Annotated in this window: 115 protein-coding genes and 6 pseudogenes (2 of these 121 running past the window's edge); 49 read left to right on the top strand and 72 right to left on the bottom strand. The window is 66.8% G+C overall.

Annotation, left to right across the window (positions count from 1 at the left end):
* On the bottom strand, positions 1-935 hold the 5' portion of the coding sequence (locus tag OG555_RS37495) for a hydroxyacid dehydrogenase (protein ID WP_329477963.1). 82 nt of this gene lie to the left of the window's left edge; 935 of the gene's 1017 nt are visible here — the first part of the coding sequence; it begins with the start codon at positions 933-935; the stop codon falls past the left edge of the window.
* Between the two features lie 179 nt (positions 936-1114).
* Here OG555_RS37495 and OG555_RS37490 point away from each other — a divergent pair, with 179 nt between their 5' ends.
* From OG555_RS37490 to thrS, 3 genes are all read left to right on the top strand, one after another.
* Entirely contained in the window at positions 1115-2029 is a 915-nt protein-coding gene (locus tag OG555_RS37490) for a proteasome assembly chaperone family protein (protein ID WP_329477961.1), read from the top strand.
* A 166-nt stretch (positions 2030-2195) separates the two neighbouring features.
* Positions 2196-3041, top strand: coding sequence for an acyl-CoA thioesterase (locus OG555_RS37485; RefSeq protein WP_329477959.1), 846 nt, complete (start codon positions 2196-2198; stop codon positions 3039-3041).
* Positions 3042-3211: 170 nt separating this feature from the next.
* The gene (gene thrS / locus OG555_RS37480) at positions 3212-4489 is read left to right on the top strand and encodes a threonine--tRNA ligase (protein ID WP_329477957.1); all 1278 of its coding nucleotides are present in this window, start codon (positions 3212-3214) and stop codon (positions 4487-4489) included.
* Here the strand turns inward: thrS and OG555_RS37475 are convergent.
* The 5 genes from OG555_RS37475 to OG555_RS37455 are packed head-to-tail and all read right to left on the bottom strand — an operon-like array spanning position 4431 to position 9006.
* A complete protein-coding gene (locus OG555_RS37475; RefSeq protein WP_329477955.1) occupies positions 4431-4715 on the bottom strand; it encodes a hypothetical protein in 285 nt (94 codons plus the stop codon). The genes thrS and OG555_RS37475 overlap by 59 nt on opposite strands.
* Before the next feature lie 56 nt (positions 4716-4771).
* On the bottom strand, positions 4772-5629 hold the full coding sequence (locus OG555_RS37470) for a MaoC/PaaZ C-terminal domain-containing protein (protein ID WP_329477953.1): 858 nt from the start codon (positions 5627-5629) through the stop codon (positions 4772-4774).
* A 1-nt stretch (position 5630) separates the two neighbouring features.
* Positions 5631-6977 carry a 3-oxoacyl-ACP reductase gene (locus OG555_RS37465; RefSeq protein WP_329477951.1) on the bottom strand — a complete coding sequence of 449 codons (1347 nt, stop codon included), beginning with the start codon at positions 6975-6977 and terminating at the stop codon, positions 5631-5633.
* A gap of 8 nt (positions 6978-6985) precedes the next feature.
* Positions 6986-8263 carry an acetyl-CoA C-acetyltransferase gene (locus tag OG555_RS37460; RefSeq protein WP_329477949.1) on the bottom strand — a complete coding sequence of 426 codons (1278 nt, stop codon included), beginning with the start codon at positions 8261-8263 and terminating at the stop codon, positions 6986-6988.
* Complete coding sequence (locus OG555_RS37455; protein ID WP_329477947.1) at positions 8260-9006, bottom strand: TetR/AcrR family transcriptional regulator; 747 nt, start codon at positions 9004-9006, stop codon at positions 8260-8262. The genes OG555_RS37460 and OG555_RS37455 overlap by 4 nt, the downstream gene beginning before the upstream one ends.
* A gap of 101 nt (positions 9007-9107) precedes the next feature.
* On the opposite strand from OG555_RS37455, the gene OG555_RS37450 reads away from it, so the two are divergent.
* Positions 9108-10424, top strand: a complete 1317-nt coding sequence (locus tag OG555_RS37450; RefSeq protein WP_329477944.1) for an acyl-CoA dehydrogenase family protein — start codon at positions 9108-9110, stop codon at positions 10422-10424.
* Between the two features lie 12 nt (positions 10425-10436).
* Here OG555_RS37450 and OG555_RS37445 read toward each other — a convergent pair whose 3' ends face one another.
* Together OG555_RS37445 and OG555_RS37440 are read right to left on the bottom strand one after the other, a co-directional pair.
* Entirely contained in the window at positions 10437-11255 is an 819-nt protein-coding gene (locus OG555_RS37445) for a tyrosine-type recombinase/integrase (RefSeq protein ID WP_329477942.1), read from the bottom strand.
* The gene (locus tag OG555_RS37440) at positions 11252-11587 is read right to left on the bottom strand and encodes a phage integrase central domain-containing protein (RefSeq protein WP_329477940.1); all 336 of its coding nucleotides are present in this window, start codon (positions 11585-11587) and stop codon (positions 11252-11254) included. Before OG555_RS37440 ends, OG555_RS37445 begins: the two co-directional genes overlap by 4 nt.
* A gap of 1103 nt (positions 11588-12690) precedes the next feature.
* Between OG555_RS37440 and OG555_RS43050 the strand changes: the two genes are divergently transcribed.
* Positions 12691-13281, top strand: coding sequence for a DUF4236 domain-containing protein (locus tag OG555_RS43050; RefSeq protein ID WP_442914464.1), 591 nt, complete (start codon positions 12691-12693; stop codon positions 13279-13281).
* 6 nt (positions 13282-13287) lie between these two features.
* Here OG555_RS43050 and OG555_RS37435 read toward each other — a convergent pair whose 3' ends face one another.
* The gene (locus tag OG555_RS37435) at positions 13288-14361 is read right to left on the bottom strand and encodes an acetylxylan esterase (protein WP_329477938.1); all 1074 of its coding nucleotides are present in this window, start codon (positions 14359-14361) and stop codon (positions 13288-13290) included.
* A 484-nt stretch (positions 14362-14845) separates the two neighbouring features.
* Between OG555_RS37435 and OG555_RS37430 the strand changes: the two genes are divergently transcribed.
* On the top strand, positions 14846-15859 hold the full coding sequence (locus OG555_RS37430) for a DNA topoisomerase IB (RefSeq protein ID WP_329477936.1): 1014 nt from the start codon (positions 14846-14848) through the stop codon (positions 15857-15859).
* A 412-nt stretch (positions 15860-16271) separates the two neighbouring features.
* Here OG555_RS37430 and OG555_RS37425 read toward each other — a convergent pair whose 3' ends face one another.
* From OG555_RS37425 to OG555_RS37415, 3 genes are all read right to left on the bottom strand, one after another.
* Complete coding sequence (locus OG555_RS37425) at positions 16272-17270, bottom strand: glutathione synthase (protein ID WP_329477934.1); 999 nt, start codon at positions 17268-17270, stop codon at positions 16272-16274.
* On the bottom strand, positions 17267-18448 hold the full coding sequence (locus tag OG555_RS37420; RefSeq protein WP_329477932.1) for a flavohemoglobin expression-modulating QEGLA motif protein: 1182 nt from the start codon (positions 18446-18448) through the stop codon (positions 17267-17269). Before OG555_RS37420 ends, OG555_RS37425 begins: the two co-directional genes overlap by 4 nt.
* 819 nt (positions 18449-19267) lie before the next feature.
* A complete protein-coding gene (locus OG555_RS37415; RefSeq protein ID WP_329477930.1) occupies positions 19268-19645 on the bottom strand; it encodes a VOC family protein in 378 nt (125 codons plus the stop codon).
* Positions 19646-19784: 139 nt separating this feature from the next.
* Here OG555_RS37415 and OG555_RS37410 point away from each other — a divergent pair, with 139 nt between their 5' ends.
* A complete protein-coding gene (locus OG555_RS37410) occupies positions 19785-20072 on the top strand; it encodes a hypothetical protein (protein ID WP_329477928.1) in 288 nt (95 codons plus the stop codon).
* 262 nt (positions 20073-20334) lie between these two features.
* Here OG555_RS37410 and OG555_RS37405 read toward each other — a convergent pair.
* From OG555_RS37405 to OG555_RS37395, 3 genes and pseudogenes are all read right to left on the bottom strand, one after another.
* Positions 20335-20593 (bottom strand): annotated as a pseudogene (locus tag OG555_RS37405) (ANTAR domain-containing protein); the annotation flags it as partial.
* Between the two features lie 226 nt (positions 20594-20819).
* Positions 20820-21464 carry a TPR end-of-group domain-containing protein gene (locus OG555_RS37400; protein ID WP_329477926.1) on the bottom strand — a complete coding sequence of 215 codons (645 nt, stop codon included), beginning with the start codon at positions 21462-21464 and terminating at the stop codon, positions 20820-20822.
* 579 nt (positions 21465-22043) lie between these two features.
* A complete protein-coding gene (locus OG555_RS37395) occupies positions 22044-22409 on the bottom strand; it encodes a PRC-barrel domain-containing protein (protein WP_329477924.1) in 366 nt (121 codons plus the stop codon).
* 345 nt (positions 22410-22754) lie between these two features.
* On the opposite strand from OG555_RS37395, the gene OG555_RS43045 reads away from it, so the two are divergent.
* Positions 22755-23300, top strand: a complete 546-nt coding sequence (locus OG555_RS43045) for a protein kinase domain-containing protein (protein WP_442914545.1) — start codon at positions 22755-22757, stop codon at positions 23298-23300.
* Positions 23301-23861: 561 nt separating this feature from the next.
* Here the strand turns inward: OG555_RS43045 and OG555_RS37390 are convergent.
* A complete protein-coding gene (locus OG555_RS37390; RefSeq protein ID WP_329477922.1) occupies positions 23862-24419 on the bottom strand; it encodes a hemerythrin domain-containing protein in 558 nt (185 codons plus the stop codon).
* A gap of 156 nt (positions 24420-24575) precedes the next feature.
* Here OG555_RS37390 and OG555_RS37385 point away from each other — a divergent pair, with 156 nt between their 5' ends.
* Positions 24576-25238, top strand: a complete 663-nt coding sequence (locus OG555_RS37385; protein WP_329477919.1) for a DUF6766 family protein — start codon at positions 24576-24578, stop codon at positions 25236-25238.
* A gap of 35 nt (positions 25239-25273) precedes the next feature.
* On the opposite strand, the gene OG555_RS37380 is transcribed toward OG555_RS37385, so the two are convergent.
* A complete protein-coding gene (locus tag OG555_RS37380; RefSeq protein ID WP_329477917.1) occupies positions 25274-26743 on the bottom strand; it encodes an SDR family oxidoreductase in 1470 nt (489 codons plus the stop codon).
* 122 nt (positions 26744-26865) lie between these two features.
* Between OG555_RS37380 and OG555_RS37375 the strand changes: the two genes are divergently transcribed.
* Positions 26866-27561 (top strand): YihY/virulence factor BrkB family protein, encoded by a 696-nt coding sequence (locus OG555_RS37375; RefSeq protein WP_329477915.1) that lies wholly within the window; start codon positions 26866-26868, stop codon positions 27559-27561.
* 1 nt (position 27562) lies between these two features.
* Here the strand turns inward: OG555_RS37375 and OG555_RS37370 are convergent, their stop codons facing one another.
* Positions 27563-28240, bottom strand: a complete 678-nt coding sequence (locus OG555_RS37370; protein ID WP_329477914.1) for a GAF and ANTAR domain-containing protein — start codon at positions 28238-28240, stop codon at positions 27563-27565.
* 161 nt (positions 28241-28401) lie between these two features.
* Between OG555_RS37370 and OG555_RS37365 the strand changes: the two genes are divergently transcribed.
* Positions 28402-28545 (top strand): GPGG-motif small membrane protein, encoded by a 144-nt coding sequence (locus OG555_RS37365; RefSeq protein ID WP_329477912.1) that lies wholly within the window; start codon positions 28402-28404, stop codon positions 28543-28545.
* Between the two features lie 238 nt (positions 28546-28783).
* Here OG555_RS37365 and OG555_RS37360 read toward each other — a convergent pair whose 3' ends face one another.
* Together OG555_RS37360 and OG555_RS37355 are read right to left on the bottom strand one after the other, a co-directional pair.
* Positions 28784-29281: an SDR family oxidoreductase gene (locus tag OG555_RS37360; RefSeq protein WP_329477910.1), complete on the bottom strand. Its 498-nt coding sequence runs from the start codon at positions 29279-29281 to the stop codon at positions 28784-28786.
* Between the two features lie 192 nt (positions 29282-29473).
* On the bottom strand, positions 29474-29728 hold the full coding sequence (locus tag OG555_RS37355) for a hypothetical protein (RefSeq protein ID WP_329477908.1): 255 nt from the start codon (positions 29726-29728) through the stop codon (positions 29474-29476).
* Positions 29729-30115: 387 nt separating this feature from the next.
* On the opposite strand from OG555_RS37355, the gene OG555_RS37350 reads away from it, so the two are divergent.
* The 7 genes from OG555_RS37350 (at position 30116) to OG555_RS43040 (ending at position 36289) form a co-directional block, all read left to right on the top strand.
* Positions 30116-30922, top strand: coding sequence for a GAF and ANTAR domain-containing protein (locus OG555_RS37350; protein ID WP_329477906.1), 807 nt, complete (start codon positions 30116-30118; stop codon positions 30920-30922).
* Positions 30923-31329: 407 nt separating this feature from the next.
* A complete protein-coding gene (locus OG555_RS37345) occupies positions 31330-31983 on the top strand; it encodes a hypothetical protein (protein WP_329477904.1) in 654 nt (217 codons plus the stop codon).
* A complete protein-coding gene (locus OG555_RS37340) occupies positions 31983-32369 on the top strand; it encodes a hypothetical protein (protein ID WP_329477902.1) in 387 nt (128 codons plus the stop codon). The genes OG555_RS37345 and OG555_RS37340 overlap by 1 nt, the downstream gene beginning before the upstream one ends.
* Before the next feature lie 70 nt (positions 32370-32439).
* Complete coding sequence (locus tag OG555_RS37335) at positions 32440-33282, top strand: sigma-70 family RNA polymerase sigma factor (RefSeq protein WP_329477900.1); 843 nt, start codon at positions 32440-32442, stop codon at positions 33280-33282.
* A gap of 247 nt (positions 33283-33529) precedes the next feature.
* Positions 33530-34000 (top strand): transposase, encoded by a 471-nt coding sequence (locus OG555_RS37330; RefSeq protein WP_329477898.1) that lies wholly within the window; start codon positions 33530-33532, stop codon positions 33998-34000.
* A 220-nt stretch (positions 34001-34220) separates the two neighbouring features.
* The gene (ygiD, locus tag OG555_RS37325) at positions 34221-35078 is read left to right on the top strand and encodes a 4,5-DOPA dioxygenase extradiol (RefSeq protein ID WP_329477896.1); all 858 of its coding nucleotides are present in this window, start codon (positions 34221-34223) and stop codon (positions 35076-35078) included.
* A gap of 497 nt (positions 35079-35575) precedes the next feature.
* A complete protein-coding gene (locus tag OG555_RS43040) occupies positions 35576-36289 on the top strand; it encodes an NADPH-dependent F420 reductase (RefSeq protein WP_442914463.1) in 714 nt (237 codons plus the stop codon).
* 130 nt (positions 36290-36419) lie between these two features.
* Here OG555_RS43040 and OG555_RS37320 read toward each other — a convergent pair whose 3' ends face one another.
* Entirely contained in the window at positions 36420-38255 is a 1836-nt protein-coding gene (locus OG555_RS37320; RefSeq protein ID WP_329477894.1) for an FAD-dependent oxidoreductase, read from the bottom strand.
* A 152-nt stretch (positions 38256-38407) separates the two neighbouring features.
* Between OG555_RS37320 and OG555_RS37315 the strand changes: the two genes are divergently transcribed.
* Together OG555_RS37315 and OG555_RS37310 are read left to right on the top strand one after the other, a co-directional pair.
* A complete protein-coding gene (locus OG555_RS37315; RefSeq protein ID WP_329477892.1) occupies positions 38408-38995 on the top strand; it encodes a TetR/AcrR family transcriptional regulator in 588 nt (195 codons plus the stop codon).
* A gap of 335 nt (positions 38996-39330) precedes the next feature.
* Positions 39331-40278, top strand: coding sequence for a slipin family protein (locus OG555_RS37310; RefSeq protein WP_329477890.1), 948 nt, complete (start codon positions 39331-39333; stop codon positions 40276-40278).
* A gap of 262 nt (positions 40279-40540) precedes the next feature.
* Here the strand turns inward: OG555_RS37310 and OG555_RS37305 are convergent, their stop codons facing one another.
* A complete protein-coding gene (locus OG555_RS37305; RefSeq protein ID WP_329477888.1) occupies positions 40541-40912 on the bottom strand; it encodes a hypothetical protein in 372 nt (123 codons plus the stop codon).
* 68 nt (positions 40913-40980) lie between these two features.
* A complete protein-coding gene (locus OG555_RS37300) occupies positions 40981-41295 on the bottom strand; it encodes a TraR/DksA family transcriptional regulator (RefSeq protein ID WP_329477886.1) in 315 nt (104 codons plus the stop codon).
* 440 nt (positions 41296-41735) lie between these two features.
* On the opposite strand from OG555_RS37300, the gene OG555_RS37295 reads away from it, so the two are divergent.
* From OG555_RS37295 to OG555_RS37275, 7 genes and pseudogenes are all read left to right on the top strand, one after another.
* The gene (locus OG555_RS37295; RefSeq protein WP_329477884.1) at positions 41736-42050 is read left to right on the top strand and encodes a hypothetical protein; all 315 of its coding nucleotides are present in this window, start codon (positions 41736-41738) and stop codon (positions 42048-42050) included.
* Positions 42051-42684: 634 nt separating this feature from the next.
* On the top strand, positions 42685-43203 hold the full coding sequence (locus tag OG555_RS37290) for a response regulator transcription factor (protein WP_329477882.1): 519 nt from the start codon (positions 42685-42687) through the stop codon (positions 43201-43203).
* On the top strand, positions 43172-43357 hold the full coding sequence (locus tag OG555_RS37285; protein WP_329477880.1) for a hypothetical protein: 186 nt from the start codon (positions 43172-43174) through the stop codon (positions 43355-43357). The genes OG555_RS37290 and OG555_RS37285 overlap by 32 nt, the downstream gene beginning before the upstream one ends.
* Before the next feature lie 763 nt (positions 43358-44120).
* Positions 44121-44321: a hypothetical protein gene (locus tag OG555_RS37280; protein WP_329477878.1), complete on the top strand. Its 201-nt coding sequence runs from the start codon at positions 44121-44123 to the stop codon at positions 44319-44321.
* A 176-nt stretch (positions 44322-44497) separates the two neighbouring features.
* Positions 44498-44578: pseudogene (locus OG555_RS43035) on the top strand (universal stress protein); the annotation flags it as partial.
* Between the two features lie 29 nt (positions 44579-44607).
* Positions 44608-44811 (top strand): universal stress protein, encoded by a 204-nt coding sequence (locus OG555_RS43030; protein WP_442914544.1) that lies wholly within the window; start codon positions 44608-44610, stop codon positions 44809-44811.
* Between the two features lie 3 nt (positions 44812-44814).
* Complete coding sequence (locus OG555_RS37275; RefSeq protein ID WP_329477876.1) at positions 44815-45294, top strand: TraR/DksA family transcriptional regulator; 480 nt, start codon at positions 44815-44817, stop codon at positions 45292-45294.
* Between the two features lie 418 nt (positions 45295-45712).
* On the opposite strand, the gene OG555_RS37270 is transcribed toward OG555_RS37275, so the two are convergent.
* The 4 genes from OG555_RS37270 to fdxA form a co-directional block, all read right to left on the bottom strand.
* Positions 45713-46147: a hypothetical protein gene (locus tag OG555_RS37270; RefSeq protein ID WP_329477874.1), complete on the bottom strand. Its 435-nt coding sequence runs from the start codon at positions 46145-46147 to the stop codon at positions 45713-45715.
* 129 nt (positions 46148-46276) lie between these two features.
* Complete coding sequence (locus OG555_RS37265; protein WP_329477872.1) at positions 46277-46585, bottom strand: cupin domain-containing protein; 309 nt, start codon at positions 46583-46585, stop codon at positions 46277-46279.
* The gene (locus tag OG555_RS37260) at positions 46585-47286 is read right to left on the bottom strand and encodes a helix-turn-helix transcriptional regulator (RefSeq protein ID WP_329477870.1); all 702 of its coding nucleotides are present in this window, start codon (positions 47284-47286) and stop codon (positions 46585-46587) included. Before OG555_RS37260 ends, OG555_RS37265 begins: the two co-directional genes overlap by 1 nt.
* Entirely contained in the window at positions 47283-47618 is a 336-nt protein-coding gene (gene fdxA / locus OG555_RS37255) for a ferredoxin (protein ID WP_329477867.1), read from the bottom strand. The genes OG555_RS37260 and fdxA overlap by 4 nt, the downstream gene beginning before the upstream one ends.
* Positions 47619-47705: 87 nt before the next feature.
* On the opposite strand from fdxA, the gene OG555_RS37250 reads away from it, so the two are divergent.
* Positions 47706-48422 carry a DUF2249 domain-containing protein gene (locus OG555_RS37250; RefSeq protein ID WP_329477865.1) on the top strand — a complete coding sequence of 239 codons (717 nt, stop codon included), beginning with the start codon at positions 47706-47708 and terminating at the stop codon, positions 48420-48422.
* A gap of 73 nt (positions 48423-48495) precedes the next feature.
* Positions 48496-48831: a cupin domain-containing protein gene (locus OG555_RS37245; protein ID WP_329477863.1), complete on the top strand. Its 336-nt coding sequence runs from the start codon at positions 48496-48498 to the stop codon at positions 48829-48831.
* Between the two features lie 34 nt (positions 48832-48865).
* Here the strand turns inward: OG555_RS37245 and OG555_RS37240 are convergent, their stop codons facing one another.
* The 7 genes and pseudogenes from OG555_RS37240 to OG555_RS37210 form a co-directional block, all read right to left on the bottom strand.
* Complete coding sequence (locus OG555_RS37240; RefSeq protein ID WP_329477861.1) at positions 48866-49231, bottom strand: DUF488 domain-containing protein; 366 nt, start codon at positions 49229-49231, stop codon at positions 48866-48868.
* Positions 49232-49234: 3 nt separating this feature from the next.
* A complete protein-coding gene (locus OG555_RS37235; RefSeq protein ID WP_329477859.1) occupies positions 49235-49918 on the bottom strand; it encodes a V-type ATP synthase subunit D in 684 nt (227 codons plus the stop codon).
* A 268-nt stretch (positions 49919-50186) separates the two neighbouring features.
* Positions 50187-50618, bottom strand: a complete 432-nt coding sequence (locus OG555_RS37230; protein WP_329477857.1) for a hypothetical protein — start codon at positions 50616-50618, stop codon at positions 50187-50189.
* Positions 50619-50786: 168 nt separating this feature from the next.
* On the bottom strand, positions 50787-51362 hold the full coding sequence (locus OG555_RS37225) for an NAD-dependent epimerase/dehydratase family protein (RefSeq protein WP_329484923.1): 576 nt from the start codon (positions 51360-51362) through the stop codon (positions 50787-50789).
* Positions 51363-51388: 26 nt separating this feature from the next.
* Positions 51389-51730 (bottom strand): annotated as a pseudogene (locus OG555_RS37220) (NAD-dependent epimerase/dehydratase family protein); the annotation flags it as partial.
* Between the two features lie 44 nt (positions 51731-51774).
* Positions 51775-54531, bottom strand: a complete 2757-nt coding sequence (gene aceE, locus OG555_RS37215; RefSeq protein ID WP_329477855.1) for a pyruvate dehydrogenase (acetyl-transferring), homodimeric type — start codon at positions 54529-54531, stop codon at positions 51775-51777.
* The gene (locus OG555_RS37210; RefSeq protein WP_329477853.1) at positions 54528-55520 is read right to left on the bottom strand and encodes a universal stress protein; all 993 of its coding nucleotides are present in this window, start codon (positions 55518-55520) and stop codon (positions 54528-54530) included. Before OG555_RS37210 ends, aceE begins: the two co-directional genes overlap by 4 nt.
* A gap of 594 nt (positions 55521-56114) precedes the next feature.
* On the opposite strand from OG555_RS37210, the pseudogene OG555_RS37205 reads away from it, so the two are divergent.
* Positions 56115-57195 (top strand): annotated as a pseudogene (locus OG555_RS37205) (ABC transporter ATP-binding protein).
* Between the two features lie 110 nt (positions 57196-57305).
* On the opposite strand, the gene OG555_RS37200 reads toward OG555_RS37205, so the two are convergent.
* Positions 57306-58298 carry a universal stress protein gene (locus OG555_RS37200; RefSeq protein ID WP_329477850.1) on the bottom strand — a complete coding sequence of 331 codons (993 nt, stop codon included), beginning with the start codon at positions 58296-58298 and terminating at the stop codon, positions 57306-57308.
* A gap of 180 nt (positions 58299-58478) precedes the next feature.
* On the opposite strand from OG555_RS37200, the gene OG555_RS37195 reads away from it, so the two are divergent.
* The 4 genes from OG555_RS37195 (at position 58479) to OG555_RS37180 (ending at position 62468) form a co-directional block, all read left to right on the top strand.
* The gene (locus OG555_RS37195) at positions 58479-59720 is read left to right on the top strand and encodes a PucR family transcriptional regulator (protein ID WP_329477849.1); all 1242 of its coding nucleotides are present in this window, start codon (positions 58479-58481) and stop codon (positions 59718-59720) included.
* A 301-nt stretch (positions 59721-60021) separates the two neighbouring features.
* Entirely contained in the window at positions 60022-60780 is a 759-nt protein-coding gene (locus OG555_RS37190) for a hypothetical protein (RefSeq protein ID WP_329477847.1), read from the top strand.
* A gap of 58 nt (positions 60781-60838) precedes the next feature.
* Entirely contained in the window at positions 60839-62008 is a 1170-nt protein-coding gene (gene tal / locus OG555_RS37185; protein WP_329477845.1) for a transaldolase, read from the top strand.
* Positions 61971-62468, top strand: a complete 498-nt coding sequence (locus OG555_RS37180) for a VOC family protein (RefSeq protein ID WP_329477843.1) — start codon at positions 61971-61973, stop codon at positions 62466-62468. The genes tal and OG555_RS37180 overlap by 38 nt, the downstream gene beginning before the upstream one ends.
* A gap of 316 nt (positions 62469-62784) precedes the next feature.
* Here the strand turns inward: OG555_RS37180 and OG555_RS37175 are convergent, their stop codons facing one another.
* The 5 genes from OG555_RS37175 to OG555_RS37155 all read right to left on the bottom strand — a co-directional run bounded on the left by OG555_RS37175 (position 62785) and on the right by OG555_RS37155 (position 65361).
* A complete protein-coding gene (locus tag OG555_RS37175) occupies positions 62785-63609 on the bottom strand; it encodes a rod shape-determining protein (RefSeq protein WP_329477841.1) in 825 nt (274 codons plus the stop codon).
* Between the two features lie 20 nt (positions 63610-63629).
* Positions 63630-63986 (bottom strand): molecular chaperone DnaK, encoded by a 357-nt coding sequence (locus OG555_RS37170; protein WP_329477839.1) that lies wholly within the window; start codon positions 63984-63986, stop codon positions 63630-63632.
* 112 nt (positions 63987-64098) lie between these two features.
* Entirely contained in the window at positions 64099-64410 is a 312-nt protein-coding gene (locus OG555_RS37165) for a TraR/DksA family transcriptional regulator (RefSeq protein WP_329477837.1), read from the bottom strand.
* 236 nt (positions 64411-64646) lie between these two features.
* Complete coding sequence (locus OG555_RS37160) at positions 64647-65018, bottom strand: hypothetical protein (protein WP_329477835.1); 372 nt, start codon at positions 65016-65018, stop codon at positions 64647-64649.
* Positions 65019-65046: 28 nt separating this feature from the next.
* On the bottom strand, positions 65047-65361 hold the full coding sequence (locus tag OG555_RS37155; RefSeq protein WP_329477833.1) for a TraR/DksA family transcriptional regulator: 315 nt from the start codon (positions 65359-65361) through the stop codon (positions 65047-65049).
* Between the two features lie 260 nt (positions 65362-65621).
* Here OG555_RS37155 and OG555_RS37150 point away from each other — a divergent pair, with 260 nt between their 5' ends.
* From OG555_RS37150 to ctaD, 4 genes are all read left to right on the top strand, one after another.
* A complete protein-coding gene (locus OG555_RS37150; protein ID WP_329477831.1) occupies positions 65622-66623 on the top strand; it encodes a HAMP domain-containing sensor histidine kinase in 1002 nt (333 codons plus the stop codon).
* A 2-nt stretch (positions 66624-66625) separates the two neighbouring features.
* Positions 66626-67285, top strand: coding sequence for a response regulator transcription factor (locus OG555_RS37145; protein ID WP_329477829.1), 660 nt, complete (start codon positions 66626-66628; stop codon positions 67283-67285).
* Positions 67286-67475: 190 nt separating this feature from the next.
* Positions 67476-67958 (top strand): TraR/DksA family transcriptional regulator, encoded by a 483-nt coding sequence (locus OG555_RS37140; RefSeq protein WP_329477826.1) that lies wholly within the window; start codon positions 67476-67478, stop codon positions 67956-67958.
* A gap of 110 nt (positions 67959-68068) precedes the next feature.
* Positions 68069-69763: an aa3-type cytochrome oxidase subunit I gene (ctaD, locus tag OG555_RS37135; RefSeq protein WP_329484922.1), complete on the top strand. Its 1695-nt coding sequence runs from the start codon at positions 68069-68071 to the stop codon at positions 69761-69763.
* Positions 69764-70167: 404 nt separating this feature from the next.
* Here ctaD and OG555_RS37130 read toward each other — a convergent pair whose 3' ends face one another.
* The 3 genes from OG555_RS37130 to OG555_RS37120 all read right to left on the bottom strand — a co-directional run bounded on the left by OG555_RS37130 (position 70168) and on the right by OG555_RS37120 (position 76676).
* The gene (locus tag OG555_RS37130; protein WP_329477824.1) at positions 70168-70719 is read right to left on the bottom strand and encodes a GH32 C-terminal domain-containing protein; all 552 of its coding nucleotides are present in this window, start codon (positions 70717-70719) and stop codon (positions 70168-70170) included.
* A gap of 240 nt (positions 70720-70959) precedes the next feature.
* A complete protein-coding gene (locus OG555_RS37125; protein WP_329477822.1) occupies positions 70960-71952 on the bottom strand; it encodes a hypothetical protein in 993 nt (330 codons plus the stop codon).
* Entirely contained in the window at positions 71949-76676 is a 4728-nt protein-coding gene (locus tag OG555_RS37120; RefSeq protein ID WP_329477820.1) for an ATP-binding cassette domain-containing protein, read from the bottom strand. The genes OG555_RS37125 and OG555_RS37120 overlap by 4 nt, the downstream gene beginning before the upstream one ends.
* A gap of 133 nt (positions 76677-76809) precedes the next feature.
* Here OG555_RS37120 and OG555_RS37115 point away from each other — a divergent pair, with 133 nt between their 5' ends.
* The 5 genes and pseudogenes from OG555_RS37115 to OG555_RS37105 all read left to right on the top strand — a co-directional run bounded on the left by OG555_RS37115 (position 76810) and on the right by OG555_RS37105 (position 79715).
* Complete coding sequence (locus OG555_RS37115; RefSeq protein WP_329477818.1) at positions 76810-77274, top strand: hypothetical protein; 465 nt, start codon at positions 76810-76812, stop codon at positions 77272-77274.
* A 100-nt stretch (positions 77275-77374) separates the two neighbouring features.
* Positions 77375-77590 (top strand): annotated as a pseudogene (locus tag OG555_RS43025) (VOC family protein); the annotation flags it as partial.
* The gene (locus OG555_RS37110) at positions 77502-77759 is read left to right on the top strand and encodes a VOC family protein (RefSeq protein ID WP_329477816.1); all 258 of its coding nucleotides are present in this window, start codon (positions 77502-77504) and stop codon (positions 77757-77759) included. The pseudogene OG555_RS43025 and the gene OG555_RS37110, both read left to right, overlap by 89 nt.
* A gap of 299 nt (positions 77760-78058) precedes the next feature.
* Positions 78059-78652: a GNAT family N-acetyltransferase gene (locus OG555_RS43020; RefSeq protein ID WP_442914462.1), complete on the top strand. Its 594-nt coding sequence runs from the start codon at positions 78059-78061 to the stop codon at positions 78650-78652.
* A gap of 367 nt (positions 78653-79019) precedes the next feature.
* The gene (locus OG555_RS37105; RefSeq protein ID WP_329477813.1) at positions 79020-79715 is read left to right on the top strand and encodes a phosphatase PAP2 family protein; all 696 of its coding nucleotides are present in this window, start codon (positions 79020-79022) and stop codon (positions 79713-79715) included.
* Here the strand turns inward: OG555_RS37105 and OG555_RS37100 are convergent.
* The 6 genes from OG555_RS37100 to OG555_RS37075 form a co-directional block, all read right to left on the bottom strand.
* On the bottom strand, positions 79640-80050 hold the full coding sequence (locus OG555_RS37100) for a hypothetical protein (RefSeq protein ID WP_329477810.1): 411 nt from the start codon (positions 80048-80050) through the stop codon (positions 79640-79642). The two genes, OG555_RS37105 and OG555_RS37100, sit on opposite strands and share 76 nt — an antisense overlap.
* Positions 80050-80574 carry a DUF2231 domain-containing protein gene (locus OG555_RS37095; RefSeq protein ID WP_329477808.1) on the bottom strand — a complete coding sequence of 175 codons (525 nt, stop codon included), beginning with the start codon at positions 80572-80574 and terminating at the stop codon, positions 80050-80052. The genes OG555_RS37100 and OG555_RS37095 overlap by 1 nt, the downstream gene beginning before the upstream one ends.
* A gap of 457 nt (positions 80575-81031) precedes the next feature.
* Positions 81032-81313 (bottom strand): hypothetical protein, encoded by a 282-nt coding sequence (locus OG555_RS37090; protein ID WP_329477806.1) that lies wholly within the window; start codon positions 81311-81313, stop codon positions 81032-81034.
* A 68-nt stretch (positions 81314-81381) separates the two neighbouring features.
* Positions 81382-81657: a hypothetical protein gene (locus tag OG555_RS37085; RefSeq protein WP_329477804.1), complete on the bottom strand. Its 276-nt coding sequence runs from the start codon at positions 81655-81657 to the stop codon at positions 81382-81384.
* Positions 81658-81662: 5 nt separating this feature from the next.
* Positions 81663-82292 (bottom strand): DedA family protein, encoded by a 630-nt coding sequence (locus OG555_RS37080; RefSeq protein WP_329477802.1) that lies wholly within the window; start codon positions 82290-82292, stop codon positions 81663-81665.
* Positions 82289-82882 carry a phosphatase PAP2 family protein gene (locus tag OG555_RS37075; protein WP_329477800.1) on the bottom strand — a complete coding sequence of 198 codons (594 nt, stop codon included), beginning with the start codon at positions 82880-82882 and terminating at the stop codon, positions 82289-82291. The genes OG555_RS37080 and OG555_RS37075 overlap by 4 nt, the downstream gene beginning before the upstream one ends.
* A gap of 79 nt (positions 82883-82961) precedes the next feature.
* Between OG555_RS37075 and OG555_RS37070 the strand changes: the two genes are divergently transcribed.
* Both OG555_RS37070 and OG555_RS37065 read left to right on the top strand, forming a co-directional pair.
* Complete coding sequence (locus tag OG555_RS37070; RefSeq protein ID WP_329477798.1) at positions 82962-83342, top strand: BlaI/MecI/CopY family transcriptional regulator; 381 nt, start codon at positions 82962-82964, stop codon at positions 83340-83342.
* Positions 83339-84274 carry a M56 family metallopeptidase gene (locus tag OG555_RS37065; protein ID WP_329477796.1) on the top strand — a complete coding sequence of 312 codons (936 nt, stop codon included), beginning with the start codon at positions 83339-83341 and terminating at the stop codon, positions 84272-84274. The genes OG555_RS37070 and OG555_RS37065 overlap by 4 nt, the downstream gene beginning before the upstream one ends.
* A 72-nt stretch (positions 84275-84346) precedes the next feature.
* Here OG555_RS37065 and OG555_RS37060 read toward each other — a convergent pair whose 3' ends face one another.
* From OG555_RS37060 to OG555_RS37045, 4 genes are all read right to left on the bottom strand, one after another.
* Positions 84347-85546, bottom strand: coding sequence for an MFS transporter (locus OG555_RS37060; protein WP_329477794.1), 1200 nt, complete (start codon positions 85544-85546; stop codon positions 84347-84349).
* Entirely contained in the window at positions 85543-86070 is a 528-nt protein-coding gene (locus OG555_RS37055) for a Chromate resistance protein ChrB (protein ID WP_329477792.1), read from the bottom strand. Before OG555_RS37055 ends, OG555_RS37060 begins: the two co-directional genes overlap by 4 nt.
* A gap of 162 nt (positions 86071-86232) precedes the next feature.
* Positions 86233-86514 carry a hypothetical protein gene (locus OG555_RS37050; protein WP_329477789.1) on the bottom strand — a complete coding sequence of 94 codons (282 nt, stop codon included), beginning with the start codon at positions 86512-86514 and terminating at the stop codon, positions 86233-86235.
* Between the two features lie 78 nt (positions 86515-86592).
* Entirely contained in the window at positions 86593-88257 is a 1665-nt protein-coding gene (locus OG555_RS37045; RefSeq protein ID WP_329477787.1) for an eCIS core domain-containing protein, read from the bottom strand.
* Positions 88258-88520: 263 nt separating this feature from the next.
* Here OG555_RS37045 and OG555_RS37040 point away from each other — a divergent pair.
* Positions 88521-88880, top strand: a pseudogene (locus tag OG555_RS37040) (hypothetical protein); the annotation flags it as partial.
* A 368-nt stretch (positions 88881-89248) separates the two neighbouring features.
* On the opposite strand, the gene OG555_RS37035 reads toward OG555_RS37040, so the two are convergent.
* From OG555_RS37035 to OG555_RS36950, 19 genes are all read right to left on the bottom strand, one after another.
* Complete coding sequence (locus OG555_RS37035) at positions 89249-89467, bottom strand: hypothetical protein (RefSeq protein ID WP_329484949.1); 219 nt, start codon at positions 89465-89467, stop codon at positions 89249-89251.
* Between the two features lie 20 nt (positions 89468-89487).
* Positions 89488-91539: a hypothetical protein gene (locus tag OG555_RS37030; protein ID WP_329477784.1), complete on the bottom strand. Its 2052-nt coding sequence runs from the start codon at positions 91537-91539 to the stop codon at positions 89488-89490.
* 22 nt (positions 91540-91561) lie between these two features.
* Complete coding sequence (locus OG555_RS37025; RefSeq protein ID WP_329477782.1) at positions 91562-92293, bottom strand: phage tail protein; 732 nt, start codon at positions 92291-92293, stop codon at positions 91562-91564.
* Complete coding sequence (locus OG555_RS37020) at positions 92290-93540, bottom strand: hypothetical protein (RefSeq protein ID WP_329477780.1); 1251 nt, start codon at positions 93538-93540, stop codon at positions 92290-92292. Before OG555_RS37020 ends, OG555_RS37025 begins: the two co-directional genes overlap by 4 nt.
* Positions 93537-96989, bottom strand: coding sequence for a putative baseplate assembly protein (locus OG555_RS37015; protein ID WP_329477778.1), 3453 nt, complete (start codon positions 96987-96989; stop codon positions 93537-93539). The genes OG555_RS37020 and OG555_RS37015 overlap by 4 nt, the downstream gene beginning before the upstream one ends.
* Entirely contained in the window at positions 96986-97384 is a 399-nt protein-coding gene (locus OG555_RS37010; protein WP_329477776.1) for a GPW/gp25 family protein, read from the bottom strand. Before OG555_RS37010 ends, OG555_RS37015 begins: the two co-directional genes overlap by 4 nt.
* Positions 97381-97779, bottom strand: a complete 399-nt coding sequence (locus tag OG555_RS37005; protein ID WP_329477774.1) for a PAAR domain-containing protein — start codon at positions 97777-97779, stop codon at positions 97381-97383. Before OG555_RS37005 ends, OG555_RS37010 begins: the two co-directional genes overlap by 4 nt.
* Positions 97780-97788: 9 nt before the next feature.
* Entirely contained in the window at positions 97789-98430 is a 642-nt protein-coding gene (locus tag OG555_RS37000) for a phage baseplate assembly protein V (protein ID WP_329477772.1), read from the bottom strand.
* Positions 98427-99518, bottom strand: coding sequence for a phage late control D family protein (locus OG555_RS36995; RefSeq protein ID WP_329477770.1), 1092 nt, complete (start codon positions 99516-99518; stop codon positions 98427-98429). The genes OG555_RS37000 and OG555_RS36995 overlap by 4 nt, the downstream gene beginning before the upstream one ends.
* Position 99519: 1 nt before the next feature.
* Positions 99520-100170 (bottom strand): CIS tube protein, encoded by a 651-nt coding sequence (locus OG555_RS36990; protein ID WP_329477768.1) that lies wholly within the window; start codon positions 100168-100170, stop codon positions 99520-99522.
* 1228 nt (positions 100171-101398) lie between these two features.
* Positions 101399-101860: a phage tail protein gene (locus tag OG555_RS36985; protein WP_329477766.1), complete on the bottom strand. Its 462-nt coding sequence runs from the start codon at positions 101858-101860 to the stop codon at positions 101399-101401.
* Positions 101851-102036: a DUF6760 family protein gene (locus OG555_RS43015; RefSeq protein ID WP_442914461.1), complete on the bottom strand. Its 186-nt coding sequence runs from the start codon at positions 102034-102036 to the stop codon at positions 101851-101853. The genes OG555_RS36985 and OG555_RS43015 overlap by 10 nt, the downstream gene beginning before the upstream one ends.
* Positions 102033-102395 carry a hypothetical protein gene (locus OG555_RS36980; RefSeq protein ID WP_329477763.1) on the bottom strand — a complete coding sequence of 121 codons (363 nt, stop codon included), beginning with the start codon at positions 102393-102395 and terminating at the stop codon, positions 102033-102035. Before OG555_RS36980 ends, OG555_RS43015 begins: the two co-directional genes overlap by 4 nt.
* Complete coding sequence (locus OG555_RS36975) at positions 102395-102829, bottom strand: phage tail protein (RefSeq protein WP_329477761.1); 435 nt, start codon at positions 102827-102829, stop codon at positions 102395-102397. Before OG555_RS36975 ends, OG555_RS36980 begins: the two co-directional genes overlap by 1 nt.
* Before the next feature lie 17 nt (positions 102830-102846).
* Positions 102847-103617: a phage tail sheath family protein gene (locus tag OG555_RS36970; RefSeq protein WP_329477759.1), complete on the bottom strand. Its 771-nt coding sequence runs from the start codon at positions 103615-103617 to the stop codon at positions 102847-102849.
* Positions 103618-104047: 430 nt separating this feature from the next.
* Positions 104048-105295, bottom strand: a complete 1248-nt coding sequence (locus tag OG555_RS36965; RefSeq protein ID WP_329477757.1) for a phage tail sheath family protein — start codon at positions 105293-105295, stop codon at positions 104048-104050.
* Between the two features lie 95 nt (positions 105296-105390).
* On the bottom strand, positions 105391-106008 hold the full coding sequence (locus OG555_RS36960; RefSeq protein WP_329477755.1) for an MSCRAMM family protein: 618 nt from the start codon (positions 106006-106008) through the stop codon (positions 105391-105393).
* Positions 106005-106622 carry a DUF4255 domain-containing protein gene (locus tag OG555_RS36955; protein ID WP_329477753.1) on the bottom strand — a complete coding sequence of 206 codons (618 nt, stop codon included), beginning with the start codon at positions 106620-106622 and terminating at the stop codon, positions 106005-106007. Before OG555_RS36955 ends, OG555_RS36960 begins: the two co-directional genes overlap by 4 nt.
* A gap of 37 nt (positions 106623-106659) precedes the next feature.
* The gene (locus OG555_RS36950; RefSeq protein WP_329477751.1) at positions 106660-109158 is read right to left on the bottom strand and encodes an ATP-binding protein; all 2499 of its coding nucleotides are present in this window, start codon (positions 109156-109158) and stop codon (positions 106660-106662) included.
* 162 nt (positions 109159-109320) lie between these two features.
* On the opposite strand from OG555_RS36950, the gene OG555_RS43010 reads away from it, so the two are divergent.
* The 3 genes from OG555_RS43010 to OG555_RS36940 all read left to right on the top strand — a co-directional run.
* Complete coding sequence (locus OG555_RS43010) at positions 109321-109809, top strand: eCIS core domain-containing protein (RefSeq protein ID WP_442914460.1); 489 nt, start codon at positions 109321-109323, stop codon at positions 109807-109809.
* Entirely contained in the window at positions 109751-110332 is a 582-nt protein-coding gene (locus OG555_RS36945; protein ID WP_329477749.1) for a hypothetical protein, read from the top strand. Before OG555_RS43010 ends, OG555_RS36945 begins: the two co-directional genes overlap by 59 nt.
* A gap of 1247 nt (positions 110333-111579) precedes the next feature.
* Positions 111580-111607, top strand: partial view of a hypothetical protein gene (locus tag OG555_RS36940; protein WP_329477747.1) — the beginning only. The gene runs 404 nt beyond the window's last position; the window shows 28 of its 432 coding nt (coding positions 1-28); the start codon lies at positions 111580-111582; the stop codon falls past the right edge of the window.

Below are 111607 nucleotides of genomic sequence, written 5' to 3'. Positions count from 1 at the left end.
GCGAGTTCGCCGAGGCGGGCGATTTCGTTGCCGACGGCACCGGCGACGTGGGGGGTGATGAAGACGTTGGGCAGGTCGAGCAGCGGCGAGTCGGGCGGCAGCGGCTCGGGATCGGTCACATCGAGGACGGCGTCGATCCGGCCGGACACGCATTCGCGGACGAGGGCTTCGGAGTCGATGATCTTGCCGCGGGCGGTGTTGATCAGGACCGAACCGTCCCGGAGCAGCCCGAGCAGACGGGCGTCGACCAGGCCGACGGTCTCCGGGATCAGCGGTGCGTGCACGCTGAGGATGTCGCTCCGACGGAAGAGCGTGTCGTTGTCGACCAGCTCCGCGCCGAGCCCGGCCGCCTCGGCTGCGGTCAGGTACGGATCGCTGATCAGCACGTGCAGGTCGAATCCGCGCAGCCGCTCGGCCACCATCCTGGCGATCCGCGACGCGCCCAGCAGGCCGACCGTCGTACCGTAGCTGCCCGGCATCCCGTGCGGGTCCGCCTTCCGCCGTTCGATCCGGTACTGCGCGGCCAGCCGGAACGCCCGCTTCCCGGCGAGCACGATCGCGGCGACGGTGAACTCGGCCACCGGCAGCGCGTTCGCGGTCGCCGCCGACGACACCTGGATCCCACGGTCGAACGCGGCCGGGTCGACGATCGCCTTCACCGAGCCGGCCGCGTGCAGGATCGCCTGCAGCTTCGGCGCCGCGTCGAGCACCTCGGGCCCGATCCGCGGGCAGCCCCAGCCGGTGAGCAGTACGTCGACCTCCGGCAGCGCGGCCCGGATCGCCGGATCGGCCAGGAAGCTGGTCCCAGGACCGACCGGGAGGACGGTCGCGGTCGCCTCCAGGCGCTGCCGGACGCGCGGGATCAGGACACGCTCCCGGCTCGCGTCGCTCATCGCCAGCATGACGGTCAGGGCGGAGTCTGGTTCGCTGCTCACGACAGCCAACCTAGCAAGCGCTTTCCGACGTGTCTTCCCGAGTGCCGAATCTTGGAAGATGCTGAAAGTTCCGGACTGCCGGAATGTGGGCCCGCATCTCAGGCGTTAACAGGTGAAAGGGCAGGATAGAGGAGCCTACCCGCCCTGTTGGCCACTGTGTGAATGTGAAGGAGACGACCATGCTGCGACCGGACGACCTCTACGAGATCGTCGACGAGTCGGTGGCGACCGGCCCGGCGGCGACGCCGAAGGTGCTGGTGCATTCGCTGGACGGGTTCATGGACGCGGGTCAGGCGGGCCGGGTCACGGCCGATCACCTGCTCGAGGTGCTGGACAGCCGGCTGCTCGCGCGGTTCGACATCGATCTCCTGCACGACTACCGGGCCCGGCGGCCTGAGGTGACGTTCGCCGAGGACCGGTTCATCGACTACACGCCGCCGCACCTGAGCCTGCATCTGCTCACCGACGACGCCGGTGTCGAGTTCCTGCTGCTCGAAGGTGTCGAGCCGGACAACCAGTGGGACCGGTTCGCCAGCGCCGTCCGGCAGCTGATCGAGCAGTACAACGTGACGTTGACGGTCGGCGTGCACGGCATCCCGATGGGCGTCCCGCACACCCGTCCGCTCGGCCTGACCGCGCACGCGACCCGGCCCGAGTTGGTCACCCGTTCGAACATCTGGGACGGCGAGATGCGGCTGCCCGCGAGCGCCGGCACGATGCTGCAGGTGCGCCTGGGCGAGGCCGGCAAGGACGCGATGGGCTTCGCGGTCCACGTGCCGCACTACCTGGCCGAGAACCGGTTCCCGGGCGCCGCGCTGGCCCTCGTGCACGCGATCTCCGCCGCGACAGGCCTGCTTCTCCCTAGCAAGGCCCTGCTCGACGAGGCCGCCGTCACCGGCCGGCTTGTCGACGAGCAGGTCGAGGCCTCGGAGGACGCGAGCGCGGTGGTGAACGCTCTCGAGACCCAGTACGACGCAGCCGCCGGCTCCCTGAGCCGCAAGAGCCTCCTGGCCGACTCCACCCCGTCGGCCGAAGAGCTCGGCGCCGAGGTCGAACAGTTCCTGGCCGAACTCAACCGCAACGACGACGAGTAACCCCGCCACCAGGCAGTACGGCAACTCCGCCGACCGCGCGGCAGGGCCTAGTCCCAGCGCTGGGACACCGGGTGGGGGCTCGGACAGGTTCTGGGGGCCTGGGGCAGGTTATTTCTTGTCCCAGGCCCCCGGTTCGTGGGCGAGGCCCCGCCTGTCAGGATGAGACATGCCTGAGTCGCTGGAGGATCTGGTCGAGCTGCTCGACCTGGAGATGATCGACGTCGACCTGTTCCGTGGGCGTCAGCCCGACACGTCGATGCAACGGGTGTTCGGCGGCCAGGTGCTGGGTCAGGCGCTGGCCGCCGCGAGCCGGACCGTCGACCCCGAGCGCATCGTGCACTCGCTGCACGGCTACTTCCTGCGGGCGGGCGACACCGCCGTACCGATCGTCTACCGCCCGGAGCCGACGCGCGACGGCGGCTCGTTCAGCAGCCGGCGCGTCGTCGCGTCGCAGAACGGGAAGCCGATCTTCTACATGTCGGCGTCGTTCCAGCGGCCGGAGCCCGGTCTCGACCACCAGGATCCGATGCCGGACGACGTCGTACCGCCGGACGAGGCGCCGCGGCTGGCGACCGTCCTCGAGGCTCGGTCGGGCCGCTCGGCCGCCGACTGGGACAAGGAGTGGGCGGCCCTCGACGTACGCCTGGCCGGAGTCACCGGCCGCCAGTTCTGGATAAGGGCTGCTGGCAAGCTTCCTGACGATCCTGCCTTGCATGCTTGCGTTCTCGCCTATGCGAGCGACCTGACGTTGCTCGGGGCAAGCTTGCTGCCGCACGGCATCGTGATCGGCGACCGCCGGATCCAGCCCGCGTCGCTGGACCATGCCCTCTGGTTCCATCGCGAGTTCCGCGCCGACGAGTGGCTCCTCTACGACCAGGCGTCCCCGTCCGCCTCTGGTGCGCGTGGGTTCGCCACCGGCCGCCTCTACACCGTCGACGGGCGCCTCATCGCCTCAGTAGCGCAGGAAGGCCTCATCCGCCCGGTAGGCCTGAACTTGGACGAGAACGCCTAGCAACTTCTGATATCGTGGAGGCATGTTGCAGCGCGCAGTAGTTACGACGACGCCGGAGTTCGTCCCGGCGCGCTGACACCTGACTGTCTGACAAAGCCCCGGGGCGAGTGACCCGGGGCTTTTTCGTGCCTTCCGTGGGTTGCTCGCCCCCAACTCGTGGAGGAAACACCATGTACGACCACCGCAAGATCGGCCGTGAACTCGGCCTGTTCGACTCCGACCCGCTGATCGGCGCGGGCCTGCCCTACTGGCTGCCCGCCGGTGCCGCGATCCGGCGCGCCTTGGAGAGCTACATCGCCGAGGTGGAACGAAGAGCCGGCTACCAGCAGGTCTATTCGCCCGTGCTCGCCAAGCGTGAGCTGTACGAGATCTCCGGCCACTGGGCCAAGTACCACGAGGACATGTACCCGCCGATGGATATGGGCGGCGAGCAACTGGTGCTACGGCCGAGCATCTGTCCACACCACGCGCTGATGTACCGCTCCCGCTCCCACAGCTACCGCGAGCTGCCACTGCGGATCTCCGAGCTCGGCGGCCAGTATCGCGCCGAGCTCTCCGGCGCGATCGGCGGCCTGAGCCGGGTCCGCGCGATGCAGCTCAACGACGCGCACATCTTCTGCCGCCTCGACCAGGTCGCCGAGGAGGCCGGCAACGCGCTCGCTCTCATCAACCAGGCCTACAGCGACATGGAGATCAGCCCGTCCCGCTACGTCCTGGCACTGCCCGCTGAAGACGCCGACTTCGACAGCCCGGCCGGCAAGTACGTCGGTGATGCCGCGAGCTGGGCCGAAGCCGCGCGACTCCTTCGTGAGGTCCTCGACAACGCCGGCGTGGACTACGAGGACTCGCCCGGGGACGCCGCGTTCTACGGACCGAAGATCGACATCCAGATGGAGGATTCGGCCGGCCGCGAGTTCAGCCTGTCCACCGTGCAGATCGACTTCCATCAGCCGGAGCGGTTCGGCCTCGAGTACGTCGGCGCCGACGGCAACAAACACCGTCCGGTGATGGTGCACCGCGCGATCGTGGGCAGTATCGAACGCGCGGTCGCGCAGCTGATCGAGGTGCACGGCGGCGCGTTCCCGGCCTGGCTCGCGCCGGTCCAGCTCGTCGTACTCCCGATCTCCGACGACGAGGAGAAAGTGGCCGCCGAGGTCGCCCGGCGGGCGTCGGATCGGGGGTTGCGGGTCGAGGTCGCGCACGCGGACGAAGGCAGTCTCGGTGCCCGGATCCGCGAGAACCGGTTGGCGCCGTACCAGGCCGTCATCGGTGCCCGCGAGGCGGCGGCCGGTCTGATCGCCGTTCGCCGACGGGATGGTCAGCAGCTCGACCCGGCGGACATCGGGAAGGTCCTCGACGACCTGCGCGACGACTGCCAACCTGCCGCACTCAGGTCGGATTCTGTGCGCGCCGGCGCAGGATCCAGGTCGCGATCGGTACCACGATGATCGTCCCGATCAGGGCACTCAGGAGTCCGCCCCAGTCGAAGATGTCGTCGTCACCGATGCCGAGGCCCAGCGTGAAGATCACGTAGCCGAGCAAGGCGCCGAGCAGGCCGAGTCCGATCGAAACCAGCCAGGACTTCGGCCCGCTCATGTGCCGGAAGGCATCATTGGGGACGAGCATCCGGGCCACGGCACCGCAGACCAGGCCGAGTAGCAATGCTCCTATCATGTCCACCCCTCCTATGGCTCGGAGTGTCCTCCACATTCCAGGCGGAGTCGAGTGGGTCAGTGGGCCTGCAGGTGGCCGATCAGGTGGGTGAGCTCGTGCTGCTCGTCGTACAGGGCGAAGTCGGTGGTCTTGCCGGTCTGCTGGTAGCCGAACTGCACGCGCGACGGCAGCAGCAGCGGCTTGCGGAAGTCGACGCGGACGGTGAAGGTGTCCGGCAGCTTCCCGGCGCGCTCGATCGAGGCGAGCGCGGCGGCCTTGGCCCACATGCCGTGCGCGATCTGGCGCGGGAACCCGAACGCCTGAGCGGTCAGCTTGAACAGGTGGATCGGGTTCCGGTCGCCGGACGCGGCGGCGTACCGGCGGCCGAGGTTGCCGCGCAGGTCCCACCATGCGGTCGGGTCCAGCTCGGGGTTCTTCAATAGGTCGACGTGTGCCGACTCCGTCCCGGACGAGCGACTGAGCAGCGTGGTGAGATCGGTCCACACCAGCTCACCGTCGACCCGCACCTCGCTGACCACGTCGAACACGGTCCCCTTGGGGTGCGGGCGTTCCGGCGTACTGTGCACCCGGATCGCCGGCTCCGCGTGGATCGGGATCGGCTGCCGCTGGCTGATCGTGTTGGACAGGTGCACGATCCCCATCGGCTTGTAGGGGAAGGAGGGGTCGGACATCAGGTCCAGGTGCAGCGGGAACGCGAGCACATGCGGGTACGTCGCCGGCAGCGCCGGACCGGCCGGGAACCCGGTGACGTCCCGGTACGCCGACAAGTGGTCCTGGTCGATCGCGGAGCGGGGGAGCTCCAGCGTGAGGCCGTCCGCGTCCGGCTCGTAGTCGGCCCGTCGCAGCGTGGCTTTGACCGTCCGCGCGTAGAGCGAGCCCAGGCCGGGGGAGTCGTCGTACCGTCGGGTCGGCATGTCAGGCGCCCAGCATGCTCTGGCCGCAGACGCGGACCACGTTGCCGGTCACACCCGCTGAGGCCGGGTCGGCGAACCAGGCGATCGTCTCGGCCACGTCGATCGGCAGCCCGCCCTGCTGCAGCGAGTTGATCCGGCGGCCGACCTCGCGAATCGCGAACGGGACCTTCGCGGTCATCTCGGTCTCGATGAACCCGGGCGCTACCGCGTTGATCCGGATCTGCCGGTCGGTCAGCGTCGGCGCGAGTGCCTGGACCAGGCCGATCACGCCGGCCTTCGAGGTCGCGTAGTTCGTCTGGCCGTTGTTGCCGGCGATGCCCGCGATCGAAGCGACGCCGACGATCGAGCCGCCGTCCCTCAGCGCTCCGGACTCGACCAGATGCTTCGTGATCCGTTCGGGGGCGCGCAGATTCACGTCGAGTACGGCGTCCCACGCGTCGGTGCGCATGTTGGCCAGCCGCTTGTCCCGGGTGATGCCGGCGTTGTGGATGACGATGTCGAGCCCGCCGTGCTGCTCCTGTGCGTGCGCCCCGATCCGCTGCGGTGCGTCGACCGCGGTCACGTCGAGGAGGAGCTCGGTACCCCCGATCTTCGAGATCACCTTGCGCAGGGCGTCCGCGTTCTGCGGTACGTCGACGCCGATCACGGTCGCGCCGTCCCGGGCCAGCGTGTCGGCGATCGCCGCGCCGATCCCGCGGGCCGCGCCGGTCACCAGCGCGACGCGGCCGGCCAGTGGGCGAGCCGAGTCGTTGCTGACCAGCGGTCCGGTGCCGACCCGCGCGACCTGGCCGTCGACGTACGCCGACTTGGGGGACAGGAAGAAGCGGAGTGTCGAATCCAGCTGCTCGTGCGCGTCCGGAGCGACGTACACGAGGTTGACCGTGGCGCCGCGCTTGACCTCCTTGCCGAGGCTTCGCGTGAAGCCCTCGAGGGCGCGCTGCGCGATCTGCTGCCCGGTGGTGTGCGCGAGCTCCGGCGTACGGCCGACCACGATCACTCGCCCGGCCGGCGCCAGTTGGCGGATCACGGGGGAGAAGAACCGCTGCAGGCTGGTGAGCTCGGCCGTCGACGTCGCGCCCGTGGCGTCGAAGACCAGCGCCTTCGGCCGGATCTCGCTCGACGCCACGCCCTCGGTCGCCGTACTGAAGGAGGCTCCGATGTCCCGCAGCAGCGCCTGGATCGCCTTACCGGTGTCGGTCTCGGAGATCGCGCCGAACACCACCGGCCCGTCGATCACCGGCGAACCCTCGGTCCAGCGCGGCAGCGGTGCCGGGTCGGGCAGACCCAGGTTCTTCACCAGGGTCTGGCCGAGCGGCGTCCGGGTGAAGGTCTGGTAGCGATCCGTCATCTCAGCTCCTACTTCTCGAGGATGGCGACGACACCCTGGCCGCCCGCGGCGCAGATCGAGATCAGGCCCCGGCCGCCGCCGTTCTCGTCCAGTTGCTTGGCCAGCGCGGCCACGATCCGCCCGCCGGTCGCCGCGAACGGGTGGCCCGCGGCCAGCGAGCTGCCGTTCACGTTCAGCTTGTCCCGGTCGATCTCACCGAGCGGCGCGTCCAGGCCGAGCCGTTCCTTGCAGAAGATCGGATCCTCCCATGCCTTCAAGGTGGCGAGCACCTGGGATGCGAACGCCTCGTGGATCTCGTAGTAGTCGAAGTCCTGGAGGCTCAGTCCGGCCCTGGCCAGCATGCGTGGCACGGCGTACGCCGGAGCCATCAGCAACCCCTCGGCACCCTTCACGTAGTCGACCGCCGCGGTCTGCGAGTGGGTCAGGTAGGCGAGGGGCTTGAGGCTGTGTTTCGTGGCCCACTCGTCGGTCGCCAGCAGTACGGTCGACGCGCCGTCTGTGAGCGGGGTCGAGTTGCCGGCCGTCATCGTCGCGGTCTCGCCCTTGCCGTACACGGTCTTGAGCGTGGCGAGCTTCTCCAGTGACGTGTCGGGGCGGAGGTTCTGGTCCTTCTCGAGGCCTAGGTACGGCGTGATCAGGTCCTGCTGGAAGCCGCGGTCGTAGCTCTTGGCCAGGTTCATGTGGGAGCGGTACGCGAGCTCGTCCTGCGCCGCCCGCGTGATGCCCCACTCGAGCGCGGTCAGGGCCGCGTGATCGCCCATCGACTTCCCGGTCCGCGGCTCGACGTTGCGTGGGACCTCCGGTACGACGTCCTTCGGGCGGACGCGCGCGAGGACCCGGAGGCGATCCGGGTAGGTCTTGGCCCGGTTGAGGTCGAGCAGGATGCCGCGGAGGCGGTCGTTGACCGCGATCGGCGCGTCGGACGCGGTGTCGACACCACCCGCGATGCCGGCCTCGATCTGCCCGAGGGCGATCTTGTTGGCGACCAGGATGGCCGCCTCCAGACCGGTGCCGCAGGCCTGCTGGATGTCGTACGCCGGGGTCGTCGGGGCGAGCTTGGAGCCGAGGACCACCTCGCGGACCATGTTCCAGTCGCGGGCGTGCTTCAGCACCGCGCCGGCGACCACTTCACCGAGCTCCTGGCCGCCGAGGCCAGTCCGGTCGACCAGACCGTTGAGCGCGGCGGTGAGCATGTCGGAGTTGGAGGCGTGCCGGTAGGTCTTGTCCTGCCGGGCGAACGGAATCCTGTTCCCGGCGACAACGGCCACCTTGCGCGGTTCGGTCACGATGTCTCTCCTGCTCTGGTGGTTCTGCTTCTCGGAGCCCGGCTGCTGTGGTTGAGAGCTTTCCGGCCTACTGCGGTCGCGAGGGTGGCGGTGATCGCGGTCGCCCGGACGGTGGCGATATCGGCATGATGCACGACCGGATGCCCCGGCTGGCCGCTCGACACGATCAACCCGACCCTTGCCATGTGCAACGATCCGAGCGTCTGCGTGTACAGGTGGTTGGCCAGGTAGTCGGTGTCTACGTCGTCGAACACACCTGACCGCTGCCCGGCCTTGAGGATCGCCGCGATCCGCGCCAGCGCCGTGGCCATCGCCGTACCGAGCTTCATCATCACCGGCTCGGTGATCTCGCCGAACAGTTCCTCACCGGTCCGGCGGAGCAGGCTCATCGCGCAGTCCGCGAACGCCGGATACTCCAGGCAGAAGTCGACGAAGACCTCGCTCAGTGCTTTCAGCCGGTTGAGCGGTGCCTTGCGCGGGTTGTCTGTTGTGGACAGGCGGTCGTCCAGCTCGGCCAGGTAGTCGACCAGGGTGAGCGCGAACAGCTCCTCCTTGCCGGCGAAGTGCCGGTAGATCAGCGCCTTGTTGATGCCGACCCGCTTGGCGATATCGTCGATCTGTGCGTCGATGGTGCCGCGCTCGTCGAACAGCTCCCGGGTCGCCCGGATGATGTCCCGCTCCCGGTCGCGACGACGCTCCGCCGTGGTCCGGCGGCGTCCGATCGCGAGCAGCGCGGAGCTCATGGATCGATCTTAGCCACACCGGTACCCCCTGGTGCAAACGACGGTTACACTCGTGGGTAACATCTGGCTGCTGAGTCTTCCCCTGCTTCGGAGGATGTTTGATGACCACCCCCAAGGCGACTGTCGCCGCCGACGTGATGGCGCTCGCCGGTGAACTGGGCGCCGAGCGGTCCAAGCCGGGCTGGAGCACGTTCTCGCTCGCTCTGAACGACGAACAGCGCGAGATCCGCGACTGGGCCCACACCTTCGCCGCCGAGGTGATCCGCCCCGCCGCCGCCGAGTGGGACGAGCGCGAGGAGACACCGTGGCCGGTGATCCAGGAGGCCGCGAAGATCGGCCTGTACGGCTTGGACGCGAACGTGAACCTGTTCGTGGATCCGTCCGGGCTGCTGATGCCGCTGGTCCACGAGGAACTGTTCTGGGGTGACGCCGGCATCGGGATGTCGCTCAAGGGCACCGGTCTGGCGTCGTCGGCGATCTTCTCCAACGGTACGCCGGAGCAGTGGAGCCAGTGGATGCCTCGGTGCTACGGCACGCCGGATGACGTGCGTGTTGCGGCCTTCTGCTCGTCGGAGCCCGGGGCGGGTTCGGATGTGTCCGCGATCCGTACGCGGGCGACGTACGACTCTCGGACGGATGAGTGGGTGATCAACGGGCAGAAGGCGTGGGCGACGAACGGCGGGATCGCGGACATCCACGTGGTCGTCGCGACGGTCGATCCGTCTCTTGGGACCAAGGGGCAGGCGGCTTTCGTCGTACCCAAGTCCGAAGTGCGAGGGCTGGAGCAGGGCACGAAGCTGCGCAAGCACGGCCTGCGGGCGTCGCACACCGCGGACGTCTTCTTCGACAACGTCCGCATCCCGGCCTCCAATGTGCTGGGTGGCAAAGAGAAGCTGGACGAGCGCCTCGCTCGCGCCCGCTCCACTGAGGGCCGGCAGGGACGCAACGCCTCGATGGCCACCTTCGAGATGACCCGCCACATCGTCGGCGCCCAGGCGATCGGCATCGCGCGGGCTGCTTATGAAGTGGCGTTGGACTACGCCAAGAGCCGCGAACAGTTCGGCCGCCCGATCATCGACAACCAGGGCATCGCCTTCAAGCTCGCCGACATGGCCATGGAAATCGACGCCGCCCGCTTGCTGGTGTGGCGCGCCGCCAACATGTCCGCCGGCCTGATGCGCGGCGAAACCCCCGACTACAGCCACGGCGAAGGCTCGATGGCAAAGCTCAAGGCCGGCGAGGTCGCCGTACGCGTCACCGAGGAAGCCATCCAAATCCTCGGCGGCAACGGGTACACCCGCGAATACCCCGTAGAACGCATGCACCGAGACGCCAAGATCTACACCATCTTCGAAGGCACCTCCGAAATCCAACGCCTCGTCATCGCCCGAGCCATCTCCGGCATGCGCATCCGCTGACGTTTCCGCAGGTCAGACGCCGATTCCAGGGTCTTCGAGGTGCGGGCCGCCGTCCGGCTCCCAGGACTGAGCAGGGGAGTGGTCGGCGGCCTGTTCCGTGACTGTTCCGTGAGAAGTGGAGAAGAGGCGACCCAGGCGTGTGTCCACGGCCTTCCGTGCCCGCTCGTGCGAGGACGGGAGCATGTGGGTGTACAGGCGGAGGGTGAAGCCCGGGTCCCCGTGGCCCAGATACTCGGCGAGTTCTTTGATGTTGACGCCGTCAGCCAGGGTGATGCTCGCGTAGTAGTGCCGCAGCGCGTGCATGCCGTTCTCCCGGCTCGAGACGTAGTGCCGTCTGTGTCGCGCGTCCTTCGTCGGCGTAGCGATGACGCGAGCTTCGGCGAGCGCCGGCTTCCAGACCAGTTCGTCGTACGTCCGGGCCCGGATGTGCTTGTCGTCCGTCCACCGGAACCGCAGACGCACCGTCAGGGGCTTCCCGTCGGGCTTCTCCCACGGCAGCGTGTACGGCCGCGGCATGGCGGCCGCGATGTGCTCTTTCAGGGTCAGTGCCGCGCCTTCAGACAGCGGCACCGTTCGCTCCGTGTCATTCTTCGGCAGCGCGAACACAAACTCTCTCCCTAGCTTCTTCACCTGCCGCCGCACGTGGATGACCATCTCGTCGAAATCGATGTCTCCTTCCGCAAGTCCGAAGAGCTCGCCCTGGCGCAACCCAGATGCCGCGCCGACGAACGCGATCGGACGATACTGCGGTGGATGACCCTGCACGATCCCGAACACGGTCTCATCGCTCCAAGCGACGACTCTCCCGGCCTTCTCAACCGGGACTTTCACAACCCGTGCTTGGCTGGATTCCGCTTGATCGCCTCGTCGTCGACGGCGAGTTCCAACGTCCCGTGCAGGACAAGGAATGCAGTCCGCGCCGTCGACGATCCGAATCGCGCATCCAGGTCCGCGATCCAGCCGGCAATCTCCGACGGCTTGATACTCCTCAACTGCCGCCGGCCGAAGACCGGCGCAACGTGCAGCCGCAGTGAGGACTCGTACCTGATTGCGCTCGCCGGGTCCACCACCCGCGACTTCAGCCACCGTTCGGCAATCACCTCGAACCGCACCTTTCCTGCGCTGGGATCGATGTAGTCGCCACGCGCACGGTCCGTCTCCATGGCGGCCCCATGCCGCTCGGCAGCCACCTTGGTACTGAATACCTTTGTCCGCTCGTTCCCCTCCGGATCCAGCCACCCAGCCATCCACCGCTTCCCGCGCCCCCACCTCTTGCTCCGCTCGCGCCTGACCGTGCCATCTGCCTGCTTCATCGGATGGGTCCACAGATCCTTCACATAAGCCATCGCCCTCGCGCCTTCCAGCCGACCGTCGAATCGTTGGGTTCAACGTCTGAGCGGTTGCGAAGGCCTGCTGGCCAGCCATGAAGCTGGACGGCCACGCGAATGCCTGAGCTGACGCGGCTGAAGGCAAGTACGCATGGAGACGCGCCCTGATCCACGCATCCTGGTGCCGGAGAATGCTCCGGCCGAGGGCCTGGGGCACTGGCTCCGGATATTGGCACTAGTCGCCAGTGCGGCTGTCGCTGACACATGACCACGCCGTGCGGGCCGTCGACGGGGAGGTTGTTCGTCGGCCGACCTTGTGAATCCGGTGCGTGTCCGAGGAGGACACTCACCTTAACCAGGCGGCTGCAGTTCAACGTCTGAGACAGGGAGCTGCCAACTCGAACCCCGAATCAGCTGATTTCCAGCTGAAGTTGATCGTTGTGTGTCAGGGTTGCGCGAAAGCCCTTGTTTGTAATGGACTTCACGGATTGGTGGAGCGCATTGGTTGTCATCGCTCACCATCCTCGCGCGCCGATAAGGTGCGCAAAGAGGTGTGCTGTACGTGTCTCTCTCCGTGCGGCGTGTTCGTCTGCCGCACATGGTATAGCTGACGGATCCTGACTGAGCCGGGACCCTGACGAAGACACAACCGGGCGCTTTCGAAGCCGCGCTCGTTGATCGCTGAGACGTAACGGCGGGTGTTCGCTGGACGATACGGGATTCGTCTGGGCCGTCCGTTTGGTGGCTGAGTGTCGTGCTTGGTCTGAGGACTGCCGGGTCGGCGCGGCGGCTCGGTTTGGCGCTGACTGTTTCGTGCGGTGTGTGTGATTGGCCCGCGGTTGGCTGCGCTTATCCCGTGTCGGGGAGCCTGCCTGGGACAGCCGGCGCAGAGACCACGGGCTTTGGACCGGAGGGCGGCTGTTGAGGAGGTCACTGAGATGGGCTTCTCGGTGAAGCTGGCGCCTGGTGTGCGGGTTCGAGCTTCGAGTCGGGGTGTTCGTACGAGTCTGGGTCCACGCGTCGCCCGGGTACATGTCGGAGCCGGCCGGACCGGTTTCTCGACCGGCGTCGGGCCGGTTGGCTTCTACACCAGCGCCGGACGCGGACGATCTCGCTCGGCGAGTACGGCGGCAGCGAACCGGCAGTTGGTGGCGGCCGTTCGTCAGCAGGTCGTTGCCGACAAAGCCGCGGAAGCCAAGGCGCTTGCGGATGCGCTCGTTGCGATCACCGAGATCCATCGTGCAGAGTTTCCGCCAGCTGCGCGGCCGATCGCACCCGAGGCACCCCGAGTGGACACCGCCGAGATCATCAGACGCCATCGCAAGTCGGCGAAGCAAGCGACCAGCCTGTTTGCCCGGCGCTCCCGCAAGAGCGCGCTCACGCAGTCCGCGGTCGACGCTCAGGAGGAGATGGCGGCCGGCGAAGCTCGGGCCATATGCGGGGGTCGGCTAGGGCCGTTGTTGTATCAGTCGGTTAGGTGTGTCGAGCTCGCTGTAGTTCAAGCTGTTGTCGGACCGATGCGAGGTTGAGAGGGTTCATCGCCGGACGGTTGAGTTCTGGCTGGGGGCTGTTGTTGCCTCAGCCGACGCCGTTGGTCTGATTTGACCGACCCGACCGAATGCGTCCGCGAACCAGTCGAGTTGAGCGTCTTGCTGGTAGGCCTGGCCGCCCTCGTGCTCGTTGTGGCTGTAGATATTGATGTTTTTGGCGACCCCGGCGTTTGCCTCGGTGCCATAGGCGTTGTAGGCGGCGAAGACGGTCGAGGGCGGGCAGTTTGGGTCCATCAGAGCGACCGAGAACAGTGCTGGTGCCGTGGCCAGGCGGCCCAGGTTGACGCCGTCGAAGTAGCTCAGGGTCCGGTAGACGGTGTCGACGTGGTCTCGGAAACCTCTCAGGTACTGGGTGATCTCGGCGTACGGGTCCTCATCGGTGATCTGCACAGCCCGCTGGAAGTGGCACAGGAACGGTACGTCGGGTGCGCAGCCGAGCAACTCGATTCCGGTCAGTCCGGCCAGGCCGGCAGCCGCGATGGCGATGCCACCACCCTGGCTGCCGCCCGTGACCATGATCTTGTCCGGATCTACGAGCGGAGACGTCCGCACCGCGTCCAGCGCGCGGACGGCGTCGACAAAGACTCGGCGGTAGTAGTAGGTCTCAGGGTCGGTGATGCCCGCGGTCATGAACCCTGGGCTGTGGTTGAGACCGGCGTACGCACTGTTGTCCGGGGTCGCATCGGGCCCGCCGCTGTCGTAGCCCTGGCCACGGTTGTCCATCTGGAAGAGGGCGTAGCCGGCTTGGGCCCACAGGGTGCTGGTGTGCGGGAAACCGCGGCCTCCGGAGTAGCCGAAGTACTGCACCACGGTCGGCAACGGGCCGATTGCGCCGGCCGGGACGTGCAGCCAGCCCTTGATCGGCGCACCGCCGAAACCAGCGAACGTGACGTCGTACGTGTCGATCACAGCGAGCTTGTTGTCGACCGCCGTGAATGTGGCGGACAGGTCGTGAGTGCGCGCCTTCTCGATCGAGCGGCACCAGAAATCGACGAAGTCGGGGGGTGCGGCCACCTCGGGCCGGTACTCGCGGAGCTCGTCGAGGGAAAGGTCGAACATCGCCATGAGCAACCAATCTGAGCCAGGCGCATGGGCTAACGCCCTGGCGTAAGAGGAAAGTAGGAGCGTTCGAATCCGGTGGGCGCGGCGTCGACCGGGCGGGTAGTCGAACAACTCGAGTTCGGGGCCTAGTGCAACCTTACCGACGAGCACATCGATCTGCCCCCAGAATCCGTCTGCTCAAAGGAGAATGGATCAGCGCCAGAGCAAACTTCGAGCGATTGTCCAACGGCGATAAGCCCTCCGAGACGTATGCCACCTGCCGGACGGGACGTGAGCCGCGATGTACCACGTGAACGACGGCCGGATCGTCGAGGTCTGGGGCGGCGACCTGGACCACGCCCACCTGGACAGGTAGTCCCAATGCTCCCGGCGGCCGCGTGGTCAGGACGAACGGGAGGCCGCACGATGAAGCTGGGGTTCAGGCTGATAGCCGGGACGGCCCGAGTTGTGACGATCGCATCGCGGCGGGTACTGGAGCGGTATGCGACTGCGCCGGAGTCATCCTGACCAGCCGGGGTACTCCCGTCGGCGTCGGGGCAGCGGTTTCAGCTATCTGGACAAGGATGGCAAGACGATCAAGGATCCCGATGTCGTCGAGCGGGTCCGGACGCTGGCCATCCCGCCGGCCTGGACGGAGGTGTGGGTCTGCCCCTATCCCAACGGGCACATCCAGGCGATCGGCACCGACCAGGCAGGGCGGAAACAATACCTCTACCACGACGACTGGCGTTCGGCTCAGGATGCCGATAAGCACGATCGGGTCCGTCAACTCGCTCGCAAACTGCCGGCCTTCCGCGAGGCGGTCGATGCGGATCTGTGTGCCAGCGGGCTCGGTCGACGCCGGATCCTGGCCGTCGCGTTGCGGATGCTCGACTACGGTGTCTTCCGGACGGGCAACACAGAGTACGCCGAGGAGTACGGCAGCCGCGGCGCAGCCACCCTGCTCCGCGACGACGTCCGAGTCAGCAACAGCAAGGTTGCCTTCGACTTCGTCGCCAAAGGAGGTCAGCAGCGCTCGCTCGAGCTCGACGACGACCGGCTCGCGGCCGCGGTGCGGTCTCTGAAACGCGGCCGTCACAAGAACCGGAGGCTCCTCGTCTATCGCGACAAGTTCGGCTATCACGAGATCGACGCAGGGATGATCAACGAACGCTTCCAGGAACTGGTCGGCGAGGACTACACGGTCAAAGATCTGCGTACGTGGACCGCCACCGTCCATGCGGCCGTGGATCTGGCGGAGCAAGACCCGCCCCGGACCAAGAAGGCCCTCGACGCCGCCGTCAAGGACATGCTGGAGGAGGTCTCCGACCATCTCGGCAACACTCCGGTGGTCGCGCGGGCGTCGTACGTCGACCCTCGTGTGGTCACGCAGTACGAACACGGGCACAGCATCGCGGACACCGTCGACCGTGTCGGCGCTGATCTGGATGACGAGCAGGCCCGCAATGCACTCGAACGCTCGGTGAACCGCCTCCTGGACCAGGACAGTCGCTGAGCGATCGACGCCATGGGTTCAACCCCAGGCCCGCTCTGGTGACGCGGTCTCGAGTGGTATGTCGTCGGCTGGGATGACGCCGAGTCGAGTTGTCTGGCGCCGCAGGACGGCATCGAGCAACCAGTCGGTGGCGGTGCGGACGCGGTTCCGTGGCGATATCGCTGTGGGATACCGGTCCCGAAGCTTGCCGCGTCGATCGAGACGCCCATCCGGACGTCGAGCCCGCGCTGGCGCAGCACCTGTCCGCCGTGCGGGAGAGGCGTTCATCGAGCGCCGGCAGGGCTCGGTCGGCGACGCCGAGGATGAGCCATCGGATGCGTTGATCGCGGAGCCGCGGTTGGCGCTTCCTCAGCAGGTCGGTGTAGAGGACACCATGGGCGGCGACCTCATTTCGGCACAACAGCGCGGTGGCTCAGGGCTTCGAGCGGGTGCGGCGCTCGAGGGCTTCGATGATGGTTGGGCAGACGTCGATGTCGTAGAGCCTTTCGACGCTCTGCATCCCGCCTGGGCTTTCTGCGTTGATCTCCACCACCTTGTCGCCGATCACATCGATGCCGACGAAGTACATGCCGTCGGCCACGAGTTTCTCACTCATCGCTTCGATGATGCCGCGTTCCGCGCCACCGATCTCGAGCGGGGTCGAGCGTCCGCCCTTGCTGATGTTGGCCCGTTGGTCGCCACCCGTGGGCACCCTCCGGAAGGCGGCCGGCTTCCCGTCGCGCTCGAGGAGCTGTCCCTCGAGCAGGAAGATCCGGGCATCGCCGTCCTCGCCGCCGTCGACGAACTCCTGGACGATCGCGTAGCCGTCCTGTAGTACCGCCTCGGTCATCTGCGCGAGGTTCGCTTCGCCCGCGTCCTCGATCATGAACACGTTCCGGCCTTTGGATCCGTACACAGGCTTGACAACGCAGTGGCCGACATCGCCGGCGAACCGCTCGATCGCCTTCGGGTCGCGCGTCACCAGCGATCGGGGCCGGATCTTCTCGGGGAACTCCTCCAGGTAGAGCTTGCTCGTGGCGCGGGTGAGTGACGTCGGGTCGTTCACGACCGTTACGCCTCGGGCCTTCAGCATCTGGCCGAAAACCACGCCCAGTGGACTTGCCCACGGCCGCTCCTGCAGATCGTCGATCGATTCGTTGCGGAGGAACAGGGCATCGAGGTCGTCCATGACGATCCGCTCGGCATCGCGCTCCTTGATGCGTTCCATGAAGGCCTCGAGCGTGTCGTGTCTCTCGAACTCTGCTGCATGAGCCCGGGCGACCAGTTGCCCGTCGCTTTCCCCGAGGTCGACGTCTCCGACGCCGACGTACCAAACCTCATGCCCGCTCTGGGCGGCGGCCCTCGCCAGCCGCGTAGTCGTGTACTCGTCGACCTCGGTAGCGACGTCGTTGACGAAGAAGGCAAGCCTCATACCGATACATCTCCTTCGTAGAGGTCCGTGACCGACGCGCCCGCGCGCAGTCTGTCTAGGCGCTCCTGAGCGCCGGGCACGTCCAGCCAGCGTGGACGTACCCATGGTGCGTTGAGCACCTTGCGGTCGAGCAGGTCCTGGATCAACGGGATCTGGTCCACTGCGAGCTTGCCGACGAAGAGGGCATCGAGGCTGCTGCCTTCGGCGAGGGCCTCGAGGATGCGCGTGATCCCACGGAGGTAGATCGCGTCCTTCACAGAACCGCCCCCGACGACAACGCGGACGGCGATGGACCAGGCGGTCCTCGTCGGTATCCGATGTTCTGCCCGTAACGATTCGAAGATCTCCAGGAATCCGGCGCCGTCGAGCATCTGGCCGATGGCAACGACCCTCGCCGCGAGCACGCGCAGACGCCGCGGGTCCAATCCGCCGGTCAGGTACTCGGCGAGCACGGCCAGGCCCTCTTGGGTCTCGTCGTAGCCAGGCAGTCCGATCGTCAGCAGCGTCAGGGGTTGCCTGGCGCCGTTCTGGTAGGTGACGACATGGGTGCCGACTTCGTGATGCAGCAGGGGCTCGACGCGGTCGGCCCTGATGGCGGCGGCTTCGGGGATGAGCAGCCGACCGAACGACACCATCAGTTCGGAGATGTCGTCGCGCACCTCGATGGGCGCCGGGAAGTCCGGATACACGGCACGGTATCGATCGAACTCGGCTTGAGCCGCCTCCGCGAACGCGCCGGCCGTGACGCTCCGGGTGCTGGGAGCTTGGGCTGGGATGGTCTCGAGCAGCTTCTCCGCGGCGGACGCGAGAGGTTGGGCGATCCCTCCGTACAGTTGCAGCGACCCGTACACGAACCGTGACGTGTCGCGATCCTCCAAGACGGTGATCTGTCGCGCTATCTCGTCTCGCTTCGCCCGGAAGAGTGTGTGCAGCGCCGGGTCGGTGACGTTCTCGATCTCGAGGTTGTAGAGGTCACGTCGTGCCTTGTCCGGCTCGAATTCCAGCGGTCGGAGCCGGAGAGTGGGCGCCGTCCCGAAGTCAGACCGTTCGAAGTCCGCCCATGCCTCTGTTGCATTGACCGGCGTGATGTTCAGCAGCAGGTCCAAGCCGCGCTCGATCTCGGTCAGGCTGGCATCGATATCGAGAGCAGGCGCAAGCTGATGAGTCGGAGAGGTCATCTCACAGAGGTACCCACCCACCACGACAACCTAAGCGTAGTTGAGATGGAGTCCCTGACCCGATAGAGACAGCAGCCTTGGAACAAGACATTCTGCGGCGGCGTCGTCACCTAGTGCGTTCGTGGAGCCGAAGGCCCTCGTGTCGTCGGTGGTTGTCGGCTGATCGGGCAAATCGGTCAGGGGCGCTGGCCGGGCGACTGAACGTCGACGTACCCGCGCACCACGCTGGACGAAGCCGGCATGGGCCGGTCACCTACCGAGCGAACCGGGCCGATCAGAAGCAGCAACCGTTACAGTCCTCGCGGACCCAAGAGATGGCGGAGCAGATCGATACCTGCACGAACAGGCGGGAACGGAGTGAGCAACGCGTCGATCACTGCCGGGCCGACGCGTTCCCAGTGGGAGTTCAGGTCCAGCCAAGCCTGTCGTCGCCTGCGGCCTGCACGTCCAGGGGAGTCGCGGTGTCGGCAGGATGAGGGTGGACGAGAGCCCAACCGCCACTGCGTAGTGGGTTGCCGACAGGCGCCGGCGCGTTGCACCACTCCAAGCCGTACTCGCCAAGATTCAGATTCTTGATCGTGGGGCGACACGGCCGTCAGCGGGCAGAACGAGCTGAAAGTGTCGTGCACAAACGAGGCGTCAACGTCCGTCGCGCTACGAACCGCGCCGGCGATCTCGTCGGTGGCCTCCAGCGGTACGACGTCCCATCCGGCCTCGACCAGCAAATTCGCGCCAACCAGCCCGGTTCGGCCCGGTACCAACAACAACGGCGTCACTCACGAGCTGCAGCTTTCATATTCATGTCTTGAGGTACCCCACTCAGTAGCCTGGCAGGAAGAGGCACAAGAGGTGTCCGTGGAGGTCGCGTATGACCCGTACGCCGTCGGGTTGTGGCTGGTGTTGCTCCATGGTCGCGCCGAGGTTCACGGCACGCTCCACTTCGCGGTCGAGATCGTGGACCTCGACGTCGAGATGGGCCTGCATCTGCTGCGCATCGGGGCGTTGCGGCCAGACTGGCGGGATGTGGTCGGATTCCAGTTGGAAGCTCAGTCCGGGGCGTTCGTGGTCAGGGTGGCGCAACCGAACCCACCCCGGCTCTCGGCTGGTTTCGATCCAGCCCAGGAGCTCGCGGTAGAAGTCGGCCAGCGCCGGCGGATCGGGTGTTCCGAGAACGGTCGCGGCAAGACTCGCGGTCATCAAGATTTCCTCAACTGGCGTCCGGCTTCGCTGTAGCTACGCGTCCACTGCCGGTACCCCGCATCACGTGACCTGACTCGGGCGAGATGTCGATGGGTACCTGGGGCGTGTAAGTGACTGATCGGGAGGGGTGCAGGCGATGGCAGAGGCGATGTCCACCGGGGGTGACGAGCGTCCGGACCGGCCTTACCCGAGTGGCGACATGAGCTTCGAGCGCGGGGACGAGGTAGCCGCGGTGACGGACCTCGGCGGTTTCTGGCAGGGCAAGATCCCAGCGGGCACACCGGGTGTGGTCGACGAGATCGACGAAACGGATCCCTCGACGCCGATCTTGACCGTCACCTTCACCATCGAGCAGGACGACCTGCTCACCCCTCACCAAACGACTGTGACAGGCCTGACCATCACCGAGCTCAGCAAGCAGTGAGCTGACCAGCACGCAGTAGCCGAGAAGGACGGCAGTTGCATCGGCTGGACTCGGTCCAAAGTGGCTCGAATCGAACTGGGGCGCAAGCTGCTTCATGCAGGCGCACGCTGGCGAACCCGTTCAAGGACGGACCCCTTGAGAAGTTGCACGGTCCCTGGTGCTGTCGTCTCAACACCCGGAACCTGGGACGGCTCCGACCTCGAGATCGCGCCGTCCTTGGAGGCCATGTGCCCGCAGTGCAGGCAGAATACTCAGTTCTAGCGGGTAGCTTTCGAGTGTCGATCAGCTCTTGGGCGACGTCGCGGAGCTTGCGGTTGTTCTTGGGAGTAGCGCCTGAGGACTTCGAAGGCGCGATCGCTGTCCAGGTCGTAGCGCTCCATCAGGATGCCCATCGCCTGGCCGATGAGTTTTCTGGCGTCGACAGCCTGTGCCATGGACGCGCCGCTCCTGGCGGCCGCGATCGCGACTGCGGCGTGCCTGGCAAGGATGTGCGCGACGGCGATGTCATCGGCATCGAGCGCAAACCGACCGAAGCCTTCGGCCGACGACTGATCGAGAGACACCGACTGCTCCTGGGGTCGCCAATTACCAAGGCGCCCGCCTTCTGGAGCGAACCTGCGAACATCAAGCACCCCGCGGTCCGGAATCGCGCAAGTTGAAGCGAGAAGTCACGCGGTGTGCCAGCTGCGCCTGCCGAGCGGCGTCCCAAAAGGGCCACGCGGCGATATTCGAGGCTGGAATTGAGGTCTAGCCCTTGATCAGTTGCTTGAAGGCGGGTTCGTTGCGGATCGGGTCCAGGTCGGAGTCGGTCGTTGCGGATGCGCGGAACTCCGCTGACATATCGATGGCGTGCTGGAGGTGATCGAGCGCATCACTGGTCCGGCCGGAGCGGCTCTCGCAGCAGGCGAGGTTGAAGAACAACATGTGGTACTGCGGACTGGCTGCCACGAGATCGCCGAGGCGGTCGGCGACCTCGGCGTACCTGCCGGCTTGATAGAGCGGGGCAAGCGGAGCCCACACTTCCCATCCTCGTGCGTCGTACGCCCGTCCTGGCGTGCCTTCCAGTGCGATGACAGTCGTCCCTGCCTGCGTGGCGGAGGCGGTTCGCTTGGTGCGGGGAGGGGCGGAGACGAGAGTTCCGGCCGGGGCGTCGACCTGGTCACCGTCAATCTCGAACACGGCGTGGCCGCGCAGGACGAGAAAGAGTTCCTGGTCGGCGGTGGGGTCGTCCTCGTCATGCTCGTTGATGACGAGGTCGCCCGCGGAGTGGGCCGTCCAAGCAGTCACACCGAACGCCGTGATGCCCAGGTGGTGCCGGATCGGCCGATAGTGACAGCCTGCGTCGTTGAATTCCTCGATAGCGTCCAGATGCGCAACCATGTAACCGGCCACGGGTACCTCCGTCCTTGTCGTCAGCACCGGAAGTTCGCCTTCATCGTAGGAGCGGTTCCGGACGTTCTACGTCCGGTTGACCACCGAAGCTCGCGACGACCTGTGTCGGCCTGGTCTCGCGGCATCTCCGGCTGTGGTTGCGGCGCCCGGGCACCGTGACTGAGGCGCGAGCCCGGCGATGTCGAATGCCGGTGGCTGACGACATGGCCCGTAGCGGGGTCGTGACCGGCGTACCGCGCACGCCCGAGCAGCTGGACCGAGGTGCTTGAGGTGACACCCCGGCGGTGCCCGTACAAGTGGCTCGCAGGTGCCAAAGCTGCCGCCGCGATCGTATGACCGGACTTCACGGCGCTGCGAGCCGGCCGCGGCATCGCAACCGGTGTGCGAAGCAGCACCAAGGTTCCTGTTGCCTGAGAACGTGCCCGCTCGCGAAACGAAAGGTCGCTGTCCATGACCGTTGCTCCGGGCAACTGCTGCGGGGTGATCGTGGGCGGTCCGTGCGTTCGGCGGCCGCGGGCCGGTGGTGGTGCGGACCGTATCTGTGGCGCGCCGGTCGCCGAACGCTCGGGTCAGGTGTGGCTACATGCCGGGGCGGTAGGTGTCGTCGTAGTAGCCGCTGAGCCGGGTCCGGTAGTCGTCGTCGACGCCGGCGTCGGAGTTGTACTCAGGGGCGTCCTTGATCTGGTCCTTGGTCCGGTCGACATAGACCTTCTTGTCGTCGTGGTCGACCTTCTCGACCACGCCGGCCGGCAGCAGCACCTTGCGCCCGAAGATCCACGGTCCGGTGTCGACCACCAAGCTGGAGGTGCCGGTCTGGTCATTGGCTTCGTCGACCTTGCCGATATCACCGTCAAGGGCGGCGATCTTGTACCCGGTCAGGTCGGTGCCCTGGGTGTAGCCGGCCGTCGTTCGGTAGTTCCAAGGGTCGAATGCATTCATCGACATGGCGGTTCGCCTTTCGTACAGGTGGGCGTTGGCCCAGCAAGGGAACCCGTGACACGCGCGCGCCAGCCCGAGACCGGCACCCGGTGTCTCGAGCATGGTGCAGGCTCGGTACCCACCATCCGGCGGATCAAGCAAGACCCTGCGGGGGTTCGAGTCCAGGTCCATGTGCCAAGTCAGTGCGAGCTCACGTCGCGCACCTTCGGCGAATGCCTCGACGCGCGTCGCCGACGTCAGTCAGTTTCGGTGTGTCGGCGATTGACGCTTAGGGCCGCGGGAGCCAGGTGACTTGGGCGAATCTCTTCGTTTGTCTGAGGGTACCGAATAGCGGTGAGGCGAGTGGGAGAGATGATCGCGGCCCGGTACAGGGTTGTCGACGTCATCGGGCGCGGCGGGATGGGGGAGGTGTACCGGGCGACCGATGTGGTGTTGGGCCGCGAGGTGGCTGTCAAGGTCATGCGGCCCATCCCCAACACGCTTGCCGCGGGGAGCGCTTCCTCCGCGAAGCGCGGGCCAGTGCACGGCTGCGCCATCCACACGTGGTGGCCGCTTATGACTTCGGTGAGTACGGCGCGGCCTACTACCTGGCAATGGAACTTGTTCGGGGGCCGAACGGTAGGCGAAGAGCTCAGGCGGCTCGGTCCGCTCCCGGCGGCCCGGGCCGAGCACATGTTCAGGCAGGTCGCTGCCGGGTTGGCAGCCGCGCATGCCGAGGGCATAGTCCACCGGGACATCAAGCCTGACAACCTTTGTCTATGCCCTCGGGTGTGTGCTGTACCAGCTCCTCACCGGTCGTCCGCCGCTCGTCTCCGAGAGTCCTGCGTCGGTCATGTTTCAGCACGTCCAGCGCGAACCGACACCACCGACGGAGCTTCGGGCGGAATTGCCCAGTGAGCTCGAGGCGCTGACTCTCCGGATGCTCACGAAGGACCCAGCCAACGACCGACCGCGGGTGAGATAGCGAACGGCGTCCGGCCGCCGATCGTCATGGTGTCAGAAGCCGACATGGCGACAACGGTGATTCTGCCCGTACGTCGGAAAGCCACGAGAACGGTGTTCATCGGGGTCGCCGCGCTCGCCGCTGTCGCGGTGCCGGCAACTATTGGCGTCCTCTCTGGAGCCACAGATGAACAGCTCCCGACCACCACTGACCTCGCGCCGTCGGAAGCCAAACGCACCGCACCGCCCATCGCCCCGGTTCCGGCGAAGACGTCCACGCCGACGGCTGTGCGGACGGTTACCCACACAACGACGTCCAAGCCCTACGTGGCGCCCCGAAGGTGAGGCAGACCAGACCAAGGCGAACCTCATGCAGGGCCGGCGAAAAGGTGAAGGACGCCTTCAAAGACTGACGCCTTGAGTGTTGGTCGGTCCCTGGTGCTGTCGTCTCAACACCGGGGACCTGGGATCATGCGGCGGACCACCTCCGGTCGCTTCCGCCTCGTGCAACATCCATCAGTTGTCAGCCTCGCTCTGCAGCTTCTTCTGCAGTTTGTCCTTGGTCAAGCCGGACGTCCCTGCGATGTCGGCGTTGCTTGCTTGCTGCGCGAGCTGGTCCCGGGTGATGTCGCCAGGTTGTTCACCGAGGTGTTGTTTGCGACTGGCAACGAAGGCCTCGCCCAGCTGGGTACGGCGCTCGTCCGACAGATTCGAGCGCATCCCGGGCAGAACCTTGGTTTCCTCCTCCTCGACATGGTGGGACACCGCGTCGACGAGGTTCTGCAGGGCCTTGTCGAACTCGGCCGACGTCGGATCGGTCTTGGCGAGCTTCGCGAGCAGTTGGTCGGCCTCGATGTGCTCCTGCTGGCTGTGCGACACCTCTTCCTTCTCACCGGCCTCTGCCGCGGCCACCGGGTAGACCTCTGCCTCTTCGGCTCTGCTGTGAGCGGTCAGCAAGGTGGTGAGCACCGGAAGCAGGTTCGGGCGCTTCTCCGGGTTCTCCTTGAGCTCCTCGAACAACCGTTCGACCTCGCGGTGGTCCTGCATGATCAGATCGACAACATCAACGGGCATTTCAAGCTCCTCTCGCCGGGTCTGGTGCCTGGCCCGGTACCCCGGCGCAATCCCGCCTGCCGCTCCCATCAGGCGTAGTGCGTGAGGTCGTTCGGGCGAGTGAGGCGAGGACTCGTGGGTACCTGGCGGCCATAGGCGTGGATCGGGATGGTGCTGATGCGTTGGGTTCGGCTGCGGGCCTTGTTGCTGGTGAATCTGGGGTTGTTCGCCTTGTTCCTGGTGGGCGTGTTGCTCACCGGGCACGCGCACGAGAACGAGGACTTGTCCGATCACGGTCAGCCGACCGAGTCACTGGCCGCGTATGCCGGGTCGTCGTCGTTCGGTGAGACGGTCTTCGAGAACTGGGAGTCGGAGTTCTTGCAGATGGGGATGTATGTGCTGCTCACGACGTTCCTGGTGCAGAAGGGGTCGGCTGAGTCCCGGCCGATCGGCGAACCCGCCGAGCAGGACGAGGATCCGCGGGACCATCGCAACGATGCCAGGGCTCCATGGCCTGTGCGGCATGGGTCGGAGCTGGTATTGCGGTTGTACGAGAACTCGCTGGCGATCGCGTTCGGGATCGTCTTCTTCTTGTCTTTCTGGCTGCATGCGGTGACCGGCGCGGGTGCGTACAGCCAGGATCAGCAGCTGCACGGTGGCCAGGCCGTCACGGCCTGGCAGTACGTGCGTACGTCGCAGTTCTGGTTCGAGTCGTTCCAGAACTGGCAGAGCGAGTTCCTCGCGGTCGCGGCGATCATCGGCGGCTCGGTCTACCTGCGCCAGCGTTCCTCATCGCAGTCGAAGCCTGTGCATGCCCCGAACGATCAGACCGGCGATTGATCCGACGGCTCAGACACCGGCACCACTCGGCTCCGTCAGAGTGCGCCTGTGGCGGCGGAGGCGATGTTGCGTTGCATGCCGCCGAAGACGAGCCCGTGGAACGGCTTGATCGCCCACCAGTACAGGTGGCCGGGCAGGCCGCGTGGGTGGAACAGCGCACGTTGGCGGAAGACGGTGTTTCCCGCGTCGTCGTGGTCGACCACGAGTTCGAGCCAGGCCAGGCCGGGGAGCCGCATCTCGGCGCGCAGCCGGAGCAGCTTGTGGTCTTCGATCTCTTCGACGCGCCACCAGTCGAGCGGATCGCCCACGGACAGGTCACGTGGATTGCGCCGGCCGCGGCGCAGACCCGGACCACCGAACAGTCGGTCCAGCAGGCCGCGGGCCCACCAACCGAGGCGCCAGGAGTACCAGCCGTTTCCGCCGCCGATGCCCTCGATCACCCTCCATAGCCGGTCGGGGCTCGCGGGTACTACGGCCTCGCGCTCGTCCACGTACAAGGAACCGCCGGACCAGTCGGGATCACTCGGCAGGGGATCGCTCGGCGCGCCGGGCGTTGACGCCGACGCCCAGCTGGTTGTCACGTCCAGGTCGCGGACCCGCTTGAGCGCGAGTTCCACCGCCCGATCGAAGCCGATCAGTCCGGACTCCGGATCGGGCACGTACTTCGCGATGTCGTGCTCCTTGCAGACGACCTCGTGGACCAGGCTGTCGACCAGCGGTCTGGCGATGCTGCTCGGTACCGGGGTGACCAGACCGATCCAGTGGCTCGACAGCGACGGCGTGAGGAGCGGCAGCAGGACGATGCGTCGTTGGTTGAGGTGGGCAACCTTCGCGTAGCGCTGCATCATGTCGCGATAGGTCAGGACATCAGGCCCGCCGACGTCGAATCCGCGGCTCACGCCGGCCGGCATCGACGCGCTGCCGACCAGATAGTGCAGGACGTCGCGTACGGCGATCGGCTGGATCCGCGTGCTGAGCCAGCGGGGGGTGACCATCACCGGCAGGCGATCGGTGAGGTGCCGCAGCATCTCGAACGACGCCGAACCGGAACCGAGAATCACGGCCGCGCGCAGCACAGTGACCGGTACGCCGGATGCCAGCAAGATCTCGCCGACCTCGCGCCGGGATGCCAGATGCGGCGAGAGTTCCTCGCCTTCGGGGTAGAGGCCGCCGAGGTAGACGATGCGGGGCACGCCGGCCTCCCTGGCAGCCGTCCCGACCGTCAAGGCATTGTGCCGGTCGCGCGCCGCGAACCGCCGGCCGGTGCCGAGGGAGTGGATCAGGTAATAGGCGATGTCAACGTCGTTCATCGCCGCCCGCAGTTGCCGTGGGTCCCCGGCATCCGCTTCGACGACGTCGACCTCGTCGTACCAGTCGTGATCTCGGAGCCGGTCTGGGTTCCGTGCCATCGCGCGGACCCGGAAGCCGGCCTCGAGCAGTTCCGGCACGAGGCGGCCACCGATGTAGCCCGTGACTCCGGTGACGAGAGCAAGACGCTGGTTCATGACTCCCGGTGCCCTGCGCGTGCCGAGCGATGCGGTCGAGATTCCATCGCAGCCGGTCGAGTTGCTTGGTTTGGGTGTTTGGTGGCGGGTACCGGGCGACTAGTTTCAGTGGTCTCGCGGCCATGCCGGCGTCAGGGCGCGATCTGCTGCTCCAGCAGCTCGACGCTCTGACCTCGGCGCCACGGCAGGGGCTGGGGATCGGCGTCGCAATCGCCGTCGTGGCCGCGTTGTGGAGCGCGTCAGGAGGTGCGGGGTACCTCCTGACCGCTGTCAACCTCGCGTACGACGAGGACGAGACGCGCGGGTTCGTCCGCCGCAAGCTCCTGGCACTGGGCATGACGTTGGGCGCGATCGTCTTCGTCCTGCTCGCGATCGCCCTGTTCACGGCCGGCGCGGCGATCGGGAACGATGTGGCCACGCCGGTCCGGATCCTGCTCGAGGCGGTACGGCTGGTGCTGGCCGTCGTACTGATCACGGTGGCGCTCGCGGTCACCTACCGGCTGGGGCCGGATCGGGACGCCCCACGCATCCGCTGGGTGTCCACGGGCGCCGTGGTCGCGACCGTCATCTGGCTGATCGCGTCGATCGGTTTCTCGATCTATGTCGAGACGTTCGGCAACTACGCCAAGACCTACGGCAGTCTGGCCGCGGTGGTGGTCCTGATGTTGTGGCTGTGGCTCACCGCGTACGCCGTACTGCTCGGAGCCGAGATCAACGCCGAAGCCGAGCAGCAGACCGCCCGGGACACGACGAAGGGCGAGCCGCGTCCCCTCGGCGAGCGGAACGCCGTCAAGGCCGACTCCATCCCGCGGCAGTAGGTCAGTTGTCCTTGTCGAAGGTCGCGTTGAGATCCTCGGCGAGCTTCCGCAGTTTGACGTTGCCGTCCTGGGACAGCCGGGTGAGGAACGCGAAGGCGCGCTGATCGGTCAGCTGGTAGCGTTCCATCAGAATGCCGACGGCCTGACCGATGGTGGTCCGGGTCCGCACGGCTTCCTGGAGGTTCTGGATCTCCTGCGCATAGTCGATCACCGCCGCGGACTGGTGCGCGAAGAGCTGACCGAGGGCGCCGAGACCCTCGAACGAACCCACGTGGAGCGAGTACAGGTTGAGCGCGCCCTGCGACTTGGGGGCATCGAACAGCCGGATGCCTGCCTGCGCCCGGATGCCGGCCTCCACCGCGACGGCTGCGTAGCGGAGGAATCGTGAATCTGCCGCCAAGTTCGGCGCGCTGACGTGCACCGCGTCCGTCGCGGCGTCGTAGCAGGGCCCTTCCTGCAACTCGTACTGCGCCGCGTCGAGTCTCAACAGCATGTCGTCAGTCGGTGCCGCAGTTTCCAGCCGGCCATCGGCGCACTTCACGGTGATACTCGCGTAGTCGACCTCGGGCAGTACTTCGACCGCAGCCGCAGTGATCCGACCCAGGGTATGGTCCAGATCACCCGGAGTCAGCGACTTCGAGAGCCGACGTGCGGTTTCGATCAAGCGTTGCTCATCCACGCTCGATCGGTACCCCCCTCCGCAAACATGAACCAAGGACACTCACTTCGGCCACGTGACGGAGAACGGCTTTGACTCCGGTCGTTTGAAGTTGGGTACAGAGGCTCTGGCGCGGGAACTCGCCGGCAAGCATCGGTCCGGCCCAAGTGATGGGAACTACCGTGGGTCTCATTCTGTGGATCATCGCGGCGATCCTGGTGATCGCCGGCATCTTCTCGATCGTTCGCGGTCAGCTGATCTGGGGCATCGCTCTGATCATCATCGGCCTCCTCGTCGGTCCCGGTGGCGTCAGCATCTTCACCTGACCCCAGCCGCTGGCCGGATTCTGATCAGTCATCCGTCAGACGTGGACCTGCATGTCCGGCGAGACAGAGTCATCGGTCGTCGACCTGGACCCACGTCTGCGTCATCGGCATCCGGAATGTGTCGATGCCACGACCGTGGCCGACGCGGTGGGTCACCACGTACCGCAGTATTGCGGTGTCGCCGACCACTGCTCGCCATCCGCACTGGCCAACGCGTCCGCCCGGGCCAAGGCAGCGGCTACGACTTGGTCCTCGACAGTGCCCATGACATCCATTTCTTGGAGCTGGATCGAATCCGCGGGACGGCGCAGTCAGATGATGGTGGCTTAGGGCAACGGGCGGCCGCCGGTGGCGCCGATACGTTCACCGGTGTGCGAGTTCGGCGGGCTGACCAGCTCGACCGAGCGGGGTGTCGGCGCCGAACTCGTCGACCTTCTCCGGTGGCATGGTCGCGGGGATCAACGGGGTCCAGGTGGGTCCAGGAGGCGACGGCATTGACCCGCATGCCCTTGGGCGCGAGTTCCTGGGCCAGACCTTTGGTGAAGTTGAGGATGGCGGCCTTGCTGGTGGCGTAGTCGAGGAGGTTCGGCGACGGGTCATAGGTCTGGATCGAGGTCGTGTTGATGATCGCCGTGCCCGCGGACAAGTGTGGCAATGCGGGCTTTGCAGAGCCAGAACATTGCCGTGTCCAGGATGCGGCTGCTGCTCCGGATCCTGCTGGTCGGGCCCGGGTCACGACTGCGCGGATCTGTGCTCACTGTGTGCCCGCCGTCAGCCGGCATGAAGAATCGGCTCGATGCGAGTGCGGGTACCCGCTCGAAAGGTGATCCATGCCCGGACGTCCGCGGTGCCCGAGCCTCCTTCTTTGCTCTTAGCAACAACATCGGCCGGCGACTATGAGGCATGAGGACACAGCCGGCCGATCGAATCAGGCGTCGGTGGCCGGCCGGATCGTTTTGATCGGTGAACGAGGTGGGAACCGTCCCGAGCCGTAGATGTTGGTCTCGACGACCGCGCCGGCGGCGTCGCGGATAATGTGCTGGGCTTGCGCCCACCGGGCGACTTCGGCGCCGATCGCGACCTGCCGCAGCCGTGGGCCGCCGCTGGAGAACGGCTCACAGCCGGGTCGGCGGTTCTTCCAGACACCGTTGTCGCAGTAGGTCTCGACATCTTTAGCGTCCATCGCCAACCCCCTCGTGCTATTTGGCCTGCCAGCTGGCAGGGACCTGTCCACCGACGACGTAGCACCTGTACCCCGCCACAATCGTTCGTTCCAGCCACCAACGGCTCTCGGCAACGATGCGAGTCCCTTCATGACGATGTCCTCGCGTTTGTTCGAGGGTCCGGTCGACTCGTGATCGACCGGCGGCCGCCGCAGGGGTCGCAAGACGTCCCGGGAGAAGGGCCCAGCGGTGGACGGGGGAGATGCACCAGGCCTAGGCCCTTCGGTATGCCCCAGAACTCTTAGCGTATTCCGATACGGACCAGTCCGATACCTCGTGTGGGCGCGGCGTGCGTCGCTCGGAAGTGGGGAGGCAACTCCTGGATCCCCTAGACAGACGCTTGACTGATGTCACCCGACGCCTTCGCCCGGTTGGCAGTCGAGTTGCATGGCGCGGAAGGGCTCGAGGAGACCGTCGATGCGGTGGTGGACTTCGCGCTCCAAGCCCTGAACTGCTCCCATGCCGGCATCGCCCTCCACAGCCGCGGACGGCCGCAGGTGCCGGCAGCAACCCACCCATTGGTGTGCGAGATCTTCCATCACGCCATGGCGACAGGACACGGGCCGCTCGTCGAGGCGATGCGAACCGGCCAGGACGTCATGGTCCGGGACACGGCCATCGACCCGCGCTGGCCCCAGTGGGCCGCGGAGGTCGGGGAACTCGGCGTCCGCGCCGTCTTGGACGTGCCGCTCACCACTGCCACGGGCAGCGTCGGGATGCTGGGCCTGTACAGCACCGCACCAGACGCCTTCGGCCCCGATGACATCGCGGTCGCGCACATACTGGCGCGGCACGCCTCGGTCGCGCTCGCCAACGCCCGCCACGAGGCGAACCTCGCGCAAGCGGTCGACGCCCGCAAACTGGTCGGACAGGCGATGGGCATCCTGATGGAACGCTATGACCTCGACGGCGACCGGGCCTTCACCGTGCTCAGACGCTACTCGCAAGACACCAACACCAAGTTGCGCGACGTCGCTCAGCAACTGATCGACACACGCAAACTCCCCGGCACCGAAGCCCGGCGATTGAACACCGAAGCCGCTGCCGGAATCAGGGCGGCCACCGAGCTTCGGCGCGCGGTACAGCGAACGCCCAGATCCGGAGTCTGGTACGGCGAGCTGCTGCCGACCGTCGTGGTGCTCACCGGGGCGTGACGTCCGCTGCTTCAATCGCGTCAGCATGCCCTCTTCAGAGGAGACGAGCCTGTCATCGAATGGACGACGGATGATGCTTGTCATCCATTCGATGACGTGCTAAAACGGTGCTGCGTATTGACACCGAAGTCGACAGTCTGGAGGTGGAACGATGTTGATGCGCACCGACCCGTGCCGCGACCTGGACCGGTTGACTCAGCAACTCAGCGGTGCCTCGTCGCCAGGGACATGGTCGAGGCCGAACCCGACGCGGATCGGATCACGGCGGAGTACGAGAACGGCGTATTGACGGTGAAGATCCCTCGTCACCGCGCGGGCCGAGCCGCGCAAGATCAGCATCGGTGGCGGGATTCCCAGCCGCGTCAGATCAACGCCTGAACCGCGCCAAGGGACACAGGAGATCCTGGATGTACCGAGCTGAGCGGCCCGACGGACTTGACGAGGCGACCGATGCGCTGGCCTTCGTCACCGGCGTACTACGCGAGCTCGATGCTGACGGCAACGATTCCGACCAGTTGCTCGAGGCACTGGTCCGGATCCGCGCGGTCCGGGATCACCTGGCCGAGTGGGAGCCCAGGTTGATCGACCAAGCGCGGGCCGCCGGCACCAGCTGGGCACAGCTGGCGCCGGCGCTGGGGGTGGCGAGCAGGCAGGCGGCCGAGCGGAGGTATCTGCGGATCAACCCGCAGTCGGCCGGCGCTGCGATGACGGGCGAGCAGCGTGTCCAGGCCGCCCGGGACCAGCGTGCGAGCGACCGGGCCGTCGCCACCTGGGCGCGCGACAACGCTGCCGATCTTCGCCGGCTCGCGGGGCAGGTCACCGCTTTGGACGGGCTCGATCGGCACACGCAGGAGAGCGTGGACCGGATCCATGATGCCCTGGGCGACAACGACTCCGCGGCCCTGCTCGGCCCGTTGGCCGACGCCGGCCCGCGACTCACCCGCGACCACCCGCAGATCGCGGACCGGATCTCCGAGCTGGGCGACCAGACCGACGAGGTCCGTCGGGCAACGACACAACGGCCGGGCGAGGCCCGGCAGAGCCAGGAGGAGGGACTCTGATGAGGTTGCTGTTCGAACTCCGACCGGTCGACCACCTGGACGCCAGCGTGGACGACTACCGCAGCCTCGGGCTCGAGCCGCTTGGATGGCCGGACGATGACACCGCCCTGCTCGGACCGCGCGGTGGCGCAGCGACGATCGTGCTGGTCCGTGATCCCGCCGAGAGCGCGCTCGGCGTTGGAGGTGTGTACGACGTGGGCGACGTCGGAGTCTTCTTCGGCGATCACCCGGACCTGGATTGGTTGATAGCGCCGGTCCGGTCGACTCTCGGCTGGTACGCGGTGTTCGCCGACCGGACCTCTAACTGCATCCGGCTGCTGGACCCGTCCCCACACCCGCCGAGCGCCGCGGAACCATCAACAGACCTGTTCGCCGTCGCCGGCTGAGAGCACCAACAACTTTGGCCGTGGTCCAGGGACGTGGCCACGCCGTGACTCCAGAGTCGCGAGGTCAATCATGCTTTCTGGTAGGAACAACGAGACAGTGCCGACGCAATGCTCGACGCCCGAAGAGCGGGCCGCGCGTGAAGCCGCCACCCAAGAACTGTTGCAGCGCCGGGAGCGAACGTCCAACGACGCCGAGCGGCAGGCGTTGATCGATCAGGTCGTCGAGCTCAACCTCGAGATCGCGCGCGGGATCGCCCGCCGGTTCCGGGCGCGCGGCGCCGAGGCCGATGACCTCGAGCAGGTCGCCTGCCTGGGCCTGGTCAACGCGGCCCACCACTACCGGCTCGACGCGGATACTCCGTTCATCGGTTTCGCGATCCCGAGCATCCGCGGCGAGGTCAAGCGGTATTTCCGAGACTGCGCGTGGACTGTGCGGATCCCACGCCGGCTGCAGGAGGTCCAGGCCTCGATCATGGCCAAGCTGCCCGAACTGCAGCAACAGCTGAACCGCGACCCGACCCGGGCTGAGCTTGCGGATTACCTCGCCCTGGACGTGGACCAGGTCGAGGAGGCGATGGCCGCGAACGGCTGCTTCGACGTGCTGTCCCTGGACCGCACGTCAGACGTCAACGCGAATCAGACACTGGCCGATCTGGTGGCTGCCGAGGATGACGGGACGGTCGACCAGTTGGAAGCGGTTGACATGCTGCAGCCAGTGCTGGAGGAGCTGGGGCCGCGTGAACGGCGCATCCTGGAACTGCGCTTCGTCGAGGGCTGGACCCAGACCGAGATCGGCAGGGACGTCGGCCTCAGTCAGATGCAGGTCTCGCGCGTCCTACGCAAGATCCTCGACGATCTTCGCGCAAAGCTCACCCCGACACAGGCGGTCGCCGGACCACCGTCGGCCGCATGAGCATTCTTGATCAGCCTTCCACCCTCACGTCGGGAGGTGACCGACTGAATACTCTTGGGCACCTGTGTGTCAGGTGACCACCAAGCCCGCGGGTCGAACGGTCACCAGGCCGCGCGCGTTGCGCATATCAGCGCGCGCGGCCGCCTCTGACCACCCGTTCCATCCTCCTCCGGAAACCCACTCCGCGCGGGGCGACGACTCGATCCCCGCCGCACCCGGACACGACCTGAGGGAGGACAGCGGGTACGTGCGCCGTGGCACCTGCTCAATCTTCTGCTGGGTCGAACCCCTGGCCGGCTGGCGGCGCGTCGAGGCCCGGCCACGACGGACCAGGCTCGAGTGGGCCCACCAGGTCCAACGGCTCCTGACCCTCGACTACCCCGACGCCCAGAAGGTGGTGCTGGTGATGGACAACCTCAACACCCACACCACCGGATCACTGTATGAGGCGTTCGCGGCCGAGAAGGCGTTCGCGGTGGCACAGCGTCTGGAGATCCACCACACCCCCAAACACGGCTGCTGGCTCAACATCGCCGAGATCGAACTGTCCGCGCTCACCCGCCAATGCCTGGACCGCCGCCTCGACGACCTCACCCTCCTGAACACCGAACTCGTCGCCTGGCAACAAGCCACCAACACCGGCCAGCGTCAGGTCGACTGGCAATTCACCACCGAAGACGCACGCATCAAACTCTGCCACCTATACCCCAGCAGTTAGATGCGACGACCTACTAGCCAGCCCAGAGCGATTCAATTTCATCACCTTCCCCTGGCCCACGCTGATGTGGCGCACCGGTCTGGTGCGGTGACGGCTCGGCCAATGTGGAGTAGGACGAGACCGTTCGATCGTCTGTCGGTTGTGGTGTCGGCGCGGTGGTGCGGCTGTGCGGCTGTGCGGCGTAAGGTCGGGCTCGGACTCGAACCGGGGGGAGACGAACGTGAACAACACCCGGATGCCCGTTGCTTTCCTTGGCCACGGCAACCCGATGAACGCGCTGCAGACGAACCGCTACACGGAGGCCTGGCGGATCTTCGGGGCATCTGTGCCGCGGCCCCGAGCCATCCTGGTCATTTCCGCGCACTGGTACACCAACGCCACCGCAGTCACCGCGATGCCGCGGCCCCGTACCATCCACGACTTCTACGGGTTCCCGCAAGAACTGTTCGACGTGCAGTATCCAGCGCCCGGGGCACCGGAGGTTGCGGAACTCGTGGCAGACGTCTGCAAGCCCAAGTGGGTGGGGCAGGACATCGACAGTTGGGGAATCGACCACGGCACCTGGTCGGTCCTCCTCCACGCCTTCCCGGACGCCTCCATTCCCGTCGTCCAGATGTCCCTCAATGCGTTCAAGAACTTCGACCATCACCTCGAACTCGGCCGGAAGCTGAGCCCGCTGCGCGATGAGGGGGTCCTCATCGTCGGCAGCGGAAACGTCGTCCACAATCTGCGCGCAGTCGACTACCGCAAACCGGACTCGGGGTACGACTGGGCTCTGCGTTTCGACGAGGCTGCACGCGAGGTGCTCGAGGGTTCTCCTACGGAGGTAACCGCTCTCGACGCCCACCCCGACTTCGCCAAGGCTGTTCCCACACCAGACCATTTCCTGCCCTTGCTCTACGCTGCCGGGCTCGCCGGCGACGAGCCATTCGATCTCTTGGTCGACGGACATGCCGCCGGCTCGATCTCGATGGCCGCTTACAGCCTGGGGCTCGACCGTGACGTGACCGTTGCATCCGACGCGGGGCCTGCCGCTCCGCTGCCCGACGGCTTCCCGACGGCCGACAGCAACCTCTGAATCAACGTCTCGACGCAGACGGAGTCAGCTGGCTCCGGGTACGCGCCTGATCAACGCTCCCGGCCTCGGATCGGCGGCGGCCTCGTGGAATGTAGCGAAAGCTCGGTGCGACCACACGAAGAAGGGAACATGAGCATGACGACGTCGAGCGGAGTTGAAACGATCCCTTTGATGCTACTCGGTGCGATGGTGGTGTTTCTCTCTGCCCGAGTTGCCGCGCGGGTGCTTCGTGTCGAGCTCACGGCGGGATAACCGTGGCGGCTGTTCACTCGGTCCGACCACGAGTCCCGACCGCTGCCCCCGCTCTCGAAGAATCACGTGGTGACCGCACCTACGTCCACGGGCCGTCACGGTCGTATGGCACTCTGCTGGACGCAACACAGGGGTTGACGCTCGTGGACAAAGGGAACTGCCGAGGGTAGGAACATCAATAGATGCATCCGTGCCCGTCGAGCAGTGTGTGATGGTGCAGGTAACGATTTGTCGGCGCAGGCAACATGGGTCGTGGTATCGGTACGCGGCTCGCAGGCGAGAAGAATCAGTTGCATATCCTCGCTCCCACAGTTGATCACGCAACCACGCTCGCCGCTGAGCTCGGCAGTGGGGCGACTGGTGGCGGTACGGACGACGCCATCGACGGCAAGATCGTCGTGCTGGCGACGCCGTACGACGGAGCTCTCGACTTCGTCGCGAAGCGCGGAGGCGATCTGACCGGCAGGGTGGTCGTCGACATCACCAACCCAGCGGACTGGGCTTCCTTCGACCGGCTGGTCATCCCGTCCGACTCATCGGCTGCGCAAGAGATAGCGGCGAGGCTGCCCGACGGCGTTCCGGTGGTGAAGGCCTTCAACACCACATTCGCCGGAACGCTGGCCAGCGGCGAGGTGGCTGGGCAGCAGCTCGACGTACTCGTTGCTGCGGATGACCAGGACGCGAAGGATCCAACTCGTGACATCGGCCGGCCCTGGGCTGGCAGATCCGGCCGACCACACAGTTGGATCCACATCGTGATGCGAAGCTCGGATTCAGTCAGGTCATGCAGCCAACTCCTTCCAGGACGAGGAGGTCCGGCGAGTCACCGGCGGCAGCCATCGACCGACTGCGCGACGTCACCCCGCAGGAGCCGCCGGCGAGTGAGTCGCAGTGAAACGTGTCGTTTCACTGCGACTTGGCGGAAGAGCCCTCCGGGCGGACCGGTTCGAGGGACGTGAGAAGAGGTGCGTCGCGCAGCGCGTCGGCGTGATCCCGACAGCAGACACTGGCCGTGCGCCGGGCGTCCCTTGGCCTCGGATCCTCTCAGAGATGGACAAGGCACGTCTCTGAGAGAACCTATAAGTTTGCTCAGGCGGCCTTCTGCCGCTGCGCTGCTTCTCGTCCCGCGAGGTGGCCGAACACGAGCCCCAGCGAGATCGTGCCTCCAGCCCCCCCGTAGAAGCCCTTCGTGGGTGCACCTCCCGCGTTGCCGGCGGCGTACAGGCCCGGAATGACCTTTCCCTCGGTGTTCAGCGCGCGCCCGAGGGCGTCGGTCTTAGGACCGCCCACGGTGCCGAGCGCGCTGGCCCCGACCTTGAGTGCGTAGTAGGGCGCGGTGTCGACCGGGCCGAGCACGCTCGACTTCGGGCTCTTCAGCACGGAGCGGATGATCGTCGCCAGGGGACCGACGACGATGGAGCGCAGGTGCTCGGGATCGTTCTTCTTCGCCACTCGTCCCGCGAGCCGGCTCACGACCGGTCCGATCGCCGCGGCGATGCGCATCCGGGCCTTTGCGGTGGCCGCGGGGAACCGTGCGTCGGGCGAGTTCTTGCCCAGCCGGGGATAGAAGGCGCCGAAGTACCGGTCGAACAACGTGTCACCGCGATGGAACTGCGGGTCGCGAGCGCGTGCGGACTCGGGGTTGAACCGGTCGACCGTGCGGAGCAGTCCCAGCTCGTCGACGTCGATCTTGGCCGCGAGCTCCGATAGCGTCTCGGCGCGGTGGAGGTAGTCGGGTACCTCTCCGCCCGGGGTGATGCCGAAGATCCCGAACTTTGTCCAGTAGTTCTGGTCGAAGATCAGCCACGCAGTGGCGTTTGGCATAGTGCCCGTCTCCGGGTCGATCTCTCGCATGATCTTGCCGAGTTGGTCGTACGGGAGGGCCTCGTTGGCGAAGCGCTCACCCATGCTGTTCACCATGATGCTGTGTGGCAGAGCACGCTCACCCAGGAACACACGACTGAGTGGACGGCCCTCCAGTTCCTCACCGGGCAACTGCACGCTGGGCATCCACCAAGCGTCGTCCACGCCGGTGAGATCAGCGCCCACTTCTTGGGCCAACTGCACCGCGATGCCGTCATGGCCCTTCGGAGATACCTGTAGGCCGAAGGGCGCACCGAGGTAGGTGGTAGTGACCTCGGGTGAGCTCTCGAACCCGCCGCTGGCCAGCACGACCCCTCTGGTGGCTCGCACCGTGTGCTCGACGCCATCGGCTAGGACCACGACGCCGTGCACTCCGGATTCGTCCGTGACGAGCCGGACCGCGGGAGCCTCGACACGTACGTCGACACCGTTGCGCAGGCTGGCCTCGAGCAGGGCTCCGACCAGTGCCGGGCCGGCGAGCCAGGCGTCATCGATACCGATCCCACCCAGCAACCAGAATGGGAGCGGATTCTTGGCCATGCCTGTTGTCAGCGCCGGTCGCACGAACTTGGCGGCCTCGCCCAGTCCCTCGGGGGAGTAGGGGCCGGGAAAGAGTGCCCGGCCGACCGACGCGCCATCGATGTCGGAACGGTAGTCCGGCCAGATCGTCGGAATCCATCCGAAGGAGGTGTGCTCTTCGATGAATCGGGCGACATCCGGCCCTGTGTGCAGGAACTGCTCCACCAGGTCGTGGTCGAGGATCTTGTCCCGGCCTTCGCCATAAAGGTAACGGCGGGCCTGATCCAGGTCGTCGCTCACCTTCAGGTCCTCGGTGGAGTAGCCGTGGTTGGGGATCCACGCTGCACCGGCAGAGATCCCAGTGGCGCCACCGACGATCTCCCGGGACTCCACAATCAGGACCCGCGCCCCCTCCTTCGCGGCGGTGAGGGCCGCCATCAGTCCCGCTCCGCCGGAGCCGACGATTGCCACGTCCACCTCGTCGGGGATGCCGCGCTGTGCCACGCTCCCGATGGAGCCGTGGTGCTGAGTCGAGCTGGCCATGATGTCCTCCTACGATCGGTCTGGTGTGACGTTTCCTCTGCCGAGGACCGTGAATTCAGCGGCGGTGCGAGGTTGTCGCCACTCCGAGATTTTTTGCGATACACTCGCTGTAGCGTAAGTGGATGAAGATCTATTCCCGGGAGACTGAACCCATGCCAAGCAGCACCTCCGGTCGCGGCCGGCCCCGGCTCGCGTCGACCGACCAGGACATCATCCGAACGGCACTCGGACTGCTGCGTGAGAAGGGCCCAGCCGCGGTGAACATCGATGCGGTCGCGGCGCGGTCCGGCATCGCTCGCACGACGATCTACCGCCGTTACCGCAGCCGAGACGAACTGATGAGCGTGGTCCTCGAGCACCTGATCGACCCCGCCCCCTTGGCGCCAGACCTCCCGGTCGGCGAGAAGCTGCGATGGGTCCTCGATAGGATCCGCGAGATCCTGGAGAATCGACTCGGCCCGGGAGCTACCGCCGCCATCATCGCCAACAGCGATCCCGGCTTCACCGCCGCAGTACGCGCACGACTGGCCAACCGGTTGAGTTCCCTCGCCGACCTGATGAACCTCGACATCAGGACTGGCCGGCTTGACGCCAACGTCGACCCCGACACTGTGCTCGGCATATTGATGGGCACCTACCTCGCCGAGGTCCTCAGATTCGGCACCCCACGCAAGGGGTGGGCCGACCGCGCTCTCGCGTTCCTGACTCCCGCAGTGAGTCCACGCCGGCCCGCGCGCTGAGGCAGACATGTCCGCGCGTACGACGAATTCGTTGGAGTCACCTACGGCCGCCCGCTGCACACGGAGACGAGAAGCCGACCGAGTTCCTTACAACGCGAGGATCCGGGCGACGTTCGCCCTGCCGAGCCCCAGCCGCTGTAGCCAGCCGCGAGGTTGCCGGTACTCGGCAATGAGCGTGTCCGACGTTCGCCGACAAGGCCCGTACCGAGGCCGTGCGTTCGACGCCATCATTGGCTCTGTGCGGACCGGGAGTTCGTCGCAGGAATTCCGTACAGCCAGTTGTGCCTGCGGGTCGTCGGTGACGACACCGCGGAGCCCTTTCCAACGGAGCAAGAATGATCGTCTTTGACGTGGTGCTCGTGGCACTTGTCGTTTGCCTGATCGCGGCGGCGGTAAGCGTTCGCGTGGTCAGGCAGTTCGAGCGAGGAGTGGTGTTCCGGTTCGGTCGGGTACTGCCGGAGATCCGGCAGCCCGGCTTGGTGCTGCTGGTGCCGATTGCCGATCGGCTGCAGAAGGTGAACATGCAGATCATCACGATGCCGGTCCCCGCGCAGGACGGCATCACCCGTGACAACGTGACGGTTCGCGTCGACGCGGTCGTCTACTTCAGCGTGGTCGATCCGGTGCGGGCGGGCGTCGACGTCCAGGACTACATGTCGGCCATCGGTCAGGTCGCACAGACCTCGCTGCGGTCGATCATCGGGAAGAGCGACCTGGATGACCTGTTGTCGAACCGGGAACGCCTCAACCAGGGAATGGAACTGATGATCGACAGCCCCGCGCTGGACTGGGGTGTTCACATCGAGCGGGTGGAGATCAAGGACGTCGCGCTACCGGAGACGATGAAGCGGTCAATGTCGCGTCAGGCCGAGGCGGAGCGGGAGCGCCGGGCCCGCATCATCACCGCGGACGGTGAACTGCAGGCGTCGGAGAAGCTCGCCCAAGCAGCCGAAGTGATGACCGAACACCCGGCCGCCCTGCAGTTGCGGCTCCTGCAGACTGTCGTCGAGGTCGCCGCGGAGAAGAACTCCACACTGGTGCTGCCGTTCCCCGTCGAATTGCTTCGATTCCTAGAACGATCAACACCTCCCGAGACCACCGCGAAGTCGACCGGTGCCGGTGCGTCGCAGCCCACCGAGCCTGCGGCCGGCAACGCAGTACCGACTCTGACGATCAGAGCACAAGGGGCTGCGTTGGCCACGTCCCATGAGGCGGCCGGGTCGGCACAACCACAGTGGGGCGGACTACCCACAGGTTGTGCCGACCCGGCATGGCAGCCGTGATGAGACGTTAGCGCTCATAGCGACACGCGCGCCACGGAGGGCCACCGTGTACGGGGCGGGCGCGGGGTTGAGCCATGCAGGAGAGTTGTTTGACAGTTGGTAGGTGATGGCCGCGCAGATCAGCCACCATGTCGCGGATCTCGTTGACGAGATCGTCGACTGTGATCGATCTCGGCAGCGTGCGTATCCGGCCGCCAGGCCCGAGCTGAGCCGGCTCCATGGCCAGGCGCCGGACGGACTGCCCCCATTCTGCGCAGTCCGCTCATCGTTGCACCTTGAGGAAAATCTGACACCGCGCGCAGTAACGCGCCTGGGTGTGGGCATCCAGGCGGTGCAGAGTGATGGTGCTGCCACACCAGCCGCATCCGCCTGAGCGGCCCGCGTCCATTCGGGCAAGCGCGGCCTCGGTTTCGGCCAGCGCGGTTTGTGCGGCGACTGTGAGTTTCTGACGGACCTCGCTGTGCGCCGCGCTGTCGTAGGAGCCTGTCGTATCGACGACATCGGCGGCGCTCGGGGCGATGTCTTGAAGTTGCTGAAGCCGGAACTGGCGATCTTCGTGCAGGCTCGCCCGGAGAACGGCGAGTTCCGCGGGAGTGAGTCGGTGGTTGTCGACTGCAGAGACCTGATGGGTCACGACGGGATCTCCTCGAGTGGGAGGCGAGCGCGTAGCTCGATCGGAAGGCGGGTGCGGACCCCGCGTGCTCAACTGACGCGTTGCTGGCACCCGACACAGAAGCGCACGTACGGCAAGATCTCGAGGCGTTCGACGGGTATGAAGGACCGGCAGCTCTTGCAGGTTCCGTAGGGGCCATCCGCCAGGCGCTCGCGGGCAGCGTCGATCTCCTTGAGCACACGCTCGATCGCGGCGGTTTGAGCCTCCTGCAGATCTTTGTCCGCGTGCGGTGCGGACTCCTCGATCGCCCTGAGTTGGGCAAGGCGGCAGTTGCGCTCGTGTTCGAGGCGCTGGCGGGCGTCGTGCTTGGTGAGGTTCGGCGCGCGGCCCAGGTCGGCGGTCACTTGCATCGGATCCTTTCAACGGGGACGGCAATGGGAGGCCGGCGTACGCGTTTGGAGGTATCGCGTACGCCGGCGGTCTTGAGTCGCCCGTCAGGCTCGTGAGTTGGTTCCGTCTCCACCATCGGCGATGCTGCGATCGTTCACTATCGGGCCTGACACCCATTTCGTGCGCGCGGAGACCTGCAGGTAGCGGTCGACAGATGAGTGTCAGGCCGGATCGACTTGCGCTGCGGTTGCAGGCAGGCTGGATGGTGTGTCACGTCTACTGATGGCCCTCACACCGCCTGCTCTGTATCTGCTCGGTCAGGAGACTGCGCCAGCGAAGGAAGGGGTGCTCTCGGTGCCATTGGTCTGGCGCATTCTCAGGCTGAACGCGGTGGTGCTTGCCGCCGCGACAGCATTACGGCTGTGGGTGCCGGGTAACGGTGTCTGTTCCGGTGGTGTTCACCGAAGCCCTGGTGCTGCTGGGCGGATTGGTGGTCATGCTCATCGCGAACGCCGTACTACTTCATGTGGGCCTGGCTCCGTTAGACCGGCTGAGCCGTCGCACGGCGACGGTCGATCTGCTGCGCCCCGGACAGCGTCTGCCGGTCGCCGGACAGGTCGGTGTTTCGCAACTGATCACAGCCTTCAACGACGTGCTGGCGCGGTTGGAGGCCGAAGGTGCGACCAGCAATACCCGGGTGCTGTCTGCTCAGGAGGCGGAGCGCCGACGGATTGCACAGGAGCTTCACGATGAGTCGGCCAGAGCCTGACGACCGTCTTGCTGGAACTCATCCGCGCGGCCGAACGGTGGACGACGCCGACCTGCGTGCGGACCTGCTCCATGCTCAGGAGACGACCCGGGAGAGTCTGGACGAAGTACGCCGACTGGCGCGCCGGCTGCGACCAGACGTGCTTGAGGACCTCGGTCTGGTCAGTGCGTTGACCGCACTGGTCACCGACCTGTCCACGCGTACCGGCCACGCGATACTTCACGATTTTCAGTCTGGTCTACCCGCATTGAACGAGCAGACCGAACTGGTCGTGCGTCGGGTCGCCCAGGAGGCACTGACGAACGTCGCCGCCACGCCGCGGCTGCCCGCGTCGCGATCTCCCTGCGGCACAGCGACGCACTTGTCGGTCTCCGGATCCGTGACGACGGCCGCGGCCGAGGGCTGGCCCACGAGGGTGCCGGAATCCGTGGCATGCGGGAGCGTGCCCCGCTGGTCGGCGCCACACTGGATCTGGGTGCCTCGCCGACCGGCGGCACGGAGGTGAACCTGGTGGTACCTCTCGAGCGGAACGGAGCATGAGCATGGCTGCACGGCAGCGATCCGCATACTGCTCGCTGACGGCCTGCAGGCTGCACGTGAGCTGTCGGGGCGGCGGCCCGACCTGCGGATCCTGATGCTGACGATGTACGACAACGAGCAGTACTTCTTCCAGGCGCTCAGGGCCGGAGCCGCGCGTTACGTGCTCAAGTCGGTGGCCGACCGTGACCTGCTGGAGGCCTGCCACGCAGCCATCCGAGGCTCTTCCTTTACCCGGAGCGGTGAACGCGCTGATCCGCAACTAGCTGAACCGTGTCCAGTTCGGTCAGGCGATCCCGGAGCAGATACTGACAGCCCGCGAGGAGGAGGTCCTCAAACTCGTCGCGAGGGACATTCCTCGAAGGAGATCGCCGATACGCTGTTCATCAGCATCAAAACGGTCGAGCGGCACCGGGCGAACATGCTCCAGAAGCTTGGAGTCCGCGACCGCTTGGAGCTCGCCCGCTACGCAATCCGGGCGGGCACGGATTCACCCCGCGTGCGAGTCGGCATCGTTGGAATGGTGCGGACCTGGAGGCGTGAGGTATCGCGGCTCCGAGATCCGTGGCGACGAGGAGGTTTCGATGACCGACATGGATCCGGTGGTACCACCTAGCGCTCCACCTGACCGGCACGCCGACAGCTCGCAGCCGTATCGCCGCGAACTCGAGGAGCAGCGACGGCTTCCTGCGACGTCGCCGCTGCGTGACATCGTCGACGTGTGGGGCGAGGATTCGTTCCCGGCCAGCGACCCGCCGGCGAACTGGTAGTCGGCCCGTGGGGACCACTCAGGCCGACGACAGCGACCCGATCCACGAGCAGTTGACGCACGTCGGCGCTGCGCGCGGTGCACCATGAGTGCGGCGTTCCAGCGCTTGTAGGCCCGGATCCGCCGCTCGATGTGCTCGTCGCCGGGGAAGACCGGCGCGGCGTCGGGTGCGATCGTGTTGAGATAGTCGGTACTGCCCAGATTCGCAAAACCGACGCGGCGGTCACGCGCTCGCTGCGGGATGCTGAGCAGCAGGTTTCGCGCCCTGTTCTGCCACGCATGGTCAACCACCTGGTTGAGCGATTCCAGCCACTCCTGGGTCTCTGAGGGATCCAGATCGAGCAGTCGGCTGTGTGCAAACCAAGGCCTTCTGGCAGGCCTTGGCCGCGTCGGTTCTCCAGGATGTCGTTGATCCGGTCGAGCACTCATCGCACCTTCTCGGCGACCGGGAGGTCGGCGGCCGGGGAGTCGCTCCGGGACCGCCTTCATCAACTCGTCCGGCTGGGTAGCGGCGGTGGATCGTCGTACGGACGACGCCGGATCGGGCTGCGACCGAATCGATGTTCAACGCGACGGGGCCCTTCGCGCGACGCAACTCGAGAGCCGCCTGGAGAGTGCGCTCGTCGGTCGGCTCGAGGCCCGGCCGGCCGCGACCGGTCGAGGTGTGGGGCATGGGTTCAGTCTGCCGGGAATAGATCTGCATCCATTTACGCTACATAAAGTGTAGCGATGAAAGGTCTTCTAGCGATGGAGGAGTGGTAACCATGACAGCGTCCGGCGGAAGCGACATGGTCCTGCTGATGCTGCTCGGGGTGACGGTGGTCATCATCACTATCCGAGTTGCCGCACGGGCCTACCGGATCAAGCAGGAAGCCTTGGCCAAGCAGGCGACCGCCGTCGTACGGCGGTCGATCGACGATCGCGCTTCACAGCGGGAGTCTGTGAGCAGCTCGGAGACGCGGTGACACCTGGCCCGCGCCGTCCGCACCGAGGAGCTGGCGGGTCTGGGCCAGACCCAAACGCGCAGCGACCGGCATTGCCCTTGCCGGGCCATCGGCCACGCACGCGCAACAGAAGAACGCCGTGACAGCTGCGAAGGACGCGCTCGACACGCACGTACATCATTTGAGGAGAGATAAAGATGGAGAAGATCGTAGTCGGCATCGACGGCAGCCGGACCGCCCAGCAGGCACTCGCGTGGGCAGCAGCGGAGGCCAGGCTGCGCGGTGCCGGTCTGGTCGTCATCCGCACATGGCAGCAACCCACTACAGCCCTCATGTCCCCGTACGCCGCCGCACAGGACAGCTCTCTGCTCGTAGTCGGCTCACGCGGACGGGGCGGTTGCTGCTCGGGTCGGTCAGCCAGCAGGTCGCTCACGAGGCCTCCGTCCCAGTCGTCATCATCCCGCCGGCGGCGACAGTGATGGATGGACACGGCAGCCAATGGGAGGGCTGACAGATGGCTTCCCCGGTCGGGGTTGGACGTGCGGTGGCGGCCGCTCGAATGGCCACCCCGGGCAAGCGGCGGATGCCTGCCGAAGCGCTGGCCGTCCTGAAGCTCAGGTTGCAGGAAGACCGCTTCTTCCGCCGGAACCAACTGCGTGATCTCTTGGACCGGTCCAGGCCAAATCGGCCGAAGGAGCAATGCACCACCGCGCGGATCGAGGTTCAAGCCCAGCTGACCGCTGCTGCAATAGAGGTACTGAGCGACATCGAGGCCGCGTTGATTCGGATGAACACCGGCCGGTACGGCCGTTGCCAGATGTGCGAAGCGGCCACCGGTCTGCAGCGCCTTCTAATCGTGCCGCACACTCGCTACTGTGCCCGCTGTCACCGTGCCAAGGAGATCGGAGCCCGACGCGCCGACCGCGGCGGCTGGGTCGACGGCTTGGCGGCCCATGGAGATGTCTTGGGTGATGGAGACCCTGGCTTGGCCTAGGTGCTCGGCGATGCGGCCGGCAGGTGTACTCGGTTGGATCAGGTTCCGATGGCCAACTCGCGAACCTCACTGGACTCGCGGCCGAGCCCGAACAACTGCTTGTCCTAGGCCCGCCGCGCCGTCTCTGCTCAGGGCGGCACAGGACAGCTCCATCCCTGTCGTCCGCTCGCGCCGACGGGCCAGCTTCGCCGGGCTGCTGCTCGGCCGCCTCGCCATCCGCGGCGACGTCGACAAGCGGGCGTTCAACGCATTCTGGCTGGTCGATAACCGAGTGGTGGCCCGGAATGCAGGTCAACTTGTGGACGAGGGCATCGCGCCGGTCCAGGAATTTGATCCGGACCAAGCAGCCGGTCGATCCGGATCGGCTGGCGGACGCCTCGGTGCCGCTGGCCGAACACGTTATGGCCTAGGCGGCGGGTCACCCCGCTACCAGAAGGCAGACACCGAGCGCCGCCAGGGTGAGTGCCTTCGCGGCCTCGAGCCCGACGTAGTACAGGTGGTGGGCGGCCGAGCGGGGCGGGTTCTGACCGGCGAGGACGCGGTCGGTGCGCTGGTTGAGTCGTGGCCGAACAATGATGAGCTGTCCGGCCAGGATGACGATGACGATCGCGGCCAGAGCCGCTACCGTCCCTGTAGGCCGTCCGGCAGCGATCGCGGCGAGGGCGACCAGCGCCAACGTGATCTCCGCGCGGTTGAGCGCCCGGAATACGATGCGGCCGATGCCCAGTCCGATGGAGATGTCGACGCCGGGGGCCCGGAACTTGAGCGGCGTCTCCAGGAAGGAGATCGCCAGCACCATGCCGAGCCAGACAAAGATGGCGGCAGTTGCTACCGCGGCGGGTGCTGCGTTCACCGTTCCTCCTGGATCCGTGCTGTTGCGGCTCGCACATGGGTGAGGGGAGTGGACATGTTGCCGAAGGCCCCTAGGCCGCCGGCCAGTTCGCGAGTCGCGCGACGAATTCCGGGGGCGAGGCGACGATCATCATGACTGCGGGTTCGGTACCCGGGTTGGCCAGGCTGACTCGTTCCCCGGTGGCGATGCGTGCGACGGCGCCGGGGCGAGTCGGTGGTGCTGGTCGCCTTGCCGCAGTTCGATCGAGCCGGACACGTGGACCAGGACGATCTCGGACGGACCGTGGTCGTGTTCGGGCAGGCCGCCGCCGGGCGGGATCCACACCTGGAGCATGGCGATGTTGTCGGGGGTCTCGGCGGCCACGAGGACCTCCATGGTCGGGCCGCCGGGGATGGGCGCGCGGCGTCGTGGTGTCGTGCCGATCCTGGTGATGTACATCAGTTGCTCCTGTGACGCCGCTGCTGCGGGCGGGTACCCGCGGTACGGTTGCGGGTGGGGGACAGGTGGACGAGGCAGGCGTCTGGCTCGGCGAACGGCTCGAGGCGGGTGGCCGCGATCGGTGCTCGGATTTCGGCGAGTGCGCCCCGCATCAGGCCGAGATGCAAGGGGCACAAGGTGGAGGAGTACTCCTCGGCAAGTTCGAGGAAGGGACAGTGGCGCAATCTGATCTGGTCGTCGCCGGCGGACTCCGGTGCGAAGCCCAGTTCGGTCATCATCGCGGTTAGTCGTTGCGTGGCCTCTGCGGCGCCGGTCTGATGGGTCGGATCGACCTGCTCGACGAGGTAGCCGCCCCACTTGCGGCCCGCGGCCTCGGCCTTGGTGCCCGCATCGCGGTTCGTGGACAGCTGACCGAGCAGGATCTTGGCCAGCAGGTGGTATTCACGCCGCCCGCCGCGGTCCATCCCGGGATGGGGTGCGTGGACGGTTCGGGGTCGGCCCGGCCCGGACGGCTGCTCGAGCCGGCGGTCGACCAGACCTTGTTCCACCAGCGCGTCGAGGTGGAAGCGGACCGTGTTTGGGTGGATTCCGAGCCGTTCGGCGAGTTCAGTGACGCCGAGGGGATCGTTTGAGGAGCGCAGTGCTTCGAGCACTGCGGCGCGGCGCGGCTTCTCTGTGTCGTCGGAGTCAGCTCTGGTCATGATGGCAAGCTTCCCTGATCCTGCGCCGCAAGGGCGGCGATGAGGGGATGGTCGTGGTCGATGACACCGACTTTGAAGGCTCCACCCGGGGATCCGAGATCGTCGAAGAATCCCGCGTTCGCCGCCTGGTAGTCCTTCCACTGTTCGGGCAGGTCGTCCTCGTAGAAGATGGCCTCGACCGGACATACCGGTTCACACGCGCCGCAGTCGATGCACTCGTCGGGGTGGATGTAGAGGGAGCGCCCGCCCTCGTAGATGCAGTCGACCGGGCACTCGTCGACGCATGCGCGGTCCTTCAGGTCGACACATGGCCTCGCTATCACGTAGGTCACAGCTGACTCCTCACCAGACGCTTGTAATTACTACAAATATCACATGTAATAATCATACGAAACAGCGATGTGAAGGAGGGTGGCACCATGCCGGCTTCGGAGATCTACATCGAGGCGACCGGGACAGATCCCGATGTCATCGCTCGAGGTGTGGTCCGTGAGGTACACGAACGGTTGCGGTCCGGACTCGCGGAGCTGTCCACGACCCACGCGGCTGATGGCACCGATCAGCGGCCGTCCGCGGAGATCGTCGACTTCTGCCTTCATGAGCTGCGCCGGTATCTGGCCGTCGCCGATCGCGACCTGTACGCGCCCGCGGCCGGGGATGCCGAGACGCGGCTGCTGGTGGCTGCCCTTCGCATCGGGGCCGCGGCGCTCAACGCCCGGATCGACGATCTGGCGGCCGCGTTCGATGCGGCAAGGATCAGCGACTTGATCGCGGCGCTGGATCTTCAGCTCCAGATCGAGGAGTCGGTGCTGATGCCTGCGCTCGCCGGCCTGCCCAGCATGGATCCGTCGTTGCTCGCCGCTGGCCTGCGCGCCTACCTGGCGGGAGAGCAGGTCGAGGAGCCGAGTGTCATCGATGTCCGGACTATCGCGCGCGGTGGCCGTCACCCGCGGGTCTTCGCCCGTTATGCCGGCCTGGCGCCGGGAGAGGCGTTCATCCTGGTCAACAGTCACGACCCCAAGCCGCTGCGCCGGGAGTTCGAAGCCATTCATGCCGGCGCCTTTACCTGGGACTATCTGCAGACCGGACCCGAGGAGTGGCGCGTCCGGATCGGACGGGTCGCCGTCGATGGCTGAGGACTCACCGGCTGAGTCGCGTGTTCCCGCCGATCTGGCGGCCGAACGGCCGATGGCGCGGATCCTTGCCGACGTGCGCGAGTTCGCCGGCGACTCCCTCCTTGCCTCCGGCGCGCGGTGGAAGCTCGACGAGCCGGGGCGCGAGCTCGACGCGAACCTCATTCATCTGCCTGCCGGGCAGCGTGTGGAAACCCACACCGAGTCGGAACTGGACGTCCTGCTCGTCGTCGTGGCGGGAAGCGGCACCGTCGACACCCCTGATGGTTCGAAGTCTCTTGCCGACGGCAACCTCGTGTGGTTGCCGCGCGGCTCGACGCGCAGCATCGCCGCCGGCAAGGACGGACTGTCCTATCTGACTGTTCACCGGCGCCGTCCCGGCCTGCAGATCAGACCGCGTCCTGGTCCGTAGGTCACCCAGTCACTACCCGACCTGCGGGCGTGGCTCAGCGTGCTTCTCGTAGGAGGTCCGCCAGCACGGCAGCTTGACTGTGATCCACGTCCCGGGTCGCGGTCACCAGCGTCAGTGTTGAGCCGCGGGCCAATGTGCGCAGCTCGTCGAGTGCCGCCCGTTTGGACGGTGTCGCGAGCTCCTCGCGATAGCGCGCCTCGAACTGTCCGAACTTCTCCGGGACGTGGCCGTACCACTTGCGCAGTTCCGTGGACGGTGCGACGTCTTTGGCCCATACGTCGATCGCGGCTGCATCCTTGCGGATGCCGCGCGGCCAGATGCGGTCCACCAGGATCCGGATACCATCGTCGGTCGCGGCCTGGTCGTAGATCCTGCGAACCCGCACGCCTCTGGCGGTCATGACTCACCGTCCGTCGGGTCGCGCCAGCCGGGCACCGTCGGTACCATGCCCATCCAGCCCGGTGGGGTCCAGGCCACCGCGCGCTGGCCACGACAGGAAGCCGACCAGCTGCTGGAACGGCTGCCAGCCGCGCCGGTTCAACATCAGGACCGGCTCGTCCTCGGCGGGCGCGTCGGAAGACGCCACGCGCTCGACGGCGACGGCCTGGCCGGCGATCTCCGTCGCCAACCGACGCACGCTCAACTCCACCGCGCACAGGTCGAGCAGCCACTCGAGTTGCTCCTGGTACGCCAGCGCGACAGTGTCGAGATGGGTCGAGGTGACGGCAGATGCCCAGCCCCGGGTACGTGCGTTGCGGCGAACTGGATCATGAGGCAGGTCGACGATGTGAACCCCGGCCACGGTCCGGGACTGCATGTCTGCGTCGATCCCGGTCGCGGCGGCCAGGGCAAACGATGCGAAGGGCTCGGGTCCGCAGACCGCGGTGGCCTCGTCAAGACGCTGTCGGGCTCGGATGGCGAGGCAGCGCGGCTGTTGCAATCCGTCGAGGAGCTCCGACTGGTGATGGCGGAACTCCCGCACCAGCGCCGTTCTCGTGTCCTTGAGGAGATCGCGGCCCTGACTGACGAAGACCGCTCGCCGGCGGCGGTCGAGCAACTCACTTCGGGTGGCGACAAGGGATTGCATGGCACGCTCCCGGATGTCTGATCGGGCATTTCTGACACTGCCGTGACCCCGCCTCGCCGGGTACTGGCATCTCCGGCGAGGGTCGAACCGCATTGATCGCCGGCAACCGGCAATCGTGCGGCCGACCTGACGGGCGTCACCCCGGAAGTTGCCCGACGCAACAGTCACTTCGAGACGTGCTGCGGAGGCCAGATCTCCACCAAGGCCAACTGGTCGGTCGAGCGGATCTTTCAATGCCAACGGGCCTATGAGCCTTTGTGGGGACTCGTCAGGAGCCGTGCCGGGCGGGTGCATACTTGGTGGCGAGCCGGGCCAGTGCGAGGGCGGCGATTAGGAGGCCGAAGTCGCGTAGTGCGACGTCGTAGAAGCCTGAGAGGGTGAGCAGGTTGAGGATGATGCCCGCAAGCCAGGCGGCGACGATGAGTGCGCCGTAGCGCGGAATCAGGGCGACGGCCACGCCGGCGACGATCTCGATGATGCCGATGGCGTGCATCGCGTCTTGTCCGGAGCCGGGGACGATGTCGTTGATCCATGGGGCGAGGTAGCCCGGCCAGTCGGTCAGCAGGTTGGCGAACTTGTCGAGGCCGAAGACGATCGGCGCGATCGTGAAGACCGTTCGCAGTAGCAGGAACGCCTGGTAGGCCGGGTCCGATAGCGCCTCCCGGCGCGTTGTGTGGGCGGTATGCCCCTCAGTGCTCATCATTTACTCCTTCTAGAGCGTCGATGTCCTTCTATGCTTGTCTCGCGGGCACGAACTGGCACCGCCGCCCACCGGCTGACTTCGCGGGCAATTGGTTGCCGATCTTCGGCAACACCCGGAGATCCGAACCGTCGGTTGAGGCAGTTCCAGGCGAGCGGGGCGCTTGGCTCAGGAATGCGTGGCGTGGGCCAACTCCGCCGCGAATCCCTGTCGCCATGAGCTGTAGCGCGGAGCCCAGTCGAGGGTGCGCCGGGCGAGTGTGTTGTCGGCGCCGCGCAACTGGGTCATGAAGGCGACCCCCCAGCCTCCGACGGCCAACCTGCCAAGAGCCGCGGGCACATGCTTCGGTGGTGGAGCGTCTAGCAGTTCGGCGAGGATGGGCAGCCATTCGGGCACCGGTGCAGGCTCGTCGTCGACCACGTTGAGCACGCCGCGGACGTGGCTGTCCAGCGCTGCGGTGATGGCCGCGGCGGCGTCCTGGACATGGGTGAAGGAGAAGGTGCCGTCCCCGGAGCCGATGATCGGCATCTTCCCGGCCTGTACCTGACGTACGAACGATCCGTTACGGCCATAGATCGTGCCGTGTCCGTAGAGCTGTCCTAGCCGCAATACCAGCCCACCTGCCTGCCGTGTGCGCTCCTCAAGCGACCGTAAGGCGGCGAGCACCGGGGCGAACTGCCGCGGTGGATCCCGCCATAACGGTGCGTCCTCGGTGGCCGGAACCCACTTGTTCGGCTCGTAGATGCAGCCAGGCCTTCGGTGATGACACGCTTGGCGCCGGCCTGTTCGGCGGCGTACAGCAGGTTGCGGGTCCCCTCTGTCCGCAGTCGGTTGGTCTGCGCGAAGTCGCGGCTCATCCGGCGCGGATTGAGCTTGGCCGGAATCGCGGTGAGCAGGTGAACCACCGCGTCGGGTGCAGCATCCTTGACTACGCGGCTCAGCGCTTCGGAGTCCAGTGCATCGGCCTCGGCGACTACGGCTCCCAGCATCTCGACCTCGACGGCGGCGCCGTACGAGCGCGCCAACCCGACCACCTCATGGCCCCGGGAGGTGAGCAGTGGCAGTAGTCGGCGGCCGATGACGCCCGTTGCACCGGCCACAGAGACGCGCATGGTTCCTCCTGGGAGAGTCGGTTCTCGTTGGCGAGCGCCGGGCGTCACTGTGGTGCGTCATCATCGTCGTCGCCGGGCTGGTCCTGGGCTTCGTCGGCCAGGTGGTAGATCGTCATGGCCTGCCGCGGTGCTGAGTCGTCGACGTCGCCCTGTCCGGCCAGTTGCTGCAGCACCCGCACGACAATGGATTGTGCGTCGATTCCGAAGTGGCGGCGCAGGGCTGCGCGGGTGTCGGAGTGGCCGAACCCGTCGGCGCCCAGCGAGGCCCATGTGCCAGGCACGAAGGGCGCGATCTGGTCCGGTACGGCCCGCATCCAGTCCGAAACAGCCACGACTGGGCCTGAAGTGTCGTTCAAGCGCCTCGTGACGTATGGGATTCGGGGCGGCTCGCCGGAGTGCGACAGTGTCCATTCTTCGGCGGCGAGTCCGTCACGGCGCAACTGCGTCCACGATGTCACCGACCACACGTCGGCCTGCACGCCCCAATCCGTTTGCAGGAGGCGTTGCGCTTCCATTGCCCAGGGCCTCGCGATGCCGGAGGCAAGGATCTGCGCCTTCGGACCATCGCCCTCCGGGGCAGGGGAGTAGCGGTGCATCCCGGCGAGGATCCCGCCTACGTCGACACCATCGGGCTCGGCCGGTTGCGCGATCGGCTCGTTGTAAAGGGTGAAGTAATAGAAGACGTTCTGGTCTTCGCCGGGTCGCGGATCGCCGTACATGCGCCGGAGTGCGTCGGCGGTGATGTGGCCGAGCTCGAAGGCATAGGCGGCGTCATAGGCGACGCACGCAGGGTTGGTAGATGCCAACAGCAACGAATGTCCGTCCTGATGCTGCAGGCCTTCGCCGTTGAGGGTCGTGCGGCCGGCAGTGGCGCCCAAGAGGAATCCTCGGGTCATCTGGTCGGCGGCGGCCCAGAGTTGGTCGCCGGTGCGCTGGAACCCGAACATCGAGTAGAAGATGTAGAGCGGGATCATCGGTTCGCCGTGGGTGGCGTACGACGTACCGGCCGCTGTCCACGATGCAGCAGATCCGGCCTCGGTGATGCCCTCGTGGAGGAGAACACCGTGGATGTCCTCCTGATAGCTCAGCATCTGTTCCCGGTCCACGGACAGGTAGTTCTGTCCATGGGGCGAGTAGATCTTCTTGGACGGGAACAAGGAATCCAGCCCGAAGGTGCGGGCCTCGTCGGGGATGATCGGCACGAACCGGTGACCCATCTTCGGGTCTTTCATGAGGTCCTTGAGCAGCCGGACGAACGCCATCGTGGTAGCGACCTCTTGCCTGCCTGAGCCCCGCCGGGCGACGTCGTAGGCTGCGGCGCCGGGCACGACAAGAGGCTTGCTCTGTACTCTGCGCGCGGGCAGGTACCCGCCGAGGACGCGCCGCCGCTCGTGCAGATACTCCACCTCTGGCGAGTTGTCCGCGGGTCGGTAGTAGGGCGGCTTCACCTCGTCGAGGGCCGAGTCGGGAATGTCCAGGAACAGCCGGTCCCGGAACCCCTTGAGGCCGTCCATGGTCAGCTTCTTCATCTGATGGGTGGAGTTGCGGCTCTCGAAGTGCGAGCCGAGGGTCCATCCCTTGATGGTCTTGGCCAGGATGACCGTCGGTTGCCCGGTGTGTTCGGTGGCCGCCAGGTAGGCGGCGTAGAGCTTGCGGTAGTCGTGTCCGCCGCGTTTGAGGTTCCAGATCTCGGCGTCGGACAGGTGCTCGACCATCGCGGCCGTGCGGGGATCGCGGCCGAAGAAGTGCTCCCGGACGAACGCACCGGATTCGGCCTTGTAGGTCTGGAAGTCGCCGTCGGGTGTGGTGTTCATCAGGTTGAGCAGCGCGCCGTCGGTGTCGGCGGCCAGCAGTGGATCCCAATCGCGGCCCCAGATCACCTTGATGACGTTCCAGCCGGCTCCGCAGAAGTATGACTCCAGTTCCTGGATGATCTTGCCGTTGCCTCGGACCGGGCCGTCGAGGCGTTGCAGGTTGCAGTTGATGACGAAGGTGAGGTTGTCGAGTTCTTCACGTGCCGCGACGCCGATTGCGCCGAGCGACTCGGGTTCGTCCATCTCGCCGTCACCGAGGAAGGCCCACACTCGCTGGTTGCTGGTGTCCTTGAGGCCGCGGTTGTGCAGGTAGCGGTTGAAGCGGGCTTGATAGATCGCGTTGATGGGGCCGAGACCCATCGAGACCGTGGGGAATTCCCAGAAATCCGGCATCAGCCGCGGGTGCGAGTACGACGGCAGTCCGCCGCCCAGTCCGGCATGTGAGAATTCCTGCCGGAACCCGTCGAGCTGGCTTTCGGTGAGTCGTCCTTCCAGGAACGCGCGCGCGTAGATGCCTGGTGAGGCGTGTCCTTGGAAGTAGATCTGATCGCCGCCGCCGGGTGCGTCGTGGCCACGGAAGAAGTGGTTGAAGCCGACCTCGAACAGCGCCGCGGCGGAGGCGTAGGTAGAGATGTGACCGCCGACGCCGATGCCGGGCCGCTGCGCACGGTGGACCATGACCGCGGCGTTCCAGCGGTTGTAGGCCCGGATCCGCCGTTCGATGTGTTCGTCGCCGGGGAAAGCCGGCTCAGCGTCGGGTGCGATCGTGTTGAGATAGTCGGTACTGCGCAGATTCGCCACACCGACGCGGCGGTCGCGCGCTCGCTGCAGGATGCTGAGCAGCAGATACCGCGCTCTGTTCTGCCCGGCATGATCGACCACCTGATCGATCGATTCGAGCCACTCCTGGGTCTCTGACGGATCCAGGTCGAGTAGTTGGCTGTGCAACCCGAGACTTTCTGGCAGGCCTTGCGGCGTCGGTGTCATGACTGCTCCTTCAGGTCTGAGAGCTCGTCCGGTGACCTGCCCGCGAAGCGGAGCTGGCCGGCCGATGAGGGTTTGACAGATGACGTTCGGTGCGGACGGATCACGGCGACGGAACAGGCGGCGTGCTGCAGTACCGCGTGGCTGACCGATCCCAGCAACATCCCGGCGAAGCCTCCGCGGCCGCGCGATCCGACGACGATCAGTTCGGCGCCCGCCGACGAATCGATCAATGCCTGGGCCGGGTGACCGTGCACGAGCTTCGTCTGTACGTCGACGCCCGGGAAGAGCACGCGCATGCGCTCTGTCGCTTCGGTGAGTAGTTGCCGGTCGAGCTGGTCGACGATGTCTGCGGGAACACGAAGTGACGGGTGCTGTCGAGTTGTCATCGCGGCGTGCACTGCGGTGATTCCGATGTGGCGGCGCGACGCATGCTGGTAGGCGAACCGGATCGCCGCGGTCGAGATCTCCGAGCCGTCGACGCCGACCACGATCCGCCCGGTCGGCGCCGCGGGGAGCGCCGTACCGTCGCCGTGGGGGTGGACGACGATCACTGGGCACGGGGCATGTGCGGCCACCGTGGCGCTGACGGACCCCAGGAGCAGGCCGCGGAAGCCACCGAGGCCGCGGCTGCCCACGACCACCAGGTCTGCGTTTTGCGCCTGGCTCAGCAATGTCGGTGCAGGGGGGCCGACGAGCAGGTCAGTAGTGACTTTGATGTTGGGGGCAACTTCTCGCGCATGTGCCTCCGCCTCGGTGAGGATCCATTCGGCGGCCGATTGGAGGCCGAGGTTCGTGTCCCCGGCGAAGGCCATGTCCAGGGCGTTGCCGATCATCGGCCAACTGAAGGCGTGAACGATGCGCAGGGGGCAGTACCTCGACGACGCCTCCGCAGCTGCCCAGGCCAGCGCGGCCTGCGCGGACGCCGATCCGTCAACACCGACCAGAACTGAGCGAAGCCCCCGATTGTTTGCAGTGGTTGCCTTCGTCATGTCACCGCTCCACTTCAGCTCTGGATGTCCTGCGGTTTCGACTGTGCCGTTGCTGTGCTGAGACAGGTAGTGCTGTGATCGGCGAACCTGTGACCGGGCTCGTGGCCGACGTCCGGCAACGATGCTGTCCCTCGCGGCGCGGGGCCATTGCCGATCCGAGGCCGTGTCCAGTCGAGGAGGCCATCGTTGCCGGGCCCCGGCGATCAGGGCAGCTTCAGTTCGCCGATCGGCGCCGTACCGGTCGCGGGCAAGCAGCGGCAAAGTCGTCAGTGTACGAATAGGAGGTTGTCGTGGATCAATCGGTCGCCCACCGATCGAAGTTCCCGAGGGGACGGACCGACACGGAACCGGCACCGGCCGGCGCAGGCGTCTCCACAATCCACGAAACTGCCGAGCCGGCACAACCTGATTGGGGCGGGCTACCCGTTGGTTGTGCTGACCCGGCCTGGCAGCCCTGAGGATTGCTGGGAACCCCTGATCGCGTTGCCCGGTTTGCGGACTGTCGTCAGCGTGCGGGAGCTCGCGCCCGGGAGGTCGCGCATGTGGTCGTCGGCCCGGGATCCGTTCCGGCACGCGAAGGAAAGGAAGCGTGACATGGCAACTGTCTCGTTCAAGGGAGCCACCCGGGTGTACCCGGGCCAGCGATTCGCCAGCTGTGGACAAGCTGGATCTGGACATCGCCGACGGTGAATTCATGGTGCTCGTCGGCCCGTCAGGTTGTGGCAAGTCCACCTCATTGCGGATGCTCGCCGGCCTCGAGGAGGTGGACGAGGGCTCCATCTACATTGGCGATCGTAACGTCACCAACTCCCCGCCGAAGGAGCGGGACATCGCGATGGTGTTCCAGAACTACGCGCTCTACCCACACATGACGGTCGCGGACAACATGGGCTTCGCCCTGAAAATGCGTGGCCTACCCAAGGACGAGCGAGTCAAGCGCGTCGCCGAGGCAGCCCAGCTGCTCGGCATCGAGGAGTACCTCGAGCGCAAGCCGAAAGCACTGTCCGGTGGTCAGCGCCAACGGGTGGCGATGGGTCGTGCGATCGTCCGTGATCCGCAGGTGTTCCTGATGGACGAGCCGCTGTCCAACCTCGACGCCAAGCTGCGCGTGCAGACCCGTACCCAGATCGCCGAGCTGCAGCAGCGCCTCGGGGTGACGACGGTGTACGTCACGCACGACCAGGTCGAGGCCATGACGATGGGCGACCGAGTGGCCGTCCTCAAGGACGGTCGACTGCAACAGGTCGACAAGCCGCTGCGCCTCTACGACCGGCCGAAGAACGTGTTCGTGGCGGGCTTCATGGGCTCGCCGGCGATGAATCTGATCGAGGCTGAGATCACTGACGGTGGTGCGAAGATCGGCGACTACGTAGTCCCGATCGCTCGCGAAGTGCTGGACAAGGCCGGCGATGACAAGACCCTGATGCTGGGCATCCGGCCGGAGGCGTTCCATATTGCCGCCGAGGGCCTCCCGGTCAGGGTGGCGGTGATCGAGGAGCTCGGCTCGGGCGCGTTTCTGTACGGCTCCGCGGAGCACACCAGCTTGAATCAGGAGATCATCGCCCGGATCGGCACCCGAATGCACAGCGAGAAGGGCGCCTTGGTCCACCTTGCGCCACAGTCGGAGAAGGTCCACGTCTTCTCTACCTCCACCGAGAACCGCCTCAGCGCCTAACCCCCAACCGCCCCACCGCCGGCCTCTGCTCTCCTCGCAGTGGACGGCGGCACGTCGGTTCGAGAAGCCGGTGAGGTGGTCCTTCGCCCGCGTGGCCCGCGGCGGCGACGTCAGGACAGATCTTTCATGTCCGCGAAACGATTCGGTGCGGCGATCTCCAGGCTGGGGTGCTGCGCCGGCGTCGGGCTTTTGGCCGTGGCCCGGTGGGGGTGGATGACCGCGACTGGGCAGCCGGCGTGCTGCAGCACCGCTTGGCTGACCGATCCCAGCAGCATCCCGGTGAACCCGCCGCGCCCGCGTGAACCGACCACGATCAGCTCGGCGCCGGCGGCTTCGTCGAGCAGCGCCTGTACCGGGTGGCTGTGTACGAGTTTGGTCTTCACATCGATGCCGGGGATGAGGATCCGCTTGCTGTCCATTGCTTCGGCGAACAGTTGCCGGTCGACCTGTTCGACGATGTCGGCGGGGACTCGCAGTGATGGATGCTGGCGGGTCGGCGTCGCGGCGTGGATGGCGGTGATTCCGATGCGGTGGCGTGCTGCCTCCTGGAAGGCGAAGCGGATTGCGACGGCCGAGATTTCTGACCCGTCGACGCCGACCACGATGCGGCCGGTCGGGGTGGTGGGGAACGCTGTGCCGTGTCGGTGGGGGTGGACGACGATCACCGGACATGGGGCGTGTGCGGTGACTGTGGAGCTGACCGATCCCACCAGCAGACCGCGGAAGCCGCCGAGTCCGCGGCTGCCGACAACTAACAGTTCGGCACCCTGCGCTTGACTCAGCAACGTCGGTACGGCGCCGGCCGCGACCACCTCTGCGGTGACCCTGATATCGAGAGCAGCGCGGCGCGCATGGTTCTCGGCCTCGCGGACTATCAAGGCGGCCGCGGCCCGGAGACCGTCGTTCATGGGCTCGGTGAGGTTCAGGCCGAACGGGTCTCCGATCATCGGCCAGGTGAAGGTATGAACGATGTGCAGCGGGCGGCGTCTGTACGCTGCCTCGGCAGCCGCCCAGTCGAGCGCGGCTTGCGCGGAGACCGAACCGTCGACGCCGACCAGGACAGGTCGGTGGCCGTAGGCGTCTACAACAATGGTGCTCGTCATGTCGTCGCTTCGCTTCAGCTGTGGGGTGCATCTGCGGTTCGACTGTGCCGTTCCGGCACCGTGACAGCTACGGCAAGGATCGGCGAACCTCAGGCCGCCCTGATGGCCGACGCCCGGCAACGATGCTGTAATGGGACCGCGTCGCACGACTGCGGCGATATCTCACGGGGAGGGAGTGAGATGAGCGACTACAGCGGGCTACCCGGACTGAGCGAGAGCGCCCCCAACAGCGCCGACGAGGCCTGGCTGACGGCGATCGCGCAGGCAGCCGCCGGCGACGCACAGGCGCCGCTAGAGTTGCTGGTCGAATACCTCACCCTGCTCGCGGACGCTGCCATCTCCGGGCGGGGTCCGCGAGAGCATGAGCTGGCGATCGTGCGTGAACTCGGGCGTCGCGCCGCAGAGCAGGGTATTCCGGCGGGACGGGTTGTCGACTTGTACCTGTCCGCGGCGTGGCGGATGTGGCGGGATCTGCCTGACGTCGTGCCGTACCGGGACCGTGACACGGTCCGCGCCTCGGCCCAGGCGGTACTGCGGGCGGTCGGTGAAGCGATCGCCGTCCTGGTGGACAGCTACCAGGTCGCTACCAAGCAGCTGATCAGGCAGGAGGAATCGCTGCGCCGCGAGCTGGTCGACGACCTGCTCCGTGGCGATGCTGACGTGTCCCGGATGGTCGAGCGTGCCGAACCGTTCGGGCTCGACCTCGGCCGGTCCCACCAGGTGGTCCTGGCCGCACCCGCGGACGGGCTGCCCGACAGCGACACGACAGCCGGCATGCTGGAGCGGTTCATCCTGGACCAGTTCGGGGACCGCGAGGTGCTCGTCGCTACCAAAGAAGGCCTCTTGGTGATGTTGCTCCCGGCAACCGCACCCACGCGGGCTCCTCGCACCACCATTAAAGACGTCGGGGAACTCGTCCACGACGCGTTGATCCGGCAGCGGCCAGGCCGCACCTGGCGGGTCGCCTCCGGTCGCGCCTATCCCGGCTCCTACGGCATCGCCCGTTCCTACGAGGAGGCGCGCGAGGCGCTGATGCTGGCCGAGCGGCTGCAACTCGACACGCCCGTGGTCGCTGCCCGCGACATGCTCGTCTACCGGGTCCTGATCCGCGACCAAGCCGCCATCGTCGATCTGATCCAGGCCGTGCTCGGCCCGCTGACCCAGGCCCGCGGCGGTGCTGAGCCTCTTCTGCAGACCCTCGAGGCGTACTTCGCGACCGGTGAGGTAGCCACCGAGGCGGCCCGCCGCCTGAACATGTCGGTACGCACCGTCACCTACCGGCTGGACAAGGTGAAGTCCCTGACCGGGCACGACCCGGGCGACCCTGCACAGCGGTTCACGCTGCACATCGCCGTCCTCGGCGCGCGCCTGCTCGAGTGGCCTGTGCGTGATCTTCCGACGGGCGCGGACGCACACGCCTAGCTGACGCGACGTGGCGTCCCCCGACGGATCATCGTTGCCGGGCGTCGGCCAACACCGCAGCCTGAGGTTCGCCGATCGTCGCCGTACCTGTCCACGCCGTGCGGCGACAGAATCGTAGCTGCACAGCCAAGATCCCTGAGTTCGACCCTTCCACGGTCGGCCTAGGACTTGCCGCTCATGCAGGGCCGAGCCGCGGGCCGGACTCACGAGATCCGCCCGCCACCGTAAGGAGATTTGTCGTGGACCAATCAGTCGCCGCTCGCCTCGACACGCCCGACGCCACGGTGCCGGAGAGCACACCATGAGGGCCTATCGAGTCTCCTGGTTCTTCTTCTGTGGTGTGCTCGGCGCATTCGGCGCATTCGGCGCAGTCGTGGCGGTCACCTCGTCCCTGGCGACCGCCATCGCGCTGTTCATCTGCGGGTGCGTAGCCGGCGGTGTCGTCGCGATGATCGTGCTGGACCCGAAGGACGAGACTCGCCTCCCGCGTGACAGCCGACGAATAGTCGCCAAAAGCTCGATCCTCGCCGGAGCCGGGATCGTGGCCTTCGGCGGCGTCGTGGCGATGGTTGGTGGTTCGACGGCGGTCCTGCTGCTCGCGGTCACGGCCGGAGGTTCGCCGTACATGGTCGACTACTGCGTTGGCCGGCTCAGGGACCGCGGCCACCTCTCCAACCCCGTATCGAGGTCTGCCCGGCCGGACCCTGCCGAGCCCTCGTCAGGGTCCGTGGCGGCGCCGACCTCGTGGACCGAGCCGAGCCGGCCATCCGAGCCACACGTCGCCCCGGCCGCCCTGAGCGATGACGCATTGTGCCTGGCGTGGCGGGCCAGTTTCTCGGCACTGCAAAGTGCACGGTCGGCAGCCGAACGGCTATCGGTCGTCGATGAGCGCCGGGCATATCTTGACGAGCTCGAGAACCGCAACGCGCGTGGAATGGCGGCGTGGCTGGCATCAGGAGCCAGGGCCGCGGGAGATCCGAGCAGGTTCGTCCAGGGCGACAGCGTCTCGTGCCACGACACGATCGATTGGGACAGCCTCATCCACGGCACCGACAGCTGAACCCTGCCCACGACGAGCACCGCTGCAACTGGCCGATGCCAGGGAAACCGAGAACGCGATGACCAAGCTTGAACGTCTATACAGTTACTACGGGCAGAGCCCGTGGCTGGACAACCTGACCCGCGCGTACTTGCGCGACGGCACCTTGGCGCGCATGGTCGCCCATGGGATCCGCGGCGTCACCGCGAACCCGACGATCTTCGCCCGGAGCATTACCGGTTCGCACGACTACGACGAACAGTTCTTAGCGCTGATGAAGGCTGGCAAGTCGGTGGACGAAGCCTACTGGGAGTTGGTCATCTCCGACGTCGGCCAGGCACTCTCGGTCCTGCGTCCGGTGTTCGATCGTGGTGATTGCGTCGACGGATTCGTCTCGGTGGAGGTGTCTCCGGAGTTGGCTCACGACGCTCCGGCGACGATCGCCGCCGCGCGGTGGCTGCGCCGGCGTATCGCTCAACCCAATCTGCTGGTGAAGATTCCGGCAACTGCCGAAGGCGTCACCGCCGTCGAAACGCTGACCGGTGAGGGCAGCAGCATCAACGTGACCTTGCTGTTCTCGCTGTCTCGCTACGCCGAGATCCTCGAGGCCTATCTGTCCGGGCTGGAGAAGTTCACCGCGAACGGCGGCGATCCCTCGACTCTGAGCAGCGTCGCCTCCTTCTTCGTCAGCCGGGTCGACACCGAGGTCGACCGGCGACTCGAGGCACTCGGGACCGACGAGGCGCTGGCTCTGCGCGGCCAAGCCGCGGTCGCGCAGGCCAAGCTGGCCTACCGGTTGTTCACCGAACGATTCTCTTCCAAGCGCTGGCACTGGCTGGCCGCCATGGGCGCAGATGTCCAGCGTCCACTGTGGGCCTCGACGTCCACCAAGAACCCCAAGGACCGCGACACCCGCTACGTCGAGGAACTCATCGGCCCCGAGACGGTCACGACCTTGCCCGAAGCAACCATCGCCGCCTTCGAGGATCACGGCACGATGGCTCGCACCGTCGACAGCGGTGTACCGCAGGCAGCCGAACTGATGCAGCGGCTGGCGGCAGTTGGAATCGACATGACGGCCGTAGGTCGCACCCTGGAGGACAACGGCATCGCCAGCTTCGACAAGGCCTACCAAGACGTCCTGGCGAACCTGACGCACCTCGCGGCAGCCCCGCAGACACCCGGCCAGACCAGCGAGAAAGGTTCTCCGGATGCCTCTCGACGACGCAGCCACACCCGCCGCGGCTGAACCTGTCTCCCTCGCCGGGAAGGTCGCCCCGGCCGCAGCGGAACAGCGGCCGGGTTTGAGCCTGACCTCCGCGGTGATGTTCGTGTCCGACCTGGACCGGTCGGTTGCCTTCTACGCAGAACTGCTGGCGTGGACAATCGCCGTCCACGAGCTAGATGCTGCGCTCCTGGCATGCCCTGACGGCGGCCAGCTTTATCTACGCAGACGAGGCCCTAGAGCCCCGCACGGCCTCGGCCACATCGGGGTGCAGTACCTCATCTGGACCGCGCCGAGCGAGAACGAACTGGACCGCTGCGAACGGGTACTGACCCAACAGTCCGGCCGGGTGACGCGATCAATCCGCGATGGGTTCACCATGGTCGAGGGCCGTGGCCCCGACAACGCGCCGATCCTCATCGCCTACCCCGGGCCGGACGAAGCGCCCCGGCATCAGGTCATGAAGCGAATTTACAGCTGGTGACCTCGGCCCGGTTTAAGCCGGTAGCCGGGTCTGCCGGTCCTGCGTCGCAGTTCGCCGACAGGCGCTGGCCGAGGCGATGAAGGTCAACCGCGGCCATTCAGCGAGTGACGCGCTCCAGCGGTGCCAGGCCGACGTAAGACAGAACGGCGTTGGCCACGAGCGTGCCGCCTAGGCCGCCGATCAGGACGACAGCGTCTCAGTCAGCGCCCAGTGGCGACACGGTCACCGGTGCTCGCAGCAGCAATGCCGTGGCTACGCCGAGCACCACCGCATTGACTCTGAAGATGCTGTCGGTCTCACGATCGGCGCTGTGGAGTCAATGAGGCTGTTCGCCAAGGATAGAGGGGTGGTGGTGGGCAGCGACCATGGCCAGACCAGCGCCGCGGACGGCGGCGGTGTGGGGGGCGGGAGCAGGACGCACCGGGGCCAGCAGCTGTTTAGCCAGCCCATAGGTGATCTCCGGGCGCAGCGCGCCGCCTCCGATGAGGAGCGGCCCACGATCCAAGGCATCGACAACTAGTCCACCGCAGTCAAGGTGCAGGAGGTCGGTCACCACTGCGACGATCGACTGCACGAGCTCGGAAACGGTCGTGGTCGCGCCAAGATCGGAGGTTCCCACGTTCAATCGATGGGCCTCCGTCACGCCGCCATCCACGAGCAAACCCACTTCGGTCAGGCCGGCTCCGATGTCCAGCACCAACAGTGGCCGGGCCACGTCGGCGCCTGATCCGAGCGCGGCGGCTTTCACACCGTCAATGGTCAGCACGACCCGCGCGTCGAGAACCTCCAGCGCGGCGCGGGCCACGCTCTTGTGCTGACCAGGGCACAGGACTGGGGTGGTCAACACAACCATCGAGTAGTGACCGAGGCCGGCTCGGCGGCCGAGGAGGCGTTCGAGGACGCGAGCGGCCTCCGCCTTGTCCACGACGACGCCGCGTTGCACGGGACGACTGCCACCGTCCGCGCCCGGCGCGATGATCGTGGGCACGTCGAAGATCAGACCATGGTCCGGCATCCACGCCCTGGTGCGGGCGCTGCCCAGGTCGATCGCTACGCCGGACGACCGCTGGCTGGCCGACCACGTACCGCGCCGCCGCAGCGACGCCATACGCGGGAACGGCGTACGCGCGGCCGGAGTCACGAGACTGCCTCCTTGACGCGTCACGAGACAGCCTCCTTGAGTTGGTGGCACGGGCCGCAGTACCGGGCGTGCGGCAGGATGCGCAGGCACGCCAGCGGAATGGGCCGGTCACAGAGGTGACAGCAGCCGTACTGACCGGCATCCATCCGGCGCAGCGCGGCGCTGACATCGGTGAGCACCACCCGGGCGGCCGCGGCGAGAGCGGTCAGCACCTCTTGACGGGCGTGCTGATCGGCTGGCAGGTCGTCGCGGCTTGGCCAGATGCCGGCGAGCTGCTCCAGCCGGAACGCGCGCTCAGCATGAAGGTCAGCGCGGAGCGCAACCAGGTCCTCGGGACCTAGTTCGGCTTCGTTGACAGTGGCGAACATGTAGCTCAAGACTTCACACCCTTACAAGGCGTCAGAAGAGAACAGATTGGGCCGGGCCCTATCGAGGTCGGGCAGTGCACCGACGCAACGGCCCCGGGATCCGATTTCTGGTAGGCATCGGTCAGGCGGCGCGTTGCTGACACCTGACGCAGTAGCGCACGTAGGGCAGGATCTCGAGCCGCTCTCCCGGAATGCGGGTTTTGCAGCCCTGGCACGTGCCATAGGTGTCGCCGGTCAGGCGGTCTTCGGCTGCGGTGATCTCGGTCAAGACGCGTCTGATGGCGGCTGTCCGCGCCGTCGCGAGGTCCCCGTCCGCGAGAGCTGCACCGTCTTCGATGGCGCTGAGTTGGGTCAGGCGGGAGTTGCGTTCATGTTGCAGGCGCTGGCGTGCCTCGTGCACGGTCATGTTGGGGGAGCGGGCCACGGTGGTCACTGAAGATACGTCCTCTCACGAACGCTGGGAACGAAAGTAGACGCCGCTGCAGCCAACGGAAGCACATGTTGTGCACCGTTCGCCCCAGTTGCGCCTTGCCTTCAACCATGCCCGACACCGACCGCGGTGACCATCGGGACCAGCACCCATTTATCCAGGCGGTCGGGCTGTAGGGCCCGCCGAGTCGGTGTCGTAGCCAAGCGCGGGGACGGACTGCTCCCGGGCTGTGAATGCGCTCACTGCTGGGTCACGAGGAAGTGCTGACAGAGTGTGCAATAGCGCGCCTGAGGGTGGACGGACAGGCATTGGAGGCTGATGGTGCGGCCACATCGGCCACATCCGCCGTACCGCCCCGCGTCCATTCGGGCCAGAGCGGCCTCAGTATCGGCCAATGCGGTCCGCGCGGCCACGGCGAGTTTGTCACGGATCTCGCTGTGGGCGGCGGTGTCACGAGCGCCGGCCGTCCCGGAGACGTCGTCGGCGCTCCGGGCGATGTCCCGGAGTTGTTGACGCCGGAACAGCAACTGTTCGTACAGACTCGCCCGCAGAACGGTGAGTTGTGCGGGCTCGAGGCGTCGGTTATCGGCTGCAGAGATCTGATGGGTCACGACGCAACTCCTCCATTGGACTCGACTCTCAGCTGGCGCGTTGCTGGCACCCCACGCAGAAGCGGGCGTAAGGCAGGATCTCGAGACGCTCGACGGGGATGGCGGTTCGGCAGTTGTCGCAATCTCCGTAGGAGCCGTCGGCCAGACGCCGTCCGGCAGCGTCGATCTCTTCGAGCACACGCTCGATCGCGGCGGTCTGCGCCGCCTGCAGGTCCTCGTCCGCATACGGCGCGGACTCCTCGATCGCCCTCAGCTGGACGAGGCGCGAGCTGCGCTCGTGTTCCAGGCGCTGGCGTGCTTCGTGTTTTGTGAGGTGCTGGATGCGGCCCATGTCGGTGGTCATTGAATCGGGTCCTTTCAAGGGACGGCAACCGGAGGCCGGCGTGCGCCCGGGAGGCAGTGTGCACGCTGGCGGTCTGCGCCGGCCGTCTTGAGGCTCGTGACTGGTTCTGTCACCACCATCGGCGATGCTGCGTGCGCAGACCATCGGGCCTGACACCCATTTCGGGGAGCACGGGCTGCTGCAGGCAGCGGGAGGCGGATGAGTGCCAGCCCCGATCGACTTGCAGTGGGAGAGCGGGCAGGCTGGGGAGCATGCAACGTATGCCGAGCCATCAGACCGCTGCGGTGCAGAGAGGGGTGCTTGCGGTGCCATTGTTCTGGCGCATCTTTGCTCTGAACGCGGTGGTGCTGGCTGCCGCGACGGCGCTGTTGCTGTGGGCGCCGGTGACCGTGTCGGTTCCAGTGGTGTTTACCGAGGCACTGGTGCTGCTGGGCGGTTTCGCGGTGATGCTGGTCGCGAACGCCGTACTGCTGCAGGTGGGTCTGGCTCCACTGGATCGGCTGAGCCGCCGGATGGCGACGGTCGATCTGCTGAAGCCCGGGCAGCGCCTGCCGGTGGCAGGGCACGGTGGCGTCTCCCAGTTGATCCGTGCTTTCAACGACATGCTGTCGCGGTTGGAGGCAGAACGTGCCACCAGCAGTACGCGTGCGCTGTCTGCTCAGGAGGCGGAGCGGCGACGGATCGCCCAGGAGTTGCATGACGAAGTCGGCCAGAGCCTGACCGCCGTACTGCTGGAACTCAAACGCGCGGCCGGTCGCGTGGACGACTCCGAGCTGCGTGCAGACCTGCTCCATGCTCAGGAGACGACCCGGGAGAGCCTGGACGAGGTACGCCGGCTTGCGCGGAGACTGCGGCCGGGTGTGCTGGAGGACCTTGGTCTCGTCAGTGCTTTGACTGCGCTGGTCACCGAGTTGTCCACGCACACCGGTCTCGCGATACGTCACCAGTTCCAGCCTGGTCTCCCTGCGTTGGACCAGCAGGCCGAGCTGGTGATCTACCGGGTCGCCCAGGAGGGGCTGACCAACGTCGCCCGTCATGCGGACGCTACCCAGGTCGAGATCAGCCTGCGCCACGGCGAGGGAGTTGTCAGTCTCCAGATCCGTGACGACGGTCGCGGCCTCGGGCTGGCCCACGAGGGAGCAGGAATCCGTGGCATGCGGGAGCGCGCACTGCTGGTCGGCGCGGCCCTCGATGTCGGCGCCGCGCCGGCAGGTGGCACCGAGGTGAACCTGCTGGTGCCTATCGACCCGAACGGAGGATGAGCATGGCTGCACAGGACGCCACCCGCATCCTGCTCGCCGACGACCATGCACTGGTACGCCGCGGTGTACGGCTGATCCTGGACAGCGAACCTGGGCTGACGGTGGTCGCCGAAGCAGGGGACGGAAAGGAGGCCGTCGACCTGGCCCTGTCTACCGAGATCGATCTGGCGATTCTCGACATCGCGATGCCGCGGATGACCGGGCTGCAGGCAGCGCGTGAGCTGTCGTCGCGCCAACCTGACCTGCGGATTCTCATGCTGACGATGTACGACAACGAGCAGTACTTCTTCCAGGCCCTCAAGGCCGGAGCGGCGGGGTATGTACTGAAGTCCGTCGCCGACCGCGACCTGGTGGAGGCCTGCCGGGCCGCGATGCGCGGAGAGCCGTTCCTCTACCCGGGAGCGGTGAACGCGCTGATCCGCAACTACCTGAATCGGGCGCGCCTCGGCCAGACCATCCCGGAGCAGATCCTGACCGCCCGCGAGGAGGAGGTCCTCAAGCTCGTTGCCGAGGGTCACTCCTCGAAGGAGATCGCGGGAACCCTGTTCATCAGCGTCAAGACAGTCGAGCGGCACCGGGCGAACATGCTCCAGAAGCTTGGCCTCCGCGACCGGTTGGAACTGACCCGCTACGCGATCCGGGCTGGCCTGATCGAGCCCTGAGCCCGAGCGCCCTCGCTCACATAGCCCTTGCCGGCTGTGCGCGATTGCCGATACCCGGCAAGGACGGAGCCCGACCTTGACCGGTCAGTGACGTACTTAGCTCGCAGGCGAGACGGCATCGTTGGTACTTGCGCGGACCCGGAGGCGAGAGAGGTCGCGGCTCCGCGATCCCTGCGACGAGGAGGTTTCGATGACCGATCTGGATCAGGCGGCGCCACCCAGGCCACCACGTGACGGGCGGACCGTCGACTCGCGGTGGTACCGCAGCGAGCTCGAGCAGCAGCGCCAGTTTCGCCTCGATCAGCTCACAGACTTGGCCTACGACGAGATGGACACATCCAACGACTCTCTGGGCGAGGTGACAGCGACGCTGATGACCGCTGTCAGGGCCGCGCTGGCGGACATCGACGCTGCTCTCTTCCGGCTTGCGATCGGTCGCTTCGGAGTCCGTCAACGGTGTGGTCGCGCGATGCCCACGGACCGGCTGCAGGCCATTCCGACGGCCAGTCTGTGCTTGCGATGCCAACGCTCCAAGGAGCTGGACAATCCTCACCTGCATCCCTGGCGCACGGGAACCATTCCTCCGGCGTCTCCTTCGCGACCGTCGCGTGAAATCGTCGATGTGTGGGGCGAGGATTCGTTCCCCGCCAGCGACCCGCCGGCGAACTGGTGAGTCGGCCTGTGGGGACCAGCCAGGCCGACGACAGCGATCCGATCCACGAGCAGTTGACGCATGTCGGCGCCCACCAGGACCGACCCTGGTCGCTGACGACCAGGGTCGGACTGGGCGAACCCGCGGCAGGACGTCGCCGTCCGCTGGGCCGTGCGGTGGTGCGGGTACTTACCACTACCGACCACAAGCTGATCGGCCACATGTACCTGATCACCTCGTTCGCGTTCTTCCTGATCGGTGGCATGATGGCGCTGGTCATCCGGGCCGAACTGGCCAAGCCGGGCCTGCAGATCGTGAACGAAGAGGTCTACAACCAGCTCTTCACCATGCACGGCACGATCATGCTGCTGCTGTTCGCGACCCCGCTCTTCGTCGGCTTCGCCAATGTCATCATGCCGGTCCAGATCGGCGCCCCCGACGTCGCGTTCCCCCGGCTGAACATGTTCAGCTATTGGCTGTTCCTGTTCGGCGGGCTCATCGCATTCAGCGGATTCTTCACCCCTGGTGGCGCGGCGAGCTTCGGCTGGACCGGCTACGCTCCGTTGTCCAACGCGGTCCGCTCGCCGGGTATCGGCGGTGACCTGTGGATCATGGGCCTGTGGATGGCCGGTCTCGGCACCATCCTCGGTGCGGTCAACTTCGTCACCACGATCATCACGATGCGCGCCCCGGGGATGACGATGTTCCGGATGCCGATCTTCACCTGGAACATCCTGGTCACGTCGATCCTCGTCCTGATCGCGTTCCCGATCCTGGCCGGCGCGTTGCTGATGCTGGAAGCGGATCGAGCCTTGGGGGCTCACGTCTTCGACGCAGCGAACGGCGGCCCGATGCTGTGGCAACACCTGTTCTGGTTCTTCGGGCATCCCGAGGTCTACATCATCGCGCTGCCGTTCTTCGGCATCATCACCGAGATCCTGCCGGTGTTCAGCCGCAAGCCGGTCTTCGGCTACATCGGTCTGGTCGGCGCCACCCTGGCGATCGCTGCGTTGTCGATGACGGTGTGGGCGCACCACATGTTCGTTACCGGCGCGGTCAGCCTGCCGTTCTTCTCGTTCATGTCGTTCATGATCGCGGTGCCGACCGGGGTGAAGTTCTTCAACTGGATCGGCACGATGTGGGGCGGATCGGTGTCGTTCGACACGCCGATGCTGTGGTCGCTCGGGTTCCTGACTACCTTCTTGTTCGGTGGATTGACCGGCGTCATCTTGGCGTCGCCGACCTTGGACTTCCAGGTCACCGACACCTACTTCGTGGTCGCGCACTTCCACTACGTGGTGTTCGGCACCGTGGTGTTCGCGATGTTCGCCGGGTTCTACTTCTGGTGGCCGAAGTTCACCGGGCGGATGCTCGACGAACGCCTCGGCAAGCTGCACTTCTGGCTGCTGTTCATCGGCTTCCACACCACGTTCCTGGTGCAGCACTGGCTCGGTGTCGAGGGCATGCCGCGGCGCTACGCGTCGTACGGCGCGAACGAGGGCTTCACCACGCTGAACGAGGTGTCCAGCCTCGGCGCGTTCATCCTTGGTGCCTCAACGCTGCCCTTCCTCTACAACGTCTACAAGTCACGCAGGTCGCCGAAGGTCGGCGTCGACGACCCGTGGGGCTGGGGCCGGTCGCTGGAGTGGGCGACCAGCTGCCCACCACCGCGGCATAACTTTGTCGAACTGCCACGGATCCGGTCCGAAAGCCCGGCCTTCGACCGACACCACCCGGAGATTGCGCTGGCCGCCATCGACGGGGCCTCAGGCAACAACTTGCTGGATCCGGAGCAGGACGAGGCTGATGCCGATCCACACCCCTGATGATCACGGGCGGGCTGGGGCGGACGCAGCAGCGTCCGGCTCGGAGGCGAGCGTACGGCGGGCTGCCGTCGAGGCCGGCCAGGTGGCCCGTCGAGCAGGTGGAGGTCATGTCGCAGACGAAGTCGGTGCGCCGCTGTGCAAGGCGTGTAGCAGGGACTGATTCGGACCGTGTTCGAGGGCGTCAGATCTCCGTGAAAGTGTCGTCACCTGTGGGTTCGGCCGGAAGTTGTCAGCGAATTCCGGAGTCACCGAAGGGTTTGCGGTGGCAAGGTAGATGTGCGCGGTGAGGGAGTACCGCCGATGCCGGCTGGTCAGAAGACGTCGCTCAGCGGATGCTGAGGAGGACGTCGGCTGACGTGAAATGGCCGGATGCCACGCCGAGGATTGCGTGGCGTCATCTTGGGTCAGGGGGCGAGTGGCCAGTGATGCGCGTTGGGTGGGGCTTCGATCCTCCAGGGGGGTGGGGGCGGGTAGATCCGGGTGCTGAGTGCGCGGCCTGCGCTGGTGAAGACCTCGACCACTGAGCCGTCGATGAAGATCCGGGCTGCCGGGCGGCTCGAGGCCTGGTCGAAGGCGTGGGTTGCCTGCATTAGTCCGTCGTGGGCCTGTGGGTCGAGGCCGGCCTCGCTGCGGTTGATCGTGAGAGTGCCGGCTGCCGCGTCCAGTTCGACTTCGAGGCGTTCGTGGTCGTCGAAGTGAACGACGACCCGCCCCGTTCCTTCCGGCACCACGATCTCGCACCGCGGGCCTGTCGAGACGCCGTCGGCGGCTGATCCGGAGCCGGTGCGCAGGGTGTCGACGGTCGGGATTGGTGCGCTGCGGAGTGAAATGTCCTCGCCGAGCCAGACGACCCGGGGGAGTGAGATGACTCCGGCCCAGCCGTCGGTCCAGCCCGATTGGTCGCGTCCTTCGGTCAGCCATCCGAAGAGCAGCGGCCCGAATCGGCTGTCGCGCATGGCCGAGGCCGCGTAGAAGTTGGTGCCTGAACCGCCGGTACGGATTCCGCCAGATCTGTCCGGGGCCCGTCGAGCTTGCGCTGGCCCGGTCGGTCGACCAGATCCCCGGCCCGCACGCTCTGCCGGGTGGCTCACGCTACGAGGTGAAGTGGGACGGCTACCTTCACTGAACTCGTCAAGTGATCTAGTAGGCGAAGGCTGTTTGATCATGGCTTTACGCCTCGGCCTTTCGACATCGGGTCAGTATCGGTGAGAGCCGCGCATGTAGGGAGGAAAGGTGGCGGGTTCCTCGTTGCCGATCCAGTCGCCGTCCTCGAGTCGGCGACGGCTGGACTCAAGATCGAGGGACAACCAGCCCGCGAGCTGCGGGTGGGCGGGATGCTGCCACAAGCCATACGGTCCGCGCAGCGTTTCCAGGTAGTCGACCAGGTCATGGACCCGGCGATCCTGCGAGGACACCCCACAGCGAGACGCAAGGTCGAGCAGGAACGCGAGATCGAACGTCGCGTGGAACGTGACCTGCCCCATCGCCGGTTCGAGCCCGACCAGACGGGACACCTCCCGCCCAAGGGTCGACGCGTCCCGGGTCTCGCGGGCGAGTAAGTGGTCGACCCCGATCCGGGCCACGTCGGATCGTCGTCGCTCGGGGTGCATCGCCAGGCAGGCAACGGCGCCGGTCGTGGCGGATCGGCAACCCAGACCACGGGTCAGCCGGCGGTATTCCTTCTCGGGTGGGCCCGGCGCGCCCGGCCTGCCGAGGTCGGCCTTGGGCCCGGCCGGCCACGATCCGTCCTCGAGGCGGGCACCGACGAGCCATTCGTAGGCTCGTTCGGTACGAGGATCGGCCGCGAAGCCGGTCGCGGCGATCCCGCGCAACGGGACTGCGGTGTGCATGGTGATGAAGCGGGGGCCGTCGATCGGGCCAGGCCCGGAGGGCGGAATCGACCATGAGCCATCGGATTGCTGAGCGTCGAAGATCTTCTCAACCGCGGCAGCCGTCGCCGGGCCGCGGTAACCGAGGTAGGCCAGTTGGCAGAGCAGGAAGCCCGCGACGTACCAGTCATCGGCTGCGTCCAGCTGCGCGACGAGTGCAACGAGCGCTGGGCTCCGATCGATCTCTGTGCGCCATGCGATGACCTCGGCGTCCTCGTCGTTCGCGCCCTCCAGCTCGCGCGCGGCCCGCCACCGCAACGACGGGGACGGGTCTCCGAGCAGCAGCGTGCCGATGCTCATCGCAGCACCTCGCGAAGATGAGGCGCGGTGGAGGTATCCGCTTGGAGGAGACCGTCGGGTGGTCCCTCGAAGACGATTCGGCCGCCGTCCGGGCCCGCGCCCGGGCCGAGCTCGATGAGCCAGTCGCAGGCGGCGAGGAAGGCCGGATCATGCTCGACGACGAGCACACTGTTGCCAGCGGCAATGAGCTCGCCAAGCGTACGGACGAGCACTGCGACGTCGGTCGCGTGGAGGCCGACGGTCGGCTCGTCCAGCACGTAGAGGGCGGTGGACTTGGTCGGTCGGGCGAACTCCTTGGCGAGCTTGAGCCGCTGCGCCTCGCCGCCTGAGAGACTCCAGCCCGGCTGGCGTACGACGAGGTAGCCCAGCCCCAGTGCGATGGCGGCCCCGCCGACCCGGCGCACCGCGTCGATGTCGTCCCACTCGTCGACCAGCTCGGCGATGGTGAGGGCTTCGATATCGACAAGGCTTCGGCCCCGCAGGCGTAAGGTGGCGGCCTCATGGCGATACCCGGATCCACCGCAGGCGTCGCAGTCCTGAGGCACCGACGGCAGGAACGACATGTCCTGCTGCCACACCCCTTTACCCTTGCAGGCGTCGCAGCGATAGGTCAGGTCCTTCACCGTGAGGCCCTGCTCGATGGCCGCCTCGCTCGCAGCGAACTCCTTCCGGGCGGCGCCGATGAGCCCGAGAAACATCCCCGGTGAGGTGATCTCCGCACGGGACTGATCGGCCACGACCGTGCGTCCGGGAGCACCGGAGATGGCGTCGTGTTCGCCGGGCCGGACGCGGACGACGCCCCGGCCGGGAATGTTGGTTTTCGGTCGGGTCAGGCCCAGCGCGATGGTGTCGGCCACGAGCGAGGACTTACCCGACCCGGACACCCCGCAGACGCCGACCAGCACGCCGAGAGGTACGCGGACGTCGAGTCCATCGAGGTTGTTCTCCCGCGCTCCCGTGATCTGCATCCAACCTGTCGGCTCCCGGCGGCCGCGATCGGTCGCCGGACCATCTCCGTTCAGAACCGCCCGAGTTACCGACTGCGGGCTGTCCAGACTGACCACGCGGCCGCCCAATCGACCGGGACCGGGGCCGATCTCGATCACGTCGTCGGCCGCGCGGATGAGGATCGGGTCGTGCTCGACGGCAATGACGGTGTTCCCGATGGCCCGCAACTCGGTCAGCGCCCGGGCCAGCGCGACCACCTCCGAGGGATGCAGCCCCCGGGAGGGTTCGTCAAGAAGTACGGTCATGCCGACCAGTCCCGCGCCGAGCACGGACGCCAGCTTGATGCGTTGCGCTTCGCCGGCCGACAGGGTCCAGGTCGTCCGGTTCAGCTGGAGGTAGCCCAGCCCGACGGCACGCAGGAAGGCGAGCCGACGCAACGCGATGGTCCGCGCCTCTGCCGCCTGCGGATCCTCGGGTGCGTCGATCGACGTCAGGACGGCCTCCAGATCGGCGAGCGAGGTCGAAAAGAGCTCATCCCGCCCGCGTCCCTGCAGGCGGATCGCCAAGTACGGCGTACGCAGCCGCCGGCCTTCGCACTCCCGGCACGGGAACACGGTCGAGTCCTTGCCCCCGACGTCGTTCGCGGCCCACGCGTTCAACCCGCGCCAGAGCGCGTCGCCGTACAGCACGGCGTGTTGGGCCTTGTCACTCAACGCCTTCCAGGGGGTGCGGTCCACGTCGAACCGGTAGCGCTCGGCCAGCGATCGCATGGGCGGCTCCTCACCGACGGTGGTGCCGAACCAGGCCAGACTGCCGCCGAAGACGCCGCCGAAGATGGGCACGTCCAGGTCCACGATCAGTTTGGGGAAGTCGAACTCGTGCTCGACTCCGAGGCCCAGGCACTGCGGACAGGTCGACACCGGTGACCCGACCAGATGACGCGGCTCGATCGGCATTGCGCCGGCGCCGCAGTCGGCGCAGATCCAGGCTGCTTCCGGCTTCGGGGACGTCCGGCGTACCGTGTCCGCGCCGCAGGCCAGGCAGCGGCGGACGCCGGCTCGCGCGATGATCACGGCGAGCAGACGATCGAGGTCGCTGGACCGGCCAACGGTCACCCGGTCCCAGACGTGGGAGCCCGGCCCATGCGCGTCGAGGACCCGGAGGGATGGATCGATGCTCATCGTCGGGCCCAGACCGGTCAGCGAATCGATCGGAGCCTCCGGTCCCTCGCGGACCGACTGCCGCTCGTAGACCGACAGGCACTCGAGCAGCCGCCTGGTCGCCTCGGACTCGATGACGTCGTGGACCAACGACGACTTGCCCGAACCCGATACGCCCGTCACGACGGTGAACCGACCCTTGGCGAAGTCGACGTCGACGCCCTGCAGATTGTGGGCACGGGCGCCGCGTACGCGGACGGAATCGCTTGACCGTCGGTCGGTGCGCGGCTTGGCGCGAGGCTGCACCCGCGCCTGCTTTTCGGCCACGGGCGGCCCGCAGTGCCTCAGACGCCCGCCATCGGGACCTCCGCCCGGGCCTAGGTCGATCCGCCAGTCAGCGGCGGCGATCACGTCAGGCTGGTGCTCGACGACTACGACCGTACAGCCGCTTTCCGTCAGCCGATCGAGCACCGCGAGCAGCCGGTCGAGGTCGCCAGGGTGCAGACCTGTCGTGGGCTCGTCGAGCAGCACCAGGTCGCCGGACCGCGCCTTGGCCACCTCGCGCGCCAGCCGTACGCGTTGGGCCTCCCCACCGGACAGGCTCGGAGACGGTTGACCGAGCGTCAGATAGCCGAGCCCGACCTCCTGCAGGGATTGCAGGATGCGGGAAATTGCCGAGTGCTCGGCGAACACCGCACTGGCCTCGTCAACGCTCAGCTCCAGCACATCGGCGATCGACCGACCCGACCAGGTCGCTTCGAGGACCTCGGGTCGGTAGCGTTGGCCGCCGCAGGTCTCGCACGGAACCCAGATCGGCGACAGGTAGCTGATGTCGATCGCCACCGAACCCATCCCCTCGCAGTCCGGACAGGCGCCCTCCGCCCGGTTGAACGTGAACTCCGATGCGGAGCGTCCGGTCTCGTTCGCGAAGACGTCACGGATCCGGTCGAGCAGCTTGGTGTACGTCGCCGGGTTCGACCGCGGGTTGTTGCCCAACGGCGACTGGTCCACCGCACGAGCCCGCATCGCCGGGGCCTCGAACGTCGCGCACCCGGCCGGCCCGCGTTCGCGCAAGGAGGTCAAGAGCACCTCGTGGCTCAGGGTCGTCTTGCCTGCCCCCGACGGCCCGGTGATCACGGTCAACGACCCGAGCGGAATCTCGCAGTCGACCTTGCGGAGGTTGCGCGTGCTCGCCCCGGTGATGCGGATCCGGTCGTCGGACACCGCGCGACGCGGCCGATGCCGGCGAGCGCCGGCGGAGAAGCTGATGCCCGACGCCGTGCGTGCTCGCCACAAGTCTGCAGGCGGGCCTTGAAACACCAGTCGCCCTCCGGCGTCTCCACCGCCGGGGCCGATCTCCACGACGTCGTCGGCGAGGGCGACCGCGAGCGGGTCGTGCTCGACCATCAGCACCGGACCGGGCAGGTCAGCGATGGCATCGAGCAGTCGTCTGCGATCGCTGTGATGCAATCCGATGGTCGGCTCGTCAAGCACATGCAGCAGGTCCTCAAGACGCCCCGAGAGCACGACCGCGAGCCGCGTACGTTGCGCCTCACCGCGCGACAGTGTCGGCATCGACCGGTCGAGGGCGAGGTAGCCAAGACCCAGCTCCTGCAGCGGCCGCAGGCGTCGCAGCAACTCGTCCTGGATGCGTCGAGCGCGCGACCCGAGCGGGAGCCGCTGCACGAATTCGAGGACCTCGCTCACCGACCGACCGACCAGGTCCTGGAGCGTCAGGCCGGCGATGCGATGCGACGGGCTGTCGTTGTCACCGCGGAAGGCCGACGGCGCGAGCGGTCGGACCCACGCACCACATTGCGGGCAGACCGGCGCCCGCAGCACCGGTGTACCACCGAGCAGCCCCTCGGGCCTGCCCAAGGCGTCAGCCCGCTCCAGAGCGGCTCGTACGTCGGCTGCCTTCAGGTCCGGTCGAAGCGTGTCCACTCGAACGACGACGTCATGCGGCAGCGCCGGGTCAAGGCGGGGCACACGACTCGTCGGCCTAGCGGCCCACCGACGGCCGTCGACAACCACTTGGGCGAACTGTCCGCGGAGGCCGGCGAGCAGGCGCGCATGACTTCCCGTCAGGCCGCGTACGATCGCGACATCCACGTCGAGCCCGTCCGTCCCGGCGAGCAACTCCAGTGCTACCGCGAGACGCTCCTCGGCAGACAGCGCCCGCACCGGCACGCGACAGGTGGGACATTCGACTTCGGCGAACCGTGAGTACAGGATCCGCAGGAACGGATGCAGCCCGACCGATGTCGCCACGGTCGAGGCCGGGTTCCGGTTCAGGACATTCTGAGCAACCGCCACCGCCGGCCCGAGACCCTCAACACGCCGGACTTGCGCAGCGGGAACCCGCGCCCCGTTGCCGCCGAGCGCCAACGACTCCACGAACCGGCGCCGCGCCTCGGCATAAACCACGTCGAAGGCCAACGACGACTTACCCGAACCCGACACTCCAACCACAGCGGTCAGCCCCGGTCCGAACGACACATCGACATCGCGCAGGTTGTGCTCAGCCGCGCCGTGTACGTCGACGAGTCGCTCAGTCCGGCGCGTCAGGCGACGACCACGCCCAGACGCACCGTCCGCAGCGATTCGGCGATCCACCCCGCCATCCTCGCAGCTCCGTACTGCCGGAAACGAGACATACGACCCTATGCCCTCCGCCGGCAATACCCCGCCAGTGTCACCAAGATCAGCTCGTCAGTCAGTCCAGCAACAGCTCCGAGCCCACTGCGCGTTGCTGTTCCTCCGCCTCGTCGCGGCGCTGCCGCAGGTGGCGAAGCGATTCCTCGAGGGCGGCGACCTCGCCGAGCCAGGCCAGGTGCTTGGCCTCGATCAGGGGGCTTCGGCGTTGCTGGTCATCTCCTCGATCCGGGGCAGCTGGACGGGTCGACGCGCAGGAACCGGCATCGGGTGCATCCGCTGCCCGATGCTTCGCATCAACCCCGCAATGCTGCCGAGACTGGCCGAACTCGAAACAGACCTCGAGACACGCCGAGACCGAGCATCAGCCGAGGGCTGGCTAGGAGAGATCGAGGGCATCGACCTCACCTTGCGGCTGCTCCGCGACAAGCAAGCCACCGCCGAACGCATCAGCACAGACAGCGCCACAGGCGGTGTGATCGACCTCGGCATGCCTAGCATCGCGGCAAGGCCCACGCCGATGGGATCGTCCAGTCAGCCCGCCGTTTCGCCGGCTTAGTGCTCAGCCTCAGGTTCAGCTCGGGCCGAGATTCAACCAGTAGGGTCACGCGTAACAGCGCTGACCAGCCCGGGTCAGCATCGACCCCGTGGAGCTCCAGATGGACGTGAAACACCGGATGATCGTGTTCGACGCCGCGGACATTGACGCCGAGAGCGCCTTCTGGGCCGGGCTGCTTGGCGGAACGGTGGTTGAAGACGGCACACGCTGGCGCAACATCTGGGTCGATGGCGAGTGGCAACTCGGCGTCCAACTGGTTCCAGACCACGTCCAGCCAGAGTGGCCTGACGGCACGCCACAGCAAGTCCACTTCGACTTCTACGTTGTCGGCACTGAAGGGCTCGATGCCGCCCAACGACGAGGTCATCGGGCTGGGAGGCCGGCTGTTGAAAGCTGCCGACGATCGCACGGCCGCGCGAGGGGTTCAGACCTATGCCGACCCTGCAGGCCATCCCTTCTGCGTCTGCTGGCTGCCCGCCGACTGACGCTGGGAGGACTCCGATGCCCGTCCACCGTGAGGACACCACGCGACACGCACCCGAGGTTGATGTTCACGTGGTCACCCCCGACCGCTGGAACGACCTAGTCCGACTGTTCGAGCGCAAGGGCCCACGCGGCGGCGTTCCGATTCCGGGCCACTGCTGGTGCATGCTCTGGCGAGACGAGCAGGGGCCGACCGACCGCCGCAAGGCGGCGCTGAAGGCCACCGTCGATCAAGGCCGATATCCAGGGCTTGTCGCCTACATGGACGGCCGTCCGGTTGGCTGGGTCGCCGTCGCGCCGCGTGAGGACCACAGCCGGCTTGAACGGTCTCCGGCAGTACGGCCCAACTCCTGGCGACCATGATGTGTTCGCCGTCACCTGCTTCTACGTCGATCGCGAAGCCCGGGGAACCGGAGTCGCCAGCGCGTTGCTCGACGCAGCGATCGACCACGCACGACAGCAGGGCGCCGTCGCTCTCGACGCGTTCCCGAAGACGAACCTCGCACCGCATGCGCAGGCCAGCCGCAGGGCCGAGGAGAACGACAGTTGGATGGGACGCCGCGCCTCATATGAGGCTCGCGGATTCGTCACGATCGCTGGTTCCCGTCGTGGAAGAAACCGGCGCTGTGCTGTCGCTGTTGGTTTGGCTGATGTTCGGGGTGGCTGCGGTGGTGCCAGCTCTGGAAAGCCTGACCTGGCAGACGGTAGCCTATGCGGTGCTCAGCCTGACAGTGATCCGGATGGTGCCGGTGGCGGTCGCACTGGCCGGGGCACATCTTGGCCGGCTCGCGGTGCTGTTCGTGGGCTGGTTCGGCCAACGCGGTCTGGCGTCGGTCGCCTTCGGGCTGCTCGCCCTCGAAGACCTGGCCGAGTCCGCAGCGAGACCGGCCATTAGCGCCATCACCTTCACCATCTGCCCAGCGTCGTCGCCCATGGGCTCAGCGCGGACCCGATGGCCAAGCGATACGGCCCGGGCTCACCCCGCCACTAGGGTCCGTCGGCCCGGCCGGGTTGGCGGAGGTTCCCGAACGACGCCTCATCCGCCGCACGCCAGCCGCCAGCCGCGCCGCAGAATAGCGCTGAGCATCATTGCTCCACCCGTGGCCGGCGAGCGAGCGAGGCCGAGGTCACGGCATCGGCCCAGCCCGGCAGAAGCCTCGGCCGGGTACTGCTGCTCTGCGCGGCTGCGGTGGTGCTGGTGTGGGTCATGATCGATGTGATGACCGGTGGTCGGCTGGGCCGCTGGGATCGTGACGTGATCGGTGTCGCCCGTCCGATCGGCGGCCGAGCCGGTGGGCTGGCGGCTCGTGGTCGAGCTCGGCGGGGCCGGATTCCTGTGTCTGGTGCTGAACGCAGCGGCGCTGACCCATCTCGTGCGCCGCCGCACGGTCTGCCCGATCCTGACCGCCGGCGGGTGGATTCTCGCCATCAAGGCGGTGATCTGGGCGTCGAAGATCGTCGTCGGGCGTACCCCGCCGCGCAGCCGACTCGAATTCGTCTTCCACGACGGCATGTCGTACGCCTCCGGTCACGCCGCGGACGCCGGAGCTCTCCTGCTCCTCGCGGCCGCCCTGGCCACCACACGTGGCAGCCGCGGAGACCGGCTGACCCGCTGGGGCGTGCCCGTGATCGCGGTCGGTGTGGCGATCGCCACCGTGCAGCTGCACTACCACAGGCCCAGCGACGCCATCGCAGGCTGGGCCCTCGGGGTCGCCGCCGGCGCCCTCGCCCGCCAGTCCATCCGCCGAGGAGCCTGGCCTACAGCCGGGACCGGGGACGAGACTGTGGCCATGGGCAACTTGTCGCCCGAACTCACGGGACCGCTCCAGCTAGGGCTCGCCAAGGCAGTCGAGCAACCGCCCGGGTCGCACGGGCATGCCGGTCAGCTCTCCCCGACACCGAGCGCGGTGAGCAGCACAAGCACGATGGTTGTCGCCGCGAACACCCCATGGGTGTAGACGACCGGCTTGGGCAGGCTGGACTCGACCGTGCCGGAGGTCGGCCCGCGGCGCCAGCGCAGGAACAATAGATCGCCCAGGACGGCGATGGCGATCAGGAACACGAACGCCACCCAGGTCAACGCCTCGGTGTCGGTGATCGTGTAGATGATCCAGAGGATCAGGCCTGTGGCCGCGAGCGCGAAGTGGCCGAAGATCAGGCCGGGCGGGAATCGGCTGGTGCGCTCGGTGCCGCCTCGGGCAGCTTGGACGCCGCCCTTGGATATCCACCGGTAAAGCATGCTGAATCCGATTCCTGCTGTGACCAGCCAGGTCACCAAAGCGGCAATGGCCATCAGGTCTCCTCCTTTTCGGTGGCTGGTGAATCCTGATATCCCTCGAGCTGAGTCGTCTCGTCAGCGACCCGGACGCCGTACCGGTAAGCAAGCTTGCCGCCGAGGTAGCCCGACACCGCTAGCGCAGCAAGGCTGACCAGCGACAGCGCGATCAGTCCCCAACCGACCCGAGGCGCATGATCGTCTGGGAGCAGGAAGTTGACGACGTACGCCGCAGTGACGCCGAGATTCAGCGAAAGGTGCACGACCGCTCTCCGGAACGCCGGCGTACCCGCCGGAATCGCCAGGAAATCGAGGAACCCGAACACCGCGGCGGCCAGCGCGCCGAGCACCCCCAGCGCGATCAGCCAGCGCGAGCCTCTGGCCAGGAACTCGCCGTCGCCGACGACCCGGGAACCTAGGTCGAACACCACAGTCGCGATCCACGACCCGATCGGCACAGCCACGATTGCCGGGTGCAACGGGTGCCCGTACGGCCCGGCAAGCGCCGTCACGGGAGTCTTGGCCTGCCGCATCGGATCCATCCCACACCCCCATCGACCTCAGTCAGTAATCGCTCTTCTCCATCAGGCACCGAACGCTCGACGGACAAGATCTCGAGCCATCGCGCACCCCAACGACACATACGGCCGGCGACGTCGAACGGTTCAGGAAATGCCCAGGGTCTGACCGAGTTTCTGCGGATGCCCCCAAGAGCCCACTGCAGTGGTGTCAGCACCGGCGAGGTGGCAGACACCGCGCGGATCAGCGTGCCGTGCCCGCAGCTGCAGGAAACCATCGAAATCGAGCTTCGCGACCTACGCCCGATCGGCGCCAGCCTGACGTGTCCGGCCTCGCGGTGGCCGATCGGACCCGCGAAACCAGGCTCCTGTCCGACCTGACCATCGGTCATTGCCTCGGTTACGGACTTGCCAGTCGCTGGGCATATTAGGCAAGGCAATCAGCTGGGCGGTCAACGCGGCGGACAGTTGGCTCTCGGCCTCAGCGCGCCTCTGCGCTTCCCTCAACTTGCCAATGCTGGCCTGGTAGGTCGGCCGACTCGGCCGCCTGCTCAGTGGGGCACGTGTCTGCGCTACCAGGTTGCCGGGTGGTCGCGGCTGACTTGTCGGCCTGCGGCGGCTGGATCGAGGATGCCGACGGGCGGTGGTTGGTTGGGGTGCTGTCGCGGGGCTGGTCGAGGCGGATCAGGATGACGAGCAGGATGATGGTTTCCACGAAGAAGCCGGCCATCAGTTCGAAGATGATGTCGAACTCGTCGGGCATGTCCGCCTCCGAACGTACCCCGATCGGGGTAGCACGGTTGGTTAGTGGGGCCGGCTGTGGATGATCTGCTAGCCGCTTGCACCGACGAATGCGAGGCTGTCGATGGTGAGGGTGATGTCGCCGGCTCCGGTGCGGATCTGGTGGTTGTCCTGGAGGCAGTCGGCGAGGTGGGTGAGAGTCTGGGTTCGGCTGTCGCCGGGTCGTTCGGCGTGGATCGTGCAGGTCGCGACGTTGTGGCTGGTCGCGTGGATCTGGCCTCGGTGCGCGGTGACTGCTGGGATGGTCTTGGCGACCAAGATGCCGAGGGCAACTGCTGTTAGTACGGCTGCAAGGCCGGTAGGCACGGAGGTCACGGTCGGCGGCTTGATTGGTCTGTTCGGCGGGTGGAGCGTCGGCGGATCCGCCAGATGACGACAGCGGCGACGGCGGCTGCGAGGACGATCAGGGCGGTCGCGCGCCCGAAGGTCTTTTCGATGGTGGTGTAGGAGTTGCCGGCGAGGTAGCCGAGCAGCACGGCGGAGGTGCCCCAGATGAATCCACCGGCGGCGTTGTAGGCGAGGAATTTCGGGTAGCGCATGCCTGCGGTGCCGGCGAGGGCGGGCATGGTGGCGCGGAGGAACGCGACGAACCGGGCGAGGAAGACTGCGGCGCCGCCACGGCGTGCGAGTTGCTCACGCGCGGCGTCGATCCGCTCGCTGCGTCTCGCCAGGACTCGGGTGAGCAGGATCCGCGGGCCGAGATGGCGGCCGACTTCGTAGCCGACGGTGTCGCCGAGGATCGCGGCACCGACCACCACGGCCAGCATCACCGGCAGGGATGCGTGGCCGCGGCTGGCGGCGACGCCGCCGAGCACGGCCGCGGTTTCGCCGGGGAGGACGAACCCGACGAACAGTGCGTCTTCGGCGAACACGAGCAGACCGACCAGGCCGTACACGGCCAGGCCGTGCAGGCCGAGGAGCCAGTCGGTCAGCCGGGTCATGACAGTTGGGTGTGGCCTGCAGTCACGAGGACGGGACGCAGCCGGGTGCCCGCCAGGGCCGCAAGCAGGAAAGTCAGCGGCCGGCGGACGAGCAGCCAGGTGAGGACGGCGACGACCCCGCCCAGCAGGAGTCCGGCGGCGACGTCGGCCGGGTAGTGGGCGGCGATATAGACGCGGGTGAAGGCCATCAGGACCGCGGCGACCACGGCGATCACGCCGAGGCGCCGGGACACGATCAGCAGACCGATAGCCACGGCGCCGGCCATGGTGGCGTGATCGGAGGGGAACGACGCGTCGGGGCTGCGGTTGGCCAGCACGAGGATGTTCGTCAGCGTCGTGTAGGGCCGGGCTTCGTGGACCGCGTGCACGATCGGCTGATTGACGGCGAGCGCGAGCAGCGTGGCACCGCCGGCCGTGATGGCCGCGGCGACCCGCGACACCTCGCCGCTGCGCCGGGCGATCCACCATCCGGCCAGCAGCAGACCCGCGAACAGGGCGACGCCGTATCCGGCGTAGGCCCGGGCCGCACCGTGCAGCCACGGTGTCGCCTTCGCGAAGGCGTTGATCTGCTCGAACAACCACTGGTTCATGCCCGCATCCCGTCTACTACAATCAAGGTAGTAGCCAATGTTACTACGATCTTTGTAGTAGTCGTGAGGGTGGTGGCTGGTGGCTTCACGGAGTCAGAACCGTGGTCGTGGTGATCTGGAGCAGCAGGTTTTCGCGGCCCTGGTGGCCGGTGGCGGCCCGATGACGACCGGTGCTGTCCGCGATGCCATCGGCGGCGGCCTGGCGTACACGACGGTGATGACGGTGCTGGCCCGGATGCAGGCCAAGGGGCTGGCGACCAGGGACCGGGTCGGGCGTTCGTATGCCTATACGGCTGTGGTCGACGACGCCGCCGTCACCGCGCATCAGATCCACCGGCTGCTGGACGCACGGGGGGACCGGGCCGCAGTCCTCACCCGGTTCGCCAGCGGCCTGTCGCCGGAGGAATCGCGGCTTCTCGTCGACCTGCTCGGCGCTGATCCAGAGGCTGAACGGCCATGACCGCGGCCGCTGTGATCGGCATCGTCGCGATCGTGGTCTACGCGCTTGCCGCTCCGGCAGTCTCCCGGCGGCTGCCGCCGGCGGCAGCGACCCGGCTGCTCGTCCCCGCGGGCCTGCTCGCTGCTGCCAGTGGGGTGTTCATTCTCGGTGTGCTGGCGTTCACCTGGATCGGCCAGTTCCCGTTGGTCGCCGCGCAGGGCGCGTGGTCGCCGGCCGCGCTGCGCAGCGACAGTCCCGTTCCTGCCGGGCCGGCCATCGTCAGCAGCGCCCTGGTCGGCCTGGCGGCGCTCTCACTCATGCTGACCTCTGCCCGCCGGGTGTGGGCGCTGCTGGTCGTGCACCGTAGCTGCCGGGACCTGAGGGTGGTCGGTGGCTTGGTGGTGCTGGACGACGAGCGGCCGGAGGCGTTCACCACTGCCCAGCCCGCGGGCCGCATCATCGTCACCACCGGCCTGTTGCGCACGCTGGCCCCGCAGGAGCGGCGGGTGCTGCTGGCGCACGAGACCTCACATCTGACCCACCACCACGCCTGGTGGACCCTGGCCGCTGACCTGGCCGCGGCGGCGAATCCGCTGCTGCGCCCCGCCGCGCGGGCAGTGGCGACGGCGGTCGAACGGTGGGCCGACGAGGACGCGGCCTGCCATGTCGGCGACCGGCGCCTGGTCGCCGCAACCCTGGTCCACGTGGCGCAACTGCAGAGCCGCTTCGCCGGGTCCACGATGACGGCGGCCGCTGGGTCGGCCGCGACCGGTGGGGACGTGGTTGCCCGGGTTCAGGCGCTCCTGGCACCGGCGCCGCCACGGCGGCCGCTGGTGGTCACCGCCGTGGTCGCTGGGCTGCTGATCGGGATCTTGCCGGCGGCCGCGGTGCAGCACACCGGAGAAGGCCTGTTCGAGCACGCGGCGCAGCCGAACGTCATTCGCCACGCCTGAAGGCGGGAGCGATGACGATCGCCCTGCCCACCGGCGCGATGACGGACGTGACGACTAACGCCCGGCCGCCCGTCACGCGCGGCTGCGGTGACGGCGCCGACGGGACGCTCCGATCACCGCGGCGGCGGGTCCGGCGGCTAGCAGGATCGCCAGCGCGGCATAGCCATAGGTCAGCGCCGTGGCGGTGGCGATGCCCGCAACAAGCAGGGGGCCGCCGGCATCGCCCAGTTCGCGGCCGAGTTCCGCGGTCCCCATCGTCTGACCGAGCCGGGCCTGAGGGGTCGAGGCCGCGAGGGCAGCGAAGCCCAGCGGTGTGATCAGGCCGGTGCCGGCGCCGATCAACACCGCGGCCAGCAGTACACCGGCAAGGCCGGGCAGCGCCGCACAACCCAGGCCGGCCGCCGCAAGTGCCAGCCCGATGCCGATCCCGGACCGCGCGCTGAGGCGCCCGGCGTCCAGGGCCCGGCCGGCACGGGGCTGAACCAGCGCCGCAGTGGCGGCCAGCACCGACACCGCCGCACCGGTCGCGATCGTCCCCAGACCCGCCGCCGCACCAGTCACTGGCAGGAAACCGACACCCACCGACAGGGCCGCGGTCGCACCGGCCAGCGCGGCGGTCGGCCGCAGAAACACCGGATCGGTCACCCGGCGGGCCAGATCCAGCACCGTCTGGCGTGCCCGCGGCAGCGGCGGCACGGCTGGAACCGCGACCAGCGCCCAGGCAGCGACCAGCAGGCCGAGGACCGTCATCACCGCGAACAGCAGCCGGAACCCGGCGAACCACACCAGGGCACCGCCGAGCAGCGGGCCGAGGGTGTAGCCGATGCTCTTGTAGAAGCCGTAACTGCCGAACGCGCGGCCGTGCTTGGCGGCCGGGTTCAGCCTCGCGACCAGCGCCGACGCCGCGGGCGAGAACGCCGACGCCGCGGCGCCCTGGCCAAGCCGCGCGGCCCACAACCACCCCGGGCTGTCCGCGATCACATACAGCGCAGACGCCAACGCGAAGCCGACCAACCCGGACAAGAGCACCGGGCGGGCGCCGATCCGGTCAGCGATGGTGCCGAACACCGGCTTCAGCAGCACCTCGGCGCCGTCGTACAGGGCCAGCAACGCACCCAGGGTCAGCAGCGACTTGACCGCGTCGTCGGAGAACCCACCGAGGTTCGCCGCGACCGCGTGCGCACCGAAAGCCGTCGTGAATCCGGCCGCATACAGCGGCCACATCCACCGGCCCGATGCTGCGACCGCGATCGACGTCGCCGGGCTGGTCATCGCTCGTCGCCCACCGTCTCGTGCAGGGCGCGGAAGACACGCTCGGCATAGTCCTCACAAACTGCTACGCACTCTTTCAAGCGTGCCGAGGCGTGGCTGCCCTCCGGCGTGCCGAATACGTCGCGGACGGTCAGGTCGCGATGCCAACGCCGCAGCCGCTCCAGGCTCTGCTCCTCCTCCTCGAGCTCGGCCAGCGTGAACTTCTCGATGCGGATCTCCTTGGCCACCTCGGCCTCGAACTTCCCGCAGTCGGCCACGAACTCGGCCCAATCAGCCTGCCGGGCCGCGTTGAACAGCGACTCGAGACGAGCCGCATCGGCAGGGCCGCGCCCCGCCGCCTCCAGAACCGTCGCCTCGCCGTCGGCACGCCCGACCAACACGGCCGCGCGCTCCACACCCGCAGCGAAGGCCGGCAGATCCGGGACAGCCCAGACGCCCTGGCCCAGCGACAGGGCCCCCGCCTTGCGCAGTTCCCGCCACACCCCGACCCGATGGCGCGACGGTTCCGCGGTGATCCGGACCACCAACACCAGCCAACGACAGCCGCCCGCACCTGTCACACATGAGAATGTAGCACGCGTTACATCAGGCGGGTGGGCGGTCGGGGTGTGAAGCCCGCGGCACAGAATCGAGACGCGCCGGTTCTGACGCCTGACCATCGGGGCCGGTCAATGATCGAGGGGAGCTCACTCTCGGCCTCTGTCAGTCGTTGCCGCAGGCGCTTCAGCGATTCCTCCTGCCGCGACCTCACCGAGCCGCGCCTGGTTCTGGGCCTCGGCCAGGCGTGCCTCGGCGTTGCAGGTCATCTCCTCGATGCGGGGCAGCTGAGTGGAATCGACGCGAAGGAACTGGCACCGGTCACCGCTTACATCGACGAGGCCCGACAGTGGTTCGAGGAGCCACACCCGGGCCGGGAACATCTCGCCGTAGAACGACGGCCAGACCGCGGCCGTGGCGCCGTAGACCATGCCGAAGGTGACGATCCCGAACAGGGATTATCAAGTCAGGATCCGACAACGAACACCCGTAGGTGAGCGACCTCCATATCAGTCAGGCACAGCGACCGTAAGGTGCCTGATGGCCTCGTAGCGCGCGCTCGTGAGGACTTTCTTAGTCACGAGTTCGTCCGTGGAGGCGTATGGACGGTTCGCGACTATCGCGTCGGCGTCATCGCGATCGACGCCCAGTCTGATGTGCATTATCGCACCGGAATCGCTGTTGATGTTGACCATCGACCTGAAGAATGACGGAATCCTCTGCTCCAGCCGATAGATGCGCTGGCGGTTCTCAAAGGCACCCATTTGGCGCAATGCAGAGATCATCGCGACGACGTCTTCGTCCCACGCAGCACGACCGGTGCGATAAGCCTCGTCGCTTTCGTGGACAGCGCGGATATGTGCCGCGAGCCAGCGTTCGGCGGCCCGAGTGGCCGCTGCGGGGCCGGGGGAGCCGATTCCCGCGGACGCGAGGATCGCCTTGACATTGGGGGGCACGTCGTCAACCGTCGGCCAAGGCTTGTCCGGGTCCATCCGAGCAAACGCGAATTCGTCGATCGCCCTGTTCATGAGAGCCGGATTCGCCTTTCGGAACTCTGGGCCGGCCTCGAGCAGTTTCGTGATTGCGCGTTCCTCGGCAAGCCCCACCGAATCGAGGAACTGCTCGATATTTCCTGTCTCATTGGGCTTAAGATGCTCGAGCGCGAACTCTAGGGCTGCTTCGCTCTTCTCTTTGATCGTCTCTGGAAGCTTCAGCATGGCCTGCGCGGTCGCGGTGATCGCTTCCTCGGCGGCACCCTCGGCGATCGCCTCCTCCGGGAAGATGAGGTTGATCGCACGCTTGAACACCCATTTGCATACCGCCTCGGCGACGCTGTGCTCCGCGAGAGCCCTCGCCGCTTTGTACGCGCGATACCACGATCGGAACTCAAGATAGGCAAGTCGGTGCGATTGAGTGATCGTCGTCTCGAGGTAGCGGTCGATGTAGTCGGCGACGGCCCTTTCCGCTTCACCGCGCTGAAGTCGTGCGACGCTCACGCCTTCGGGTGTGGCTTCGATCGTCAGTCCCCTTTGAGTGCCGCTCCTCGGGGCGCGCCGGAGGATCGGTGACGGCCCGCCGCCGCTCGAACGCCTCTGCAACGCCGTCGATGTCGATCGTGACATTATCCGATTGGATACTGATTCGGCCTGCTGCTCGGCCGGGTCGTTTACGGCGCCGATTTCGAGCCGCTGAGCGGTCGGCGCAGGCTGGATACCTTGTTGCACGACATGCGCGATCTCGTGCGCTAGCAGGCGTTTCCCCTCGTCGGTGGCGACTTGCTCGCCGTGAGCGAGGACGATATCCGTGCCGAGTGTGAATGCTTTCGCGTCGAATGCGCGGGCGAGCTTGTCGGCTGCTACGCCATGGTGGAGACGGACCCGGTCGAGCTTGGCTGCTGTCGCTGCCTCCAGCTTCCTGAGCTCCTCGGACTCGAGCGGCCGACCAGGACCAAGGTGGCTTGTGACGTCGCCCACGGTCGGCTCCTTCTTTCCTGGAGCGGCCCGCGAGAGCATCGCCACGACGGCGTGGTTGCCGACGGTTCGCTGGAGACTGAGGAGCGGATTCGTCGCTGCGGGGGAAGCCGCCGCGGACGCCTGGATTCGTGCGGGCGCGATGGCCCAGGCCACGTTCGTCAATTCGTGACCAGTCGTATCCCAGGAGCTGGTGCGCATCATTCTGCCTATCTTCGGCAAGACGACGACGGCTTGGCCGACGGCCTGTCAATGGCCATTCTCGAACCGGTGCCTCGACATTTCAAGGGCACCTGCTGCCGTATCGCCTTGTCCGAGTCTCAGCGTGACTTCCGGTGGCGTCCGCCTCTCGTTGCGGATGCTCGGTGAGCGAGGCCCGCAGGCGCCCCGGACCCGTCAGCCAGCGACACATCCTGTGCTGGGTCTGCGAGCGCTGGACTTGCTCAACCACAGACGCCTGCCGCGAAATGGTCGCTTGGGCAGTTTCACAGTGGCTCGCGACCCGAAGACCGCACCTACGATCGCCTCCGCGGCCAGCACGACCGCGGAGGCGATCGCGGCCGACTCACGCTGAGGTGTACGTTGGCCGGGGCGCTCCCAGACGCATGATCCGCTCCGGGGCGGTCGGGCAGCCGGGCCGCGCAACGCGACGTTGTCCGGTCGCTGCTCCATACCTCGGCTCTCCCATGCGCCGTCGCCGTACACTGGCTGCTCATGGCGCTCGCCTGGAGCGCCCGTCGGCCCGCCTGATCCAGCTCGGTTCCTCCGCAGAATACGGCGGCGCCCCGCACGAAACGCGGATGGACGAGCGCACCGAAGCCACACCAACCAGTGCCTACGGATATACCCAGCTCGCCGCATCAGAGCTTGTACTCCGTGCCATTCGACGTGTGCTGGGCTCTCGCGATCGACATCGTGGTATTGGCAGGCACCGCGGTGTCGATCTCGCGGGAACTGCCGCTTGCCCAGCACTGACGCTGCGCTGCAGCGTCAGTGCTGCGGTGACTGCTCGGTTTCCGACCTGCGCTTGCTGGCGCATGATTTCGTCGTGCCCTACCTGGGCAGGTGGAGAAGGGGAGGCGACCGCTTGCGAAGTCGCCCGCTCTGGCACCCGCAGTCGCTGGTACAACCCGACCTCCGCCGAGCACCCGCAGTTCCATGGCACGCGCCAGACCTGGGAGTGCCCGCTACGCAATCAACCGTTGCTCATCATGGCTGTGTCGCCGTTGGTCGACTGCTCTGGCGCGCGTGGCCGTTCGCCTTCCAACTCTTCAAGCACCTGGATCGCACCGCTGATACGGAGCAGCGTCTCGGTCACCTGTGCACGCTGTGCCTCGATCTCAGCCAACCGGTGCTGGCCGGTCTCGAACTCCCTGCGTAGGGCCGTCAATCGCTCCTGAACCTTGTTGTCCATCACATCTCCCTCTGTGGCCGTCATTGCAGCAGCACCATCACTGGAATCTTCGCCTTACCCTTCGGAACCGCAGCGAGCGACTTGGCGACGATGGCGCCAATGGCTCGTTCCGGCTCGAGAACCTTCTGGGCATGCCCGCGAGTAGGGCTGGTCGTCAGCAGGTCGCCCACCTCGATCGGTGCGATGTCAGCGTCCACATTGCAATGGCTGAAGGCGCCCAGAGTCACCATCTCACCGATCTGACCCGGCTTGACCTCTGCATGGCCCATCTCCTCGGCCTCTGTGTCTGAGTAACGGCGCGCCTCGAGGTCGAGGAGGTTCTTCTTCCCGCGGCGCGAGCGCGCTGCCTTCTTTCCGTCCTTCGACATCATGTCGCCACGCAGCTGTGACACGATCCCGCACACGCGGGTGTCGTACGGCTGGTCGGCAGGGTCGACCTCAGGGAGCGGGATGTTGTCGCGCATTCCCCACTTGAGCTGGGTTTGCTTCAGGGCCAGAACGACGACGTCCCCTTCATTGAGTGACTCGCCGGTGTTGTTGACGAACTGGTCGGTGACGTAGCCGCCCTTACCGCCGAGTGCGGTGATGCTGTGTGCGGACCAGATCGAGCCCTCTGCCTCGATGTCCCAGGTACGGAGCCCGCCACCCCAGCCTGGCTGGTGTGGCGTGGCTGGCCAACCAGCGGTGCCGAGAGTTCCGGCGATGACCGTGTCACCAGAAGGATTGACGCTGAGACGATCACCAGTCCCGCTGGCCCACAGTCGCGCTACGGTCGCGGACGAATAGAGCACCCAGCGTGTGCCGGCCGCTCCATCGAAGATCTGCGCCTCCGGTGTTTCGCGGTTCCCGAAGGACCAGCCGCCACCACCAGCTCCGGCCACGTGCACCTCGCCGGTGTTGAACGTGGGGTTGCGCCCGGCGTTCGCGGCGAGGCTGCCGGTGTAGAGCGTTCCTGCGACGCTGAGGTCGCTCAGGACCCGCGTCCTCCCGGCGATGGTCAGCTGTCCGTCGGCGTCGTTGATCAGGCGGACGTTGAAGTCCTGACTCTTGCCGTTGAAGTGGAAGTCGATATAGGGGGTGCCCGTGCCCGCTACGGTGTTGTTGCCGCCGAGCTCGACGCTTCCGCCTTGGTCGCCGCTCAGCTGTGACCCCGCGCCCCAGCTGAGACTGCGGGCGGTGAGGTCACCGGTGACGCGCAGGTTGCCGACGGGTGCCCCCGTGATGGTCAGCTGATGGTCGGCGTCGTTGATGAGACGGACGTTGTAGTCCTCCTTCTTGCCGGTGAAGTGGAAGTCGACGAAAGGCGTCCCGGAGCCTGCGACGTTGTTGTTTCCGCCGAGCTCGATGCTCCCGCCCTGCTCGGTTGTCAGCTGCGAGCCCGTTCCCCAGCCGAGCGTGCTGGCTGTCAGGCCCCCGGCGACGCTGGCATTACCTCCGACGTCCAGCGACTCCGAGATATGCAGGCTTCCATCGAGCAGGGCGCGGTTGACCGCTTCGAGGCGCATCTGGACCCAGCCGGTCGAGACGATCGTCGGATCGCGGAAGCTGAGCCCGAGCACGTCGAGGCTGCCACCGGCCGTACCGGCAGGCCGTCGAACGGACGTGTCGACAGCAGTCACCTCGGTTCCCGTCCGGCTCACCACCGCGAGCACAATCTGTTGGCTCGCGTCACCCGGGGCGTTCAAGAGCGACGCGAACTTCGGTTGCTCGGTCGTGCGGGTGTCACCGGATGCGCCGGTCTCGGCGCTCTCGTCGGTGTCCTGTTCGGCATAGGAGACCGTGACGTAGACTTTTTGGTCGGCGGCGAAGCTCACGAGCTCGACCAGTTGGTCCGCCGGCACGACGATCTCGCGACCGAGGCCGTCGATCGCGACGCCCGATCCGACGGTGACCGCGGTGGCGCCACCTTGGAATGTCACCTCGAGGCCGGCTGCGATACCCCAGCTGTGGAGCAGCTGGTTGTGCAGCCGTCGCATCGTGACGTGATAGCTCTGCTCGTCGGTGAAGTCATTGGCGCGCAGGAACTGGTGATCGAAGTAGTGCAGCCGCTTGACAGTAGTGAGGTCGTCCATGGGCTCTAGCTCCTCGCCTTCCTTATCGTTCGCCATCGAGCAACGTGTCGACTCCGACGTGCGAGGTGACACCGATCTGGAGGACCGGCGTCACGATCTCGAGGTCGAAGTAGGTGTGGGCTGGTTTCTCCGCGTCGATGATCGACGTGAGGATCTGCCGCTGGGCCGCGATCTCAGCCGGCTCGGTAGTAGCGAGCCGCACGGTCAAGCGGAAGTAGTGCGGTGGTCCGCCGTCGATCGACGTGTCCTCCCCAATGGTCGAATGGACGCCGATCTGTAGCCGCGGGCCAGCATCGAGGACCGTGCAACCCAACGTCGTGTACAGGCTGACTAGCTTCTCGAGACCGGCCTTCGTCCCACGGATCCGATACAGCGGGACGGCATTCGCGATCAGAAGGCGCTGGCGTTCGGGCGGAACATCGGCGCGCAGGGAGAGGGCGACCCACCCGGAGAGCCAGTCGAGGAACTCGTCCGGCGTGCGGAACCCGTCCGGCGACCCTGGCCCAGGTTCGAAGGTTCGCTCGATCCCGCCCAACGCACCCTGGATGCCCTCGAACTGCTCCTCCAGGCCGGGTGCCGCCGGATCGCCCGTCCCGGTGAGTATTGCCTCGAAGCCTTTGAGGAAGTGGCCGAGCCAGTTCGTGCTGTCGCGCGTCGCATCCTGCTGGTAGATGGCCGGCAGGTAGCTGAGGTACTGGCTGCCCTTTGCGGCCGGTGGGTGTGGTGTCTGCGTGTTCACTGTCGGGTCGATCACGGCTCACCTACCACGACGTCGGTCTGCAGGTCGATGAGCTGGTTCTCGTCGACGTAGACCGTGATCACGCCACGCTCGTCCGTTGTCACCCGTGCCGGATCTCCCTCGAAGTAGACGCTAGTGACCTTGGCGACGCCGGCCAGTCGCGCGCGCAGGCTCGCGAGCACGCGGTCTGAGCCGATGGTCCAAGGCCCATCGCCTGTCGGGCCGTTGTGCAACGGGTGGAACAGAATTCGCAGCCCGTCCTTGACAGCGCGGCGAACGACGGTGGGCATCACGCCGTCAACTGGTGTCACACCGATGACGGCACGCACGGCAAGGAACGACCTGGCGACGACGACAGCGTCCGGTGAGATGGTTGCCTGGGGCAAGTGGTGGGGAGCCAGCTGTAGGCCGATCTGGTCGCCCTGGTTGTCCCAGAGCTGCTCGGCCCGGACACACCGGTATGCGTGGGGGAGGCAGGCGCTGTCGAGCTGAATATCTACGGTGTAGTCAATGTGCGACAGACCCTGGAGCTCGGAGTACAGCTCCGAGACGTAAACGTCCCTGCCGAACGGCCAGCCGGTCCCGTCCCGCCCGCCGACGCGTGGGTCCAGGAACTGCGTCAGCGTGTTGACGATGGCGTCGCGTACGGCGGCATCCGGCACGTCTGCTCGTCGAGCAACCAGCACCTCGGCCGTAACGGGTGCCCATACCGGCTGCGCGATCACGTGCTGAACGGTCAGTAACCGGCGCGGCTCCAGGTACACACGTACCGTGTCGCGCATCGCGCCCTCGTCGGCGACGTCGTCGCCAGGCAGGACGATGACACTGACATATCCCGGCTGCCGCTGGAGACGACCTTGCTCGTCGCCGGCACCCAGATCACGCATCGGGAGCGCCAACGCTCGCACCGCCTCCGTCGTCGCGGCGAGAGCGAGCGCCTCGAAGTCGTCCGAGGTGACCGCGCGATAGCGGCTGCGCAAGCGGGTCAGGGTTGTGGCGATCTCTTCGTCCAGCGGGCCGGTCGGCGTCCAGTCCGGTCCGTTGAGAAGGCGTAAGAAGACCAGCCGGTGCCTGGCGGGAACCTGGTCGGCACGATAGATCAGCATCTCGGCGAGCCACGCGAAGAGCTCGAGCAACGTGATGCCTGGATCAGACGGGTTGTGGTCCGTCCACTCCGGTTTGTAGGTAGGGATCAGGGACCGCGCCTCCGCGAAGAGGTCGTCGAACCGGCGGTCGTCGAGGCTTGGCTGCGAGAGGGTCATCGTTGGCTGCTCTCGGTCGAGCCGTCCATCGCGATCACATGGTCGGCAGAGTAGGGGAGCAGCGCCGCAGGAACTGGCGCTGGTGTCGTCAGCGTTTGCGCCACCGCGAGCCCTTCGACATGATCGACGCCCGGGACACCCTCGATCAGCGAGAGCAGATCGGCGCGGTGTGGCGTCCGGCCGAAGGGCCAGCCGGCGCCGTCGTGCCCGCCCGAGAGAGGATGCAGATAGGCGTTGAGCGCGGCGCGAATCGCGCCCTGCACGTCGGTCGCGTCGTTGAGCGAGACAGGCACGACCTGGGCCGTCACCGCGATCTGCACCCAGCCGGGACCGGCCACCCAGAGGTCCACAACCGGTGGTAGGCGGCTCCTGACGTACTCCTCGACCCGTGCTAGCAGTTCGACACTGGGAACGGGGAGGCGCGCCGCGCTCGTCGGCACGACAACGACCCCGACCGTACCCGCGTCCGAAGCGGAGGTCGCGGGTACGCCGAGCACGCGCCCGACTCCCGGCGACGCTTCTCGGGCCAGATCCTCGACGTCGGCGATCGTGACAGCCCGGTTGCCGTGCCGGAGCTGCCGAGGACCCCGTTCGCGAACCGTGTCGAGCGCCTCGGCATCGGCACCGCCGTCGGCCGGCTCGAGGTTCGTCACCTTGTCGACGTAAGGAATCGCGGACTTCAGCTGGACGACAGAACCAGCCGGTCGGTTGCCGACCGCGCCACCGCCGGTCTCATAGAAGGTCGCGCGAATGCTCGATCGTCCTGGTGAGGGAATCATGCCGCGGAGGCCGTCGCCGAAGCAGACCTCGCCGGTGGTGTGGTCGAGCGTGTAGTGGCGACTGCGGGGACCAGAGCCGTAGAAGTCCACGACCTCGCTCCACGGCACCCAGACGTCTCCCTGCGCACTCGAGACGGCCGGCATGGCGGCGGCAGCGTCCTCGCCCGCCACGGTGAAGGCGATCGCCAACTCAGCGGCAGACAGCGGACCGGCCTCGCGGACGTCGATCCGCTGGCCCAGGAGTACCGGCGCGTGTGCCGTCGTGAATGTCTGACTCTCCTGGCCAGTGCTTGAGCCGAGGACCTCGTCAAGCACTGTCCTTACATTCCGCGCCCACACGGTGTTCGTGAGGATGCGCGACAGGCGTGGTAGCGCGACGTAGTCGCCACGTTCCCAGCGGGCTCGTAGCCAGTAGGCGCTACGGTCGAACTCGACCGAAGGAGACATGTCGGTCGGGGCGATGAACGTGAGCAGCCCACGAGTACGGAAACCGTGCGTCTCGTCCCTGGTCCCGAGCGGCTGCCAGCCATCAGGACCCCAGTACTCCCAGACGACCGTTGGTGGCTCGTCGGGCGCCAGTTGCCCCCCGTGGGAGTAGGTCACGTCGGGTACATCGAAGAAGAGGGTCGTTGTGTCGCCGGCGAACGGGCCATCGACGCCGAGGTAGAACGTCGGCCGATGATCGTCGGTGACGACGAACGGCATGAAGGACTCGCTTGGATATGCCACGCGAAAGTCGTTCAGTGTCGCGACGCCCTCCGGCTCATGGCGGTCCGCTCTGAAGTCGTAGTCGACCGTCAGGGACTTGATGGAGGGTGGGTCCCACGTCGCGTTGTACGGCGTAATGGTCGTCTGCCCCGTGGTGGTGTTGGTAGTCGAAGTGAAGCCGGCGTCCTTGCCGTAGTCGCCGGAGACGAGTCGCGCGCGTAACCAGTAGTGCTCTTGCCCGGCGACTGTGACCGGAGCAGGGGCATCTGGTGTGCGCAGCACGACCACACCCGATAGTCCACTGGTGAACGTCAGCGCTCCCGTCGTGTCCGACTCGGGTACGACGTGGTGCCAGGCGTGGTCGGCCCCGTCGAAGACCTCCCAGGCAAGCATCGGTGTGTCCGCTGCCGACACGGTCTTGGTGCCGGCGATCCGAAGGGTTACCTTCGCCCCGGGCATCGACAGCGCCTCGTCGGCCGCAAGGTAGAACGTGTCGTTGAAGCGAGGCTTGTCGCCGAACGGCCGGAAGTCCTTGGTCAGGTCGAGGGGCGTCGAGCCGAAGCCGGCCGCGTCTGGTCGTAGGCCGCGTCGGTCGATGCTGACTTCGACGCCGACGTTCTCGATGACGGGCAAGGGCCATGCGTAGTCGAGGGCCAGCCGAGTCAGGATCGGTGCGGCATAGGCCGGCGGAGAGCCGAAGTCGCCCCCCGAGATACCGATCTCCAACCAGTACTCCGACACACCGGCGACGTCGTACACGTGCCAGTCGGCAGGTGCCACGAAGGTGATGGTGCCGCTGCGGGTGAAGGCCTGGGTGCCGTCGACGAACTCGAACGGGTCCTGCGGGTCTGCGCCCGATGCGGGCGAGGAGGTCCCCAACGCGACGTGCTCGCTACCGTTCCAGTAGGCCCAAGTCAGCTCGAGCGACGCAGCGGGCGTCGGCGGCTGGGCATCGTTGAGCTCGACGTCGATGGCGACGGCAGCGCCGGCTTTGGAGAACGCCTGCTTGGAGGCGATCGAGAACTGTTGTCGCGGCACCACCTCGCCGAACGGAGCCATTGCGTGGGTCGGGTCCAGCGCTATCTCGTCTGCATAGGCGGCGTCCGGCGAGAGGCCGCCCTGCTGTACTTCGGTGGCCGGTGGCGTGTCACCACTGACGGTTTCTGCCGTTGGGAGCGGTGTCGCGAGCTGTGCCCGCAGCCACGGGGCCTCCATGCCGCCCACGGAGGTGGGGACAACGGCAGGGATTGCCGCAAAGCTCAGCTGCCAAGCGCCCACGCCGTCCACTCGATCGAGCGTCGGCTGGACCTCTTCCCATTCGACGCCGTCAAAGCGCGACCAGACGAGCCCGGATGGCCAGGAATGCGCTGCATCGGCCTGCTGGAGCCAGAGTGTGACGTCCTTCGGCTGCGGCAGCGCCAGGAGGTCGGTGGCGATGTAGAGCTCGTGCGGAATCGGCTGTGCACCCTCGAAAACTGTCATAGATGCTGCGCCCAGGGTGGTGACGCTCGTGGCGTCGAGGTAGAGATCACCCTCCGGCTCACGAACAAACGCGGCGAAGGGGACCGTCGCCGTCAGGACCAGCTCTGAGTCTGTCTCGTAGACCGGTGCGATCGTCTCGCCTTCGACAGGTACGGCCGCAACCTGCGTCCCCGCGCGCACCCTGGCGCGAGTCGCCCCTGGCGCAAGGTGGAACGTGACCGGCACCCTCGCTGGTTGGGGCAGCTGAGGAGTGACCCCGACGAGGCTGAGGAAGGCGAGCAGATTCTTGTCGGGTACGGCGTTCAGCCGGTCGACGACGATCTCGGCCAGGCGCGCGAAGATCTCGACCAGTCCTTCGCCCGGAACGCTGGGGTCTTCGCCTGCCGGCGGCTCGGCGAGGCCGAGCGCTCGACGGAGCGCGACCTTCGTGTCGTGGACGATGGCCGCATGGTCGCGCGGGTCGACGGGAGGCGCGGTCACGAGCCGGCCTGCTCGAGGTAGAACGGGTACACGAGGTTGAACACATTGTTCGTCGCGCGGACGCGGTACTCGATGCGAATCCCGAGCGTCGTGCCGAGGAAGCCGTCGGGTTCGACCGTGACGGCCAGCAGGTCGAGCCGTGGTTCCCACACCGTCAGGGCATGCCGCACTTCCTCGGCGACGAGACCCGCGGTCTGGGCTCCACCAACCGAGAAGACGAGGTCCTGCAGGCCGCAGCCGAAGTCCGGCCGCATGGCACGCTCACCGCGGCTCGTCCCGAGGATGATCCACACCGACTGACGGACGCTCTCCTCGTACTGCGCGAGCGCCACGTCTCCGTCCGCCCCCGGTCTGACGGGGAAGGCCCAGCCGACCCCGAGAAACTCCGTGCTCATCCGATCAGCACCGTCCCCGTGGCGACCACGACACCGACCGGCGCATCGGCTGGATCGTTGCACGTCTCCGCCGCATCCCCGGCACGAGCGGCTGCCTTGCCGCTGATCTTGACGGTCTGGCTGCCCTGCGTGATCTTGCCTTTGTTCTTGGGCGGGCTCTGGAACGAGGTGCCCGGCGGTGTCGGTAGGTGCTGTGGCGAGTTATCGGCCGTCGAGCCGACAGTCGCGGCTGCCTTCTGCTCGATCGTGACGTCGCTCGACAGGTCCCCGTTGAGCTGGCCCGCGAAGGGGTGCGGCAAGGGGGTCGGCACGAGCGCGGTCCCAGAGGGAACCATGACGATGTGCGTGTCGACCCCGGTGATCTGGTCGCCATCCTTGGCAGCCGGCGCTCCCATTCGTTCCTCCTAGTTGATCTCGACCGTCGAACCCTTGAGGACGGCCTTGCCGCTGGCTTCGAGGTTCATCCCACTGCTTGCCTTGAGCTTGATGTCCGCCTCTGACGTGAGCTCGATCCCCTTCCCGGAGAGAGAGACCTTGCCGTTCGCCGAGGTGATGGAGATGTCGGACGACGCGGAAATGGTCAGCTTGTTGTCCTTGCTGGAGATGACGACTGAGTTGTCTCCGGTCTTGTCGACGATCTCGATGGTCTCCTCGCCGTCCTTGTCGTTCAGCGTGATCGTGTGTCCGCTGCGTGACCTGATAACGCGCTTGTCGTTCTTGCCGTCGTCGTTGGTCAGGAACGGCGGCGTCGAGCCGTTCCAGAGAGCGCCGATGACATAGGGAAAGCGTGGGTCGCCGTGCTCGAACAGGACCAGGACCTCGTCATCGACCTCCGGCAGGAAGAAGACCCCCCGGTCCTTGCCGGCCATGGGCGAGGCGACCCGAGCCCACCAGCTCTCATCGGTGTCGGAGAGCCACGGGAACCTCACCTTGACGCGCCCGAGCTTGTCAGGGTCCTTGTTGTTGGTCACGACGCCCGCGACGACACCGAGGATCCGGCCATTCCGGGCCGGGGATGCGTTGATGAGGTCGATGAGCTCGCTCATCCGACTGCCCCCCTGCGAACCGAGAAGATGGTCTCGTAGCCCGAACTGTCGAGGCGGTGCGTCGACCGCGTGACCAGATAGGAGCCGCTGAAGCGGGGACCGATCCCGGCCAGCTCCACGACCTGCCCGGTGCGGATCTTCGGCGTCCCGACACACGCGCCGCGACCGGTGACGAGGTTCGACACCCGCTCGTTGAAGAGCGCCTTCGCTATCTCATCAGCCTCCGCCTGTGAGGCGACGGGAATGTCGACGACAGTCGCGTCGTGCGCAGTCGAGAATGCGTTGTTCGCGACCGCCGCGCCCGAGGTGCCGCTCGTGTCGTCGGCATCGGCGTCCGTCGCCGTGCCGGTGATGGGGTCGCGGGTCGACGGGTCCTGCCCGCGAATCGTGACGCTTGTCGCTGGTGCGAGCGCATCGAGGACCGGTTCGAACCTGCTCAACGGCAGCGTGTCGTGGTCCGGGTCGAAGCCGCGCTGCGGATCTCCCCACACCAGCGTGAACGACTTCGCCTTCCCATCGGCGGGTTTGCGGAAGATGAGCGTCGTTCCCTGGACGAGGAGCTCGTAGCGAATCCGGCGCGCCCGGTCGAGCAGGAAGTCGAGATCGCTGAGGTTGGCCTGGATCACGTACGGGTGCTTCGTGTCAGTCGCATCGGTCTGGGGTTGGAGCCCTGCCTCGTTGGCGATCCGGCTCGCTATGTCGCTGTCCGTCACGTCCACGAACGTGCGCGTCTTGGTGGCGCCGCGCAGCCAGTGCAGGCGGCTATGGCCATCGATGGTGACCGTCGGGGTGTCATGATCCGGGAACGTTGGTCGCACCCGCGTCACCTGTCCGTCGAACACGCTCTCCAGCGCGTCGCGATAGCCGAGTTTCACCGTCACGGAGTTTCCTTCCTGGAACAGGTCGGCCTGGTCGCCATGCGTGAACGGGAGGTCAGGGAACTCGTTGGCGACGGACAGGGTGAAGTGGTCGAGACTGTCCAGCTCGTGAGTGACGATGACGGACGTGACAGCATTCGCAACCGCGGGGGTGAGCATGACGCCGTTGACGGCAACGCCGAACGCGGGCGCGAGGAAGTCGACGGGCATGTCAGGCCACCCCACCTTGCGTCGGTAGCGGTGGGATCACGATTCGTCGCCCCGGTTGGAGGATCCGTGGGTTCACGATCTCGTTCACGTCGGCAATCGGCCGCCACTCGGCCGGGTCGCCGTACTCCGCGGCGGCGATCGAGCTGAGCGTGTCGCCGACGCCGATCACGTACGTCTTCGTGTGGTCGGCCGACTGGGTCGGTGACCCTTTCGGCGCGTCCTTCGGATCCACGTACTCCTTCAAGGCGACCGTCAGGGTCGCGCGGACGGGGACCCCGCTGTCCAGGAAGAGCGTGAATTTGCCGCTGACGCGTTCGACCAGGCAGCGGAAGCTCAGGCCACCCCATGCGAACTTCACGACCGGTGGCCGGTGCGTCGTCGGCTCCACCTCCAGCAGCTGGTAGATACGGTCGGTGTGCTGCCGGACGTCGCGGGAGCCGATACCTGACTCGTAGGTGTCGAAGAACAGCTCCATGGACATGGTGCGCGCGTTGCCCCGCGTGTACTGGAGGATCGGCGCGGCCTGTCCGACGACAGGCGTCTCCGCGAACTGGTTCGACGAGTCGAAGCCGTACTGCGTCGGGTTGAACAGCACTTGGATCGGCAGGGCGCCAGCCGGCGTCTCGGGCCGGATCTCTGCTTTCTCGACCACGGCTACCAGCCCCTCCTCGCTCGCTCGTCGCTCAGCCGGCTGACGATCAGGTCGTAGACGTCGTCGACAAATCGCGAGTCGGCCACAGGGGGACGACTCGACGCTTCGATGCTTGGCAGGTCCGGTCGGGCATGGCCCGCCGCATCCATGCCCGTCACGCCAGCGACGGCGGGCGACGGGTTGGAGGTCTCCAGGGGTCCGTCTGTCGGTGCTGCCAGGACGAGACCGACGCCGTCAGCGTTGATCGGAGGCGACACATGCGGAGCGACAACCGGCGACGCTGGACGGTTGGGAGGCGGGGAGCTGGACCCCTTCGGGGTCGGGGCGACGACCAGGGGCCGCTGAGCGTCGGTCGCAGCGACAACCGGCGACGCTGGACTGTTGGGAGGCGGGGAGCTGGACCCCTTCGGGGTCACGACCAGGGGCCGCTGAGCGTCGGTCGCAGCGACGATCGACGGGACGACCGGCTTCGGTGGGACGACTACGTCTGCCGGCCCGAGGCGCTGGGGCGCCGACGGCACCTGCACAACGGGTGCGGGCGGCACGTCGGACAGGGGCAAGGCTTGGGGGGCAGCCCTCGGCTGCAGGGTGGCGGCGGCTGACGGAAAGACCGGCAATTTCGGCGACATCGGCACGGTGGTGGCCGGAGGGGTCTGTGTCGGGGGCAGCGGCTCGCCGACCCGAGTCGACGGTGGGCTGGCCGACGTTCTCTCGTCGGACCGGGCTTGCGGGGCCGCCTGGACGCGCGAACCTACGTGGAGCGGTGATGTCGTCGGGCCACTGGTCTGTGGTGGAGTCGTTCCGGTCTTGCCGTTCCTTGCCTGGACGACAATCGGCTGTGCGGCAGTCGAGGCCACCACGGTCGACGGGGCCAGTTCGAAGGGAACGGTGCTGGCTGGTCGCGCCGACACCGGGCGCGCACGAACAGTCGGGATCGCGGCAGTTGCTGTGTCAGGCTCGGGGCCGACGAGATCGGTTCGGCCACGGCCAAAGTCTGTCGCCTCGTGCTGCCCAGTGACGACGATCGGCCGTTGCAGCAACGGCTCGGTCCAGCCCGACGGCAACTGCGACGATCGTGCGGACCTCTGCGCCAGCTCGGTCGCTAGCGTATGGGTCGGCTTGCCACGCGCTGCCAGCGACTCGGACAGGTCGCGGCTGAACAGCGTTGGCCAACCCTCGAGCCGACGGGCGAGGTGCTGCGCGAGCGGAGGTCGCGACTCTTGTGCGGTCATCCAGCGGACCCCTTCACGAGTCCGCGGTGGACGAGCTCGACCGACTCGACGGCGACGGTCGCGGATGCTGCTCGCAGCTCAGGGCCGACCCATTTGACCGGGTAGGCGCCAGTGAAGTCCCATCTGTAGCTGCCGGTGCTGGCGGTGCTGGCCAGCTCGGCGGCGATGATCACGGACCCGTTGCGGCGGACCACTCTGCCGCGGCGAACGTCCTCGTGCCAACGCCAGAGGTTGTCGACGTCCGTCATTCCGCGCCTGAGAACGAGTCGAGGCCACGTCACAGGTCCTGGCAACTGGTGCTCGTACTCGTTCACCCCACCCTCCTTGTAGGCAAAGGGAGTCACCTCGGTACTGAGACCGCTCACCTCGGTGAAACCGGCGACGATCAGACCCTCGATCTCGACCACGAACCGGAAGCCGAGATAGGGGTCGAGACGCAGCACGTTGGTCAGCGCCATGTGTCACTCCTAGCCTCGGCAGCCTCGTTGAGCCTCTCGTTGATATGGGCAATCTCTGCGACCCAACGACGTCGCTCGATGTGATCCAGCGCCATCACCTCCTGGTGCGGCCAGTGGAAGTGATACGCCACGTAGGCCACCTCCTCGAAAACGCGTTCCGAGGGGTGGCCGATCATTCCCCCAGGCCGCTCATTTCCACCTCGAACTCCCCGGCGCAGTGCGGACACGTGACGGCCAGCCGGTTGTGACCGTTCTCGTTGATCGTCCGGTAGAGCCCCTCCAGGTAGGCGAAGTCGCCGGCGAAAAGCCCTTCGATGACTTTCGGGTTGACGTCCGGCAGATCTCCGAGCCGGGTGAGCACCCGCGACAGCAGGATGATCACGAGGTACCCGGGGTTCATCTGCACCCGCGGGTCCCTGAGCGGGAGCACCTCGTCCTCGGCGGTCGCAAGCCGCATCTGACCCTCGCGGTGGAGATTCCCCTCCGCGTCGACGTACCCGTGGGGCAGCTTGAACGGGAACTCGGTCTGCAGCATCAAGCCCTGACCAACCCTTCGTGCGCGATCTCGAGCGTCTCGATCGCCACCTCGTTGCCGGTCGCGTTGAACGACGGTCCGGTCCACTTCGTCGGCCACCCATCGTTGAAGTTCCAGCGCGCCTTCTCGGTACCCGTGTCGTCAAGCAGCACGATCGAGCCGTTCTTGCGTTGGACGGCACCGTCCATCACGGTCTTGCGCCAGTCCCACAGCGAGGTGTCGTCGGCAGTGCCCCACCGCAGGGTGATGTTCGCGTTCTTGGTGAGTCCGGGCAGCTTCCTGAAGCCCCTGCCGTCAGTGCCTTCGCGGTACTCGACCGGGTCGTTCGACGTGTCGAGGCCGGAGCACTCGCGGAAGCCGGCACGCGAGATGCCGTCGATCTCGACGATGAAGCTGTGCACGCGATAAGGATCTCTGCGATCTCCGGTTGCCATTGGGTCACTCCTTCTCACTAGATGGAATCGCTCGGGCCCACGACGGATACACCGCCTGCCTCGTAGACGATGTAGACGACGACGAACTCATTCGGTAGGCGAGGCGCGAGGCTGATCTCCGCCACGACCTGGCCAGGCTCCGCACCGGTGGCGTTCGTGGATGCGTCGCAGCGGACCACGAACGCCTGGTCCGGCGTTGCGCCCTTCAGCGCGCCGCGCTGGTACAGCTCCGTGCAGTGTGCCGTCAGCTCACGGCTGACCCGGCCCCAGAGCCGCGCGTCACTCGGCTCGAACGCGACGTCGGTCATGTTGGCCGCGATCCATCGCCGGAGCGTTAGCACAAGGCGCCTGACGTTGACGTAGGTCCAGGCTGTATCTGTCGACAGCGTGCGCGCTCCCCACACGCGGATACCGCGTCCGGGAAAGGCACGGAGACAGTTGACGCCGACGGGATTCAGATTCGACTGAATCTCGTCGGTGATCTCCATCTCGAGGTCGAGTGCTCCAGTCACGGCCATGTTCGCAGGTGCCTTGTGAACTCCGACATTTCGATCGGTCGTCGCATAGATCCCCGCCACGTGCCCGCAGGCGGGCACGAAGGCCGGGGGCGTGTCAGCGGCCTCCTGCATGAGGATCCACGGGTAGTAGAGCGTGGCATTCGACGATGTGAGGGCGCGGCGTTGTTCCAGCACGGCGAACTGGCCGGCGTTCGGGATCGAGTCGAGGATTGCGACGCGCGTTTCGACCAGCTCGCAGTGGTCGATCACGGCCCGCTGGATCGTCTGCACCCGAACCAGGTCAGGCTCGAGCGTCGGCAGCTCGCCAGGCCGACGGAGCCGACTTGCATCGGGTACGCCGACGAGGTCGACGTCCTCGAGTGTTGCGGAGGCGTCGAGTGCAGCCTGGACCGCGACAACCGGGTCGACTGCTTCGTCGAGCCGGACGACGTGACAGACCTCGCCTCCGTTCGCAAAGAAGCCTTGCACCGCGGCCGCAAGAGATCCGAGTTCAGGCGAGCCACTGAAGAGCTCGCTGAACTGGGGCCACCGGTCAAGCCGCTGAGGCATTCCGACAGGCCCCTGGGCGGCGAGACCCAGGAATAGGGGCACGCCAGTGGCCAGCGGAGCCGACGGTGCTGGAAACATCTCGACGCGCTGGACGCCTGGTACCTGGACTGTGGACATGATCACCTCGGCTGTTTGTAGCGTTGGCGGAGCGTCAGCCCCCCGGTCCTGACCACTGGGTGATCCGGAAGATGACGAACTCGGCGGGCTCGACAACCGCGACGCCGATCTCGGTCACCACCTGGCCGATGTCACGGACCTCTGGTGGATTGGTCTCCGCGTCGCATTTGACGTAGAAGGCAACGACGGGGGTGTCGCCGGCCAGCGCACCGTCGCGCCACACGTTGGTGAGAAACGCCGTGATATTGCGCGTGATCTTCGCCCACAGGCTCGAGTCGTTCGGCTCGAACACGACCCATTGTGTTCCCTCGTCGATCGACTCACGCAGGAAGAGGAATAGTCGCCGGACGCTGACGTACTTCCACTCGGCGTTGCGATCGCCGCCCACCGTTCGTGCGCCCCAGACGCGGATATTGCCGTTCAGGTCACGGATGGCGTTGACGCCCTGCGGGTTGAGGCCATTCTGTTGGGCCCGGCTGATCGCGTAGCGAAGCCCGAGGGCTCCGCGCACGACGGCGTTCGCAGGCGCCTTGTGAACGCCGCGCTCGCTATCGGTTCGCGCGTAGATCCCCGCGAGGTGGCCGCTCGGCGGGACGAACCGGATGCCGTCGCCGGCGGGGTCCTGGATCGACGTGGCCGGGTCGAACACGGAGATCCACGGGAAGTAGGTTGCCGCGTAGTCCGAGTTGTCGGGCAGGACATTGTGATCGTTGGACGGGTCGAGAAGTGTCAGGTCGAGCGCTCCGTCTGTCTCGACCACCTCGGCCGTGTCGAGAATGGCGAACCGGTCGCCGCACGACGTGCAGTGGTTGACGACCGCCGTGCGCGCGGCGTTGGTGACGATCCCGGGCGCGACGACGACGGCGATCTCGTCGATCGCCGCGAACGCGGTGAGCGCGGTCTCGATGTCGCCCGCCGACGCCACGCGGGACACGTAGCAGCGTGTACCGCCGTTGTTGAAGAAGCCGAAGACCGCATGTGCGAGGTTGCTCTGGCCCGCGTCGGTAGAGAACCCGCCGAATGCTTTGGTGAAGTCGCCGAAGGTCGTGCACAGCCGAACGCTGCCGGCGGCGGCCGGAAGCGTGAATGAGTTGCCGACAAAGGGCGAATTGGCGGCTGAGACCTGCTGCGTCGGATCGAACGCCGGGTTCCGGGCTGGAACCGTGACCTGATCGGGTGCGATTCCCACGAACGCGGCCGTGCTCGTTCCGACTCCGGCGATGGGCTGGACCGATGATGCAACTTCCTCGACGTACACACCGGGGGAGAGATATTGCGACATACCTCTGCCTCCCTTCCGTTTCTCCGTTTTGGATATGGCGTTGGAAGAATGACCGGCAGTTGGTGACGGGCGCCGTCTCGTACCGGTCGTCCGTGTTAGGAGGGGGCCGGCTTGAGGCTGATGCGGACGGTTTTCGACGAGCCGGGCTTTGCGATGGAGACCGGATGGGCGACGGTCACGAACCCCCGGGCTGCGACCACGATCGATCGCCGACCTGGCTCGAGTCCGGTGAGGCTGAAGTGCCCGACCTTGTCGGTATACGCGCGTACCGGCTCGCCGCGTACGTGCACTGACGCGAACGCGATCGGCTTCGAACCGGGGCCGGACACTGTGCCTGCCACGATCGTCACCGGTAGCGCGAGCTCGACCCAGGCGGGAGTGATGTGGCCAGCCCGGTTGCGCTTGACGACGGCCGTTGCCTTATGCGGGGCGTAGCGATGACCGCCGGCACTGAGCGAGACGGTCAAGCCGTACGAGCCGCTCGGCAGGTCGAGGAAGCAGAACCTGCCGGTGCTGTTCGTTCGCCTCCGATCGGCGCGCTCGTCGAGACTGTCCCACTCCTTGCCGCGAGATAGCCGCTGGACGTCGAGCACCCGTTGGAACTTGACAGGAACCGTCGCCAGGGCGACGCGTGCACCCGAGACTGGCTCACCGGTCACGCCGTCGACGACCTGGCCGGCCAAGGCAACCTGCCTGCTGACGATCTGCTTCACGTGTCACCGTCCGGTTCTGGTAAGGACGTGCCGACCTCGAAGACAAGCCGCTTCTCGAGAACCGGCGGGCCTGCGGGAATCAGGTCGAACGGCTGCAGCTCGATGGTGACGGTGTAGTTGAAGGCGGCGCGCGGTCGGCCACCGAGCGCCTGCCAGAACTCCGCGACGCCTTGAAGCTGACCCTGCTGCAGCGCAATGGTTGGTGGCTCGATGGTGGCCGACTCGAGGTTTCCCTGCAGCAGAGCGGTCGGCAGGGTCGGATACCGGAGGAGTGCCATGATGACGGCGCTGAGCAGACGGTGCTCGTCGAGCGCGGGTGCCGTCGAGCTGGCGCTCGGCCAGGCAGTTACGAGGTAGGAGCAGTCCACCCGGACGGGGGCACGCTCCCGCGTGAACAATCCCTGCTCGTCTCGTTCGAGGTCCCACTCGTTCGTGCGAAGCTCGCGGTTCTCGTGGATGTCGTAGAGGAACAGGTTCAAAGCCGGCAAGGTCACCGACTGCGGGGGAAATGCCTCGTCGGGTGTTGCGAACGAGATCGTGACCTGGTCGAGGATCTCCTGGGGCAGCGCGTTCTGGAGCAGCAGCGTCAGGCTACGGTCGAGGTCGTCGATCATGAGTGTCCTCCCCGCGCAATTACCAGCCGATGCGTGTTCATGCGCGTGACCCACCCGGCGCCGAGGTGGCTGTCTCGAGGACGATCTGGCCGAGCTTCTGGTACTCGCGTCGTGTCGCACGCTGGAGATGCTCCATCGTCACGGCCCGACCGTCGGCTGCGGCGAGAAATGCTGCGGCGACCGCGATGTTGCGAATGTGGCCGCCTGAGAGCTCGACGCGATGCGCGAGCTCGGCGTGGTCCAGCTCTGGGTCGAGCGGCGTCGTCGCCGGCCAGATCCCGTCCCAGATCCGCAGCCGGTCCGGCTCGTCGGGCAGCGGGAACTCGACGGTGAAGTGCATCCGCCGCACGAACGCGTCGTCCATGTTGCGGCGGAGGTTGGTGGCCAGCACGACGGTCCCGTCGAACTCGTCCATCTGCTGGAGCAGGTAACCGATCTCGATATTGGCGTAGCGGTCGTGTGAGTCTTTGACCGCACTACGTTTGCCGAACAACGCGTCAGCCTCGTCGAAGAACAAGATCGCGCTCGCCGCCTCGGCCTCAGCGAAGATGCGGGCCAGGTTCTTCTCGGTCTCGCCGATGTATTTGCTCACGACGGCGGCGAGGTCGATCTTGTACAGCTCGACCCCGAGTTCGCCCGCGAGGATCTCGGCAGCAAGTGTCTTGCCCGTCCCAGATGGGCCGGCGAACAGGATGTTCAGACCCGTACCGAGGGAGAATCGCTTGTCGAAGCCCCAGTCCTCGTACACCCGGCTGCGATAGCGGAGCGCGTCACAGACCTCGCGAAGTTGGTCCAGCCGGTCGGGTGGCAGGACGATGTCGTCCAGGTGTCGCCGTGGCGTCACTTTGCGCGCCAGGCCGGAGAGCCCCGCACCGGATAGCGCCCTCGCCGCGGCGAACAGATCGGGCTCATCGTCGCTGTGGGCCGAGCTTTCGACCGCCACGGTGACAGCCCGGCTGATCTCGGTTGGCGTCAACCGGAAGCGGTCGGCTAACGCTTCGACGGTCGCACGGTCTACTGCGACGCCCGCGTCCGCCAGGAGCGCTTTCCAGCACGCACGCCTCTTGGCCGCGCTCGGGGCCGAGAACGTGACCGTGACGAGTCCGGTCAGCAGGAGGCTGGCCGTGTTGGGCGTCGATGAGGGGCCGGGGGATCTCGCGATGATTGCGATGCCAGGGAACGCTTCTAGCTCTCGAAGCAGAAGGCCAAGTTCGTCTGCGTGCTCGCCGGAAATCATGACGTCGAAGTCATCGAGGAAGAGCACGGCATCCTGCAGGCGAGCCTCGCGGACCAGCAGCGCCAGCTTGTCGGCCGCCGCGTCGTCAGCCCGTCGCACGGCCTGAGCGAGCTCGGTTGTCAGCAGGGGCATCTGTAGATCGGCGGCGAGCGCCTCCGCGGCAGCGCGACGGCCGGAGCCGCGCCGGCCTTCGAACGACAGGCGCAGCGGTCGGCGGTCGGCGCGAGCGGTTCGGGCGAGGTCCAGCGGCATCGGCACGTCGCCTTGTAACCCGGACTGGTTGAGCACCAGGCGTGCGCAGCCGGCGAGCCGTGCATCCAGGCCGCGCTCGCCGATCAGCGCTCGGACCACCTGGTCGTCCAGCTTCAGTGCGCGGGCGAGCAGCGGCGGCCGGGCGTATGCGGGTTCAGCGAGCTCGACGAGGCGATGCCGTATCAGCGGAGCGTCGGCGGCGAACCTCGATCGCGCCCGCAGCTTGGCGCCGGCGTTCTCGCAGAGCAGGTTGAGCGCGAGGTCGACGCTCGGACGCCGTCGTGTCACGTCGTCTTGCAGGTAGGCGTACAGCCGCTCGTAGCGGAGGTCGAGCTCCGGCGCGAGCGCAACGACGATGATGTCGAGGTCGAGTCGTTCGAGCCCGAAGGTCTTCCCCAGCTCCGCGAGGCTGGGCGTGTCCTCGGCCAGCGACGGCCCGTCGCCGGAGGTGCCGAGCAGCGGCACGCATGGGGCGCGAGCGAGGAGGCGCGCAACCTCGTCGTCTCCCAGGTACAGACCGCGGTGCGGGTCGGTCGCAGCCTCCGGCCCGTACGCCACTCCCGCCGCTGCCACAGCTGAGCGAAGTCGTTCGTCGAGACGCGCCAGTGCCGTCGCAAGGCCGTCGGCCGCGCCATCCGCGACCGCACTGTTCAGGTAGGCGTGCCGCTCGGCGACGACGTGCATCGGCTTCCCCCTGCCCAACTGGCGCGACTCACGTGACCCGCTACTGAGCTGGCGTGCTTTCACGGGCTTGAACTCGGCAAGAAAGCGCCCCTCCTCTAGAAATACTCCCTTCCCGACCCGACGACAACTGGCGGTGTCCCGCCGATGCTGGGGGGCGGGTTGCACCTGGCGGCACTCGGTCCGCTCAATTGACTGAATCACGCTGCGGTGACCTTCGATTGATGAAACTGCGCGAGTAAGCGCATACTCGACATGGGTGATGGGGAGCAGGTAAATGGCTAAGCGAAGCGCGCGCGAGCCCCAAACAACCCGCGTCGTGTTGGGGGCGTCACCGGCTCGGCCGTCGGTGGCCGAGTCGCCCATGGGGCGTGGTGCTGAGGCCGCCGCCGACCACGTGGTGGCCCTGCAGCAGGCTGTGGGCAATCGTGTTGTCAGGGACCTTCTCCACCGGGGCGCTGATGGGGACCCGCTCGATGCTGAGACCAGAACCGCGATGACGGCGCGGTTGGATCGGATCTGCCGGATGTGCGCATCCATACCGACGAGTACGCATCTGCCCACGCGGGGGAAGTCGGGGCGCGCGCATTCACGGTCGGCCACGACATATTCTTCGCCGCGGGCGAGTACGCTCCGAGCACTCCAACGGGGCGCCGCCTGCTGGCGCACGAACTGACGCACGTCCTCCAGCAGCCGAACGCCTCTCAGGTGCGTGGAGGCTTGCCCGGCGTAAGTCGGACGAGCGATCCGGCCCGAACAGGAGGCAACGCGACTGGCTGGCGGAGGATCAGGCCGCGTTACGCAACAGCCCAAGGCGGCGGTCATGCGCGATGCATCAGGTGGGGCCCCGAGCGAACTTCTCGTCGCCACGAGCTCCTCGTCGGCTCGTCACGACCCAAAGCCCAAGTCTATGGGCAAACCTGGTGCGGTCACCCCTGGGACCGCGTCCAGGCAGGTGGTGTCAGAGGAGGAAATCGCCTACCGGTTCAGGGCCGAGCTCGCGCGCCAGGCGGGTAGTCGGCTGCAGATGGCGTACACGAAGTTCACGTCCGCCGTAAACAACGTCAAGGACGAGCTACGTGCGGCCGCCAAGAAGGTCGGACCGACATTTGTCGAGCAGCTTCTCGAGGTCATGATCGGTGTGCTGGCGCCGGTGGTCGGCAAAGTGATATTCGGCGCCCTGAACGCACAGCTCAAGGAGATGGGCACCTCGGTGCTCAAGGGCTTGCTGCCGAGTGAGGACGTGCCGCTGTTCGCGCCCAAGATGGATAAGTTGGTCGATGACTACATCGGGCTCTCCTCCGAGCATGCGAATGCTGGTGTCAAGTTGCTGATGGAGGGCGCGAAGCGCGAACCGAAACTGAGAACTGGCGGCGTGACGCCGACCGCTCAGGCGCCCATGGTGCAGGGCGGCCAACCGCCGGTCGGCGGTCCCAAGGCGCGTCAAGTCTCTACACCGAAGTTCCGGCCGAGGCTCTGCTCAACCAGTTCGTACAGACGTTCTCGGTCTATCTGGACCAGGTCAATGCAACGCTCATGACGCTGGACCGCGCTGCTCTTGTCGATATCTGGGCAGCGTTCGACCCAGCCCTCATCAATGAGAGCTACTACGCCGCGGAGATCCGAGATCTCGTCGCACAGCACGAAGAGTTGTCGAAGTATAGCGGTGGCGCACCTACGCCTGGTGCCGACATCTATTCGGTCGTGATGCTGGATGCATGGGGCGTCACCAGGCCGGCGATGTTGAAGTGGCACCACCTGGTTGTCCACGCATTCGCGCCCCAGCGGCACAAGGCCCTACTACGAGTTCATCAAGTGGGTCTCGCCCGAGATGCAGGAGACAGCGCCTGCGCTTGCCCGAGCTCAGCTCGGCGGGTTGAAACACTTCAAGGCATCAGACCCGCCCCCTGATACGCCCGGTATCCATATCCAGGGTCACATCGACGACCCGAGGACGGAGGGAGAGCGCATCGCTGAGGTCATGTACCAGGGCAAGGGTCACCTCGCGCACGTCAAGGTTTCGTACGATGGCACCACATTCGTCAGCTGGGTTAAGCCTGGTGACGAACAACTCGTTACGACCAAGGCTGGTCGACACGGCCGAGAGGTCTAGGCCACATTGCAGCCGCGAGCTTGAAGAACTCAACCTCGGTCCACCGTCCGCCCGCTGACTAACCGAGGTCCTGGCGCCATGACCTGGCCCAAGTCCGCTCCGAGGACCGCTTCCCGATCGGGCGCGCCCATCAGCACTCGGTGAAATTGGGTGTTCATGGTTCTCGTTTGCGGTCTACAGTGCAGATGGGGGCGGAGCCGATGGGGAATTCATCGAAAAACAAGCGTGTGTGTCGCCGCAAGGTGGTTGTTGGTGCAAGCGGAACACCATTTACGACTGCATTGTGTGCGCGCGAAAATGATGTTCGTTCGGACGCAGACGATTCAGTGCTGAACACCGCCCTCACGCCATCGATCTCCGAAACGTCACATCCACCGGCGCCACCGATCGGTACGCCGAGCCCGCGCCAGACGGCGCTGCCGAAGCGATGCGGGATCGCGGTGGGTGGCGGACCGCGGACGGGCGTGTGCGGCGGACGATCGTCGTCCCCTCGCGGGGCGATTCGCGGGACTGGCGGATCGGAATTCCGGTGGAGCTCACTGATCCACGGGTGAACGGGGCAACGTGCACGGTGCCGATCAATCTGCGGTCCAACTCGCTGAACGCCGGCAGCACGGACGAGCGGACTTTCGTTGTCACACGGCTGGCGTGGTAATTGAAGTAAGGGGGAAATCATGGAACCGGTTTCGGTGGCTGCGGTGA

The organism is Kribbella sp. NBC_01484, from assembly GCF_036227145.1.
Lineage (GTDB): Bacteria > Actinomycetota > Actinomycetes > Propionibacteriales > Kribbellaceae > Kribbella.
This window is presented reverse-complemented; position numbering and strand designations above follow the sequence as displayed.

What these genes read in the sequence shown, in the direction of transcription:
- OG555_RS37490 (WP_329477961.1), top strand. Translation starts at nt 1,115, where the DNA reads ATGCTGCGACCGGACGACCTCTACGAGATCGTCGACGAGTCGGTGGCG.
- OG555_RS37485 (WP_329477959.1), top strand. Translation starts at nt 2,196, where the DNA reads ATGCCTGAGTCGCTGGAGGATCTGGTCGAGCTGCTCGACCTGGAGATG.
- thrS (WP_329477957.1), top strand. Translation starts at nt 3,212, where the DNA reads ATGTACGACCACCGCAAGATCGGCCGTGAACTCGGCCTGTTCGACTCC.
- OG555_RS37475 (WP_329477955.1), bottom strand. Translation starts at nt 4,715, where the DNA reads ATGATAGGAGCATTGCTACTCGGCCTGGTCTGCGGTGCCGTGGCCCGG.
- OG555_RS37470 (WP_329477953.1), bottom strand. Translation starts at nt 5,629, where the DNA reads ATGCCGACCCGACGGTACGACGACTCCCCCGGCCTGGGCTCGCTCTAC.
- OG555_RS37465 (WP_329477951.1), bottom strand. Translation starts at nt 6,977, where the DNA reads ATGACGGATCGCTACCAGACCTTCACCCGGACGCCGCTCGGCCAGACC.
- OG555_RS37455 (WP_329477947.1), bottom strand. Translation starts at nt 9,006, where the DNA reads ATGAGCTCCGCGCTGCTCGCGATCGGACGCCGCCGGACCACGGCGGAG.
- OG555_RS37450 (WP_329477944.1), top strand. Translation starts at nt 9,108, where the DNA reads ATGACCACCCCCAAGGCGACTGTCGCCGCCGACGTGATGGCGCTCGCC.
- OG555_RS37440 (WP_329477940.1), bottom strand. Translation starts at nt 11,587, where the DNA reads ATGGAGACGGACCGTGCGCGTGGCGACTACATCGATCCCAGCGCAGGA.
- OG555_RS43050 (WP_442914464.1), top strand. Translation starts at nt 12,691, where the DNA reads ATGGGCTTCTCGGTGAAGCTGGCGCCTGGTGTGCGGGTTCGAGCTTCG.
- OG555_RS37435 (WP_329477938.1), bottom strand. Translation starts at nt 14,361, where the DNA reads ATGTTCGACCTTTCCCTCGACGAGCTCCGCGAGTACCGGCCCGAGGTG.
- OG555_RS37430 (WP_329477936.1), top strand. Translation starts at nt 14,846, where the DNA reads ATGCGACTGCGCCGGAGTCATCCTGACCAGCCGGGGTACTCCCGTCGG.
- OG555_RS37425 (WP_329477934.1), bottom strand. Translation starts at nt 17,270, where the DNA reads ATGAGGCTTGCCTTCTTCGTCAACGACGTCGCTACCGAGGTCGACGAG.
- OG555_RS37420 (WP_329477932.1), bottom strand. Translation starts at nt 18,448, where the DNA reads ATGACCTCTCCGACTCATCAGCTTGCGCCTGCTCTCGATATCGATGCC.
- OG555_RS37415 (WP_329477930.1), bottom strand. Translation starts at nt 19,645, where the DNA reads ATGACCGCGAGTCTTGCCGCGACCGTTCTCGGAACACCCGATCCGCCG.
- OG555_RS37410 (WP_329477928.1), top strand. Translation starts at nt 19,785, where the DNA reads ATGGCAGAGGCGATGTCCACCGGGGGTGACGAGCGTCCGGACCGGCCT.
- OG555_RS37395 (WP_329477924.1), bottom strand. Translation starts at nt 22,409, where the DNA reads ATGTCGATGAATGCATTCGACCCTTGGAACTACCGAACGACGGCCGGC.
- OG555_RS43045 (WP_442914545.1), top strand. Translation starts at nt 22,755, where the DNA reads ATGATCGCGGCCCGGTACAGGGTTGTCGACGTCATCGGGCGCGGCGGG.
- OG555_RS37390 (WP_329477922.1), bottom strand. Translation starts at nt 24,419, where the DNA reads ATGCCCGTTGATGTTGTCGATCTGATCATGCAGGACCACCGCGAGGTC.
- OG555_RS37385 (WP_329477919.1), top strand. Translation starts at nt 24,576, where the DNA reads ATGCGTTGGGTTCGGCTGCGGGCCTTGTTGCTGGTGAATCTGGGGTTG.
- OG555_RS37380 (WP_329477917.1), bottom strand. Translation starts at nt 26,743, where the DNA reads ATGAACCAGCGTCTTGCTCTCGTCACCGGAGTCACGGGCTACATCGGT.
- OG555_RS37375 (WP_329477915.1), top strand. Translation starts at nt 26,866, where the DNA reads ATGCCGGCGTCAGGGCGCGATCTGCTGCTCCAGCAGCTCGACGCTCTG.
- OG555_RS37355 (WP_329477908.1), bottom strand. Translation starts at nt 29,728, where the DNA reads ATGGACGCTAAAGATGTCGAGACCTACTGCGACAACGGTGTCTGGAAG.
- OG555_RS37350 (WP_329477906.1), top strand. Translation starts at nt 30,116, where the DNA reads ATGTCACCCGACGCCTTCGCCCGGTTGGCAGTCGAGTTGCATGGCGCG.
- OG555_RS37345 (WP_329477904.1), top strand. Translation starts at nt 31,330, where the DNA reads ATGTACCGAGCTGAGCGGCCCGACGGACTTGACGAGGCGACCGATGCG.
- OG555_RS37340 (WP_329477902.1), top strand. Translation starts at nt 31,983, where the DNA reads ATGAGGTTGCTGTTCGAACTCCGACCGGTCGACCACCTGGACGCCAGC.
- OG555_RS37335 (WP_329477900.1), top strand. Translation starts at nt 32,440, where the DNA reads ATGCTTTCTGGTAGGAACAACGAGACAGTGCCGACGCAATGCTCGACG.
- OG555_RS43040 (WP_442914463.1), top strand. Translation starts at nt 35,576, where the DNA reads ATGGGTCGTGGTATCGGTACGCGGCTCGCAGGCGAGAAGAATCAGTTG.
- OG555_RS37320 (WP_329477894.1), bottom strand. Translation starts at nt 38,255, where the DNA reads ATGGCCAGCTCGACTCAGCACCACGGCTCCATCGGGAGCGTGGCACAG.
- OG555_RS37315 (WP_329477892.1), top strand. Translation starts at nt 38,408, where the DNA reads ATGCCAAGCAGCACCTCCGGTCGCGGCCGGCCCCGGCTCGCGTCGACC.
- OG555_RS37310 (WP_329477890.1), top strand. Translation starts at nt 39,331, where the DNA reads ATGATCGTCTTTGACGTGGTGCTCGTGGCACTTGTCGTTTGCCTGATC.
- OG555_RS37290 (WP_329477882.1), top strand. Translation starts at nt 42,685, where the DNA reads ATGCTGACGATGTACGACAACGAGCAGTACTTCTTCCAGGCGCTCAGG.
- OG555_RS37285 (WP_329477880.1), top strand. Translation starts at nt 43,172, where the DNA reads ATGACCGACATGGATCCGGTGGTACCACCTAGCGCTCCACCTGACCGG.
- OG555_RS37280 (WP_329477878.1), top strand. Translation starts at nt 44,121, where the DNA reads ATGACAGCGTCCGGCGGAAGCGACATGGTCCTGCTGATGCTGCTCGGG.
- OG555_RS43030 (WP_442914544.1), top strand. Translation starts at nt 44,608, where the DNA reads ATGGCAGCAACCCACTACAGCCCTCATGTCCCCGTACGCCGCCGCACA.
- OG555_RS37275 (WP_329477876.1), top strand. Translation starts at nt 44,815, where the DNA reads ATGGCTTCCCCGGTCGGGGTTGGACGTGCGGTGGCGGCCGCTCGAATG.
- OG555_RS37265 (WP_329477872.1), bottom strand. Translation starts at nt 46,585, where the DNA reads ATGTACATCACCAGGATCGGCACGACACCACGACGCCGCGCGCCCATC.
- OG555_RS37260 (WP_329477870.1), bottom strand. Translation starts at nt 47,286, where the DNA reads ATGACCAGAGCTGACTCCGACGACACAGAGAAGCCGCGCCGCGCCGCA.
- OG555_RS37250 (WP_329477865.1), top strand. Translation starts at nt 47,706, where the DNA reads ATGCCGGCTTCGGAGATCTACATCGAGGCGACCGGGACAGATCCCGAT.
- OG555_RS37240 (WP_329477861.1), bottom strand. Translation starts at nt 49,231, where the DNA reads ATGACCGCCAGAGGCGTGCGGGTTCGCAGGATCTACGACCAGGCCGCG.
- OG555_RS37235 (WP_329477859.1), bottom strand. Translation starts at nt 49,918, where the DNA reads ATGCAATCCCTTGTCGCCACCCGAAGTGAGTTGCTCGACCGCCGCCGG.
- OG555_RS37230 (WP_329477857.1), bottom strand. Translation starts at nt 50,618, where the DNA reads ATGAGCACTGAGGGGCATACCGCCCACACAACGCGCCGGGAGGCGCTA.
- aceE (WP_329477855.1), bottom strand. Translation starts at nt 54,531, where the DNA reads ATGACACCGACGCCGCAAGGCCTGCCAGAAAGTCTCGGGTTGCACAGC.
- OG555_RS37210 (WP_329477853.1), bottom strand. Translation starts at nt 55,520, where the DNA reads ATGACGAAGGCAACCACTGCAAACAATCGGGGGCTTCGCTCAGTTCTG.
- OG555_RS37200 (WP_329477850.1), bottom strand. Translation starts at nt 58,298, where the DNA reads ATGACGAGCACCATTGTTGTAGACGCCTACGGCCACCGACCTGTCCTG.
- OG555_RS37195 (WP_329477849.1), top strand. Translation starts at nt 58,479, where the DNA reads ATGAGCGACTACAGCGGGCTACCCGGACTGAGCGAGAGCGCCCCCAAC.
- OG555_RS37190 (WP_329477847.1), top strand. Translation starts at nt 60,022, where the DNA reads ATGAGGGCCTATCGAGTCTCCTGGTTCTTCTTCTGTGGTGTGCTCGGC.
- tal (WP_329477845.1), top strand. Translation starts at nt 60,839, where the DNA reads ATGACCAAGCTTGAACGTCTATACAGTTACTACGGGCAGAGCCCGTGG.
- OG555_RS37180 (WP_329477843.1), top strand. Translation starts at nt 61,971, where the DNA reads ATGCCTCTCGACGACGCAGCCACACCCGCCGCGGCTGAACCTGTCTCC.
- OG555_RS37155 (WP_329477833.1), bottom strand. Translation starts at nt 65,361, where the DNA reads ATGACCACCGACATGGGCCGCATCCAGCACCTCACAAAACACGAAGCA.
- OG555_RS37150 (WP_329477831.1), top strand. Translation starts at nt 65,622, where the DNA reads ATGCCGAGCCATCAGACCGCTGCGGTGCAGAGAGGGGTGCTTGCGGTG.
- OG555_RS37145 (WP_329477829.1), top strand. Translation starts at nt 66,626, where the DNA reads ATGGCTGCACAGGACGCCACCCGCATCCTGCTCGCCGACGACCATGCA.
- OG555_RS37140 (WP_329477826.1), top strand. Translation starts at nt 67,476, where the DNA reads ATGACCGATCTGGATCAGGCGGCGCCACCCAGGCCACCACGTGACGGG.
- OG555_RS37130 (WP_329477824.1), bottom strand. Translation starts at nt 70,719, where the DNA reads ATGCGCGACAGCCGATTCGGGCCGCTGCTCTTCGGATGGCTGACCGAA.
- OG555_RS37125 (WP_329477822.1), bottom strand. Translation starts at nt 71,952, where the DNA reads ATGAGCATCGGCACGCTGCTGCTCGGAGACCCGTCCCCGTCGTTGCGG.
- OG555_RS37110 (WP_329477816.1), top strand. Translation starts at nt 77,502, where the DNA reads ATGGCGAGTGGCAACTCGGCGTCCAACTGGTTCCAGACCACGTCCAGC.
- OG555_RS37100 (WP_329477810.1), bottom strand. Translation starts at nt 80,050, where the DNA reads ATGGCCATTGCCGCTTTGGTGACCTGGCTGGTCACAGCAGGAATCGGA.
- OG555_RS37095 (WP_329477808.1), bottom strand. Translation starts at nt 80,574, where the DNA reads ATGGATCCGATGCGGCAGGCCAAGACTCCCGTGACGGCGCTTGCCGGG.
- OG555_RS37090 (WP_329477806.1), bottom strand. Translation starts at nt 81,313, where the DNA reads ATGCCCGACGAGTTCGACATCATCTTCGAACTGATGGCCGGCTTCTTC.
- OG555_RS37080 (WP_329477802.1), bottom strand. Translation starts at nt 82,292, where the DNA reads ATGACCCGGCTGACCGACTGGCTCCTCGGCCTGCACGGCCTGGCCGTG.
- OG555_RS37075 (WP_329477800.1), bottom strand. Translation starts at nt 82,882, where the DNA reads ATGAACCAGTGGTTGTTCGAGCAGATCAACGCCTTCGCGAAGGCGACA.
- OG555_RS37065 (WP_329477796.1), top strand. Translation starts at nt 83,339, where the DNA reads ATGACCGCGGCCGCTGTGATCGGCATCGTCGCGATCGTGGTCTACGCG.
- OG555_RS37060 (WP_329477794.1), bottom strand. Translation starts at nt 85,546, where the DNA reads ATGACCAGCCCGGCGACGTCGATCGCGGTCGCAGCATCGGGCCGGTGG.
- OG555_RS37050 (WP_329477789.1), bottom strand. Translation starts at nt 86,514, where the DNA reads ATGGTCTACGGCGCCACGGCCGCGGTCTGGCCGTCGTTCTACGGCGAG.
- OG555_RS37045 (WP_329477787.1), bottom strand. Translation starts at nt 88,257, where the DNA reads ATGATGCGCACCAGCTCCTGGGATACGACTGGTCACGAATTGACGAAC.
- OG555_RS37035 (WP_329484949.1), bottom strand. Translation starts at nt 89,467, where the DNA reads ATGGACAACAAGGTTCAGGAGCGATTGACGGCCCTACGCAGGGAGTTC.
- OG555_RS37030 (WP_329477784.1), bottom strand. Translation starts at nt 91,539, where the DNA reads ATGGACGACCTCACTACTGTCAAGCGGCTGCACTACTTCGATCACCAG.
- OG555_RS37020 (WP_329477780.1), bottom strand. Translation starts at nt 93,540, where the DNA reads ATGACCCTCTCGCAGCCAAGCCTCGACGACCGCCGGTTCGACGACCTC.
- OG555_RS37010 (WP_329477776.1), bottom strand. Translation starts at nt 97,384, where the DNA reads ATGAGCACGGAGTTTCTCGGGGTCGGCTGGGCCTTCCCCGTCAGACCG.
- OG555_RS37005 (WP_329477774.1), bottom strand. Translation starts at nt 97,779, where the DNA reads ATGGGAGCGCCGGCTGCCAAGGATGGCGACCAGATCACCGGGGTCGAC.
- OG555_RS37000 (WP_329477772.1), bottom strand. Translation starts at nt 98,430, where the DNA reads ATGAGCGAGCTCATCGACCTCATCAACGCATCCCCGGCCCGGAATGGC.
- OG555_RS36995 (WP_329477770.1), bottom strand. Translation starts at nt 99,518, where the DNA reads ATGCCCGTCGACTTCCTCGCGCCCGCGTTCGGCGTTGCCGTCAACGGC.
- OG555_RS36985 (WP_329477766.1), bottom strand. Translation starts at nt 101,860, where the DNA reads ATGGCGCTGACCAACGTGCTGCGTCTCGACCCCTATCTCGGCTTCCGG.
- OG555_RS43015 (WP_442914461.1), bottom strand. Translation starts at nt 102,036, where the DNA reads ATGATCGGCCACCCCTCGGAACGCGTTTTCGAGGAGGTGGCCTACGTG.
- OG555_RS36980 (WP_329477763.1), bottom strand. Translation starts at nt 102,395, where the DNA reads ATGCTGCAGACCGAGTTCCCGTTCAAGCTGCCCCACGGGTACGTCGAC.
- OG555_RS36975 (WP_329477761.1), bottom strand. Translation starts at nt 102,829, where the DNA reads ATGGCAACCGGAGATCGCAGAGATCCTTATCGCGTGCACAGCTTCATC.
- OG555_RS36965 (WP_329477757.1), bottom strand. Translation starts at nt 105,295, where the DNA reads ATGTCGCAATATCTCTCCCCCGGTGTGTACGTCGAGGAAGTTGCATCA.
- OG555_RS36955 (WP_329477753.1), bottom strand. Translation starts at nt 106,622, where the DNA reads ATGATCGACGACCTCGACCGTAGCCTGACGCTGCTGCTCCAGAACGCG.
- OG555_RS36950 (WP_329477751.1), bottom strand. Translation starts at nt 109,158, where the DNA reads ATGGGCGACTCGGCCACCGACGGCCGAGCCGGTGACGCCCCCAACACG.